The 115,343-nt window shown below is 73.2% G+C and carries 92 protein-coding genes and 5 pseudogenes (1 of these 97 running past the window's edge); 47 read left to right on the top strand and 50 right to left on the bottom strand.

Going from position 1 to position 115,343, the window contains the following annotated elements; translation table 11 throughout:
• Both IF88_RS0119080 and IF88_RS0119075 read right to left on the bottom strand, forming a co-directional pair.
• Window positions 1–291, bottom strand: partial view of a terpene synthase family protein gene (locus tag IF88_RS0119080; RefSeq protein WP_051837148.1) — the 5' portion only. The gene continues 837 nt to the left of window position 1, outside the view; 291 of the gene's 1,128 nt are visible here — the first part of the coding sequence; it begins with the start codon at window positions 289–291; its stop codon lies beyond the left edge, outside the window.
• A complete protein-coding gene (locus IF88_RS0119075) occupies window positions 288–1,202 on the bottom strand; it encodes an SAM-dependent methyltransferase (RefSeq protein WP_030713366.1) in 915 nt (304 codons plus the stop codon). Before IF88_RS0119075 ends, IF88_RS0119080 begins: the two co-directional genes overlap by 4 nt.
• Before the next feature lie 373 nt (window positions 1,203–1,575).
• Here IF88_RS0119075 and IF88_RS0119070 point away from each other — a divergent pair, with 373 nt between their 5' ends.
• Window positions 1,576–1,938: a transglycosylase family protein gene (locus tag IF88_RS0119070; protein WP_030713365.1), complete on the top strand. Its 363-nt coding sequence runs from the start codon at window positions 1,576–1,578 to the stop codon at window positions 1,936–1,938.
• 21 nt (window positions 1,939–1,959) lie between these two features.
• On the opposite strand, the gene IF88_RS0119065 is transcribed toward IF88_RS0119070, so the two are convergent.
• A complete protein-coding gene (locus tag IF88_RS0119065; protein ID WP_037806317.1) occupies window positions 1,960–2,484 on the bottom strand; it encodes a VOC family protein in 525 nt (174 codons plus the stop codon).
• Between the two features lie 170 nt (window positions 2,485–2,654).
• A complete protein-coding gene (locus IF88_RS0119060; RefSeq protein WP_030713356.1) occupies window positions 2,655–3,392 on the bottom strand; it encodes a VOC family protein in 738 nt (245 codons plus the stop codon).
• A gap of 319 nt (window positions 3,393–3,711) precedes the next feature.
• Here IF88_RS0119060 and IF88_RS0119055 point away from each other — a divergent pair, with 319 nt between their 5' ends.
• Genes IF88_RS0119055 through IF88_RS0119040 form a run of 4 tightly spaced genes read left to right on the top strand, consistent with a single transcriptional unit; the run spans window position 3,712 to window position 6,377 of the window.
• Window positions 3,712–4,398 (top strand): HemK2/MTQ2 family protein methyltransferase, encoded by a 687-nt coding sequence (locus IF88_RS0119055; protein ID WP_051837145.1) that lies wholly within the window; start codon window positions 3,712–3,714, stop codon window positions 4,396–4,398.
• Window positions 4,382–4,639 (top strand): CDGSH iron-sulfur domain-containing protein, encoded by a 258-nt coding sequence (locus tag IF88_RS0119050; RefSeq protein WP_051837143.1) that lies wholly within the window; start codon window positions 4,382–4,384, stop codon window positions 4,637–4,639. The genes IF88_RS0119055 and IF88_RS0119050 overlap by 17 nt, the downstream gene beginning before the upstream one ends.
• Window positions 4,640–4,647: 8 nt before the next feature.
• Entirely contained in the window at window positions 4,648–5,712 is a 1,065-nt protein-coding gene (locus IF88_RS0119045; protein WP_051837163.1) for an iron-containing redox enzyme family protein, read from the top strand.
• Window positions 5,709–6,377, top strand: coding sequence for an HAD family hydrolase (locus IF88_RS0119040; RefSeq protein ID WP_030713348.1), 669 nt, complete (start codon window positions 5,709–5,711; stop codon window positions 6,375–6,377). The genes IF88_RS0119045 and IF88_RS0119040 overlap by 4 nt, the downstream gene beginning before the upstream one ends.
• A 34-nt stretch (window positions 6,378–6,411) precedes the next feature.
• Here the strand turns inward: IF88_RS0119040 and IF88_RS0119035 are convergent, their stop codons facing one another.
• Window positions 6,412–6,945 carry a flavin reductase family protein gene (locus tag IF88_RS0119035; RefSeq protein ID WP_030713339.1) on the bottom strand — a complete coding sequence of 178 codons (534 nt, stop codon included), beginning with the start codon at window positions 6,943–6,945 and terminating at the stop codon, window positions 6,412–6,414.
• A 152-nt stretch (window positions 6,946–7,097) separates the two neighbouring features.
• Between IF88_RS0119035 and IF88_RS0119030 the strand changes: the two genes are divergently transcribed.
• From IF88_RS0119030 to IF88_RS0119020, 3 genes are all read left to right on the top strand, one after another.
• Window positions 7,098–7,640, top strand: a complete 543-nt coding sequence (locus tag IF88_RS0119030; protein WP_030713334.1) for a hypothetical protein — start codon at window positions 7,098–7,100, stop codon at window positions 7,638–7,640.
• A gap of 1 nt (window position 7,641) precedes the next feature.
• The gene (locus tag IF88_RS47305; RefSeq protein WP_030713332.1) at window positions 7,642–8,220 is read left to right on the top strand and encodes a hypothetical protein; all 579 of its coding nucleotides are present in this window, start codon (window positions 7,642–7,644) and stop codon (window positions 8,218–8,220) included.
• Between the two features lie 173 nt (window positions 8,221–8,393).
• On the top strand, window positions 8,394–8,807 hold the full coding sequence (locus tag IF88_RS0119020) for a response regulator transcription factor (RefSeq protein ID WP_030713329.1): 414 nt from the start codon (window positions 8,394–8,396) through the stop codon (window positions 8,805–8,807).
• Window positions 8,808–8,989: 182 nt separating this feature from the next.
• On the opposite strand, the gene sigJ is transcribed toward IF88_RS0119020, so the two are convergent.
• Entirely contained in the window at window positions 8,990–9,943 is a 954-nt protein-coding gene (gene sigJ, locus IF88_RS0119015; RefSeq protein WP_030713326.1) for an RNA polymerase sigma factor SigJ, read from the bottom strand.
• A 171-nt stretch (window positions 9,944–10,114) separates the two neighbouring features.
• Here sigJ and IF88_RS0119010 point away from each other — a divergent pair, with 171 nt between their 5' ends.
• Window positions 10,115–10,519 (top strand): hypothetical protein, encoded by a 405-nt coding sequence (locus IF88_RS0119010; protein ID WP_030713323.1) that lies wholly within the window; start codon window positions 10,115–10,117, stop codon window positions 10,517–10,519.
• A gap of 474 nt (window positions 10,520–10,993) precedes the next feature.
• Here the strand turns inward: IF88_RS0119010 and IF88_RS0119000 are convergent, their stop codons facing one another.
• From IF88_RS0119000 to thpR, 13 genes are all read right to left on the bottom strand, one after another.
• Entirely contained in the window at window positions 10,994–12,415 is a 1,422-nt protein-coding gene (locus IF88_RS0119000) for a sensor histidine kinase (protein ID WP_051837141.1), read from the bottom strand.
• Entirely contained in the window at window positions 12,412–13,134 is a 723-nt protein-coding gene (locus IF88_RS0118995) for a response regulator transcription factor (RefSeq protein WP_030713319.1), read from the bottom strand. The genes IF88_RS0119000 and IF88_RS0118995 overlap by 4 nt, the downstream gene beginning before the upstream one ends.
• Window positions 13,135–13,171: 37 nt before the next feature.
• Window positions 13,172–13,750, bottom strand: coding sequence for a hypothetical protein (locus IF88_RS0118990; protein WP_030713317.1), 579 nt, complete (start codon window positions 13,748–13,750; stop codon window positions 13,172–13,174).
• A 79-nt stretch (window positions 13,751–13,829) separates the two neighbouring features.
• Window positions 13,830–14,618, bottom strand: a complete 789-nt coding sequence (locus IF88_RS0118985; RefSeq protein ID WP_051837139.1) for a cytochrome c biogenesis CcdA family protein — start codon at window positions 14,616–14,618, stop codon at window positions 13,830–13,832.
• Window positions 14,615–15,229 carry a TlpA family protein disulfide reductase gene (locus IF88_RS0118980; RefSeq protein ID WP_234323593.1) on the bottom strand — a complete coding sequence of 205 codons (615 nt, stop codon included), beginning with the start codon at window positions 15,227–15,229 and terminating at the stop codon, window positions 14,615–14,617. Before IF88_RS0118980 ends, IF88_RS0118985 begins: the two co-directional genes overlap by 4 nt.
• Complete coding sequence (locus tag IF88_RS42180) at window positions 15,226–15,990, bottom strand: thioredoxin family protein (protein WP_051837137.1); 765 nt, start codon at window positions 15,988–15,990, stop codon at window positions 15,226–15,228. Before IF88_RS42180 ends, IF88_RS0118980 begins: the two co-directional genes overlap by 4 nt.
• Window positions 15,991–16,256: 266 nt before the next feature.
• Entirely contained in the window at window positions 16,257–16,811 is a 555-nt protein-coding gene (locus IF88_RS47900; RefSeq protein WP_234323592.1) for a hypothetical protein, read from the bottom strand.
• A gap of 203 nt (window positions 16,812–17,014) precedes the next feature.
• Window positions 17,015–17,854 carry a CAP domain-containing protein gene (locus IF88_RS0118960; protein ID WP_030713292.1) on the bottom strand — a complete coding sequence of 280 codons (840 nt, stop codon included), beginning with the start codon at window positions 17,852–17,854 and terminating at the stop codon, window positions 17,015–17,017.
• Window positions 17,855–18,078: 224 nt separating this feature from the next.
• Window positions 18,079–18,582 carry a metallophosphoesterase family protein gene (locus tag IF88_RS0118955; protein WP_030713289.1) on the bottom strand — a complete coding sequence of 168 codons (504 nt, stop codon included), beginning with the start codon at window positions 18,580–18,582 and terminating at the stop codon, window positions 18,079–18,081.
• A gap of 71 nt (window positions 18,583–18,653) precedes the next feature.
• The gene (locus IF88_RS0118950; protein WP_051837136.1) at window positions 18,654–22,115 is read right to left on the bottom strand and encodes a hypothetical protein; all 3,462 of its coding nucleotides are present in this window, start codon (window positions 22,113–22,115) and stop codon (window positions 18,654–18,656) included.
• Between the two features lie 70 nt (window positions 22,116–22,185).
• Window positions 22,186–22,845 (bottom strand): maleylpyruvate isomerase N-terminal domain-containing protein, encoded by a 660-nt coding sequence (locus IF88_RS0118945; RefSeq protein WP_030713284.1) that lies wholly within the window; start codon window positions 22,843–22,845, stop codon window positions 22,186–22,188.
• 40 nt (window positions 22,846–22,885) lie between these two features.
• Entirely contained in the window at window positions 22,886–23,797 is a 912-nt protein-coding gene (gene bla / locus IF88_RS0118940; protein WP_030713280.1) for a class A beta-lactamase, read from the bottom strand.
• Window positions 23,798–23,878: 81 nt separating this feature from the next.
• Window positions 23,879–24,463: an RNA 2',3'-cyclic phosphodiesterase gene (gene thpR, locus IF88_RS0118935; RefSeq protein ID WP_030713278.1), complete on the bottom strand. Its 585-nt coding sequence runs from the start codon at window positions 24,461–24,463 to the stop codon at window positions 23,879–23,881.
• A gap of 258 nt (window positions 24,464–24,721) precedes the next feature.
• Between thpR and IF88_RS0118930 the strand changes: the two genes are divergently transcribed.
• From IF88_RS0118930 to IF88_RS0118910, 5 genes are all read left to right on the top strand, one after another.
• Window positions 24,722–25,888: a glycosyltransferase gene (locus tag IF88_RS0118930; RefSeq protein ID WP_051837133.1), complete on the top strand. Its 1,167-nt coding sequence runs from the start codon at window positions 24,722–24,724 to the stop codon at window positions 25,886–25,888.
• Between the two features lie 277 nt (window positions 25,889–26,165).
• The gene (locus IF88_RS0118925; protein ID WP_234323596.1) at window positions 26,166–26,855 is read left to right on the top strand and encodes a response regulator transcription factor; all 690 of its coding nucleotides are present in this window, start codon (window positions 26,166–26,168) and stop codon (window positions 26,853–26,855) included.
• A gap of 5 nt (window positions 26,856–26,860) precedes the next feature.
• Complete coding sequence (locus tag IF88_RS0118920; protein ID WP_234323591.1) at window positions 26,861–28,156, top strand: HAMP domain-containing sensor histidine kinase; 1,296 nt, start codon at window positions 26,861–26,863, stop codon at window positions 28,154–28,156.
• Between the two features lie 138 nt (window positions 28,157–28,294).
• Window positions 28,295–29,077, top strand: coding sequence for an ABC transporter ATP-binding protein (locus tag IF88_RS0118915; protein ID WP_030713266.1), 783 nt, complete (start codon window positions 28,295–28,297; stop codon window positions 29,075–29,077).
• 101 nt (window positions 29,078–29,178) lie between these two features.
• A complete protein-coding gene (locus tag IF88_RS0118910) occupies window positions 29,179–31,725 on the top strand; it encodes an ABC transporter permease (protein ID WP_030713263.1) in 2,547 nt (848 codons plus the stop codon).
• A 30-nt stretch (window positions 31,726–31,755) separates the two neighbouring features.
• Here IF88_RS0118910 and IF88_RS0118905 read toward each other — a convergent pair.
• Window positions 31,756–31,977, bottom strand: a pseudogene (locus IF88_RS0118905) (alpha/beta hydrolase); the annotation flags it as partial.
• 318 nt (window positions 31,978–32,295) lie between these two features.
• Here IF88_RS0118905 and IF88_RS42175 point away from each other — a divergent pair.
• Window positions 32,296–33,153, top strand: a complete 858-nt coding sequence (locus IF88_RS42175) for a 2OG-Fe(II) oxygenase (RefSeq protein ID WP_107050567.1) — start codon at window positions 32,296–32,298, stop codon at window positions 33,151–33,153.
• A gap of 85 nt (window positions 33,154–33,238) precedes the next feature.
• On the opposite strand, the gene IF88_RS0118895 is transcribed toward IF88_RS42175, so the two are convergent.
• Window positions 33,239–34,186 (bottom strand): methionyl-tRNA formyltransferase, encoded by a 948-nt coding sequence (locus tag IF88_RS0118895; protein WP_030713254.1) that lies wholly within the window; start codon window positions 34,184–34,186, stop codon window positions 33,239–33,241.
• Window positions 34,187–34,452: 266 nt separating this feature from the next.
• Here IF88_RS0118895 and IF88_RS0118890 point away from each other — a divergent pair, with 266 nt between their 5' ends.
• The 8 genes from IF88_RS0118890 (at window position 34,453) to IF88_RS0118855 (ending at window position 54,697) form a co-directional block, all read left to right on the top strand.
• The gene (locus IF88_RS0118890; protein WP_030713251.1) at window positions 34,453–35,808 is read left to right on the top strand and encodes a lysine N(6)-hydroxylase/L-ornithine N(5)-oxygenase family protein; all 1,356 of its coding nucleotides are present in this window, start codon (window positions 34,453–34,455) and stop codon (window positions 35,806–35,808) included.
• A 98-nt stretch (window positions 35,809–35,906) separates the two neighbouring features.
• Window positions 35,907–36,965 carry a FecCD family ABC transporter permease gene (locus IF88_RS0118885; protein WP_078892983.1) on the top strand — a complete coding sequence of 353 codons (1,059 nt, stop codon included), beginning with the start codon at window positions 35,907–35,909 and terminating at the stop codon, window positions 36,963–36,965.
• Window positions 36,966–36,991: 26 nt separating this feature from the next.
• Window positions 36,992–38,053 (top strand): FecCD family ABC transporter permease, encoded by a 1,062-nt coding sequence (locus IF88_RS0118880; protein ID WP_030713244.1) that lies wholly within the window; start codon window positions 36,992–36,994, stop codon window positions 38,051–38,053.
• 38 nt (window positions 38,054–38,091) lie between these two features.
• Window positions 38,092–38,940: an ABC transporter ATP-binding protein gene (locus IF88_RS0118875; RefSeq protein ID WP_030713242.1), complete on the top strand. Its 849-nt coding sequence runs from the start codon at window positions 38,092–38,094 to the stop codon at window positions 38,938–38,940.
• A gap of 113 nt (window positions 38,941–39,053) precedes the next feature.
• A complete protein-coding gene (locus IF88_RS0118870; protein ID WP_030713240.1) occupies window positions 39,054–40,118 on the top strand; it encodes an iron-siderophore ABC transporter substrate-binding protein in 1,065 nt (354 codons plus the stop codon).
• Window positions 40,115–41,902: an ABC transporter ATP-binding protein gene (locus tag IF88_RS0118865; protein ID WP_030713238.1), complete on the top strand. Its 1,788-nt coding sequence runs from the start codon at window positions 40,115–40,117 to the stop codon at window positions 41,900–41,902. The genes IF88_RS0118870 and IF88_RS0118865 overlap by 4 nt, the downstream gene beginning before the upstream one ends.
• Before the next feature lie 56 nt (window positions 41,903–41,958).
• Window positions 41,959–53,007: a non-ribosomal peptide synthetase gene (locus tag IF88_RS0118860; RefSeq protein WP_030713235.1), complete on the top strand. Its 11,049-nt coding sequence runs from the start codon at window positions 41,959–41,961 to the stop codon at window positions 53,005–53,007.
• Entirely contained in the window at window positions 52,994–54,697 is a 1,704-nt protein-coding gene (locus IF88_RS0118855; protein ID WP_030713232.1) for an ABC transporter ATP-binding protein, read from the top strand. The genes IF88_RS0118860 and IF88_RS0118855 overlap by 14 nt, the downstream gene beginning before the upstream one ends.
• 24 nt (window positions 54,698–54,721) lie before the next feature.
• On the opposite strand, the gene IF88_RS0118850 is transcribed toward IF88_RS0118855, so the two are convergent.
• Window positions 54,722–55,840, bottom strand: a complete 1,119-nt coding sequence (locus IF88_RS0118850; RefSeq protein WP_030713228.1) for an alpha/beta hydrolase-fold protein — start codon at window positions 55,838–55,840, stop codon at window positions 54,722–54,724.
• A gap of 92 nt (window positions 55,841–55,932) precedes the next feature.
• Here IF88_RS0118850 and IF88_RS0118845 point away from each other — a divergent pair, with 92 nt between their 5' ends.
• Complete coding sequence (locus IF88_RS0118845; RefSeq protein WP_030713220.1) at window positions 55,933–56,145, top strand: MbtH family protein; 213 nt, start codon at window positions 55,933–55,935, stop codon at window positions 56,143–56,145.
• 39 nt (window positions 56,146–56,184) lie between these two features.
• Window positions 56,185–57,765 carry an amidohydrolase gene (locus tag IF88_RS0118840; RefSeq protein ID WP_030713217.1) on the top strand — a complete coding sequence of 527 codons (1,581 nt, stop codon included), beginning with the start codon at window positions 56,185–56,187 and terminating at the stop codon, window positions 57,763–57,765.
• Between the two features lie 27 nt (window positions 57,766–57,792).
• Here IF88_RS0118840 and IF88_RS47300 read toward each other — a convergent pair whose 3' ends face one another.
• Complete coding sequence (locus IF88_RS47300; RefSeq protein ID WP_199808097.1) at window positions 57,793–57,954, bottom strand: hypothetical protein; 162 nt, start codon at window positions 57,952–57,954, stop codon at window positions 57,793–57,795.
• Between the two features lie 306 nt (window positions 57,955–58,260).
• On the opposite strand from IF88_RS47300, the gene IF88_RS0118830 reads away from it, so the two are divergent.
• From IF88_RS0118830 to IF88_RS0118820, 3 genes are all read left to right on the top strand, one after another.
• Window positions 58,261–59,673, top strand: a complete 1,413-nt coding sequence (locus IF88_RS0118830) for a family 2B encapsulin nanocompartment shell protein (RefSeq protein WP_030713214.1) — start codon at window positions 58,261–58,263, stop codon at window positions 59,671–59,673.
• A 113-nt stretch (window positions 59,674–59,786) separates the two neighbouring features.
• The gene (locus tag IF88_RS0118825) at window positions 59,787–61,124 is read left to right on the top strand and encodes a family 2 encapsulin nanocompartment cargo protein terpene cyclase (RefSeq protein ID WP_030713210.1); all 1,338 of its coding nucleotides are present in this window, start codon (window positions 59,787–59,789) and stop codon (window positions 61,122–61,124) included.
• A 14-nt stretch (window positions 61,125–61,138) separates the two neighbouring features.
• Window positions 61,139–62,032 (top strand): geranyl diphosphate 2-C-methyltransferase, encoded by an 894-nt coding sequence (locus IF88_RS0118820; protein WP_030713207.1) that lies wholly within the window; start codon window positions 61,139–61,141, stop codon window positions 62,030–62,032.
• Window positions 62,033–62,103: 71 nt separating this feature from the next.
• On the opposite strand, the gene IF88_RS0118815 is transcribed toward IF88_RS0118820, so the two are convergent.
• Window positions 62,104–63,693 carry an FAD-binding oxidoreductase gene (locus IF88_RS0118815; RefSeq protein WP_030713204.1) on the bottom strand — a complete coding sequence of 530 codons (1,590 nt, stop codon included), beginning with the start codon at window positions 63,691–63,693 and terminating at the stop codon, window positions 62,104–62,106.
• Between the two features lie 63 nt (window positions 63,694–63,756).
• Between IF88_RS0118815 and IF88_RS0118810 the strand changes: the two genes are divergently transcribed.
• Entirely contained in the window at window positions 63,757–64,404 is a 648-nt protein-coding gene (locus IF88_RS0118810; protein WP_030713201.1) for a TetR/AcrR family transcriptional regulator, read from the top strand.
• On the opposite strand, the gene IF88_RS0118805 is transcribed toward IF88_RS0118810, so the two are convergent.
• Complete coding sequence (locus tag IF88_RS0118805) at window positions 64,373–64,840, bottom strand: MarR family winged helix-turn-helix transcriptional regulator (RefSeq protein WP_037806309.1); 468 nt, start codon at window positions 64,838–64,840, stop codon at window positions 64,373–64,375. The two genes, IF88_RS0118810 and IF88_RS0118805, sit on opposite strands and share 32 nt — an antisense overlap.
• Before the next feature lie 89 nt (window positions 64,841–64,929).
• Here IF88_RS0118805 and IF88_RS0118800 point away from each other — a divergent pair, with 89 nt between their 5' ends.
• Together IF88_RS0118800 and IF88_RS0118790 are read left to right on the top strand one after the other, a co-directional pair.
• Window positions 64,930–65,796: an SDR family NAD(P)-dependent oxidoreductase gene (locus IF88_RS0118800; RefSeq protein WP_030713195.1), complete on the top strand. Its 867-nt coding sequence runs from the start codon at window positions 64,930–64,932 to the stop codon at window positions 65,794–65,796.
• 1,365 nt (window positions 65,797–67,161) lie between these two features.
• Window positions 67,162–67,896: an NPP1 family protein gene (locus IF88_RS0118790; RefSeq protein ID WP_420710990.1), complete on the top strand. Its 735-nt coding sequence runs from the start codon at window positions 67,162–67,164 to the stop codon at window positions 67,894–67,896.
• Window positions 67,897–67,935: 39 nt separating this feature from the next.
• Here the strand turns inward: IF88_RS0118790 and IF88_RS0118785 are convergent, their stop codons facing one another.
• The 10 genes from IF88_RS0118785 to IF88_RS40515 all read right to left on the bottom strand — a co-directional run bounded on the left by IF88_RS0118785 (window position 67,936) and on the right by IF88_RS40515 (window position 81,521).
• A complete protein-coding gene (locus tag IF88_RS0118785; RefSeq protein WP_030713191.1) occupies window positions 67,936–69,072 on the bottom strand; it encodes a substrate-binding domain-containing protein in 1,137 nt (378 codons plus the stop codon).
• Between the two features lie 34 nt (window positions 69,073–69,106).
• Complete coding sequence (locus tag IF88_RS0118780; protein ID WP_030713188.1) at window positions 69,107–70,168, bottom strand: ABC transporter permease; 1,062 nt, start codon at window positions 70,166–70,168, stop codon at window positions 69,107–69,109.
• Window positions 70,165–71,718: a sugar ABC transporter ATP-binding protein gene (locus IF88_RS0118775; protein WP_030713185.1), complete on the bottom strand. Its 1,554-nt coding sequence runs from the start codon at window positions 71,716–71,718 to the stop codon at window positions 70,165–70,167. Before IF88_RS0118775 ends, IF88_RS0118780 begins: the two co-directional genes overlap by 4 nt.
• Before the next feature lie 119 nt (window positions 71,719–71,837).
• Entirely contained in the window at window positions 71,838–74,642 is a 2,805-nt protein-coding gene (locus IF88_RS0118770; protein ID WP_030713182.1) for a SpoIIE family protein phosphatase, read from the bottom strand.
• A 109-nt stretch (window positions 74,643–74,751) separates the two neighbouring features.
• Entirely contained in the window at window positions 74,752–75,723 is a 972-nt protein-coding gene (locus IF88_RS0118765) for a cyclase family protein (RefSeq protein WP_030713177.1), read from the bottom strand.
• Between the two features lie 103 nt (window positions 75,724–75,826).
• On the bottom strand, window positions 75,827–76,546 hold the full coding sequence (locus IF88_RS0118760) for an LmeA family phospholipid-binding protein (protein ID WP_030713174.1): 720 nt from the start codon (window positions 76,544–76,546) through the stop codon (window positions 75,827–75,829).
• A complete protein-coding gene (locus IF88_RS0118755) occupies window positions 76,543–78,798 on the bottom strand; it encodes an MMPL family transporter (RefSeq protein WP_078892980.1) in 2,256 nt (751 codons plus the stop codon). Before IF88_RS0118755 ends, IF88_RS0118760 begins: the two co-directional genes overlap by 4 nt.
• A gap of 150 nt (window positions 78,799–78,948) precedes the next feature.
• Entirely contained in the window at window positions 78,949–80,277 is a 1,329-nt protein-coding gene (locus IF88_RS0118750) for a HAMP domain-containing sensor histidine kinase (protein WP_234323590.1), read from the bottom strand.
• A gap of 101 nt (window positions 80,278–80,378) precedes the next feature.
• A complete protein-coding gene (locus tag IF88_RS0118745; RefSeq protein WP_030713165.1) occupies window positions 80,379–81,071 on the bottom strand; it encodes a response regulator transcription factor in 693 nt (230 codons plus the stop codon).
• Between the two features lie 111 nt (window positions 81,072–81,182).
• A complete protein-coding gene (locus IF88_RS40515; RefSeq protein ID WP_234323589.1) occupies window positions 81,183–81,521 on the bottom strand; it encodes a TetR family transcriptional regulator C-terminal domain-containing protein in 339 nt (112 codons plus the stop codon).
• Between IF88_RS40515 and IF88_RS47895 the strand changes: the two are divergent.
• A pseudogene (locus tag IF88_RS47895) lies at window positions 81,520–81,741 on the top strand (aldehyde dehydrogenase family protein); the annotation flags it as partial. The gene IF88_RS40515 and the pseudogene IF88_RS47895 sit on opposite strands and share 2 nt — an antisense overlap.
• 257 nt (window positions 81,742–81,998) lie before the next feature.
• Complete coding sequence (polX, locus tag IF88_RS0118735) at window positions 81,999–83,726, top strand: DNA polymerase/3'-5' exonuclease PolX (protein ID WP_030713163.1); 1,728 nt, start codon at window positions 81,999–82,001, stop codon at window positions 83,724–83,726.
• A gap of 53 nt (window positions 83,727–83,779) precedes the next feature.
• On the opposite strand, the gene IF88_RS0118730 is transcribed toward polX, so the two are convergent.
• Together IF88_RS0118730 and cpt are read right to left on the bottom strand one after the other, a co-directional pair.
• Window positions 83,780–83,971 (bottom strand): hypothetical protein, encoded by a 192-nt coding sequence (locus IF88_RS0118730; RefSeq protein WP_030713160.1) that lies wholly within the window; start codon window positions 83,969–83,971, stop codon window positions 83,780–83,782.
• A 1,541-nt stretch (window positions 83,972–85,512) separates the two neighbouring features.
• On the bottom strand, window positions 85,513–86,046 hold the full coding sequence (cpt, locus tag IF88_RS0118720) for a chloramphenicol phosphotransferase CPT (RefSeq protein ID WP_030713152.1): 534 nt from the start codon (window positions 86,044–86,046) through the stop codon (window positions 85,513–85,515).
• A gap of 141 nt (window positions 86,047–86,187) precedes the next feature.
• On the opposite strand from cpt, the gene IF88_RS40510 reads away from it, so the two are divergent.
• Entirely contained in the window at window positions 86,188–88,491 is a 2,304-nt protein-coding gene (locus IF88_RS40510) for a CHAT domain-containing protein (RefSeq protein WP_037806305.1), read from the top strand.
• Between the two features lie 9 nt (window positions 88,492–88,500).
• Window positions 88,501–89,922 (top strand): lipase/acyltransferase domain-containing protein, encoded by a 1,422-nt coding sequence (locus tag IF88_RS0118710; protein WP_234323588.1) that lies wholly within the window; start codon window positions 88,501–88,503, stop codon window positions 89,920–89,922.
• Window positions 89,923–90,034: 112 nt separating this feature from the next.
• Here IF88_RS0118710 and IF88_RS0118705 read toward each other — a convergent pair whose 3' ends face one another.
• Together IF88_RS0118705 and IF88_RS0118700 are read right to left on the bottom strand one after the other, a co-directional pair.
• The gene (locus IF88_RS0118705) at window positions 90,035–90,598 is read right to left on the bottom strand and encodes an NUDIX hydrolase (protein ID WP_234323587.1); all 564 of its coding nucleotides are present in this window, start codon (window positions 90,596–90,598) and stop codon (window positions 90,035–90,037) included.
• Window positions 90,589–91,512: an NUDIX hydrolase gene (locus IF88_RS0118700; RefSeq protein WP_037806332.1), complete on the bottom strand. Its 924-nt coding sequence runs from the start codon at window positions 91,510–91,512 to the stop codon at window positions 90,589–90,591. Before IF88_RS0118700 ends, IF88_RS0118705 begins: the two co-directional genes overlap by 10 nt.
• A gap of 205 nt (window positions 91,513–91,717) precedes the next feature.
• Between IF88_RS0118700 and IF88_RS0118695 the strand changes: the two genes are divergently transcribed.
• The 5 genes and pseudogenes from IF88_RS0118695 to IF88_RS43675 all read left to right on the top strand — a co-directional run.
• Window positions 91,718–92,734 (top strand): hydroxyacid dehydrogenase, encoded by a 1,017-nt coding sequence (locus tag IF88_RS0118695; RefSeq protein ID WP_234323586.1) that lies wholly within the window; start codon window positions 91,718–91,720, stop codon window positions 92,732–92,734.
• A gap of 129 nt (window positions 92,735–92,863) precedes the next feature.
• Window positions 92,864–94,171, top strand: coding sequence for an ABC transporter substrate-binding protein (locus tag IF88_RS0118690; protein WP_030713145.1), 1,308 nt, complete (start codon window positions 92,864–92,866; stop codon window positions 94,169–94,171).
• A gap of 88 nt (window positions 94,172–94,259) precedes the next feature.
• The gene (locus tag IF88_RS0118685; protein ID WP_030713139.1) at window positions 94,260–95,210 is read left to right on the top strand and encodes a carbohydrate ABC transporter permease; all 951 of its coding nucleotides are present in this window, start codon (window positions 94,260–94,262) and stop codon (window positions 95,208–95,210) included.
• A complete protein-coding gene (locus IF88_RS0118680; RefSeq protein WP_030713135.1) occupies window positions 95,207–96,151 on the top strand; it encodes a carbohydrate ABC transporter permease in 945 nt (314 codons plus the stop codon). The genes IF88_RS0118685 and IF88_RS0118680 overlap by 4 nt, the downstream gene beginning before the upstream one ends.
• Window positions 96,152–97,165, top strand: a pseudogene (locus IF88_RS43675) (HAD family hydrolase); the annotation flags it as partial.
• Window positions 97,166–97,329: 164 nt separating this feature from the next.
• On the opposite strand, the pseudogene IF88_RS49340 reads toward IF88_RS43675, so the two are convergent.
• Window positions 97,330–99,736: pseudogene (locus tag IF88_RS49340) on the bottom strand (polysaccharide lyase 8 family protein).
• 856 nt (window positions 99,737–100,592) lie between these two features.
• On the opposite strand from IF88_RS49340, the gene IF88_RS0118665 reads away from it, so the two are divergent.
• Window positions 100,593–100,832, top strand: coding sequence for a chaplin (locus IF88_RS0118665; RefSeq protein ID WP_030713125.1), 240 nt, complete (start codon window positions 100,593–100,595; stop codon window positions 100,830–100,832).
• Between the two features lie 66 nt (window positions 100,833–100,898).
• Here IF88_RS0118665 and IF88_RS0118660 read toward each other — a convergent pair whose 3' ends face one another.
• Entirely contained in the window at window positions 100,899–101,642 is a 744-nt protein-coding gene (locus IF88_RS0118660) for a carbonic anhydrase (RefSeq protein WP_030713122.1), read from the bottom strand.
• Between the two features lie 294 nt (window positions 101,643–101,936).
• On the opposite strand from IF88_RS0118660, the gene IF88_RS42155 reads away from it, so the two are divergent.
• Window positions 101,937–102,584 carry a hypothetical protein gene (locus IF88_RS42155; RefSeq protein WP_051837121.1) on the top strand — a complete coding sequence of 216 codons (648 nt, stop codon included), beginning with the start codon at window positions 101,937–101,939 and terminating at the stop codon, window positions 102,582–102,584.
• Window positions 102,585–102,641: 57 nt separating this feature from the next.
• Here IF88_RS42155 and IF88_RS0118650 read toward each other — a convergent pair whose 3' ends face one another.
• From IF88_RS0118650 to IF88_RS0118630, 5 genes are all read right to left on the bottom strand, one after another.
• Entirely contained in the window at window positions 102,642–104,138 is a 1,497-nt protein-coding gene (locus IF88_RS0118650; RefSeq protein WP_030713115.1) for a cellulose binding domain-containing protein, read from the bottom strand.
• Between the two features lie 272 nt (window positions 104,139–104,410).
• Window positions 104,411–104,851: a hypothetical protein gene (locus tag IF88_RS0118645; RefSeq protein WP_030713112.1), complete on the bottom strand. Its 441-nt coding sequence runs from the start codon at window positions 104,849–104,851 to the stop codon at window positions 104,411–104,413.
• Window positions 104,852–105,068: 217 nt separating this feature from the next.
• Window positions 105,069–105,440 (bottom strand): VOC family protein, encoded by a 372-nt coding sequence (locus tag IF88_RS0118640; protein ID WP_030713110.1) that lies wholly within the window; start codon window positions 105,438–105,440, stop codon window positions 105,069–105,071.
• Between the two features lie 50 nt (window positions 105,441–105,490).
• Window positions 105,491–106,618 (bottom strand): PP2C family protein-serine/threonine phosphatase, encoded by a 1,128-nt coding sequence (locus IF88_RS0118635; RefSeq protein ID WP_030713106.1) that lies wholly within the window; start codon window positions 106,616–106,618, stop codon window positions 105,491–105,493.
• 246 nt (window positions 106,619–106,864) lie between these two features.
• Window positions 106,865–107,656: a LysR family substrate-binding domain-containing protein gene (locus tag IF88_RS0118630; RefSeq protein ID WP_030713103.1), complete on the bottom strand. Its 792-nt coding sequence runs from the start codon at window positions 107,654–107,656 to the stop codon at window positions 106,865–106,867.
• Between the two features lie 58 nt (window positions 107,657–107,714).
• Between IF88_RS0118630 and IF88_RS0118625 the strand changes: the two genes are divergently transcribed.
• A complete protein-coding gene (locus IF88_RS0118625; RefSeq protein WP_030713100.1) occupies window positions 107,715–108,119 on the top strand; it encodes a DUF5997 family protein in 405 nt (134 codons plus the stop codon).
• 32 nt (window positions 108,120–108,151) lie between these two features.
• Here the strand turns inward: IF88_RS0118625 and IF88_RS0118620 are convergent, their stop codons facing one another.
• On the bottom strand, window positions 108,152–108,784 hold the full coding sequence (locus tag IF88_RS0118620) for a YdeI/OmpD-associated family protein (protein WP_078892979.1): 633 nt from the start codon (window positions 108,782–108,784) through the stop codon (window positions 108,152–108,154).
• A gap of 4 nt (window positions 108,785–108,788) precedes the next feature.
• On the bottom strand, window positions 108,789–109,751 hold the full coding sequence (locus tag IF88_RS0118615; RefSeq protein WP_051837119.1) for an ABC transporter ATP-binding protein: 963 nt from the start codon (window positions 109,749–109,751) through the stop codon (window positions 108,789–108,791).
• 132 nt (window positions 109,752–109,883) lie between these two features.
• On the opposite strand from IF88_RS0118615, the gene IF88_RS0118610 reads away from it, so the two are divergent.
• Together IF88_RS0118610 and IF88_RS0118605 are read left to right on the top strand one after the other, a co-directional pair.
• Window positions 109,884–111,239, top strand: coding sequence for a sensor histidine kinase (locus IF88_RS0118610; protein WP_063754813.1), 1,356 nt, complete (start codon window positions 109,884–109,886; stop codon window positions 111,237–111,239).
• Window positions 111,236–111,934, top strand: a complete 699-nt coding sequence (locus IF88_RS0118605; protein WP_030713088.1) for a response regulator — start codon at window positions 111,236–111,238, stop codon at window positions 111,932–111,934. Before IF88_RS0118610 ends, IF88_RS0118605 begins: the two co-directional genes overlap by 4 nt.
• A gap of 58 nt (window positions 111,935–111,992) precedes the next feature.
• On the opposite strand, the gene IF88_RS0118600 is transcribed toward IF88_RS0118605, so the two are convergent.
• Window positions 111,993–112,448: a DoxX family protein gene (locus tag IF88_RS0118600; protein ID WP_030713084.1), complete on the bottom strand. Its 456-nt coding sequence runs from the start codon at window positions 112,446–112,448 to the stop codon at window positions 111,993–111,995.
• Window positions 112,449–113,297: 849 nt separating this feature from the next.
• Between IF88_RS0118600 and IF88_RS0118595 the strand changes: the two genes are divergently transcribed.
• Together IF88_RS0118595 and IF88_RS0118585 are read left to right on the top strand one after the other, a co-directional pair.
• Window positions 113,298–114,278 (top strand): tellurite resistance/C4-dicarboxylate transporter family protein, encoded by a 981-nt coding sequence (locus tag IF88_RS0118595; RefSeq protein ID WP_037806299.1) that lies wholly within the window; start codon window positions 113,298–113,300, stop codon window positions 114,276–114,278.
• Window positions 114,279–114,611: 333 nt separating this feature from the next.
• On the top strand, window positions 114,612–115,046 hold the full coding sequence (locus IF88_RS0118585) for a VOC family protein (RefSeq protein WP_030713080.1): 435 nt from the start codon (window positions 114,612–114,614) through the stop codon (window positions 115,044–115,046).
• A 198-nt stretch (window positions 115,047–115,244) separates the two neighbouring features.
• On the opposite strand, the pseudogene IF88_RS47295 reads toward IF88_RS0118585, so the two are convergent.
• Window positions 115,245–115,343 (bottom strand): annotated as a pseudogene (locus IF88_RS47295) (IS481 family transposase); the annotation flags it as partial.

The following is a 115,343-nucleotide window of genomic DNA, read 5'->3' as shown; positions in this document are numbered from 1 at the left end:
CCAGTCGTCCACGGCGTTGGCCCAGTAGTTCCACTCGGTGAACAGCAGGAGCGCCTCCACGTTCCCGTCGGGAATGATGCGGCAGGAGAAGTCGGCGCTGTGGGTGGCGAGTCCCCACGCGCGCTCGACCGGATCGGGGTACAGGCCGAAGGCGTCCAGCCACTCGGTCGCGCGGGCCTCCACCTGCTTCGCCTCGGGATGGAGGAGGTCGCGCTCCAGGGGGCAGTAGAACGGCGGCAGGCCCGTACCGAGGAGCGAGGGCCGCGGCGCCGGTGCGGACGACGCCGTCATCGGCCACCCCCCAACCGGAAGCGCAGCAATCTGGTCTGCACCGCGTGGTCACGCCAGAGCCGGAAGAACCTGCTGTGTGCGAGCGTCGACTGTTCGAGCCGTTCGCGGGTCCACGCGCCGGGCTGGACGTGGGCGCCCGACCGGAGGCGGTCGAGTTCGGCGGTGTTCCACGCCATGGACTGCACCCAGAACTCCGCCACCGAGTCCGTCACGTCCTCCTCGTGTACGAGTTCGAAGCCGGCCGCCTCGGCCGCGGCCAGGTATTCCCCGCGCACCCCCAGCCGCGTTCTGTAGTAGTCGTCGATGAACTCGCGCCACTCGGAGCGGCCCATGAAGTGTTCCTGGATCCCGAACCATCCACCCGGCTGCAGTGCCTTGGCGACGACGTCGAAGAGCCGCGCACGGTCGGTGTAGCCGCTGCTCTCGTTGGCGTAGACGGCGTCGTACGCACGGGTCTCGTCCAGGTCGTGCACGTCCGCCAGTACGGGATGGACCCGCCCGCCGACACCGGCGTGCCGGGCGAAGTGCCGGACGATCGGGATGTGTTCCCCGGCGACGGTGAGGCTGGTGACCGATGCCCCGTGCTCCTGCGCCCAGTACAGCGACGTCCCGCCCAGGCCGCAGCCGATGTCCAGCAGCCGCCGGGGAGGTGCCTCGTACGCGCCCCAGGTGCGGGCCGCGTGCTCGACGATCCGCTCCTGGGCGTCGAGCATGCGCTGTTTGAGCATGTTCTGGGAGACGGTGGTGTCCGGCGGGCCGTCCGGGTACAGCCCCACGTGGAAGTGGACGCGGGGACCCGGGCCGTACTTCTGGAGGATCTCCTGTGTCTTGTGGCTGTAGTAGAGCCGTATGTCGTCCGTGGCCGAGCCCTGCTCGCTGCCTAAGGACGATACGAGAGGTGTGACGCGCATGGGGTGTCCGCCCTTTCGTGGGGTAGGGCTGCCACCGGGACGCGGTCACTACTCTCACCGCGTCCCGACAGGCACACTGTTGAAGCACGGACCATCGTGGCACTTCGGGAGCGCCACGTCAGCCCACTGGAGCAACACGAAGCCGCATCCGCGGCGCGGGCGATCGGCCGGGTGGAGCGCCACCCCAGGGCCCCGGCGGGCCTGCGCGAGGGGTCGTAGAGCGTCCGTTCGGGTGGCGTCTTCCCCTCGTGGACCGCAAGTGCCGCGGGAAGCGCGTCGGTCCGTGCTCTGCTGTGGCCACGACCCGAAGGCGGTCGTACGCGGGCCCGCCCGCTGTTCGCGGCAGGTCCGCCCCAACAGCGAAGGAGGACTGATGTCGTGTCACCGGAAGGACCGGCGCAGCCGGCGCATGCTCGGCCAACTGCTCGCTTCAGCGGTCTTGTTGACCGTGGCCCTGTTGGACGTGTCCGGGGCTCACGCCGCCGCTGTCCACTCCAGACCGAAAGCCGACTGGGACGCCATCGCCCGATGTGAGTCCGGTGGGAACTGGCGGGCGAACACCGGCAACGGCCATTACGGCGGACTGCAGTTCACCCAGTCGAGCTGGAAGGCCGCCGGAGGCCGCAAGTACGCGTCGCGCGCCGACCTCGCCACGAAGGCGGAGCAGATCGCGACGGCGCGCAGACTCGCCAGGATCCAGGGCATGGGGGCCTGGACCTGCGCACGCCGGCACTGAAGGCCCGGGAAACGGGGCGGATCAGGGAGACGGGTGTCGGCGGGCGCCGGCCACCCCGGCCTCCCGCCCGCCGAGTTCGGCGTCGAGGGTCTCCTGGGCGATGCGCATCGACTCGGCGTACTTCGGCTCGGACATCCGCTGCCAGACCCGGTCCGGTGCGACGTCCTCGACCCGGCTCGTCACCCACCAGATGTTGCCGAACGGGTCGCGCACCCGCCCGCCGCGGTCGCCCCAAGCACTGTCGATGGCCTCGGTGACGACCGTCGCCCCCTGCGCCACCGCGGCGGCCATGGCGGCGTCGGCGTCGGGGACGTAGACGCGCAGGAGGGAGGGCATCACCGGCCAGTCGGGCCTGCGGTCGAAGGCCAGTACGACCGTGTCGCCGACGCGGATCTCGCCGTGGCCGACGGTGCCGTCCTCAAGTGGCACGCGGGCGATCTCCTCGCCGTCGAAGGCGGCGGCGATGAAGTCGAGCAGCGCGCCGGTGTCGTCGGTGACGACCCACGGCGCGACGCTGGTGTATCCCTCGGGCGCGGTGTGCTTCATCGGAAGGTCCTCTCCGCCGGTTCCTGCTGGCGCGAGCTGTGTGCTGACGCGTGACGGCGTGTGACGGCGTGTGCCGACGGGACGACCGTAGGACGGGACCAGGTGAACAGGTCAGGTTCCGTCCTGGAAGCGCGGCGCCGTGCCACGACTCCGGCCGCCGGCCGGGCTGGTCAGGTGAGCGTGTCCTGGGGCGCCACCACGGTGAAGAGCGCCCCTTCGGGATCGGCGAGGACGACCCAACGGCTCATGCTGGACGTCTGCACGGGGGAGGCGGTCCGGCCGCCCAGGCGGGAGGCGGCTTCGACGGCGGCTTCGAGGTCCGGCACGCGGAAGTGGACGTGCCATCGGGGGCGCACCTCGGGGTCGGGCGCCGCTTCGAGCGCGCCGCCGCTGATGCGGGCGACGGTGTCGCGGCCGTGGCGCAGGACGACGTGGGCGTGCTCGTAGGAGACCGTGCAGCAGGACGGCCGCTCGCTGCCCCAGTCGAGCACCTCCCCGTAGAAGATGGCCGCGGCGAACGCGTCGCGGGTCCGCAGTTCCAGCCAGGCAGGGGCGCTCCCCCGGCCGACGGACCAGTCGGGGACGACCTCGCCCTGCCAGAAGCCGAACACAGCCCCGGCGGGGTCCGCCGCGAGGGCGGCCCGCCCGGTGCCGAAGGCCAGGGGGCCGACCGCCATGGTGGCGCCGCGTTCGCGGATCCGCGAGGCGGCCACGTCGGCATCGTCGACGGCGAAGTACGGCGTCCACAGCACCGGCGCGTCGGCGCTCCCGCCGAGCGCGCCCACACCCGCGACGGGAGCCCCGTCGCGGAAGGCGACCATCATGCCGTGCCCCAGGTGCGTGGGACGGAATTCCCAGCCGAGCACGGCACCGTAGAACCGCTGGGCGGACCCGAGATCGCGGGCCAGCAGGCTGACCCAGCACGGGGCACCGAAGATCTCGTGGCTCGACGTCGACACAGCTGTCAGCCTCATCTGCCGCTCGGGTGGGACGGGACCCTTCCACGGTAGACCCGGCCGTGGCGCCGGGCCGTGAGCCGCGGTCCGAACCGGGCCGGTGGGCGCGCCGCACGGTCACCGGCCGTTCCCGTTCCGACTCTGTTTCCGTGTGATCCTCCGAAGATCGACGCGATTCCGGATGGGGACCGTCTGACGGGGCAGCCGCACAGTCCCATCCGTTACGCGGTCCGCCACTGCCGGAGCCGCGATCGACCCCGGAGGTAACGCGGTGTCCAGTACGGCTCTCACCTCGGGCACCCTGCCGCTCGGCCTGTTCGCGTTGCCGGGTGTCTACCGGCCGCAGGCGGACACCTGCCTCCTCGCGGAGGCGCTCGCCCACGAGGAGCTCGGGCCGCGGACCGACGCCCTGGAGATCGGCACCGGCACCGGCGCACTGGCCCTGCACGCCGCCGGCAGGGGAGCCCGCGTCACGGCGGTCGACGTCTCCTGGCCCGCCGTGCTCACGGCGCGGCTGAACGCGTGGCGTCGGCGCCTGCCCTTGCGCGTCCTGCACGGCGACTTCGCCGCCCGCACCGCCGGGCGCCGCTACGACCTGGTCGTCGCGAATCCGCCGTACGTCCCCGCGCCGGGGGCCCGGCTCCCGTCGCACGGGCCGGAGCGGGCCTGGGACGCCGGCCCGGACGGGCGCGGCGTCATCGACCGGATCTGCGCGAGCGCCCCTGACCTGCTGCGACCCGGCGGTGTGCTGCTCCTGGTGCACTCGGGCATGTGCGGAGCCGAGGCGACCGTGGACCGGTTGGCCGGCGCGGGGCTGGCGGCGGAGGTCACGGCCAGGGCTTCCGTGCCGTGGGGGCCGGTCCTGCGTTCACGACGGGCCTGGCTGCAAGGTCAGGGACTGGCCGGCGAGGCCGACGAGTGGGAAGAGCTGGTGGTCATCCGTGCCCGGAACCTCTGAGAGCGCCCCCGGCCCGGACCCCCGCCCGGCCCCACGCCGGGTGTCCGTGGATCCCGAGGGCCCGGTCCTCGTCGAGGGGCCGGTCGAGATCGTCCTGGCCGACGGGAGGGTCGCCCGCTCGGACCGCTTCATGGTCGCGGTCTGCACCTGCCGCCGCAGCCGTACGTACCCCTGGTGCGACACCAGCCACCGACGTCGCGAGCGGGCCGACCCGCCGCCGCCCGAGGACAGGACCCCGTGATGACCCTGATGTCCCCTCCCAGCCCCGGCACGCAGGCTCCCGCCGCCGGCCCCCGCCTGGCCGAGGGGCGGGGCCCGCTGTCCTCGGCGGTGGCCGAGGCCCTGCGGTCCGGCGGCCCGCCCGCGTACGCCACCGGCTCCGTACTGAAGGCCGACCCGTGGGGTGAGGACCTCCAGCTCGCGCTCTACCTCCTCTACGAACTGCACTACCGCGGCTTCGACGGCGTGGACGACGAACGCGAATGGGATCCGGACCTGCTGCGCCTGCGCGGAGCCCTCGAAACCCGCTTCCTCCACGCCCTGCGCACCGACCTCTCCGACGCCCCCCGAACGGTCGAAGCGGCCTTCGCCCCGCTGCTCGTCGAGCCCGTCGACCTCTCCGGCAGCCTCAGCCACCACCTCGAAACGGAGGGAGAGCTCTGGCAGTTGCGCGAGTACGCCGCCCTGCGCTCCCTCTACCACCTCAAGGAGGCGGACCCGCACGCCTGGGTCATCCCCCGGCTCACCGGACGGGCCAAGGCCGCCATGGTCGCCATCGAGTACGACGAGTTCGGCGCCGGCCGCGCCGACCGCATCCACGCGGAGCTCTTCGCGGCCCTGATGACCGACCTCGGCCTGGATCCTTCGTACGGCCACTACCTGGACCGCGCCCCCGCGCCCCTGCTCGCGACCGTCAACCTCATGTCACTCCTCGGTCTCCACCGGGCCTCGCGCGGCGCGCTCATCGGCCACTTCGCGTGCGTCGAGATCACCTCGTCGCCCGGGTCCAGGCGCCTGGCCAAGGCCATGCGGCGCTGCGGGGCGGGACCCGCCGCCGAGCACTTCTACGCCGAACACGTGGAGGCCGACGCCGTCCACGAACAGGTCGTACGCCACGAGGTCGTCGCAGGCCTCCTCGCCGACGAGCCCGGCCTCGAGGCGGACGTCGCCTTCGGGTGCGCGGCGACCGTACTGCTGGAGGACCGCCTCGCGGTCCACATCCGGGAGGCCTGGGACCAGGGGCGCAGCGCGTTGCGTTCGCCCCTGCCGGTCCGAGCGGTCCCGGCTGCCGAGCCCCACGGGAGGCGGACATGAACCGTGCCGCACTGTTCGACGTCGACGGCACCCTCGCCGACACCAATCACCTGCACGTCGTCTGCTGGTGGGAGGCCCTCCGGCAGGCGGGCCACGACGTCGCGATGCACGACATCCACCGCGCGATCGGACTGCCCGGCGAGGACCTCCTCGCGCACCTGCTGGGCGAGGACCGGGACACGGGCGAGGACGACGCGCTCAGTGCCGCGCACACCACCCTCTACGGCACGTACTTCGACAGGCTGCCCCCGTTGGACGCGGCGGCCGAGCTGCTGCGCGAGCTGGACCGCCGGGGCTGGCGGGTCGTGCTCGTGACCTCGGCGAAGGACGCCGAGCTCGACGCGCTCAGAAGGGCCGTCGGGGCGGACGACGCCATCACCGCGACGGCGAGCTCGGAGGACGTGAGCGAGGGCAAGCCCGCACCCGATCAGGTGCACCACGCCCTCGGCCTCGCCGACGCCGCCGCAAGCGACGCCGTGTTCGTCGGCGACACGGTCTGGGACATGCGGGCGGCCTCCCGGGCCGACGTCGCGGGCGTGGGTCTGCTGTGCGGCGGCATCCCGCGGGGGGACCTGGAGGAGGCCGGGGCCAGCGCCGTCTACCGGCACCCCGCCGACCTGCTCGCGCACCTCGACAGCAGCCCCTTCGCCGAGCGCCGGCGGTGAGCAGTGGGTCCTCGGCCGTGAGCCTGTGCGGCCGTCACGCGGGGTGGCCCGGAGAGATGTCATCGGCGTCGCTGTAGCGCAGCAGCCCGGCCTCGAACCCGTCGGCAGCGCCCCCGTCCCCGATCCCGGTCCCATCCCCGTCCTCCGGCGGGCCCTCCTCGACCGGTGCCAGCAGGAAACCCACATGGTCGCCGCCCTCGATCTGCCCCTCGATCCTGCCGACGAACCAGGTGCGCACGTCCGCCAGCACCGGACTGCCGTGACCGCTGGGCCACCAGGAGACCTGCGCGAGTTTGTCCACCCGGTCGCCGGTCTCGCCGCCGAACAGCTCCGCCAGGCCGTGCTGGTCCCGGCGCAGCACGTGCACGGTGAGGTACGTGGCTCCGCGCGCCACGCGGTAGGTGCGATTGACCGTGGACAGCCACACCACGAAGCGCGGCGGGCGGATCGAGCACTGGGAGGCGAACCCCACCAGGCATCCCGCGCGCTCGCCGCCGGCCGCGACCGTGACCACGTACATCGGGCCGTCGAGTACGCCGGTGAAGGCATCGAGCCCGGTCTGGGGCATGGGCACTCCTCTCATCACCGCTGAGCGGCTACCCGGCCCGTCGTCGCTCGAACCACACGCACCCCGCTTGGCCGCACGGCGCGGGTTTGCCCGGCGGTGACAGGGGCAGCCGCGTCAATGAAGCCGACGAGGCCCCGGAATGGAGGCCGAACATGTCAACCAGCACACTCATCGCCGTCATCGTGGTCGCAGCGATCGTCGTGATCGCGCTCACGGTCGCACTGTGGATGATGGCGCGACGACGGCACCTGCAGAACAGGTTCGGACCCGAATACGACCGCACGGTCGAGGCGGAGGGCGGCCGCATGGCCGCCGAGCGCGAGCTGCGCGAGCGCGAGCAACGCCACGACCAGCTCGAGATCAAGGAACTGCCCGTCGAACGCCGGGACCTGTACGCGTCCGAATGGAGCACCGTCCAGGAGCATTTCGTGGACCGGCCGGAAGACTCCGTGGAGGAGGCCGACGAACTGGTGTCGCGCCTCATGCGCGAGCGGGGGTACCCGACGGACGACTACCGCGGCCGGCTGCGCGACCTCTCGGTCGAACACGGCCGCACCCTGGAGCACTACCGGGCCGCCCACGACGTCAAGGTGCGCAGCACCGACCAGCGGACGACGACCGAGGAACTCCGCGGGGCGATGGTCCACTACCGCGCCCTGTTCGACGACCTCCTGACCGACCAGAGGAGCCGGTGAGATGCGCAACCACGGAAGCAACGAGGAACAGGCCGGCGAGGCCGGCCTCACGACGGAAGACATAGCCCGTCCGGTGCCGGCAGCGGACGCCGACAGGGACGCAGACCGGGATGCCGACACGGACGTCGGCACGGCTGACGGGCGGACGGCGCCGCTGTACCCGGGGGAGGCCACCATGGACACGGCCGCCGATGATGCCGCCGATGAGCCCGGGACCCGCGAGAACGGCGACGAGGGCCTGACGGACCGGACCCCGGAGGGGACCGGCGGGGCAGGGGCCGCCGGGGGCGCAGGGGGTGCAGGGACCGCTGACGAGCCGCTGCTCGGCGCCCAGGACACCGCCGACTACCGCAAGGCATGGAACGAGATCCAGGGCCGGTTCGTCGACGACCCGCAGGAGGCGGTCAGGTCGGCGGACGCCCTCGTCGCCGAGGTGATGCAGACCCTCGCCCGCACCTTCTCCGACCACAAGCAGGGACTGGAGGGGCAGTGGGGCCAGGGCGAGCAGGTCGCGACCGAGGACCTGCGGCTGGCGCTGCAGCACTACCGGTCGTTCTTCAACCGGCTCCTGAACACCTGAAGGGCGCCGAGCCCCGGCTGACGGGGATCCTGCGCCGTGAAGTCGATCTTCCGCCGCTCTGCGGGTGCCGTCGGCGGCACTGACCGGCCGGAACCCGCCGCAGCCGGATCCCTCGTTCCGTTCCGCGCCCCGGGGTGCCTCGCGCCGTGCCGGGGCGCAGGATGGAACAGGTGATGACGGTGTTGGTGGTCGGGGTGCCCGACGGCGAGCAGCTGGAGCTGCTGCGGTCGGGGATCCAGCGCAACCCGCACTTCCGGGTCGTATCGCACGCCCACGATCCCGCCGTCGCGCTCGCGCACGCCCGCGTCCTCCTGCCCGACATCACGGTCCTGTCCCTGTCGGCCGGGCTCGACAGCCTCGACGCCGACCCGGGCGTCCGCCGCGTTTTCCACGGGGTGCGCGCCCTGGACCCGCCGAGCGGAGTGGTGCTGCGCACGGCGGCGGCCCGCATGCCCCCGGCGGTGTCCGGCCTGGCGGTCGAGGGGGCCGTCCACATCGTGCGCGAGGGAGACGCGGAAGCCCTGCTGCGGGCCCTCCGCACGATCGGGCTGCGCCGGGCCAGCTGCGACCCCGACGAGATGCCCTGACCAGACTGCCACGCGTCATGCAGTCCTGTACTTCGCCGAGGCGGCGGCCCGCCTCCCGGCAGCCCAGGTAGGTGGGTCCTCCCCGGGCTCGGCGTGGCCCGCGTGGTCCCGCTGGCGCCTGCCAACTGCTACGCGTCGGCAGGCTCAGGGATCGACGGAGCCGAACCGCGCCGGGGTGAAGGTCAGTTCTGGGTGATCTCGGTCCACGGGCGGAGCTTCTCCGGGTTGCGGACGGCCCAGATGCGGGTGACGCGGTCGTCGGTGAGGCTGAACGCCGCCACGGTCACGGTGATGCCGGAGTGCTGGGCGACCAGGCCGGGCCGGCCGTTGACCGTCCGTTCCAGGAGGGTCAGTCCGGGGGCCTTGTCGGCGATGTGGATCAGGTACTCGGCGATCCGCTCGCCGCCCTCGACCGGGCGCAGGACGGTGCCGACCAGGCCGCCGCCGTCGGCGGTCATCGTGGCATCGGGGTCGAGCAGGCCGACGAGCGCCTTGATGTCCTTGGCTTCCCACGCCTTCTTGAAGTCCCGTACCAGGCCGGCCTGTCCGGCCGTCGCAGGCGTCGGCGCCTGCGCGGCGCGCATCCGTCGGCGGGCCGAGGAGGCCAGTTGGCGGCAGGCCGCGGGCGTGCGGCCGACGATCCCGGCGACCTCGGGGAAGGGGTAGCGGAACACGTCGTGGAGGATGAACGCCACGCGTTCGGCCGGCGTCATCGACTCCAGTACGACGAGGAAAGCCATGTTCACCGACTCGTCCAGGGTGATCCGGTCGGCGGGGTCGTCCGGCTCGCCGCTGCCGTCGCCCGCCCGCCCGCTGAACCACTCGGTACGGTCGGGCAGCGGCTCGGGTATCCACGCGCCGACGTAGCGCTCGCGCCGGGCCCGTGCCGAGCCGAGCACGTCGAGGCAGATGCGGCCGGCCACCGTCGTCAGCCAGGCGCCGGGCGACTCGATGGCCGCCTGCTGCTGCCGCGACATCGCGTACCAGCGGGTGTACGTCTCCTGCACGGCGTCCTCGGCCTCGGCCAGCGAACCCAGCAGCCGGTAGGCCAGGTTGATCAGCTGGCGCCGTTCGCCGACGACCGCGCTCAGGTCCGGCTCCCACCGGTCGTGCCCTGCCTCGGATGGGGTGCTCATGCTCGTGACCGCTCCCTGGTTCGTCTCGTCCGCTTCGGCTCCCGACTCTTCGACGAAACACCGCACCGGAGTGTGAGGACCACGCTTGGCCTCACACTTCGGGGGCCCGCGTCGTCGGACGGACGAGACACTACCGATCCACCGCCGCGAGGCAGACGAGGGGACCGCGCCATGGCCACACAGATGACGGCAGCACCGGGCAGGGTCACGTTCCAGCAGGTCGCGATAGCCCTGCAGACGGCGGGCATCTTCTTCCAGGCAGCCACGGCGGGACTGCTGCTGTCCTCGTCCCACGGTGAGGTGCTGCACGGCGTCGGAGCGCGCGTGATGTACGGCGCGTCGATGCTGTACGTGCTCGCCGCGGTCCTCGCGTGGCGGCCGGGCGGCGGTTCGCCCCGCCCGATCCTGTACGCGTCCGGTTTCCTCGTACTCGCCTCGGTGCAGGTGGTGCTCGGCATCGCGCGCGTGCCGTCGGTCCATGTCCCGCTGGGCGTCCTGATGTTCGGCCTGAGCGTGCTGGACCTGGGCCGGGTGCTGTCCGCGCGCCTGCCGGAACGGGCCGGCAGGCGCGCGTAGCCGCCGCGGGCGCGCCGATGCCCTGCCCGCGGGGAACGGGCCGGACGGTCGCCCGGTTCGGCGCGGCGGGAGACGGCTGGGCCTTCGCCCACTCCGACCGGGGCCTGGACGCCGCCGGCCAGGCGCGGTTCGCTTCGCCCGCCACGAAGGCATCCCGAGGGGCGCGGGCCCTGACGCTCACGTACGCACCGCAGTGGGACCCCGAGTTCCTCGCGGCCTTCCGCCTCTCCTGCGCGAGGCGAGGCGTGGACGACGGCCGGGGAGATACCCGAGGAGCTCACACCCGCCGGCCTCTTCGCGGGGCGCACCGATTCCGAGGGGCTCCGTGGTGTCACGGGAGGCCGTGTGCCACGGCCGCCCGGACGGCTTCGAGACCCGCAGCCGGCTCCCCGAGCCGGGCTCCGGGGAGGGCTGCGCCTACTGGACCCGTTCCTGACCCGCGGGCTGTCGCCCGTCCCGCCACCGAGGCCGTCCTCAGCCTGACGTCCGGGGCCGGCGGGTCGCCCGCCAGGTCGGCCGGCGGCGGGAGAGGCGGGGCCCCCGGCCCGTCCGCGACGGCGTGGCCAGTGCGAACGTCACCGTGATGTGCGCGCCCCCCAGGGGGCCGCGGGAGATGCGCATCGAGCCGCCCGTGGCGCTCGCGGCCCGCTGCGCGATGTCCAGCCCAAGCCCGGTGGAACCGGTGCTGCTCCCACGGGACAGGGCCCGGTCCGGATCCGGGATGCCGGGCCCGCCGTCCTCCACGACCAGCTCCACCGCGTGGGCCGTGCGCACGACGTGGACGCCGAACGGGGTCCCGGACGGGGTGTGGCGGAAGATGTTGCCGATGAGCGCGTCCACCACGGCGGCCACGTCGTCCTCGGAGAGGCCCACGCCCGTGGGTTCCTGCGTGAGGTCGAGGCAGCAGGGCCGCTGCTGCTGCTCCGCCAGGACCGCCCAGAAGGCCGTGCGGCGGCGTACGACGTCGGCCGCCTCGCAGCGGGGACCGGGAGCGCCGTTGCCGGCGGCGCGGTCGCCCGTGGAGGGTTCCGCGCCGAGCATGCCCTGGCCCATGGGTCCCACGGCGAGCGGGGTGCGCGCCGTGGCGATGATGGCCTGGAGCTCCGTCTCCAATTCGCCGACCGCGGCCTCGACCCTGGCCGATTCCGGGGTGCCGGCCATCCGCTCCGAGGCCAGGTGCAGGGCGGTCAGCGGGGTGCGCAGCCGGTGGGACAGGTCGGCGACGAGTTCGCGTTCCACGGCGAGCAGTTCGGTCATCCGGTGGGCCATCGCGTTGAAGGCCACGCCCGCCTCGCGCAGTTCCTTGGGGCCCATCGGGTCCACACGGGTGTCCAGGTCGCCCTGGCCGAGTGCGCGCGAGGCCTGCGCGAGCCGCTTCGAGGACCTGACGACCTTCGCGCCGAGGCGGTCGGCGACCAGCACGGAGCCGCCGATCAGTCCCACGGCGAGGAAGAGCATGACCGCCCAGGACTCCTTGACCCCCCGGGTCAGTTCCTCCTCGGGAACGAAGTTCTCGATGACGGCGACCTGCTCGCCGGGGAGCACCACCGGCTGCAGGCAGATCCAGCCGTGCGGAACCTCCTGCGAGATGGACTCGCGGCCCCGCTGGGCCCGTTCGAGCAGTGCGGCCGGCGCCTTGGAACGGCCGAGCGGCCCGGTGTCCGGCAGATGGACGACCAGGTGGTCGGCCGCGTCCAGGCTCGCGGCGGACTCCCGCAGGGCCGCCGGGTCCGTGGTCAGCGCGAGGACGGGTGCCAGGGCGGCGGCCCGCTGCTCGGCCGCGGTGACGCCCTGTTCCTTGACCAGCGACATCACCAGTGCGGCCAGCGGTATGAGGAAGGACAGGGCGACCATGGAGGTCACCGCGAGGGCCACTCCGGCCAGTGAGCGTCTCAACGCGGGGCCACCAGTTTGATGCCGACGCCGCGGACGGTCAGGAGGTAGCGCGGGGCCGCCGCCCGTTCGCCCAGTTTGCGGCGCAGGGACGACAGGTGCACGTCGACGGTCTGGTCGTCCACGTACGGCTCGCGCCACACCTCGGTCAGCAGGCGGCGCTTGGAGACGACCTGGCCGGTGTGGTGGGCGAGGAACGCCAGGAGGTCGAACTCCCGGCGGGTGAGGCGGAGCTCCCGGCCGGCCAGGTACGCGGTGCGCGCGCCCGGGTCCACGGCCAGTTCGCCCACGGTGGTGGGGCGCAGCGGTTCGGCGGCCGGTGTCACCGGTGCGCCTGCCGGGGCACCGGCCGGCGGGACGTGGCTCGTGCGCCGCAGGACGGCGGAGAGCCGTGCGACGAGCTGGCCGCCGGAGAAGGGCTTGACCAGGTAGTCGTCGGCGCCCGCGTTGAGGAGCTTGATGATTTCCGTCTCGTCGTCGCGGGCGGTGGCCACCAGCACCGGCACGGAGGATATGCCGCGGATCATCCGCAACGCGTCTCCTCCGTCCAGATCGGGCAGTCCCAGGTCGAGGACCACCGCGTCGACGGGCGACTGGGTGACCTCGCGCAGCGCGCCGAACCCGTCGCCCGCGCTGCGCACGGCATACCCGTGCTCCGCCAGGACCTCGATCAGTGACTGGCGGATGCTGGGGTCGTCTTCGACGACCAGGACGCTCGGCATGGGCACACCTTAGGGGCTCGGTCAGGGAGGACAGACCCTAAGGGGCGTCGAAGGCCGGGCCGTCGCCGGTGACGCGCAGGCGCACGGGACGGTCGGAGACCGGGATGGTGCAGCCGTCCTGGGAGCTGCAGCTCGCGTAGCCGAGCAGCAGGGTCGCGTCCCCGTTCCCGTCGGCGCTGACCGGGAGCGTGGTGGTGACGGGCCCGTCGGGGTAGACGGGGACCGGGGCGTCGACACCGGGCACGCTGATGGACCGTACGTCCTCGGCGGCCGTCAGCCTGCCCTCCGCCTTGAGGACGCCGGACACGGTCATCGCGGTCGGTCGGCCCACGTCCTCGATGCCGGTGGCCGGCAGGTCGATGCTGTAGAGGTGGAACCCTCTGCGCTCGGGGGTGAACACCGCGGTGACGGTGCCCTTCGAGGCCCGCCAGTCGGACACCGAGAGCGTGACGGTGACCCCGTTCTCGGTGAAGCGCGTCGTCGGTGCGGCGGCCTTGGCGCCCGCGTCGGAGCCCTCGCCCGGCTGCTGGCCGCAGGCCGCGAGCGCGGCCAGCCAGACGACGGCGGCCGCGACGCGGACCTTCCGGGAACGGCTGACATGTACGGAAAGGTTCATGGGTGTCTCTGCACTTCTGTGTCGCGTATCACGGGATCGAATCGGTTCTTCGGGGCTGTCTTCGGGGCGAACGGCGGCTCTAGAGGGCCGTGCTGAAGTTCGCGCTCCACAACTGCAGCCGGTACACCAGGTCGTTCCACACCCCGGTGGCCAGCAGTACGCCGACGAGCACGAGCATGCCGCCGCCGATCCGCAGCACCCACGGGTAGTGGCGCTTGACCAGGCCGAACGCGCCCAGGGCGCGCCGGAACGCCAGCGCCGCGAGCAGGAACGGCAGGCCCAGCCCGAGGCAGTACGCCACCATCAGCAGGGCGCCGCGGACCGCGCTCGCCTCCGTCCACGCGAGCGCCTGCACGGCGGCCAGCGTCGGGCCGATGCACGGCGTCCAGCCGACCGCGAACACCGCCCCCAGCACGGGCGCCCCGGCCAGTCCGAGCGCGGGGCGCCGGTGGCTGCGGAACTCCCGCTGGGTGAACCCCGGCAGGAACCCCATGAACGACAGCCCCATGAGCACCGTGAAGACGCCGAGCACCCGGGTGACCGTCTCCTGGTGCGCCAGGAGGGTACGGCCGAAGTAGCCGAACAGGGCGCCGCCGGAGACGAGCACCGCGGTGAAGCCGAGGACGAACAGCAGCGCCCCGGTCGCCATGCGACTGCGGCGCCCGCCGCGCGCTTGCGCCAAGTCGGCGACCGACAGGCTGGTCACGTAGCTGAGGTAGCCGGGTACGAGCGGCAGCACGCACGGCGAGAGGAAGGAGACGAGTCCCGCGACGAACGCCACGGGGGCCGCGATCGCCAGCGTGCCGTTCACCAGGGAGGGCGCGTCCGCGACGGCGAGCGTCCGGAACACGGCCGCCGGCCCCGTCACGACTCCTCCTCCACCACGCGCGCGAGCAGGGGCCGCAACTGCTCGTCGGTGACGGCGCCCCCGATGGCGACGGCGACGCGTCCGCGGCGGTCGATCACGAGCGTCGAGGGGACCGCCTGGGGGTTCAGCAGCTCGGGAGGGAAGCGGAGCAGGAGTTCGCCGGCGGGGTCGTGCAGGCTGGGGAAGCGCAGGCCGTGCTCGCGTACGAACGAACGGGCCGCGGCCCGGTCCGGGTCCCGCGTGTTGATCCCGAGGAACCGGACCTCCTCGGCCGGGATCTCCCGGCTGAGCCGTGCCAGGTCCTCGGCCTCGGCCCGGCAGGGCCCGCACCAGGAGCCCCAGACGTTGAGGACGACGACGTGCCCGCGGAGCCCGGCGAGGCCGGCCGGCCTCCCGTCCAGGTCGTCGCCGGCCAGCGCGGGCGCGTCCCGCCGGGCGCCGGGGTCCAGGACCCTCGCCCCGGCGGCGGCGCTGATCCCGCCGGCCCGGCCGCCCGGTGCCGCCTTGGCGCCTCCGTCGTCCGTCAGGAGACCGGCGAGGAGCAGACCGGCCGCCACCGCGAGGCCCGCGCCGGCCGGCACGAGCACGGCCCTGCGGACCGGTCGTCTCAAGACGCCCACTTGCGCAGGAAGGCGTTGATGCCGTCCGCGGTCAGGGACGGGTTGCCCGTGACGTGGGTGTCGGTGCGCACCGTGCCGGACGGGGAGACGACGACCAGCACGGGCATCGTGTACGTGCCGCCCGACGGGCTGTACTTGCGCAGGAGGGCCGAGTTGGCGGAGCTGTTGCCGCCGATGTCCACCTTGACGAGGCGGTACGAGGCTCCGAGGATCGCCGTGGTCTGCGGCTGGGCGAACACCTTGTCGGCGGCCTTGCAGTTGCCGCACCAGTTCGCGCCGAAGTCGAGCAGCACCGCCCGCCCGTCGGCCTTGGCCGCCCGCAGAGCCGCCTCTATCTGCTTCTGCGCGTCGGCCGAACTGTCGTAGCCGGGGCCGGGTACGCGGGCCGGTTCGGGCGCGGCGGACGTACGGGCCGGCTTGGAAGGCGTCCGGGAGGGGGTGGCCGACGCGGTCGCGGCGCGCGAGGGGGACGCGGAGGCGGAGGCGGACGGCGAGGCGGAGGCGGACGCGGAGGCCTCGGGGGACGCGGTGGCCGACTCCGACGCGGAGGGGAGGGCGGCCTCCGAGGACTGTCCGGCCTTGGCCGGCGCCGCGGAACCGACGGGCTGGGAGGACGGCCCGCAGGCGGCGGTCAGCCCCGCCGCGACCACGGCGACGGCGACCAGCGGCAGTCGCGTCCCCAGGGGCGCGGCGGACCGGGGGGCCGTCGTACGGCGGTCGGCGCGGACGGGTCGGAGCAGGCGAGAACTCATGGCGAAGACACCCCAAGGCACGATGCGGACTGCGGGAAGGACCGAATGCCTTCCGGCGCGGCGGAACCGACGGCCCGGGGGTTCGCCGGGTGCGGTTCCCCGGCGCCGAGGGCCGCTCGGCTGACGCGAGCATAGGCCCCGGCCGGGCCTGTGGAACCGCCTCGGCACGATCTTGAGGTTGCCCTAAGGAAGCGCTCACCTTCCGCTTCGCCGGAGCGCCGTGCATGAGGGCGTACAAGGCGTGAAACGCGTAAAAGGGGCCGGCGTCAGAACGACGATTCGCGGACGCTCGCCTTCGCCGACGGGGCGATCGTCGCCGTGACCACCGACCGGTGGTCGGCGCCGGAGAACGTGACGGTGAGGGTGTCGTCCGAGGTCTGCGTGGTGGTGGCCTTGAACCCGCGGCTGGGGATCGCGGAGATGAGGCACACGCCCCGGCTCCCGTACCGCACCGTGACCTTGCCGCCCTGCGAGGGGACGGTGTGCAGGCCCGCTCCGCCCTCCTCGCAGTCCACGGAGGTCTTCGGCGCGGTGGTCCGGGGGGTGCCCGGCGAGGCCTTGGCGGGGGTCGCCGCCGAGGGGGTCGGTCGCTGCGTCAGGGTGGGGGAGGGGCTCGCGGACGCGGAGGCGGAGGGTTCGCTCGGCGCGGGGCTGCCCGCCTCCCAGGCCGGCGGGGTGTCGATGACCACCGGGGCGGACCGCGCGACCGGGGGCGTGTGCCTGGTCGAGCCCACCACGAACTGCACCGTGGCGAGCACGGCGGTCACGCTGGTGGCGGTGCACGACAGCCATATGAACAGGTAACGCGGAATCCGGGGCACGGCCCCATAGTGGCCGACCCGCCGGCCGGCCCGTCACCCCCTCCCCCCGAGAAGCCCCGGAACCCCGCGTGCGGGCCCGCCGGGCGGGCCGGCGAACGCCGACGTCCTCCGACCCGTGGGAGGGGTCGGAGGACGTGGACGTGGGGGGTGGCTGGGGGGTGGCTGGTTCATTGGGCAGCGGGGCCGTGTCGGCCCGGGTCCCGCTACTTCGGAGTGCCGAAGTCCTGCGTCCACCACGGGCCGCCGTCGCCCTTGTGGACACCGATGCCGATCTCCTTGAAGGAGCAGTTGAGGATGTTGGCCCGGTGGCCGGAGCTGTTCATCCACGCCTTCATGACCGCGTCGGGGTCGGCCTGACCCCGGGCTATGTTCTCGCCCAGGCGGGACCATCCGTATCCGGCGGCCTCCACCCGGCTGGTCATGGTGGACCCGTCGGGGCCGGTGTGCGACATGACGCCGCTGCGGGCCATGGTGTCGCTGTACGTCCGTGCGGCGGCGCTCAGCTTGGCGTTCATGGTCAGCGCGCCGCACCCGGCGGCGGACCGCTCCTTGTTGACGAGGGCGAGGACCGCGGACTCGGCATCGCCGTTGACGGTGCCGGAGCCCCCCGAGCCCCCCGAACCGCCGCCCGTGGTCGTGGAGGGCTTGCGCGTCGGGTCGGTGGCCCGGGTCGTGGCCGGCTTCGCCGGGGCACTGCTCTCCTCCGAGTCGGGCTTCGGCGCGGCGGATTCGGAGGCGCCGGCGTCCGGCGTGCCGGACGGGCTCGGGCTCGCCGTGGCCGTGGCGTCGGCGGTGGGCGTGGGGGCGGCAGGGGAGGGTGCCGTCCCCACGCCGTCACCGGTCCCCGCGGTCCCGGCCGCCTGACCGGCGACGCCGTCGGCCCGCTTGTCCCTGCCGGCCTCACCGTCGGAGTCGGCCACGGCGACCCCGACCGCCACCGCCGCGGCCGCCGCGGTGACGGACAGGACGATGCGGGTGCGCACCGTCCTCTTCCGTCGCGCCTCGGCGCGGGACGGCGTTTCGGGAGTGTGGCTGCGGCTCATGACGGTTACACCTCACAGGAGAAGGGGAGGAGGGGGAGTCCGGCTGAGCCTAGGTCGCCGACCAGCGAAAAGAGCCCGCTGGAGGGGTTCTTCAGGTTCCCCTAAGGAAACCCGCAGGGCCAACACAGGGACGAGCCGGACAATCGCCCCAACTCGCCCGGCCTGGTACGCGCGTTGTGCAGCGCAGGGGTGCGGCATCGGCCTGGATGCGGCACCCCGCGGGTTCAGGACCGTCCGGCCAGCCGGTGCAGAACGACGTCGTGCAGGGCGCCGTCCGCGACCGTGAGGGTCAGGAACGTGTGGTGGGGCTGCCTCCGACGGTCCGTCGGAGAGCCCGGGTTGAGCAGCCGGAGCCCGGTCGGGGCCGTGGAGTCCCACGGGATGTGGCTGTGGCCGAACACCAGGACGTCCGCGTCGGGGAAGCGTGCCGCGCAACGCCGCTCGCGCCCGTCGGCCGGACCGGTCTCGTGGACGACCGCGAAGCGCAGGCCGCCGAGTTCGGCGCGGGCGATCTCGGGCAGTCTGCGGCGCAGGGCGGGCCCGTCGTTGTTGCCGTACACGGCGAGCAGGCGCCGCGACCTCGACTCCAGCACATCGAGCGTGGCCTCGTCGGTCCAGTCCCCGGCGTGGACCACCACGTCGGCTTCGTCCACGGCCGTCAGCAGCGCCTCCGGCAGGTAGCGGGCCCGCGCGGGCACATGGGTGTCGGAGGTCAGCAGCAGCCTCATGGGCCCACCGTAGACGAGGGCGCCGTCGCCCCGTGGCGGAATCGGAACGAGCAGGCGGCCGGGCGCGGGCGTCAGTCGGCGGTGAGGTCGATGGCGTCGGCGGCCTCGCGGACCTCCGCGTCCCGGTGGCGGCGCAGGACACGGACGGCGGCTCTCCAGGGCCCCGGCCAGTCCAGGCCGGGGCCGAGCGCGGCGGCGAGGGACACGGCGAACAGCCCGTCGGTGCCGGTGCCGTCGGACAGGGTGCGTACGGTCCCCAGCGCCTGTTCCGGGTGCGCCATGTTGCGGGAGCCGTACTGGTGCCGCCGGAGCAGCTGCTCGGCGCAGCGGCCCGCCAGCGCGGGGCGGTCCGCGACGGCGGCGCTCAGCTCGCGGCTTGCGGCGGTCAGTTCGGCCTCCGGCGCGGCCGGGTCGACGGCCCGGACGAGCAGGGAGACGCGCAGGCCGGTCAGCGTGGGTTCGACGGCCAACTGCCGGGCGAGCGGGCCGCACAACCGCTGGGGCACCGTGACGGCCGACGAGGCGAGGAGGTGCTGCAGCCGATGGCGGGCGGGCAGGTCGGGACCGTCGGCGCCGGCGCCCACCGGATCGCCACCCACCGGATCGCCGTCCTCCGGTGCGCCGTTCCCCGAATCGCCGGACGCCATCGCGGCCAGCAGCCGGGCCACCGCGTCGTGGAGCGCGCTGCCGGGGGCCGCTCCGCCCGACGGAGGGGGTTGCTCCGATCCGGCGATGCACAGCAGGGACTTGCCGGCCGCCTCCCAGATGAGGGAGCAGGTCAGGTCGGCGACCATGTCCGCGAGCGTCCCGCTGACCGTGGGCGCGTACGCGGCCCATTCCTCCAGGGCCCAGAGCACGCTCTGGGTCGTGAAGTCGTCGGCGGTGGCGAGCAGACCGGTGACCAGCCGGCCGTAACGGGACCGGTGCGCGGGAGCCACCTCGGCCGGGCCGCGCAGCACGGCGCGGCGGGCGCCTTCCGGGCCGTCGGCGACGGCGGACTCCAGCAGCGACCAGGCCGCCTCGGCGGGGAGCAGGGCGGTGGCCAGGGCGACGACCGCGGTCCGCAGGTCCGGGTGCGCGGAGGCGTCGAGCGCCGCCCGGGCCAGCAGCCGCGCGGCCTCGGCCGGCGGAAGGTGGCGGGTCGCCAGTCGCGCGGCCGACTTGCGGACGGTGAGTTTCACCCCGCGTTCCCGGGTGAGCAGGTCGTGCAGCAGGGCGGCGAGGGCGGCCGGGCGGGCCCGGAGCGCCACCTGGTCGGCGACGGCCCAGACCGCGGCCGCGTCGTCGTGGCCGGCGCTGTCGAGCAGCAGGCGCAGCGCGGAGTCCGGGCCGTCGGCGACGGCCGCGGCGGCCAGCGCGGCGGGGTCCGCCGACGCGGCGGGGTCCGAACCCGCTTCGTCCGCGCCGCCGTACCGCCGGACGAGGTCCCACCCGTACCCCGGGACCGTGGCCGCCGCGCGCAGCAGCGCGGCGCGCTCGTCCAGCGACCGGCCGGGGTCGGCGAGGGCCGTCTCGGCCAGGTGGACGGCGGCCCGCTGCTGGCGGGGCAGCCACCGGTCCGCACGGCGGAAGCGGGGCAGCGCGCGGGCCGTGCCGGGGGCCGGGAAGCGGCCGGCGGGCGGCGGGTCGGCCAGGGCGTGGTCCAGCAGGTCGGTGCGGTCGGCGGCGAGCACGTCGAGTACGGGGCCGAGCGCCGCCGCGGTGGGCTCCCGTTCCAGGAGTACGGCGACCCGCCCGGCCCGGGCCGCGGGGTCCGCCAGCCAGGCCGCGGCCAGCCCGGCGAACGCGCCGTCGGGGCAGTCGCGCAGAGCGTCGGCGAGGCGGTCCTGGAGCTCGGGTATCCGGCGTGCCCGGGTGCCGAACGCCTCGACCAGGGCGAGCAGCGGTGTGTGATCGCCCCGCCCGGCCGCGGTGTCCAGCCAGGGCCGTACGGCGTCGAGCACGGCGCGTTCGCGGCCGCGGCGCAGTGCCCGGTCCAGCCGGACGGCGGGAACGAGTGCGCCGGTGCGGGCCGTGAGCGCCCCCAGCAGGTGCACCGCGAGGCCCAGGAGCTCCTCGTCGGCCGAGGAGTTGAGGAGGGCGACGGCGAGGGTGTGGACGGCGGTCCGGGTGGCCGGCGCGCAGTCGCGGGCGCGCAGGGCGTCCAGGCAGAGCCGTCGCAGGTCGTCGCGGCCGGCGCGGCCCGCGGGGCCGGTGAGGGCCGCCGCGAGCAGCGGCGCGGACAGGGCGGCGAAGGCCTCCAGGACGGACCGGCGCACCGGGTCCCGTTCGTTGCGCAGCCGGCGCGCGGCCAGGTCCAGTACGGCGGCCACTTCCGCCGGATCAGCCGCGTACTCGGCGTTGGCCGTCACCTGCCGCCAGGCGAACGCCCGGTCGTCGGCGTCGCCGGAGCCGGTGGCGGCGAGGAGCTCCGGCCGGGCCTCGGCCGGCGGGAGCATGGCGAGGGTGGGCCACACCTCGAACTCGGACCACCGTTCGGCACGGCCCCGCGCGACGTCCGCCCGTGCTCTGGCGTGCCGTTCGGCCGCCGGGAACAGCGCCAGTACGGCATCGGGGGTGCCCGAGGCCTGGCGGTGGCCGGCGGCGGCGACCGCCTCGTGGAAGGCCACCCGGTCCGCGGGCGGTACGGCCCGCAGCATGGTGACGTAGGCGCCCCGGTGGGCCCAGCGGGCGGCGAGCCGGTGCAGGGACGGCGGTGCGGCCGCGACCAGTCTGCGCAGCACCGACGGGTTCGGGGTGCGCTCCCAGCGGAAGCTCTGCCGGCCTGGGTCGGCGAGCCAGCGGGCCGTCCGCTCGGCGTCCGCGTCGACGAGGTCGGCGAGCCGGTCGTGCAGCGGGTCGGGCAGGTCCCCGGGTCCGTAGCGTTCGAGGAGGTCCAGCACCCGGGCGGGAGCGGCGGGAAGGGCCGCCGCGATCCCGTTGGCGTGCTGCGGCCACCAGCCGCCGCGCAGCCGCGGGGTCAGCGCGGCGAGGTCGCGCTCGGCCTGGTCGAGCACGGCCGCCGGGTGACGGCGGGCCAGCAGGCTCCAGCCCTCGAACGCGACGGCGCCGGCGAGCTCGGGCAGCATCCGCGCGGTGAACTCCGCTGAGCAGCCCGGCAGGAGCAGGGCCGCGTCCCGGTCGCCGCGCTCGGTCCGCAGCCGCAGCAGCAGGCGCTCGGCCAGGGCGGGCCGGCCGCCGTCGCGCAGCAGCCGGGCGAGGTCGGCGCGGACCACGGCGGGGGCGTTGTCGTAGGCGGCCTCGACGGCCCGGTCGGGCACGGCCGAGGCGCGGGCGGCGCGCAGGGCGTAGCGGCGGACGATCGGGTCGGGGTCGGCCAGGCGCACGGCGAGGTGGTAGGTGTCCGCCCCGGCCAGCGCGGCGAGCGCGCCGAGCCGCCGTTCGTACGGGCCGAGCCGGTCGAGTGCGGTGAGCAGCGGCCGGAGCTCGCCGCGGGCCGCCAGCGCGTGCGCGGTGACGGCGGTCTGCCGCAGGCGGGCCTGGTGCGGGAGGGAGTCGAGTACGGACAGCAGCTGTTCGACGGTGGTGATCATCAGGGCGGATTGTCACAGAGACCCGGCCGTGAGTCCCACCGAATATCGGCGCGGGGCCGGCGGATCCCGGTCAGCCGAGGACGAGGGGGAGCGGGAGCGGTGTGGCAGACCTTCGCAGTTCACCCTCCTGCGCTCCGGTCGGGGCCCGCCGCCCGGTGCCGATCAGCAGGGCGTCCTTGTCGGAGAACGTCGCGGGGAAGGCGGCGCCGGCGATCTTCTCCAGCAGCTCGCGCGACCGGGCGAGCCCCTCGGCGGGCGGCTCCGCCGCGCCCGGGAGGTACGCGATCAGGTCGAGGTGGTGCAGGGTCCACTCCAGCACGTACGCGGTGAGGTAGTCGCCCGTGGTGAGCACCTCGTCCCGGGTGGCGACGGGGACCGTGGGATCCGCGAGTGCGGCGGCGCGGCCCGCGGCGGAACCGACGTCGTCGAGGTGGAACTTGAGCAGCCACGGCTCCCCGTACGCGGCGGCGAGACGGACGGTCAGCGCGTCGAGGGGGTCCTCGCCGGTCGGGGGCTCGACGAGGTTCCAGTAGGTCACCGCGTCGCGGGTCGGTTGCGTCCCGGCGGGGGTGACGAGGGTGATCAGCACGTCCTGGGCATCGATGACGAGATGGCACACGAGGTCCCGCACGAGCCACCCGGCGCATCCGGACGGCCGTGCGAAGTCCTCGTCACGCAGGTCGGCCACCGCCGTGCGCAACGCCGCCCAGGAGTCCGAGAAGAGGTCCACGGCGGCAAGCCTAGTGCGGTGAACGGGATGTGCCGGGCCGTCAGGTGAGCGCCGCCGCCAGTGTCCTGGCGGCCTTCGCGACCAGCGCGTCGGCACGCGGCGCGGAAGCCTCGGGCCTGGTGGTCAGGACGGACAGGACCACGGGCGGCCGTCCCGGCGGCCAGGCGATGCCCACGTTGTTGCTGGTCCCGTACGACCCGGAGCCCGTCTTGTCCCCGATCACCCAGTCGACGGGCAGGCCGGCCCGGAACCGGTCACCGCTCGTCGTGTTGGCCAGCAGCCAGCGCGTCAGGAGCTCCCGGTGCCGCGGGGCCAGGGCATCGCCGAGCACGAGCCGCCCGTACGTCCGCCCGATGGCCCGCGGGCTGGTCGTGTCGGTCACCCGTGACGGCTCGGCCGAGTTCAGCGCGGGCTCCCACCGGTCGAGCCGCGTCGTACGGTCACCCACGGAACGGCAGAAGTCGGTGACCGCGGTGGGGCCGCCCAGCTCGCGGAGCAGCAGGTTCGCGGCGGCGTTGTCGCTCTGGGCGATGGCCGCCGAGCACAGCTCGGCCACCGTCAGCCCACCGGCGATGTTCTCGGGCCGCTCCGTCACCGAGCCGCCGCCCGCGGCCGTGACGTCGTCCAGGGTGTAGTGGACGCGCCGGGCGAGGAACTCGCCGTCACGGTCCAGGTCCCGCATCACGGCCGCCGCTGCCATCGTCTTGAACAGCGAGCACATGGGGAACAGCTCGTCGGCGCGGTACAGCACCGTCCTGCCGGTGGCCGTGTCCAGGGCGTACGCCCCCAGCCGCGCGCCGTACTCGCGCTCCAGCGCGCGCAGCTGCCGGACGACCTCGCCCTCCCCGCCGCCCCCGCCGTGCGACGCCGCGTGCGCCACCCCCGCCGGCAGGGCCGCGGCCAGCGCCGCCCCCGCTCCCAGAGTCAGTACCGCTCGACGGGTCTGCTCCACGTCGGCTCTCCTCTTCCGTTTGACGATCACGTGGCGACAAAGACGCCAAAGGTGATCAATATGGTTCCGTCGCCGCAGGTTTCACTCCGCGCCGTCGAAGCTCCAGGCCTGGATGTCGCGGTAGTGGATGGGTCCGGGGCCGCGGCCGGTGTTGCTGCCGACCAGGTGGAGCTGCCGGGTCTGCCACGGCCGGCCGGTGAACGCGGCCAGCCCGGCCGCGGCTTCCACCGCGCTGGTGCGGTCGTTGCGGCGGGAGCGGGCCAGGGTCAGGTGGGGGCGCAGCGGCCGCTCCTGGAAGTCGATGCCGCGGGCGCGGACCGCCGCGCGCACATCGGTGGCGAGGAGGTGCAGCCCTTCGAGCTCTCCGTCGATCCCGGTCCACAGGACCCGTTCGTCGAAGTGCCCGCCGCCCCGCAGGGCCAGCTTCAGGGGCCGCCGGGCCGCGGCGAGGTCCGCGAGCGGCTCCTTGAGGAGCGGGACGGCGGCGACGGGGAGCTCGCCGAGGAAGGCCAGGGTGATGTGCCAGTCCTCGATGCGGTTCCAGCGCATGCCCGGATACGCGGCGTACGCGGGCCGCAGCCGCTCGGCCAGCTCTTCCTTCGCGTCGTCGGGCGGGGCGAGCGCTATGAAGACGCGGACGGTCTCGGACTGGATCTTTTCGTTCACGGGGGACTTCGTATCGCGTCCGGGCGGGTCCAGTCATCTTCACGGCCCCTGCGCGCGGTGCGGCGCCGCCCGCCCCAAAGCAAAAGGCAAGGAACTCGCGCTCCTCGCCACTCTCAACATATAGCGCACAGGGGGCCTTGCGGCAAGACCCCTGTCGTCCCGCAGAATCACCGATCCAAGCCGGAATCGCGGAAGTCGGGGTTGTTCACATTGCGTGTGTTGTTGTCGACGTACGGGTCGCGCGGGAGTGTCGAGCCGATGGCGGGTCTCGCGGTGGCGTTGCGGGAGCTCGGCGCGGGGGTGCGGGTGTGCGCGCCGCCGGACGCGGAGTTCGTGCAGCGGCTGGCCGGGGTCGGCGTGGAGACGGTGCCCGCCGGGCAGCCGGTGCGTCCGGTGGTGAGCACGGTGACGCCGGGTTCGGCGGTGGGGCTGGCGCAGCGCGTGGCCGAGCTGATGGGCGCGCAGTTCGAGACGGTCGCCGCTGCGGCCGTGGGCTGTGACGTGCTGGTGGCGACGGGCCCGCTGCCGGCGGTGACCGGTGCGCGGTCCGTGGCGGAGAAGTTGGGGATCCGCTACGTGCACGCGAGCCACCAGCCGGTCGCCCTCCCGTCGCCCCACCGGCGGCCGCCCGCCCGGCGGGGCCGGCCGTTGCCGCCGGAGGCGAGCGACAACCGGGCGCTGTGGGAGCTGGACGCGCGGATCGCGGACGAGATGTTCGGCGAGGAGCTGAACGGCCGGCGGGCGGCGTTCGGGCTGCCGCCGGTGGACGGCGTCCGCGACTACGCGTTCACGGACCGGCCGTGGCTGGCCACCGACCCGGTCCTGGACCCGCGGCAGCCGACGGACCCCGACGTGGTGCAGACCGGCGCCTGGATCCGGCCCGACGAACGCCCGCTCCCCGCCGGCCTGGAGGCGTTCCTGGACGCCGGCACGGCACCGGTGTACGTCGGCCTGGGCAGCACGCCCGTCGGCGCCCCGCAGGACTTCGCACGGGTGGCCGTCGACGCGGTCCGCGCGCAGGGCAGGCGCGTGGTCCTCTCCCGCGGCTGGGCCGGCCTGGACCTCGTCGACGACCAGGACGACTGCTTCCTCGTCGGCGAGGTCAACCAGCAGGCACTGTTCCGCCGGGCGGCCGCCGTCGTGCACCACGGCAGCGCGGGCACCACGACGACCGCCACCGGGGCCGGTACGCCCCAGGTGGTCCTGCCCCAGGGGGGAGACGCGCCGTACTGGGGAGGCCGGGTCGCCGACCTGGGCATCGGGACCGCGCACGACGGCCCCACCCCGACCACCGGGTCCCTGTCGCTCGCGCTCGAGGCGGCCCTGACGCCGCAGACCCGCGCGCGGGCTGCCGCCGTCGCCGCCACGATCCGTACCGACGGGGCGACGGTCGCCGCGAAGCTGCTGCTCGACGCTGCGGGCTGAGCGAGGCGGCGACCCCGGGGCGGCACGGTTTGTATCGGGCACGTATCAGGGAGCGCTTGGTCGTCCATCGAACGCGTGCGCCGGGCCGTGGGCGGGCGGCCACGCCCGATGTCTGCCATATCGTTCCTTTCAGGTCCCGTGTTCCGTGACCGTCCGAACAAGGAGTCATCCGCGCGTGTCCTCGTCCGCCCCGCCCCCGGCCCCCGCACCGGCCCCGGCCCCGGCCCCGGCCTCTCCGCGCCCGGTTCGCGTGCTGCTGGTGGAGGACGACGACCTGATGCGCCGGTCCTTCACCGTCGCCCTCGAGCGCTACGGCTACGGGATGGAGACCGCTGCCGACGGGCTGGCGGGGCTGGAGCTCTTCCGTGAGGAGAGCTTCGACCTGCTGATCCTGGACGTGATGCTGCCGGGTCTGGACGGTATCGGCCTGTGCCGCCGGGTCCGCGAGACCAGCCTGGTGCCGGTCCTGATGATGTCCGCCCGCGGCGACGGACTCGACGTCGTCGCCGGTCTCGAGGCCGGCGCGGACGACTACGTGGTCAAGCCCGTCGACACCTACGTGCTCGTGGCCCGCATCCGTTCGCTGCTGCGGCGGGCGACCTACGCACCCGCGCCGCCCGCCCCGGATCCCGGCCGGACGGCCGGCGACTCCCCCTCGGACGGGCGGTCCCCGGCCGAGGGGGAGTCGCTGGTCTTCGGAGACCTGACCCTCGACACCGGTGGCCTGGAGGTCTTCGTCTCCGGAAGCCCGGTGGCGCTGACCCCGACCGAACTGAAGCTGCTGCTGGTGTTCGCCGCCCACCCCGGCATCGTGCTGGAACGCCACACCCTGCTGCGGGAGGTGTGGGACTACGGCTGGGACGGCGACAGCCGCGTCGTGGACCTGTGCGTGCAGCGGCTGCGCAGGAAACTCGGCCGGGACCGGATCGAGACGGTCCGCGGCTTCGGCTACAAGCTCAGGCGCTGAGGCCGGTGCGACCGTTCCACCGGCCGCGGCCGGCCCGCGTGTCCCTGCGCTGGAAGATCGCCGCGCTGGCCGCGGCCACGGCCTTCCTCGTCGTGGCCGCGGTGGGCGTCCTCGTACACCTGTGGACCGCGCAGGACATCCGCGGCCGGGCCGAAGCCCGGGCCTTCAACACCGTGTACTCCGCCATGGCCACCTACCGGCGCACCGGAACGCTGATCGACGGTGCCGAGCTCGATCCGGCGGAGCTGCCCGCCGCACTGCGCCGCCCCGCCGACGGCGTCCGGCACGTGGCTCACGACGGGCACGTCGAAGGCAACGTGGGGCCCACCGTCTGGGCCGCCCAACGCACCGCCGGCCCGGACAGTCCGGTGCTCGCCGTCCGGGTCAACATGAGCTCGGAGCTCCACGAGCTGCGGCAGCTCGACGTGAGCATGGCACTCGCCTCGCTGGTCGCGCTCGCGGCGGCCGCGCCCCTGGCGGTCTACGGAGCCGGGCTGCTCGCCCGTAGGCTGCGGCGGGTCTCCGAGACCGCGGGCCGGATCTCCGCCGGGGACCTGGACGCCCGGACCGGGCCCACCAAGGGCGGCGACGAGGTGGCCGACATCGCCGCCACCGTCGACCTCATGGCCGACAGCCTCAGCCGACGGCTGCGCACCGAGCGCCAGTTCACCGCGGACGTGGCCCACGAGCTCCGCACCCCCGTCGGCGGCCTGCTGGCCGCCGCCGACCTGCTGCCCCGCGGTGAGACGGAGGACCTGCTCCGGGCCCGGGTGCGCGATCTGCGCGGCCTGGTCGAGGACCTCCTGGAGATCTCCCGGCTGGACGCCGGCGCCGAACGGCCGGTCCGCGACCGTGTCCCGCTCGGCGCGGTCGTCTCCGAGGCGGTCGCGCGGACCGGCCTCGACACGGACATCGTGGTCACCGCTCCCCCCGATGCCACCGACGCCGACCCGCGCGGGTCCGGGACCGCGCCGGCAGGGGCGACCGTGGAGACCGACCCGCGCCGCCTCGAACGGATCGTCGGCAACCTCGTCGTCAACGCCCACCGGCACGGAAACACCCCGGTGCGGGTCACCGTCCAGGGTCGTGCGGTCGTCGTCCGCGACCACGGCCCCGGCTTCCCCCGGGACCTGCTCGTCGAAGGCCCGCGCCGCTTCCACACGGGCGCCGCGGGGCGCGGCACGGGCCACGGCCTGGGCCTCACCATCGCCCTGGGCCAGGCCCGGCTGCTCGGCGCCGAGCTGCGCTTCGAGAACGCCCCGGACGGCGGCGCGGTCGCCACCCTGCGCCTGCCCGCCTGACGGCCTGCCTGCTGACGGCCGGTCCCCACACGACCGATACGGAGCGGAGCGGCGGCCGATACACGGCCGTCCGGGCCCCGATACGTTCCCCGGACACCCTTCGAAGTGCACGTTCCCGCACCCGAAGAGGAGTCCTCCGTGACCGCCGACCCCTTTGCCCCGCAGCCGCCGCACACACCGGCCGGGGCCGCGGCCGCCGCCACCGACCTGTCGAAGGTCTACGGCAGCGGCGACACCCGCGTCGTCGCCCTGGACCGGGTCAGCATCGCCTTCGGGGAGGGCGAGTTCACCGCGATCATGGGCCCCTCCGGCTGCGGCAAGTCCACCCTGCTGCACTGCGCCGCCGGGCTCGACTCCTTCAGCTCGGGCTCCGTCCGCATCGGCACCACCGAACTGGGCACCCTCGACGACCAGCAGCTCACCCGGCTGCGCCGCGACCGGATCGGCTTCGTCTTCCAGGCCTTCAACCTGCTGCCGACGCTGACCGCGCTGGAGAACATCACGCTGCCGCTGACCATCGCCGGCCGCCGGCCCGACCGGCAGTGGCTGGACCGTGTGGTCTCCATGGTCGGCCTGGCCCAGCGGCTCGACCACCGGCCCGGACAGCTGTCCGGGGGGCAGCAGCAGCGCGTCGCGGTGGCCCGCGCCCTGGTCTCCCGTCCCTCGATCGTCTTCGGCGACGAACCCACCGGCAATCTCGACTCCCGCTCCGGGGCCGAAGTCCTCGGCTTCCTGCGCGACTCGGTGCGCGAGCTGGGCCAGACCGTGGTCATGGTCACCCACGACCCCGTCGCCGCCGGCTACGCCGACCGCGTGGTCTTCCTCTCCGACGGTCGCCTGGTCGACGAGATGAGACGTCCCACCCCGGACCGGGTGCTGGACCGGATGAAGGAGTTCGACACCCGCTCGCGCACCAGCTGACCCCTCCCGCCCCCCGGTACCGCACCGCACCAGCCGCCCGCCCGCCTGCCCGCCCGCTCGCTCGCACCGGACGAGCCCGCCTCCCCAGGATCCGCATCCCCATGTTCCGTACCGCCCTGCGCAACGTGTTCGCGCACAAGGCCCGCCTGCTGATGACCGTGTTCGCGGTCATGCTCGGCGTCACCTTCGTCTCCGGCAGCCTCGTCTACGGCGACAGCCTCCACCGGGCCGCCTCCGCCCGGGCGACCGACGGCTACGAGCGCATCGCCGTCAGCGTCTTCCCCCAGGACTTCGACGGCGCGAAGCGCCAGGACGACGGGCCGCCCGGCATCGACACCGGCACCGTGCACGCCCTGGCCAAGGTCCAGGGCGTCGCCCTCGCCGCGGGCCGCGTCACCGGTTTCGCCGCCGTCGCCGACCGGGACGGCCGGCTGCTCGGTCACGGCCCCTCCCACAAGGCGGGCAACTTCGCCCCGGGGGCGGACGGCACCGACCCCGCCTACCGCTTCACCCAGGGGTCCGGCCCGACCGGCGGCGACACGATCGCCCTCGATGAGACCACCGCCGCGAAGGGCGGCTTCCGCGTGGGCGACACCGTACGCGTCGGCACGCACCAGGGCGCCGCCTCCTACACCCTCAGGGGCATCTTCCGTACGGACGGGACCACGCTGCCCGCCGGCGGCAGCCTGACGCTGTTCGACGACGCCACCGCGCAGCGGCTCTTCCTGCGGCCCGGCCTCTACCAGAACGTGGACGTCACGGCCGCACCCGGCGCCGACGTACCGCAACTCCTCGGCCGGATCGAATCGGTGCTGCCCCAGGGCGCCGGCGCGGCGACCGGCGCCCAGCTCGCCCGGATCCAGGCCGACCTCGCCACCAACGACAGCGACACCATGAGCCAGATCCTGCTGGGTTTCGCCGCGGTCGCCCTGTTCGTCGCCACCTTCCTCATCTCCAACACCTTCACCATGCTCGTCGCCCGGCGCACCCGGGAGCTGGCCCTGATGCGGGCCGTCGGCGCCTCGCGCAAGCAGGTGCGCCGCATCCTGCTGACCGAGTCCCTCCTCGTCGGCGCGGTCGCCTCCGCGGCCGGCCTCGCCGCCGGCACCGGGACCGCCGCCCTGCTCCAGGCCCTCTTCGCCCCGGCCGACGCCCCGGCCGGCCCGCTGGTCCTCACCCCGGGCACCGTCATCGCGTCCCTGCTGGTCGGCACCGCCCTGCCCATGGTCGCCGCATGGCTGCCCATCCGCCGGGCCATGGCCATCCCGCCGGTCGCCGCGCTCAGTGCGGCCGAGCCGACGGCCCCGGCGCGCACCGGCTCCCTGCGCACCGGCCTCGGCGCCGCGCTGCTGGTCACCGGCGTCGCCGCCGCGGCGTACGGGGCGCTCGGCACGGACCGTGACGCGCGGATCGTCATCGGCGTCGGCGCCGCGCTCACCCTCACCGGGACGATCGTCCTCATCCCGCTGCTGGCCCGGCCGTTCGTCGCCCTGGTCCGGCCGCTGCTGACCCGCCTCCACCCGGTGTACGGCGACCTCGCCGCCCGCAACACCGTGCGCGACCCGCGCCGTACGGGCGCCACGGCCGCCGCGCTCGCCATCGCCCTCACCCTCGCCTCGGGCCTGTCCGTCCTCGGCGCCTCCGCCGCCCGCTACCTGGACCGGGCGACCACCCACGACTTCACCGCCGACTACCTGGTGAAGCCCGCCGAGGGCGGCATGCGGATGACGGCCGAGACCGCCGCCGCACTCCGGAAGCTGCCCGGCGCCGCGGTCAGCCCGCTCGACCAGTCCACCGAGTACCTGCTGGCCGGCACCCCCTCCGTGCTGACCGGCGTCGACCCCGCCACCATCGGCCGCCTGCTGCGGTACGACGTGGTCGAGGGTTCCCTCGACCGTCTCGCCCAGGGGCAGATCGCCGTGGCCGACTTCAAGGCCAGGGCGGCCGGCTGGCACGTCGGCCAGACCCTGCCCCTGCAGCGGCAGGACGGCCGGCCGGACAGCGTCACCATCGGCGCCGTCTACCGGGCGGACGAGCAGAGCAACCTGCTGCCCAGCATCACCGCACCCGACTCCCTCGTCGCCCGCCACGACCGCACCCCGCACACCGCCGGGATCCTCGTCGCCCTGGACGGCGGACCCGGCCGGACCGCGCTCGCCGGCGTCACCCACGCGCTCGGGGACAACCCCGCCCTGGCCGTCCTCGATCAAGAGGGCATCCGGGCCCAGGACAGCGGGTCCATCGGCGACCAGCTCGACGTCTTCTACGCCCTGCTGAGCATGGCCCTGGCGATCGCCGCTCTGGGCATCGCCAACACCCTCGCGATGTCCGTCCTGGAACGCCGCAAGGAGATCGGCACCTTGCGCGCCCTCGGTGTGGACCGCGCCGGCGTGAGCCGGATGATCCGCTTGGAGGCCCTGGTCCTCGGCGGGCTCGGCGCGACGCTCGGCACGGTCCTGGGCGTCTTCCTCGGCTGGGCGCTCGGTCGCACCCTCCAGGAGAGCGTCGCGGGCTACACGCTGGTCCTGCCCTGGGGGCGCCTCGCCCTCGGTGTGCTCGTCGCCCTGGCGGGAGCCCTGGCCGCCTCGCTCTGGCCGGCCCGCAGGGCCGCCCGCGTCGACATCCCGGCCGCCACGGCGGCCCCGTGACCCCGTGCCCGGGCCCGCCGTCGTGAGTGCTCAGCGGACGGTGGGCCCGCCATCGGCACCGGGCCGGGCGAGGAGGCGCCGGAGCCAGGCGGTACGGGCCTGGCGGGCGTCCCGGCTGAGGGCCGCTCGGGGGGCGAAGCCGTCGAAGCCGTGGAAGGCCCCGGGCCACACGTGCAGTTCGGCCTGACCGCCCGCCTGCCAGATCGCGTTCGCGTAGGCCACGTCCTCGTCCCGGAAGGTCTCGGCCGACCCGTCGGGCCGGGCTCGCCACCTGCCGGGAACACTCGCGCGGAATCCATGCGACGTACTCAACCACCCGCCGGACGCGGGCTCCTCGGGCGGTCACCCCGAGGTTGAAGTCGAAGAGGGCCCGCGGGTACCGCTCGGTGAAGAGGACATCGTGCTCACCTCATCGGCTCACCTCGCCCCTTCCCGTGATCCCGGCTGCGCGCACCGCTCTCCGGTCGGGCGGGCCGGGCGCGCCGGCACAGGGGACCGGGGGAGGCGTACTCCTGTGCGCCCCCATGTGCTCCTTCGACGGCACCGGCCACTCCGCTTACGGTCCGGGCCATGAGTGGATACGCGAAGGAACCGGCCACGCCGACGGAAATCAGCACCCGGGACTTGCCTCCCTCCGACCGTTGGTCCACGATCCCCGTCATACCGGCCCCGGTCTGCCGCTTCGAGAACTTCCTGGGCGCGGAACGCGCCGCCGGCCTGCTCGCGTACGCGATCTCCCGGCAGCCCGACTTCAACGCGGGGACGGTCCTGGACCCCCTGTCGGGCCAGGTCTCCCACAAAGGTCGCAGCTCCCTCGTCCTCCCCATGACCAGCTCCGTCTTCAGCCGGCACCTGGCCGACTGCCTGCCGCTCGTCCAGGAGGTCCTCGGTCACCAGGCCGCGCTGACGCAGAGCCTGACGGTCCTGACGGCACATGGCGAAGGGGGCCACTACGGCATGCACACCGACGCCTCACGGGTCCGCGACGTCAGCACGGCCGTGTCGGCGGTGTACTACCTCCACCGCAGGCCCCGCGGCTTCGACGGCGGTCAACTCCGGCTGTACGACACCCAGTTCCACCAGGGCGGCCCACAGCCGGCGGAGACCTACCGCACGATCGAACCCGAGCACGACACCATCGTGTTCTTCCCGGCCAGCGCCTTCCACGAGGTGGTCCCGTCCACCTGCCCCAGCGGGCACTTCGCCGACCACCGGTTCACCCTCACGACGTGGATCAGCGGCACCGAGCGGGCGCCGGCGACTCCCGACACCCCGTTCCGGATCTGGCCGTGGATGGCCCGCGCGGCCGAACACACCCGCCCGCTCGCGGACGTCACGCACGACCACGACGGTGCCCGGCCCATCGCCCTCCCGGCCGCGGACCCCGTCACCCGCCTCACCCTTCCCACACCCCGCACGACGGCGTGAACGAGGTCTCGGAGCTCTTCGAGGTCTTCGAGGTATGAGCCGGGCCGAAGGCCGGACCGCGAGTCGGCCCGGCCGGTCCGGCTGGTCAGGGCCGGCCGATCAGGTATCCGCCCATGGCGGTGAAGTACTCGGCCGCGGGCAATTCCCGGCCGTCCTCGGTCCGTACGCGCGTGATGGCCAGCCCGTGGTTGCGGCCGGTCCGGGCGTCGGCGCCCGCGACGATCACCACGCCCCCGCCCTCGCGGTAGAAGATCCGGCCGGGCGTGCCCCCGTACAGGCCATGGGACACGCGGGCGGACAGCACCTCCAGCCGCCTGCCCTTGTGGAAGGTGAAGGCGCTGGGGTACGGCTCGGACTGGGCGCGCACCAGGCGGTCCAGGTCCTCCGCGGGCCAGGTCCAGTCGATGCGGCTGTCCTCGACGGACCGCTTGTGGAAGAAGCTCGCCCGGCTCCGGTCCTGCCGCGTGAACTCCGTCCGCCCGGAGGCGATGAGGTCGAGGGCGCCGACGGTGACCGGTGCGATGAGGTCGACGGTCCGGTGGAAGAGGTCGGTGGCGGTGTCGGTCGGCCCCACCGGTACCGACTCCTGCCGCACGATGTCCCCGGCGTCGAGTTCGTCGTTCATCATGTGCGCGGTGACGCCCACTTCCGTCTCGCCGTTGATCAGCGCCCAGATGAGGGGCGAGAAGCCGGCGTACTTCGGCAGCAGCGAGTCGTGCACGTTCAGCGTGCCGTGGCGGGGGAGCCCGAAGACCCGCGGGGGCAGCCACGTACGCCAGTTGTTGGCGACGATGATGTCCGGGTCGGCCTCCTTGAGGCGCTGGAACAGCTCGTCGTCGTCCGGGCGGTTGCGGAGCAGCACCGGGACCCCGTGCTCTTCGGCGAGGTCGGCGACGGAGTCGCTCCAGATCTTCTCGTAGGCGTGCTCGCTCTTCGGGTGCGTCACCACCAGTACCACGTCGTGCTCGGAGTCCAGGAGGGCTTGCAGGGTGCGGTGCCCCCAGGTCTGGTAACCGAACATGACGACCCGCATGGGGTTCCTCCTCCGGGACAGGGGTTGGCCACTGCCGAGTAAAGCAAGGCTTGCCTAACTCTGCAACGGCGCCTGCTGTGCCGCGAATTGACGATCACTCAACCCTGGCCGCCCGATTTGTCTATCGACAGCTCTCAAGGATCATCTTAGCCTTACCTAAGTTTCGGTCGCGTCTCCGGCGGCGTGCCCGGTTTTCCCGCCTTTTCGATGCTCGACAGGCCGCCCGCCCGCCGGCGCTGCGGCTGCCCTCGCACGATGGGAGTGACATGGCACAGGCTCGTCCTGGCGACCCCCCGCTGATCCACGACCTCATCGGAATCGGCTTCGGGCCGTCCAACGTGGCCATGGCCATCGCGGTCGGCGAGCACAACGCACGCGTCGGCAGGGCGGAGGTGATCACCACTCACTTCTTCGAACAGCAGCCGCGCTTCGGCTGGCACCGGGGCATGCTCATCGACGACGCGACCATGCAGGTGTCCTTCCTGAAGGACCTGGTGACGCTCCGGAACCCGGCCAGCGAGTTCAGCTTCCTGTGCTACCTGAAGAGCAAGGGGCGGCTGATCGACTTCATCAACCACAAGAACCTCTTCCCGCTGCGGGTGGAGTTCCACGACTACCTGGAGTGGTCCGCGGCCAAGGTCGACGACATGGTGTCCTACGGGCACGAGGTCGTGGGGGTCACACCGGTCGTCCACGACGGAGTGGTGGACCACATCGACGTGACGGTCCGGTCGACGGAGGGGCTCGCGCTCCACCGGGCCCGCAACCTCGTCATCGGCACCGGATTACGCCCCCTCATGCCGGAAGGCGTGGAGCGCACCGACCGCATCTGGCACAACTCGGATCTCCTGACGAAGGTCGAGGGGCTCCGGGGCGCCGACCCCTCCCGGTTCGTCGTCGTGGGCGCGGGACAGAGCGCCGCCGAGAACGTCGCCTATCTGCACCGCCGCTTCCCCGGGGCCGAGGTCTGCGCCGTCTTCTCCCGGTACGGGTACAGCCCCGCCGACGACAGCGGCTTCGCCAACCGCATCTTCGACCCGGAGGCGGTCGGAGAGTTCTTCACCGCGCCCGAGAACGTCAAGCGCAAGCTGATGGACTACCACCGCAACACCAACTACTCCGTGGTGGACATCGATCTCATCGACGACCTGTACCGGCAGATGTATCAGGAGAAGGTCCTCGGCACCGAGCGCCTGCGCTTCCTCAACGTCTCGCGGCTCACCGGCGTCACGCAGACGCCGGCCGGGGTCCACGCCACCGTGCGGTCCCTGGTCACCGGCGAGGAGACGCCCCTGGACGCGGACGTGGTCGTCTTCGCCACCGGCTACCGCCCCGCCGACCCGCTCGGCCTCCTCGGCGAGGTCGCCGACCGCTGCCTGCGCGACGACGAGGGGCGTGTCCGCGTCGAGCGCGACTACCGCATCGCGACCGACCCCGCACTGCGCTGCGGCATCTACGTGCAGGGCGGTACGGAGCACACGCACGGCATCACCTCGTCCCTGCTGTCCAACACCAGCGTCAGGGTCGGCGAGATCCTGGACTCGCTCCTCGACCGGGGCCTCAAGTCCGATCCCGACGAGGTCCGGACGGTGGCCGACGGGACGGGCAGTGCGGCCCGCTAGCCGATACACGGACCGTTCCGGTCCGCACATGTGACGCCCGGTGGCGCGTGCCGCCGACGATGTTTCGCCGGTGGAGCGAAGGGATGACGTAGAGCGACATGGGCACGACTACAGTGGAGCGTCCCGCGCCCAAGGGCGCAACGGAGGCCCGCACGCGCCGGGTTGTGGGGTCGTTGGCGCTCCTGTTGATCCTGCTGGCCGCGGTGGTGGTGTCGCTGGCAGTCGGCGCCCGCGCGCTGAGCCCGGCCGATGTGTGGCAGGGGCTGACGGGGGCGCCGGACCCGGACCGGCGACTCACCGAGATCAGGCTCATCGTGCGGACCGTACGAGTGCCCCGGACCGTCCTCGCGGTCGTGGCGGGCGTGGCCCTGGGGGTCGGCGGGGCCTTGATCCAGGGGTACACGCGCAACCCGATCGCCGACACGGGTCTGCTCGGGGTGAATGCGGGCGCCTCCTTCGCGGTGGTGACGGTGATCGCCGTGTTCGGCTTCGCCGGCCCGTTCCAGTACGTCTGGTTCGCCTTCCTGGGCGCGGCGGTCGCCGGTGTCGTCGTGTTCGGGCTGGCGAGCGTCGGCCGCGGGGCCGGCAATCCGCTGACTCTGGCCCTGGCCGGGCAGGGGATCACCGTGTTCCTGGCCGCCATGACCACGGCGGTCGCCCTGTCGGACAAGGCTTCGCTGAACGCGCTGCGCTTCTGGAACGCGGGCTCGGTGGCCGGAGTCGGATTCGACGTCATCTGGCCGGTGACCGCGTTCATCGCCGTCGGGCTGGTGCTGGCCCTGACCACGCTGCCCGCCGTCAACCTGCTCAACCTCGGCGACGACGTGGCGCGCGGGCTGGGCGTCGGCATCGCGCTGACCCGGGCCGTGGGCATCGTCGCCATCACGCTGCTGGCGGGAGCGGCGACGGCGGCTTGCGGACCCATCGCCTTCCTCGGCCTCATGGTGGCTCACGTGGCCCGGTACCTGACCGGGCCGGACTACCGCTGGCTGGTGCCGTACGCGGGTCTGCTCGGTGCCATCGTCCTCCTGGTCTGCGACATTGCGGGGCGGCTGCTGGTGCGGCCGGGCGAGCTGGACGCCGGTGTCGTGGTGGCCCTGCTCGGTGCCCCGTTCTTCGCGGCCCTGGTGTGGCGCGGAAAGTTCAAGAGCGCGTGAACGGGGCCGACGTGGAAGTGGAAGCGATGGAGGTCGAGGCCGTGAAGGCGTCGGTGGCGCCGGGGGTCCGGCTCGGCCGGGTGTCGTTCGTATGGCGGCCGTGGATGGTGTGCGCCACCCTGCTGCTGGCGGCGGCGACGTTCCTGGTGTTCTGCCTGTCCATCGGCGTCGGGGAGTTCCCCATCGGCCTGCCCCGGGTGGTCGCCACGGTCCTCGGCCGGGGCGAGCGGGTCGACGAGTTCGTGATCGTGGACCTGCGGATGCCGCGGGCCCTGGCCGGGTGCGTCGTCGGTGTCGCGCTGGGGGTGTCCGGGGCGATCACCCAGTCGATCGCGCGCAATCCGCTGGCCAGCCCCGACATCCTGGGCATCACCGGGGGCGCCGGCGCGGTCGCGGTGTTCCTGGTGACGGTGTCGGGCGGGACCGCCGCGGCGGTCGTCGGCTCCGTCGGACTGTCGGGGGCGGCGCTCGCGGGCGGTCTCGGTACGGGGCTCCTCGTGTACTTCCTGGCCTGGCGGCGCGGGATCGACGGCTTCCGGCTCATCCTCATCGGCATCTCGGTGAGCGCCGTGACGGAGGCCGTCACGACCTGGCTGCTGGTCCAAGCCGACATCAGGGACGTGGCCCGGGCCCAGGCATGGCTGATCGGCTCGCTGGACAACCGCTCGTGGGACGACATCCGGGTGGCGCTCTGGTGCACGCTCGCGCTGATGGTCGTCGTGGCGTGCGCCGCGTTCCAGTTCAAACCGATGCACCTCGGCGACGAGGTGGCCGCGGGCCTGGGCGTCCGGTACTCGGCCGTCCGGGCGGTCCTGCTGCTGTGCGCGGTCCTGCTGGCCGGCGTGGCGGTGAGCGCGGCGGGCCCGGTCCCGTTCGTCGCCCTGGTCGCGCCGCAGGTGGCGATGCGTCTGCTGAGGTGCCCGACACCACCGATGGCGGCCTCCGGCATCTTCGGGGCCCTGCTGCTGACCGGCGCCGACCTGATCGCGCGTACGGCCCTGCCGATCACCCTTCCGGTCGGCGTGGTCACCGCCGCGATCGGCGGCCCCTTCCTGGTCCACCTCCTGGTGCGGGCGAACCTCCGTTGACCGACTCGTATGCAGGCACGTCCAGTTCAGGGGGAGCCGTGGCCGTATCGCACATCACCGAGATCGCGTCCGGGGGTCAGGAGACCTCACGGCTGGCGGCCAGAGGGGTCACGGTCGGGTACGGCGGCCGGAGCGTCATCGACGACCTCCACGTGGCGATCCCGCCCGGGGTGATCTCCACGATCATCGGCTCCAACGGCTGTGGCAAGTCGACCCTGTTGCGGACCCTGTCGCGGCTGCTCAAGCCGACGAAGGGCTCGGTCGTCCTGGACGGCGAGGACATCGCCACGCTCAGGACCCGGGACGTGGCGAAGAAGCTCGGCCTGCTGCCGCAGGCGCCGGTCGCGCCGGACGGGCTCACGGTGGCCGACCTGGTCGCCCGGGGGCGCCATCCGCACCAGAGCTGGCTGCGCCAGTGGTCGTCGGACGACGCCGCCGTCGTGGAACGGGCGCTGGCCATGACCGGGGTGTCCGACCTGGCGGACCGTCCGGTGGACGCGCTGTCCGGCGGCCAGCGCCAGCGCGTCTGGATCTCGATGACGCTGGCTCAGGGCACCGACCTGCTCCTGTTGGACGAGCCGACCACCTTCCTGGACCTGGCGCACGCGATCGACGTACTGGACCTGGTGGACGACCTGCACGAGTCGGGATGCACCGTGGTCATGGTGCTGCACGACCTCAACCTGGCCACGCGCTACAGCGACAACCTCATCGTGATGAGGGCCGGGGCGATCCTGGCGCAGGGGCACCCACGGGACGTGATCACCGCCGAGTTGCTGCACGAGGCCTTCGGGCTGCGCGCCAAGGTGATCGAGGATCCGGTGGGGGACCGGCCGCTCATCGTGCCCATCGGCCGCACCCATGTCCAGCCCGGCCGACTCGACTAGATCGGACATAATTCCGTGTCAAGTAAGGCTAGGCTGGCCTCACTTGAGCGCGATACGGTTTGCCTGCCCTCGGGCGGGGGTGCAGTGGACAGCACGAAAGCAAGGGATTGCGGATGCTCCTCCAGCGAACGACTCGTACCCACTCCTGGGGCCGGCTGACGGCGGTACTGTCCGCCGCGGCCCTCGGCACCGGCCTCCTGGCCGGCTGCGGTTCCGACTCGAAGGACCCGGCTGACGACAAGGGCGACGACGCCTCGGCCGCCGCGGCCGGTACCTTCCCGGTCACCGTGGAGCACGCGTTCGGATCCACGAAGGTCACCAAGGCCCCCCGGCGGGTCGTCTCCGTCGGCTACACCGACGACCAGACCATCCTGGCGCTCGGCATCAAGCCGGTCGGCATGGTCGACCAGTACCCGAACCCGCCGGGCACGAGCCCCGACATCAACACCCAGTGGCCGTGGGTGAAGGACAAGTGGGGCGACACCCGTCCCGAGGTCGTCATGAGCAACGGCGACACCGGCCCGAACTACGAGAAGATCGCCGCGCTCCGGCCGGACCTGATCATCGCGGTCTACTCCGAGATCGACCAGGCCGCCTACGACAAGCTCTCGAAGATCGCCCCGACGGTGGGCCGCACCAAGGCCGAGAAGGAGCCGTTCAGCGCCCCCTGGCAGGACAACGCGGTCCACATCGCCAAGGCGCTCGGCCAGGAGTCCAAGGGCACCGAGCTGGTGAAGGGCATCCAGGACAAGCTCGACGCGGCCAAGAAGGCCCACCCCGAGTTCGCGAACCGGACCGCCGTCGCGCTGTCCTGGTACAAGGACTCGGCGGCCCCGTTCACCTCCACCGACGTCCGCGGACGGCTGGTCACGGGCACCGGCTTCGCCTACCAGACCGAGATCGACAAGATCGCCGACGGCAAGTTCTACACCACGCTCTCACCCGAGCGAATGGACCTCATCGACGTCGACCGCATCTTCGTCATCAACGACAAGGCCGACACGGAGGCACTCAAGAAGTTCGAGCTGTTCGCCAACCTGGCCGCGGTCAAGAACGGCAAGGTGTCGTACCTGCTGGACAGCGAGGGGCCGGCGGTCGGCGCGGCCATGTCCCAGGGCACCCTGCTGTCCCTGCCGTACGCGATCGACGAACTCGTCAAGTCGGCCGGTCAGGTGTGAGCACCACCGATACGCGCGTCGCCCCGTCGACCCTGCGCACGACGAGCGGACGCGAGGCCACCCGCTGGGTCACGGCGCACTGCCGCGAGGTGCCCTGGCTGACGGCCGCCACCGTGCTCACCACGGTGGCCGGGGCGGCGCTCCAGGTACTCCCGCTGCTGCTGCTCGGCCGGGTCGTGGACGGGGTGGTGGCGGGCGAATCGCGCTCCATCCTGGTCACGACGGGGGTGCTGATGGTCGCCGCCGCGCTGCTCGGCGCGGCGGCCACCGCCCTGTCGACCTACCTGGTCGGGCGGCTCGGCGCGGATCTGCTCGCCCGACTGCGCGAAGACGCCGTACGGGCGGTGCTGGGGATGCCGAGCGCACGCATCGAGCAGGTCGGCCGGGGAGACGTGCTGTCCAGGGTCGGCGACGACGTCGCCGTACTGTCCCGGGGCATCCGCACGGCCGTCCCCACGGTGTTCTCGGCGGGCGTGCTGGTGGTCATCGCCACGCTCGGCATGTTCGGCCTGGACTGGCGGCTCGGCCTGGCGGGCGCCGGCGCACTGCCCGCGTACGCGCTGGCCCTGCGCTGGTACCTGCCCCGGTCCGCCCCGCTCTACCGCAGGCAGCGCGCGGTCCAGGCCGACCGCGCACAGGCCCTGATCAGCGGGCTCAACGGGATCGACACGGTCCGGGCGTACCGCCTGGAGGGAGCCGTCCGCGAGAAGGTCACCAGCGAGTCGTGGCGGGTGCGCGAACTCGGCATCGAGGTGTTCCGGCTCTTCGGCCGGTTCGTCGGCCGGGAGAACCGCGCAGAGTTCATCGGACTGGTCCTGATCATCGTGGTGGGGTACGCCCTGCTGGAGGCCGACGCCGCCAGCCTGGGCGAGGTGTCCGCGGCCCCGCTGCTGTTCCACCGGCTGTTCACCCCGCTGGGCTCCATCATGTTCACCTTCGACGAGGCGCAGAAGTCGGGCGCGAGCCTGACCCGGCTGGTCGGGGTGCTGGGGGAGGGCGCGGAGGACCGGCTGGTCGGCGCGCCGGGCGTCACAGCGGCGGTCGACGCGCCGTACCCCGTCCGGGTGGAGGGGCTCACGTTCAGCTATCCCGACAGCGCGGAGCCGGTCCTCCGGGACGTCGACCTGATGATTCCGGCCGGCGGTTCGCTCGCGCTGGTGGGGGCGACGGGCGCCGGCAAGTCGACCCTGGCCGCGCTGATCGCGGGCATCGGGACCCCCCAGGCCGGGTCCGTGCGCATCGGGCCGACCGACCTCGCCGGTCTGGACGAGGCCGGGGCGCGGGCCCTGGTGAGCATCCTGACGCAGGAGACCCACGTGTTCTCCGGCCCGCTCGCCGACGACCTGCGGCTGGCCGCGCCGGAGGCGACCGACGCCGAGCTGACGTACGCCCTGCGCACCGTCGGCGCCGACGCATGGGTCGACTCGCTGCCCGACGGACTGAACACCCTGGTCGGCGAGGGCGGCGAGCGCCTGGACGTCACCAAGGTCGCCCAGATCGCCCTGGCCCGGCTGGTGCTGGGCCGGTCCCCGGTGGTGGTGCTCGACGAGTCCACGGCGGAAGCGGGCAGCGAGGGGGCGGCCGAGCTGGAACGGGCGGTGCTCGCCGCGTGCGCCGGCCGGACCACGCTGTTCGTGGCGCACCGGCTGACGCAGGCGATGGCAGCGGACCGGATCGCCGTGCTGGACGCGGGACGCGTCGTCGAGCACGGCACGCACGACGAGCTGGTGGCCCTGGGCGGCCGGTACGCGCGCCTGTGGCGGGCCTGGCGCGAGGGCAGCTAGCCCACCCTGATCCGGGTGGGCCGACTTACGAACTGTGAAGGGGCGTTGAGTCTTCGATGACGGAACCGACCGCTCGTCTCGTGCGGCTTTCTCCCACGCGCCTGGCCGGGGTGCGCCGCCGAACAGGCGACCACTCCGACCGGACCATCGCCCACGCGTGCGCCATCGGGCTGTCGTACTGGGCGACGGGCAGCAGCCCGGACGGCATGGAACTCACCCCCGGCACCCTGTTCGCCGACGTCCTCGGCTGGGCCGACCACGGCGGTGCCGGGGCCCCCGGCTGGGAGGTCGGCGCGGACGGCCGGAGCATCGCCGTCCCCGAAGGCGTCGCGGTGACCGACGCGCAGCTCGCGCTGGACGACCTGGCCGACTTCCCGGACCGGTCCCTCGGCAGCATCGCCCCGTCCAGTGCGGCGGCGCGGCTCGCGAGCCTCGCCGAGTGGAACGACACCGGGGCCGACCGGGTCCGCCCGACCATCGTGGAGCTGTTCCGCGAGCAAGCCCGGACCCGACCGCACGCCGTCGCCGTCGTCGACGAGCGCCGCTCGCTGACGTACGGTCACGTAGCTGAATTATCAAGCCAGTTGGCACATCACCTGATCGAACGCGGCATCACCGCCGAGCAGGTCGTCGGCATCTCCCTGAGCCGCTCCGCCGAGATGGTGATCGGCCTGCTCGCCGTGCTCCAGGCGGGGGCCGCGTTCGTCCCCCTCGACCCGCAGTGGCCCGCCGCGCGCCGGGCCGTCGTCATCGACGACGCCCGCGTCGTCCTGCGACTGGCCGGTCCGGGCGAGCACGACCCGGGCGAGCCTCCGGCCGTGGTCGTCGACCTCGGCGACTGGACGTACGGCTCCTACCCGGGCGACGGCACCGGGATCACCGTCCCCGGCAACGCGCTCGCCTACGTCATCTTCACGTCCGGTTCGACCGGCCGGCCCAAGGGCGCGATGATCCGGCACGAAGCGATCAGCGAGCGCCTGCTGTGGCAGGTCGACGAGATCCTGGGCTTCGGCCACGACGACGCCGCGCTGTTCAAGGCGCCGCTGTCCTTCGACATCTCCATCAACGAGATCTTCCTGCCGTTGGTGTCCGGCGGCCGGCTGGTGGTCCTGCGCCCCGGCGGCGAACGCGACCCGCACCACCTCCTCGGCGTGATCGCCGAGCAGCGCGTCACCTTCACCTACCTCGTGTCGTCCATGCTGGACGTGCTGCTGGAGATCGCGGGCGACTCCGGCCGGCTCGACAGCCTGCGGCACGTGTGGTGCGGCGGCGAGGTGCTGACCCCGGAGCTGTACGAACGGTTCCGCACCCGGCTCGACATACCCATGTACCACGGCTACGGCCCGGCCGAGACGACGATCGGCGTCTCGCACGTCATCTACCGGGGCGCCGCGGAACGCCTGTCGACGTCGATCGGCAAGGCCAACCCCAACACCCAGCTGTACGTCCTGGACGCAGAACTGCGCCCGGTCCCGGTCGGGGTCGGCGGCGAACTGTACGTCGGAGGGTTCCTCCTGGGGCGCGGATACGTGGGGGCGCCGGGCCTGACCGCCTCCCGCTTCGTCGCCAACCCCTTCGCCGGGGACGGGTCCCGGCTGTACCGGACCGGCGACCTCGCACGCTTCGCCCCGGACGGATCGCTGGACTTCCTCGGCCGCGCCGACAACCAGATCAAGATCCGCGGCATGCGCCTGGAGATCGAGGACGTCGAGGTCGGCCTCGCGGAACACCCCGACGTGCGCCACACCTGCGTCCTCGCGAAGAAGAACACGGCCGGGGGCACCTACCTCGTGGGGTACGTGATCCCGGCCGCCGGCCGCGAGGACCTGCGGGCGGACGAGGTCAAGGCGTGGGCCGCCGCGCACCTGGTCGCGTACATGGTGCCCACCCACATCGTCGTGATGAAGGAGTTCCCGCTCACCGCGAACGGCAAGCTCGACCGCGGCGCGCTGCCGGAACCCGACCTTGCGGCGGGCCCGCTCGCCGCGCCGGCCACCGAGAACGAACGCCTGGTGTGCGCGGCGGTCGCGGCGCTGCTGCGACTGGACGAGGTCGGTGTCGACCAGGACTTCTTCCAGCTCGGCGGAGACAGCCTCCTGGCCATCTCGCTGCTGAGCGCGCTGCGCACCGTGGGCCTGCACGTCACACCCCGGCAGATCTTCACCAACAGCGTCATCGGCGCCCTCGCGGCGGTGGCGAGCCGCGAGGGCGCGGCCGCCGTGGACCACGGCGACGTCGCGACCGGTTCCGTCGCCGGATCGCCCGTCCTCCGATGGCTCGGCGAGACCACCGACGCCATCGACGGCTTCGTCCAGTCGGTGGTGCTGAACACCCCGGCCGACCTGACCGCCGACGCCCTCGACGAGATCCTCACCGCCGTCGTCGCACGGCACGACATGCTGCGCGCCAGGCTGGTGCGCGGCGACCGCTGGAGCTTCGACATCCCGGAGCCAGGCGGGACCGCGGCGGGGTGGCAGGAGAGGGACGACCTGCCGCTCGACGCGTGCGTCGCCCTCGCCACCGCCGGGCTGGACCCCGACAACGGCGTGATGCTGCGGGCCGTCTGGCGCCGGGCGGCACGCCAGCTGGTCGTGGTCGTCCACCACGTGGTGATCGACGGCGTGTCCTGGCGGATCCTGCGGGAAGACCTCGCCACGGCGTGGCAGCGGTACGCCTCGGGCGCGCCCGTCGAATTGCCCCCGGTGGGAACCTCGTTCCGGCGGTGGACACAGTTGCTGGAGCGCACGGCGTTCGACGCCGACCGCGCCCACTACCGGCGCGCCCTGCCGGGGCCCGACGCGCCGCTGGGCAGGCGGGCGCCGGCCGGGACCGACACCGTCGAGCGGGAGCGGGTGACGACCGTCTCGGTCGGCCCCGAGGTCACGGCCGCCCTGCTGGGCGAGATCCCCGCCAGGTTCCACGCGGGCGTCAACGACGTACTGCTCACCGCGCTCGCCGTCACCCTCGCCCGGTGGCGCCGCGACCTCGGACAGGACCAGACGTTCGCGCACATCGAACTGGAGGGCCACGGCCGCGAAGGGCACCTCGTGGCGCAGACCGCCGGCTTCGAACCCGAACTCTCCCGGACCGTGGGCTGGTTCACCACCCTCTTCCCGGTGACCGTCGACCCCGGACCGGCGGCCGACCTCACCGCCCCCGCGTACCTGGCCGCCGCCCTCAAGGCGGTCAAGGAGGACCTCGCCCGGGTACCGGGCAACGGCCTCTCCTACGGGGTCCTGCGCTACCTGAACGGCGGCAGCGGGTCCGACACGCCCGCACCCCAGGTGCTGTTCAACTACCTGGGCCGCTTCGACGCAGGAGCCTGCGGGGACTGGGAACTTGCGTTACGCACCAGCCAGTTGGGGGAGCGGCGCGATCCGCGGATGCGGCTGCCGCGCGCCCTGGAATTCAACGCGATCGCCGAACCCGCCTCGTCGGCCGGCGCGTACGAACTGACCACCACCATCTCCTGGCCCGACGGGATGTTCACCGACGAGGACATCGCCACCATCGGACGGTACTTCCGGGAGGCCCTGGCCGGGCTGGCCGCACTCGACCAGGGCGGCCACTCTCCCAGCGACTTCGCCCTGGTGGAGCTCACCCAGGCCGACGTCGACGAATTGGACCGCCCGTCCCTGCGGGACGTCCTGCCGTTGACCCCCCTCCAGGAGGGCCTGTACTTCCACTCGGTCTTCGACGACGACTCCGCGGGCAGCTACGTGGAGCAGCAGCTGCTGACGCTGGAGGGGGAGGTGGACCCCGCCCGGCTCGCGGCGGCCGCCACCCGCCTGCTCACGCTCTTCCCCAACCTGGCCGCGCGGTTCACGGCCCTCGCCGACGGCCGGGTCGTCGCCGTACTGGAAAGCGGTGCGCGGGCCCCGTTCACCACGCTGCACCGCCCCGGCATCACCGACGAGGAGATCCGCGACCTCGCCGAGCGGGACCGTCGCGCGGGCTTCGACCTGGCCACCGGCCCGCTGATGCGGTACACGCTCATCCGCGCGGGCGCCGGCCGCACCGTCCTGGTGCAGACCGTGCACCACATCATCGCCGACGGCTGGTCGGTGCCCCCGATGCTCCGCGCCCTGCTGGCCGAGTACCACGCACCCGGCACCGTGTACCCGCTCGGCGGCTTCGCGGACTACGTGCACTGGCTCGCCGGGCGCGACGAGGACGAGAGCGACCGCGTGTGGCGCGAGCAGCTCGCCGAGCTGCCCGGCCCCTCGCTGGTCGCCGAGGGGCACACGCCGTCCGACCGGTTCGCCGACACGGCCGTGGAGTCCGAGGACGACATCGACGAGGCCGTCCGGTCGGCCGGTGTACCGCTGAGCGTGGCCGTGCACAGTGCCTGGGCGGTGACGCTGGGCGGCGTCCTGCACGGCACGGACGCCCGCGCCACGAACTCGCGCGACACACAACCGTACGGCCGGGACGTCGTGTTCGGCTCCACGGTGTCCGGGCGGGACGCGGACGTGCCCGGCATCGCCGACATGGTGGGCCTGTTCATCAACACCATTCCCCTGCGCGCCCGGTGGGCCGCGCACACCACGGCACGCGAGCTGCTCGCCGCCGTACGGGAACACCAGAGCGCGGTGCTGCCGCACCAGCACGTCTCGCTGGCGCGCATCGGCCGCCAGGCCGGCGCCGGACCGCTCTTCGACACCCTGGTCGTCTTCGACGTCGCGACCGACGTGGCGGGTCTGCGGGGACCCGACGACACCCTGGCCGTCACCGGCATCGTCAACGAAGGCGCCCCGCACTACCCGTTGACGCTCGTCGTGGAACGCGCCCCCGACGGCCGACCGCGCTTCAACCTCATCTACGACGGCGCGCTGCTGCGGGAGGCGAGCGCACGCGCGATCCTGCGGACCTTCACCCACACCCTCACCGGTCTGCTCACCCGCCCGGACGACCTGGTCGACGATCTGGCGCCCGAGGACGCCCGGCGCCCGCAGCGGATCACCCCCACGACCCTGGGCGCGCTCTTCGACGCCGCCGCGCACCGGGACCCGGCCGGGGCCGCCGTCACCCAGTGCGCCCTCGACGGCGCAGTCCGGTCCCTGACCTACGGAGAACTGGCCTCGGCCAAGGACGAGTTGGCCTCCGTGCTGCGCGCGGCCGGCGTCGGTCCGGGCGAACGGGTCGCCGTAGCCGTGCCCCGCTCCCTGGAGCAGGTCGTCGCGCTGGTCGCCATCGTCACCGCGGGCGGCGCGTACGTACCCCTCGACCTCGCGTACCCGGACGAACGGCTGGAGTACGTCCTCGCCGACGCCGCACCGCAGGTCGTGCTCGTGAACCGTGAACAGCGGAACCGCTTCGTACGGTTGCTGGACCGCGCGGGCGTGCCGGCCCGCGTACTCGTGCAGGGGGACGAGGCGCCGCAGGCTGCCCCAGCCGCCGCGCCCTCGGCCGAGGTCGACTGGCACGATCCCGCGTACGTGATCTACACGTCCGGATCGACCGGCAGGCCGAAGGGGGTCGTCGTCCCGCACTCCAGCGTGGTGACCCTGCTCGCGAACACCCCGCCCGGCATGGACTTCGGCCCGCACGACGTGTGGGTCCAGTTCCACTCGTACTCCTTCGACTTCGCGGTCTGGGAGCTGTGGGGCGCGCTCACGCACGGCGCCGAGCTGCTGGTGCCCGACTACGCGCTGACCCGCTCCCCGGTGGACTTCCACCGGCTGGTGCGCGAGCGCGCCGTGACCGTGCTCAACCAGACCCCCTCGGCCTTCCACCAGTTCATCGAGGCCGACCGGCAGGCCGGCGAGCCGCTCCCCGCACTGCGCCGGATCGTCTTCGGGGGCGAGGCGCTCGACCTCGGCCGACTGCGCGGCTGGGTCGAGCGGCACGGCACCACCACGCCCGAGCTGGTCAACATGTACGGCATCACCGAGACCACCGTTCACGTCACCCACCGGGTCCTGACCGACGGGGACTTCGGCCCCGGCGACGAGGCCAGCCCGATCGGCGCCCCGATCCCCGGCCTGGTCACCTACCTGCTCGACGACCGGCTCCGGCCCGTGCCGCCGGGCCGGGTGGGTGCCATCTACGTCGCCGGCGACCAGGTGTCACTCGGCTACCTGGGCCGGCCGGGTCTCACCGCGGGCCGGTTCGTGGCGGACCCGTTCGCGGGCGGCGGCTCCCGCATGTACCACACGGGCGACCTGGCCCGCCGCACCCTCGACGGCGAGCTGGAGTTCGCCGGCCGCGCCGACGACCAGGTGCAGCTCAAGGGCTTCCGCATCGAGCTCGGCGAGGTGGAGTCCGCGATCAGGGAGCTCGACGGCGTGGTCGACGTCGCCGTGACCGTGGCGGACAGCGGCGACCACCTCGTCGCGCACGTCGTGGGCCGCGTCCCCGACGACGCGACCGCCCTCACCCGTCTCCTGTCCGCGAAGCTGCCCGCGCACATGGTGCCCGGCCTATTCCTCCCGGCCGACGCCCTGCCGCTGACGGTCAACGGCAAACTGGACCGCGAGGCCCTGGCCGAGCGGGCCGCGCACCACGACACCCCGGTGGCCGCGACCGGCTCGGCACTCGCCGCGCTGGTCGGCATCTTCACCGACACGCTGCCCGGTGTCGCCGTGGACGGTGACTGCGACTTCTTCCGGGCCGGGGGCGACAGCATCCTCGCGATCACCGTGGTCAACCGGGCCAGGGGGCTCGGCCTCGCGATCGCGCCACGGGACGTGTTCCTGCTCAAGACACCCCGCGCCCTCGCCGAACATTTGGCGGCGAGCACCCCGCAGATCGCGGAGCCCGCACCCGCACCCGCACCCGCACCCGCACCCGCCGTCCGCGAGGACGGGCCGCTGACGCCCACACCGATCATCCTGCGCCAGCGCGAACTGGGTGGCTCCCTCGCCCGGTTCGCCCAGGCCCGGGCAATCGTGGCGGCCGAGGGCACCGGCTTCGCCGACGCCCGGCGTGCCGCGGAGGCCGTCGTGGCGGCCCACCCCGCCCTGCGGCTGCGGCTGCGCGTCGAACACGGGGTGTGGGCCCTGCGCACCGAACCCGCCCGCGCGGTCACCGTCGTACGGGCGGACGCCACCGGCGCCACCGATGCGACCAACGATGCGACGACCGGTCCGGCGACCGATGCGACGACCGATCCGGCGACCGCGGCCACGGCCGCCGCGAACGAGGCCGCCGGACGGCTCGATCCCGAGGCCGGGAAGGTCATCGCCTTCACCTGGCTGGAGGCGAGCCGGACCCTGGTGGTCACCGTGCACCACCTCGCCGTCGACGCGGTTTCCTGGCTGGTCCTCCTCGACGACCTGGCCGCCGCCCTGCGCGGCACGGACCTCGCGCCGCCGACCACCTCCTACGCCGAGTACGCGCAGGCCCTCGCGTCCCGGTCCGCCCACGTGACCGACGACCTCGGGCACTGGATCACCACGCTCCAGGCGCCCCCGCTGCTGCCCGCCGTCGAGGGGCCGCGCGAGACCACGGTCGTGCTCCCGCCCGAGGTCAGCGACCTCATCACGCGTACCGCGCCCGCCGCACTCGGCGTCGGGCTCACCGAGCTGCTGTGCGGCGCGCTGCGCACCGCACTGACCCACGTACAGCCCACGCCCACCGACCTCGCCGTCGAGCTGGAGCGGCACGGCCGGGTCCCGGCGCTGCCCCACCACGACTACACCCGTACGGTCGGCTGGTTCACCTCCATCGCGCCCGTACGGCTCAGCGCGCACACCGACCCCGTGGCAGCGGCCCGCGAGGTGGCCGAACGGCAGCCGGACGAGCACGCGCACGTCGCGTACGGACAGCTCAGGTACCTCAACCCGCAGACCGCCCCCCTGCTGGACGCCCGCCCGCAGGTGCTGTTCAACTACCTCGGCCGGGGCGACGAGTCCCAGGCCCTGCACCTCACCGGTGCGGACCGGGGCAGCCCGTACGCCGTGGAGGTCAACGCCTGGACCGACGCGGCCACCGGCAGCCTGCACGCGGCCTTCACCCTCGCCGAGGGCGTACCCGACGAGATCACCGGGCACTGGCGGCGGGCAGTGGAACGCATCGCGGACGCCGCCACGACCGCCGAGCGCACGGCGCCGGTCACCCCGCTCCAACGCGGTCTGTTCTTCCAGGCCCAGCTGGCGGGCCCGGCCGGCCACTACGTCGCGCAGAGCTGGTTCGCCTTCGACCGGCGCCTGGACACCGACGCACTGGCCGAGGCGATGGCGTGGGTGATCGCGAGGCACCCGGTGGTGGGCGCCGGATTCACCACCGACGACGACGGAAACGCCGTGCAGGTCCTCGCCGCGGGCCGGCGGGTCGGCGTGCGCACGCTCGACCTCGCCACGGACGCGGAGGTCGAGGCTCTGCTCGCCCGCGACCGGGACACGGGATTCGACCCGGGTGAGCCGCCGTTGATCCGGCTGACCGTGGTGCGGCGGCCCAACGGCCGTGACGGCCTCCTGCTGAGCTACCACCTGCTGCTGTGGGACGGCTGGTCCCGCGAGATCGTGCTGCGGGACCTTTTCGACGCCTACGAGGCCGCCGTCGCGGACGAGTTGACGCCCCCGGCCCCGGCGGCGCCGAGCTTCGAGGACTACGCCCGTGCGCTCGACGCCAGGGACGCGGCCGTATCGGAACGCTTCTGGGCGGAGCACCTGACCGGCCTCCCGGGCCCGACGCTGCTCGCCGGACCGGCTCCGGCCCTCGTCGACGACCTGCCCCGCACGCTCGTGCACACGCTCTCCACCGAGGAGTCGGAACTGCTGCGGGAGGCGGCCAGGTCGCACGGCGTCACGCTGAACTCCGTACTGACCGGCGCGTTCGGCTTGCTCCTCGGCGCACGCACCGGCCGCGGTGACGCCGTGTTCGGCGTGACCGTCTCCGGCCGCGAGGGCGAGGGCCTGTCCGGCATCGTCGGCGTACTCCTCAACACCGTGCCCATGTGGACGCGGGCCCGGCCGGGCGACACGGCCGGCGCGTACCTGTCGGCCGTACAGGCGGCCAGGGTCGCGGCGATGGAGCACGAGCACCTCGGGCTCGGCGAGATCCAGCGGGCCAGTGGCCACGACGCGCTCTTCGACAACCTGTTCGTGCTCCAGAACTTCCTGGACATGGATGCCTTCGCCGCGATGAACGCCCGGCACGGCATCACCGCGGTGCGCGCCGACGACTCCACGCACTACCCCTTCACCTGGGTCGTCACGCCCGGCGACCGGCTCACGGTCAAGCTGGAGTACCGCGACCACGACACGCAGGCCGCCCGCCGGCTCCTCGACGACTACCTGCGCGTGCTCGACGGCCTGGCCCGCTCTACCGGCCCGCTCGGCGCGCTGCCCGGCCTGGAGCCGCGGCCCGCCCCGGCCGACCGCACGGACATCGGCACGGACACCGTCGTCGACCGCTTCGACCGGGCGGCGGACCGTGACCCGCGGCGGGTCGCACTCGTCGCCCACGGCCGGACCCTGACCTTCGCCGGCCTCCGGGACCGCAGCCGCGAGGTGGCGGGCGTGCTCGCCCGCCGCGGCATCGGCCCCGAGACGACGGTGGCCCTCGCGATCCCGCGCTCACTCGACTCGATCGTGGCGCTGTTCGCCGTGCTGCGCACCGGCGCCGCGTACGTGCCGCTGGAGCTCGACCACCCGGACGAGCGGATCGCGGCGATCGTCGCGGACGCCCGCCCCGATGTCATCCTCACCGTCAGCGCCGTGTCCCCCCGGCTGACCGGCGACCTGATCGAACTGGACCGGCCCCTCCCCGAGGCCGAACCCTTCGTGACGTACGCCCCGGACGACCCGGACCGCCTGCGGCACCCCGCGTACACGATCTACACCTCCGGATCGACCGGGCGCCCGAAGGGCGTGGTGACCGAGTACGCCGGGCTCACCAACATGCTGATCAACCACCGGCGCCGGATCTTCGAGCCGGTGCTGGCCGAGCACGGCCACCGGGTCTTCCGCATCGCGCACACCGTGTCCTTCGCCTTCGACATGTCGTGGGAGGAGCTGCTGTGGCTCGCCGACGGCCACGAGGTGCACATCTGCGACGAGGAACTGCGCCGCGACGCCCCCCGGCTGGCCGAGTACTGCCTCGAACACGGGATCGACGTCGTCAACGTGACCCCCACCTACGCCCAGCAGCTGGTGGCCGAGGGCCTGCTCGACAACCCGTCGCGGCGGCCGGCGCTGGTGCTGCTGGGCGGCGAGGCCGTCACCCCGGCCCTGTGGCAGCGCCTCGCCGAGACCGAGGGCACCGTCGGCTACAACCTGTACGGCCCCACCGAGTACACCATCAACACGCTCGGCGTCGGCACCTTCGAATGCCAGGACCCGGTGGTCGGCATGGCCATCGACAACACCGACGTGTACGTGCTGGACCCGTGGCTGCGCCCGCTGCCGGACGGGGTCCCCGGTGAGCTGTACGTGGCGGGCATCGGCATCGCCCGCGGCTACCTCGGCCGGCCCGGCCAGACCGCGGACCGGTTCGTCGCCTGCCCGTTCGGCGCCCCCGGCGAGAGGATGTACCGCACCGGCGACCTCGTGCTGCGGCGGCCCGACGGGAACCTGGTGTACCTCGGCCGCACCGACCAGCAGGTCAAGATCCGGGGCCACCGGGTCGAACCCGGCGAGGTCGAGGCGGCGTTCGCCGCGCACCCGGCCGTACGGTTCGCCGCCGCGGTCGCCCAGCCCGACCCGCAGGTCGACGGCGCCCACCGGCTGGCCGCCTACCTCGTGCTGGACGGACGCGACTTGGCCGCGGTCGCCGCCGAAGTGGGCGCCGCACTGCCGGACTTCCTGCGTCCGACCCACTACGCGCAGGTCGACGCCATCCCCCTGACCGTGAACGGGAAGGCCGACACCAAGGCCCTGCCGGAGGCCAAGCCGCTCGGAGCGCTGACGACGGCGGGGGAGCGCGGCCCGGAGACGGAGACCGAGACCGTCGTGTGCGAGTACTTCGCGGAGGCACTCGACCTGGACGACGACGAGGTGAGCGCGGTGAGCGACTTCGTGTCCCTCGGAGGGCACTCCATGCTGGCGGTGCGGCTGATCGGGCTGCTCCGCCGCGAGTACGGTCCAGTGATCACGATCCGTGATCTGTTCTCCCTGCGCACCCCGGAAGCGATTGCCCGCCACCTCGATGAAGACTCCTGACACGCAGCGGCCCCACGCGGGGTCCGACATCCTGCGCACCGCACTGCGCCGCAACGTCGGCGCCATGACCTGGGGCACCGTCCTCATGGGCCTCTACCAGGCCGGTGAGACCGCCTTCCCCATCGCGCTCGGCCTGATCGTCGAGCACACGATGCGGGGGGAGCGCAGCCTCGGCGCGCTCGCCGCTGCGATCGCCGTACTGGCCGTGATCATCACGACCGTGTCGCTGTCGTGGCGGTTCGGCATGCGCATCCTGCAGAAGGCCAACACGACCGAGGCGCACCGCTGGCGGGTGCGCGTCGCGGACTGCGGACTCCAGCCGGTGGCCAGGGACGTGGACCTCAAGTCCGGCGAGGTGCTGACCATCGCCACCGAGGACGCCGACCAGACCGCCGACATCATCGAGGTGGTGCCGCTGCTGATCAGTTCGCTGGTCGCCGTGCTGGTCGCGGCGGTCGCGCTGGGACTGGCCGACCTCCGGCTCGGCCTGCTGGTGATCGTGGGCACCGTCGCGATCCTGTCGATCCTGAGCGTGATGTCCAAACGGATCGGCTCCAGCACCCGCGAACAGCAGGCCCGGGTCGCGCGGGCGGGCGCGAAGGTCGCCGACCTGATCACCGGCCTGCGCCCGCTGCACGGTTTCGGCGGAAACCACGCCGCGTTCCGGTCCTACCGGAAGGTCAGCACGGAGGCGAAGCAGCAGGCGGTCACCGTGGCCCTCGCGAACGGCGCGTACGCGGGCACCGCCACGGCCCTCAACGCCGTCCTCGCCGCCTCCGTGACCCTGACGGCGGGCCGGCTGGCCTTCGACGGCCGGATCACCATCGGCGAACTCGTCATGGCCGTCGGGCTGGCGCAGTTCATCATGGAACCGCTCAAGATGTTCTCGGACATGCCCAAGTACGTGATGATGGCCCGCGCTTCGGCCGAGCGGATGGCACTGGTGCTGGCCGCCCCGCCGGTGACGGCCACCGGGCCCGAGCGGCCGGCCGCGGGCGGGGACCTGGAGATCGACTGCGTCCGGTACGGGTCCCTGCGCGAGCTGAAGTTCCGCGTTCCGGCGGGCGAGTTCGTGGCGGTCGCCGTCTACCAGCCGCGCGCCGCGGCCGACCTCGCCTCGATCCTGGCCGTCAAGGTCCCGCCGGACGCGTACGAGGGAGTGGTGCGGGTCAGCGGGCAGGACATCGCCGATCTGTCGGTCGAGGCGGTCCGCGAGCACATGCTGGTGAACCCGTACGAGGGGGAGATCTTCGCCGGCACCCTCCGGACGAACATCGACCCGTCGGGCACCAGCCGCACGCTCTCCGAGGCGGTCGAGGCCTCCATGCTGACCGACGTCGTCGCCCTCCACCGCGAAGGGCTCGACTACGGGGTCCGGGACCGCGGCGCGAACCTCTCCGGCGGACAGCGCCAACGGCTGTCCCTGGCCCGCGCCCTCGCCGCCGACAGCGAGATCCTCGTCCTGCACGATCCGACGACGGCCGTGGACGCGGTCACGGAGCAGCTCATCGCGCGCAACATCGCGGAGCTGCGCCGGGGCCGCACCACCGTGGTGATCACCGGCAGCCCCGCCCTCCTGGACGCCGCCGACCGCGTCCTGGTCCTGGACGACGGGGTCATCACCGCCGAGGACACCCACCGCAACCTCCTCGCCACCGACGAGGACTACTGCGTGGCGGTGGCCCGCTGAGCGGCGGGGTCCGAGCGGGACGGCCTAGCCGAGGGCCCAGGCGACGTCCCTGAGCAGGGCGTGCCGCCAGCCCGCCCGGTCGTGGCCGGACGCCGAGCGGGACACCCGTACGGTCGCACCGGCCCGTTCGGTCAGGGCCTCGACCTCTTCGCAGTGGGGCAGCATCCGGGTTTCGTGTTCCCCCACGTCGAAGGCGATCCGCAGCCCGGACAGATCGGGGCCCTCCCGCAGGCGCGCGGCGAGGGCGCCCCCGACAGGGCCGCCCAAGGGGTCCGCCGGGTCCGGGGCGCCGGGCGTCCACCAGAACGAAGCCGACTGGCAGGCGACCCGGGACACCAGGTCCGGGAACTCCAGCGCCGCGTACAGCGCGCTCAGTCCGCCGAGGCTCTGCCCGGCGACCACCAGACGGTCCCGGTCCGCGGGCAGACCGGTCTCCGCCACCAGGGGCAGCAGTTCGTCCCGCACCGCCTCCCACAGCCCGCGCCGGCACCCGAACTCGGCCTCCCGGTCCCGGACCGGCAGGAACACCAGGGTCACGGGGGGCATCTCGCCGGCGGTGACGGCAGAGTCGAAGGCGGTCACGGCCGGATGGAGGTACAGCCAGTCGTCCCCGTCGAGCAGCAGGACCAACGGTCCGCCACCGCCCGCGGGGTGGACCCGTACGGTGCGCCGTCCGCCGAGCCGTTCGCCGGTCCAGCGGAGCCGGGTGCGCGGGAGGGGCAGGACGTCCGAGGGGCCGATGAGGGGCCAGTGCGGCTGGGCGGGAGCGTCGGGGGTCGCGGCGACGGACCGGTCGCCGCCCGCGCCGGCCGGGTTGAAGGGGTCGGCGTGCGCCGTGCCGTCGACGAGGAACTGGTAGCTCACGCGCAGCCGCGGGGGCATGGGGACCTCGGCGTACCAGCAGTCCGTACCGCCCCACCGGCGCAGGGGCACCGGCTCCGACCAGCTCTCGAACCCGATGGTCGCCGGAGAGCCGCGCCACAGGAACAAGGTCACCCAACTCCCGTCGTCCGTACGGACGGAGGCGGGTGTCCCCGCTGCCGCCCAGAACGCCTCGGTGCCGGGTTCGCCGGACAGTCCGTACGCGGCGAAGGAGTGGTCCGTGCCGGCCCCGCGGCCGGAGACGGGATCGGTCAGGCACATGCTGATCTCCTTGTGAGCGGCAAGGGGAAAGACTAAGCTCTTCGGAATTAGGCGAGCCTAACCTAATTGCGACGTTCCCAGGAGGTACCGACGTGAGCACCAACCCCTTCGACGACGCCGAAGGCCGCTTCCTCGTACTGGTGAACGGCGAGGGCCAGCACTCGCTCTGGCCCTCCTTCGCCGAGGTGCCGGGCGGGTGGACGACCGTCTTCGAGGAGAACACCCGAGGGGCGTGCCTGGAGTTCATCGAGGCCAACTGGACCGACCTGCGCCCCCGTTCCCTCGTACGGTCGATCGAGGTCTGACCCGCTCCGGCCGGCACCCACAGGGGGACGACACCGCCCATGCTGTGCACCAAGCTCGTCAACGCCCGCTTCCTCACCATGGACCCGGACCATCCGGTCGCCCGTCAACTGGGCATCTGGCAGGGCCGGATCGTCGGCCTGGACGAGGCCGTCGCCGCCCTGCCCGCGCGCGAGGTGATCGACCTCCAGGGCGCCACGGTGCTCCCCGGGTTCATCGACGCCCACGTGCACCTGCCCTGGACCGGCTTCACCCAGAACACCACCAGCATCGCGGGCTGCACGCGGATCGACGACGCCCTCGCGGTCGTGGCGGAAGCCGTCGCCCGGAAGAACTCGCCCGGCGCCTGGGTGAGCATCGTCGGCTACGACCAGCGGGCGCTGGGGCGCCACCTGACGGCCGCCGAACTGGACACCGTCAGCCAGGGCCACAAGCTGTACGTGCTGCACGACTCCGGACACGGCTGCGTCGTCAACACCGCCGTCCTGGACCTGCTCGCCGCCGACGTCCCGCACGAGAACGGCTTCCTCGCCGAGGGCGCGATGGGCGCCGCCCGCGCCCTGAGGCTGCCGTACTCCCAGGAGGAGGTCGCCGAGTCCATCGGACGCGCCGCCCGCACCTGCCTGGCCGAGGGCATCACCGCCTGCGCCGAGGCGGGCATCGGCGGCGCCCTCTTCGGCCACACCCCGGTCGAGCTCGGCGCCTACCAACTCGCCCGCGAGAAGGGCCTGCTGCCGCTGCGGGTCCAACTGATGGTCTCCGCCGACCGGCTGCGGCCGTCCGGTGCGCACGAGGCCGACGGCATCCCCAAGGCCCTCGACCTCGGCCTGCGCACGGGCTTCGGCGACGACTGGCTCTCCGTGGGCGCCCTCAAGATCTTCACCGACGGCGGCATGATGGCCCGTACCGCCGCCCTCAGCGCCCCCTACGAAGGCCTGGACCACGCCGGCCAGTTGCAGGACGACCCCGAGGTGCTCGCCCAGTCGATCGTGGACGGCCACCTCGGCGGCTGGCAGCTCGCCGTGCACGCCATCGGCGACCGCGCGGCCGACGTGGCCCTCGACGCCCTGGAACGCGCCCAGCGCCTGCGCCCCCGCCCCGGCGCCCGGCACCGCATCGAGCACGCCGGCCTGATCCGCCCCGACCAGCTCCCGCGCATCGCCCGACTGGGCGTGAGCGCGGTCGTCCAACCGAGTTTCCTGCGCTGCTTCGGCGACGACTACGCGGCGATCACGGGCGCGGAGCGGGCGCCCTGGCTCTACCGGGGCAGGGGATTCCTCGACCACGGCATCACCCTGGTCGGCAGCTCCGACCGCCCGGTGACGGACGGCTCCCCGCTGCGGGCCGTCCAGTTCATGGTCGAGCGCGCGTCCGCGTCCGGCCGGCTGATCGGCCCGGACGAGGGCATCACCGTGGACGAGGCCCTGCACGCGTACACCGTCGCCGGCGCCTACGCCTGCCACTGGGAGGACCGGGCCGGCAGCCTCACCCCGGGCAAACGCGCCGACCTGGTCGTACTCGGCGACGACCCGCGCAGCGTGGACGTCTCGCGCATCGGCGACATCGAGGTGGCGGCGACGTACGTCGACGGCCGCGAGGCCGGAAAGCTCCCTGCCGCGTGAGCGGCAGACATGCCTGCGGCCCCTCGGTTACCTGGGGTCGTCGCTGTCCCAGGGACAGCCGAAGCGAGAGGGCGGGACGCCCCACGCGGTGAGCACGCCGATCAGCTCGGCCGCGTCCGCGGCGTCGGCGGACCCGGCGACGGCCTGCGCCCGTGCATCGGGCTCGCTCTTCTCGGGGCGGACGTCCACGAACGCCCGGTGGCCCGGCCGTGCCGCCGGGGTTTCCGCGACCAGCCTCCTGGAGCCCCGGCCCCGACCCCGCAGACGGCGGGCTGGACCCGGCTGGATCTTGTCGGTCGGCCGGGCAAACGTGGTGTGGGTCAAGACCACTGCATCGAGGTAATGAGGACGGCGTGTCAGGGGCCGCCGGTCGTACCCGCCGTTAGTGTTCCCCGGGATCTGGACGGATTCTCGAATATTTCCCCCTCTTTTTCCTCTTTCACCGGTGACGTGCACGTATGCCGATCGCCGCCCTTACGAAGGAGAGCTGGACCGATGACCGTTGACACGAGCCCGGAAGCGCAGCTGGAACCGACCCAGCAGTCCAGCCTGAGTACGGCCGCCGCCCGAAACCTTGCCAGCACGACCAAGTCCGCCCCGCAGATGCAGGAGATCACCTCCCGGTGGCTGCTGCGGATGCTCCCCTGGGTGGAGACCAAGGGCGGCACCTACCGGGTGAACCGCCGGCTCAGCTACACCGTCGGCGACGGACGCATCGAGTTCATCCAGGACGGCGGCGACGTCCGGGTGATCCCCCGCGAGCTCGGCGAACTGGCCCTGCTGCGCGGCTTCGAGGACGAGGAGGTGCTGGCCGCGATCGCCGGCCGGTGCGTCCAGCGCGACTTCCGGACCGGCGAGGTGCTCGTCGAGCGCGGCACCCCCGCCGACCAGATCCACCTGATCGCCCACGGCCGGATCCGCCAGACCTCCGTCGGCAAGTACGGCGACGCGGTCGCCGTCGCCGTACTCGCCGACGGCGAGCAGTTCGGTGAGAACGCCCTGCTGGACACCGACGCCACGTGGGACTACACCGCCACCGCCGATACTCCCGGCACCCTGCTCACCCTGTCCCGCGCCGAGTTCGCCGCCGTGCTGTCCGGGGCGCCGGGCCTCCAGGCCCACGTCCAGCGGTTCAGCTCGCTCCCGCACCAGCGGCAGAACAAGCACGGCGAGGCCGAGATCGCGATGTCGGCAGGCCACACGGGCGAGGCCGAACTGCCCGGTGCCTTCGTCGACTACGAGCTCAAGCCCCGCGAGTACGAGCTCTCCATCGCGCAGACCGTACTGCGGATCCACACCAGGGTCGCCGACCTCTACAACGGGCCGCACAACCAGACGGAGGAGCAGCTCAGGCTCACCATCGAGGCGCTGCGCGAGCGCCAGGAGCACGAGCTGATCAACAACCGGGAGTTCGGCCTGCTCCACAACGCCGCCTTCAAGCAGCGGATCCAGACCCACTCCGGCCCGCCCACCCCGGACGACCTCGACGAGCTGCTCTGCCGTCGCCGCGGCTCGAAGTTCTTCCTCGCCCACCCCCGGACGATCGCGGCCATCGGGCGCGAGTTCAACTCCCGCGGGCTCTACCCGGACCACGTCGACGTGGGCGGCCAGCAGGTCCCGGCCTGGCGCGGGGTCCCGATCCTGCCCTGCAACAAGATCCCGATCAGCAAGGAGAACACCAGCTCGGTGCTGGTCATGCGAACCGGCGAGGACAACCAGGGCGTCATCGGCCTGCGCCAGACCGGCCTGCCGGAGGAGTACGAACCCGGCCTGTCGGTGCGCTTCATGGGCATCGACGAGAAGTCGATCATCTCCTACCTGGTCACCGCCTACTACTCCGCCGCGATCCTGGTGCCCGACGCGCTCGGCGTGCTGGAGAACGTGCAGATCGGCCGCAGGCGCGACTAGCGCGACCACCACCCCCGACTCCCACGACGCCCCCCTGGGCCGGCCCGGATCGCCCCGGGCCGGCCGAGCGTGCCCGGTCCGGGACAGCCCGCCCACCCATCAAGGAGCCACGGATGCCCGAGCCCGGGCCTTCCCCTCTGCAGTCGAGCCTGCCTGCCGCCGCGGCCCGTTTCGGGGCCCCCCTCTTCGCCAACGCCATGGCCTCCGGGGCCGAGGCAGCCGGCGCCGTGCCCGCGGTGCCCACCGTGCCCGCGGAAGTCCCCGTACGAGCGCCCGCCCATGTGCCCGTACACGTGCCCGCGGCAGGACCCGCATCCGACGGCGGAGCCGCCGCCGCGCGGCAGGCGAGCCCGGCCCTGGAACGGATCCTGCGCGGACCCAGCGGGCTGGGCACGGCGAGCCTGCACCTGGCCGCCCGGCCCGAGGAGCCGCTCGCGTCCGCGGTGCCCGAGGCGCCCGTGGAGCCGGTGCCGGGCCATCCGATCCCCGGCCTCTACCACCACCCGATCCCGGAGCCCGATCCCGCGCAGGTGGAGGAGGTCAGCCGCAGGATCAAGGACTGGGCGGTGGACGAGGTCGACCTGTACCCCGACGACTGGGAGGGCGAGTTCGACGGATTCTCCGTCGGGCGCTACATGGTCGCCTGCCATCCGGACGCCCCCAGCATCGAGCACCTGATGCTCGCCACCCGGCTGATGGTCGCCGAGAACGCGGTCGACGACTGCTACTGCGAGGACCACGGCGGCTCGCCCATCGGCCTCGGCGGACGCCTCCTGCTGGCGCACACCGCTCTCGACCCCCTTCACACGACGAAGGAGTACCAGCCGGAGTGGGCGCAGTCGCTCCACTCGGACGCGCCGCGCCGCGCCTACCGCTCCGCCATGGAGTACTTCCTCCGGATGGCCACCCCCTCCCAGGCCGACCGGTTCCGGCACGACATGGCCCGTCTCCACATGGGGTACCTCGCCGAGGCGGCGTGGGCCCAGACGGACCACGTACCCGAGGTGTGGGAGTACCTGGCGATGCGCCAGTTCAACAACTTCCGCCCCTGCCCCACCATCACCGACTCCGTCGGCGGCTACGAACTGCCCGCGGACCTCCACGCTCAGACCGCCATGCAGCGGGTCATCGCGCTCGCGGGCAACGCCACCACGATCGTCAACGACCTGTACTCCTACACCAAGGAACTCGCCGGCCCCGGCCGGCACCTGAACCTGCCCGTGGTGATCGCCGAACGCGAGGACATGTCCGAGCAGGAGGCCTACCTGAAGGCGGTCGAGGTCCACAACGACCTCATGCACGAGTTCGAAGCCGAGGCCGCCGCCCTGGCGGCCGCCTGTCCCGTACCGAGCGTGTCGCGCTTCCTGCGGGGCGTGGCCGTATGGGTCGACGGCAACCACTACTGGCACCAGACCAACACCTATCGCTACAGCCTGCCCGACTTCTGGTAAGGACGGACTTATCCGTGACTAGCACCGATCTCACCACCACCGCCACATCCGCGGACCCCTCCGTGATCATTCCCTCCCCGGCGACGCCCTACCAGGGCGACATCGCCCGTTACTGGAACAACGAGGCCAGGCCCGTGAACCTGCGGCTCGGCGACGTCGACGGCCTTTACCACCACCACTACGGAATCGGGGACGTCGACCACGCCGCCCTCGGCGACGCCGGCGACAGCGAGTACGAGAAGAAGCTGGTCGCCGAGCTCCACCGGCTGGAGTCCGCGCAGGCCGAGGTCCTCCTGAACCACCTCGGACCCATCCGGCGCGAGGACACCCTCGTCGACGCCGGCTGCGGCCGCGGCGGCTCCATGGTCATGGCCCACCAGCGCTTCGGATGCAAGGTCGAGGGCGTCACCCTGTCGGCCAAGCAGGCCGACTTCGCCAACCGGCGCGCCCGTGAACTCGGCATCGAGGACCACGTCCGCGCCCGCGTCTGCAACATGCTCAGCACGCCCTTCGAGACCGGGCGGGCCGCCGCCTCGTGGAACAACGAGTCGAGCATGTACGTCGACCTGCACGACCTCTTCGCCGAGCACTCCCGCGTCCTCGCGGTCGGCGGCCGCTACGTGACCATCACCGGCTGCTGGAACCCGCGGTACGGCCAGCCCTCGAAGTGGGTCTCGCAGATCAACGCGCACTTCGAGTGCAACATCCACTCCCGCCGCGAGTACCTGCGCGCGATGGCCGACAACCGTCTCGTACCGCAGGCCGTCATCGACCTGACGCCCGAGACGCTTCCCTACTGGGAGCTGCGGGCCACGTCCTCGCTGGTCACCGGCATCGAGGAGGCGTTCATCGAGTCCTACAAGGACGGTTCCTTCCAGTACATGCTGATCGCCGCCGACCGCGTCTGACCGCGCACGCCGGCCCGAGGGCCGGATCCGCCCCCCGGCGGACCCGGCCCCACCGCCGCCCACGGGTCCGGTCAGTCCACGAGGACGCCGGGGTTGAGGATGCCGTGCGGGTCGAGCGCCCCCTTCGCGGCCCGCAGCGCGAGGGCGAAGGGCTCGGGCCGCTGGCGGTCGTAGTCCGGGCGGTGGTCCCGGCCCACGGCGTGGTGGTGGGTGATGGTGGCCCGGTGGCGGTGCAGGACCTCGCCCGCGACGGCTTTGAGGTCGTCCCACAGGGCGACCTCGTCGCCGGGCCGGCCGGCGGCGAGGACGGTGAAGTACGGGGCCGCGCCGTCCGGATACACGTGCGTCAGACGGCAGTTGACCGTCGCGGGGTGTCCGGTGGCCTTGAGCGCCGCCGCGCCGACCTCGGTGCGCACCGCGTCGATCAGGCCGGGGATCCGGTCCCAGGTGGTGGCCGTCTCGAAGGTCTCCGCGACGGCGCCCATCCTGGCCAGGCCGTCGCGCAGGTAGGGCATCCGCAGGAAGGCCGAACGCCAGGCGCCCACGGCCGCGTCACCGGACCCTTTCGCCGCCTCGGCGCGGCCTCCGTGCGAGCGGGCCAGGGCGACGGCCCGTTCTAGTCGGCCGGTCACCGGTTCGTCCGCGGACTCGAAACCGAGCACCAGCACCGCGCAGCCGTCCTGGGCCGCGCCCGACAGCGCGGCCTCACCGGCGTCCAGCAGACGGCAGTTGGCGGGGGAGAGGTCGCACTGCGCGAGGGCGCGCACCGCCCGGAGCGCGTCGTGGAAGTCGGCGAAGGAGACCGCGGCGGAGGCCTTGTGGCGGGGGCGTTCCTGCACCCGGACCCATGCCTCGGTGATGATGCCGAGGGCCCCCTCGGAGCCCAGGAACAGGCGGTCGGGGGAGGGGCCGGCCCCGGAGGCGGGCAGCCGCCAGGATTCGCCGGTGCCTGCCGGGCTGACCACGCGCATCGACTGCACGAAGTCGTCGATGTGCGTACGGCCCGTGGCGTAGTGGCCGCCGGCCCGGGTGGCGAGCCAGCCCCCGAGGGTGGAGAACTCGAAGCTCTGCGGGAAGTGCCGCAGGGTGAGGCCGTGCGGCCGCAGCTGGTCCTCCAGGCTCGGCCCGAGGGTGCCCGCCTGGATGCGGGCGGACCGGCCCTCGGCGTCGACCTCCAGGACGCGGCCCATGGCGGTCAGATCGAGGGACAGCACCGCCCGGTGCTCGTCGCCGCGGTACTCCACGCCCCCGGTGACCGAGGAGCCCCCGCCGTACGGGACGACGGCGACCCGCCGCTCGCCGGCCCAGTCCAGCAGCTCGGCCACGTCCTGGTCGGCCAGGGGGCGGGCGACGAGGTCGGGGATGCGGCCGGGCCGCCCGCGCAGGGCGCGCATCACGTCGCGGTACGCCTTGCCCATGGCGTGGGCGGCGCGGTCCGCGGGATCGGCGGTGACCAGTCGGGCGAGGCTCCGCGGAGGCTGAACGGCGGAGCTCCCGATGCCCAGGTCCCGCACCCGGGGTACGGGCAGCGGGCGGGCGAGCGTACCGGGCAGGAGGGCGCCCATCGCGGCGCATTCGGCGTCGTCGGGATGGGCGTCGGCCCACCCCCAGCCCCACCAGGAGCGGGCACGGGACGTCGGTTGCGCGGTGGTGCCGGTCATGGGGCACTCCAGGGATCGAGGTAATTTACCTAGCGGTAAATTACCTACTGATAATATCCGCTCATGGCAACCCCACCCGCCCCGTCTTCGAAGGCCGGCACCAAAGGAGTCCCGCGGGAGCACCGCCGACGGCAGATGCTGGAGGCCGCCGCAGAGGAGTTCGGCACGCATGGCTACGCGGCCGCGTCGCTTCCCGCGATCGCCGCGCGCGTGGGCGTCACCAAGACGCTGCTGCACCAGTACCTCGGGACCAAGGAGGACCTGTACGTCGCCTGCCTGGTCCCGGTCGGGGACCGGCTGCTGGACGCGATCCGGACGGCGATGGGCCCGGACGGGACCGCGCCGCACACGCCGCTGCGCGTGCTGCACGGCATCTTCGCCGCCCTGGAGGGGCAGCGGGAGGCGTGGTTCGTGCTGTACGACACCACGCTGCCGGCGGGCGGTGAGGCCGCCCGCCGGGCTTCGGAGTACCGGGCGGTCATCGACGGGCTCGCCGCCGGCGGCACCGCCGACCTGCTGCGCGCGGCCGGATCCACCGACCCGCTGGACGCCGACGCGCTCAAGTACGTCTGGCGGGACCTGGTCGCCACCCTCGTGCGCTGGTGGGTCAAGCACCCGGAGCAGTCCCCGGAGGCCATGACCCGGCGCTGCGCCCGCCTCTTCGCGGCCGCCGCCACCCTCAGTCCTGGAGGCGGCCCTTCTCGGCCTTGAGCTTGCGCCACACGGTCCCCAGCGCCTCCAGGTCCCGCTCGTCGAGGAGCTGGGTGAAGACCGGGGCCAGGGCTTCCCGCCGGGTGGCGTCGGCCTCGGCGAAGAGCGTGCGGCCGGCCTCCGTGAGGGAGACCTCCACCGAGCGGGCGTCACGCGCCGAGGGCGTGCGGGTCACCAGGCCCCGGGTCTGCAGGGCGTCCACCACCCGGGAGACCTGGCTGCGGCTGAGCAGCGTGCTGTTGCCGAGGACGGAAGCGGGCACGGGCTCGGGGCTGGACGCCAGCCACAGCATGACCTCGAACCAGGACACGGGGAGGCCATGGGCCTTCACGAGGGCGCGGTCGACGCGGTCGGTCATCGTGGTGCCGGCCCAGACCAGCCCGTAGAAGGCGTAGTCGGCCGCCGGCATCTCGACTTCGGTGAGCTTCTTCGGCATGTCGGCAGTCTAGAGGTTGCGTGCGCACGCACATAACTCTATGGTGTGTGTGCACGCACATAAATCACGTTCCGTGAAAGGTGACCGTCATGTCGACCCTCCCCACCACCCCCGACGCCTCCCTCCGTACCGTCCTGATCACCGGCACCTCCTCCGGTATCGGCCTGGCGGCCGCCATCGCCGCCGCCGGCGCAGGCTGGCGTACGGTCGCCACGCTGCGTGACACCGGCAAGGCCGACGCCCTGCGCAAAGCGGCCGCCGAGGCGGGCGTCGAGCTCGACATCCGCCGGCTCGACGTCGTCGACGAGGACTCCGTCACCGCCGTCGTGAACGGCGTGATCGCCGACTACGGCCGCCTCGACGCGGTCGTGAACAACGCCGGCGCCGGACACGTGGGCACCCTCGAACTCGAAACCGTCGCCGACGTCCGCGAGGTCATGGAGGTCAACTTCTTCGGCGTGCTGAACGTCTCCAAGGCCGCGCTGCCGCACCTGCGGGCCACCGGCGGCCGCCTGATCACGGTCACCAGCGTCGGCGGCGTCATCGGCCAGCCCTTCAACGAGGCCTACTGCGCCGCGAAGTTCGCCGTCGAGGGATACATGGAGAGCCTGGCCCCCGTCGCGGGCGCCGTCGGCGTGAGCGTGTCCGTCATCGAGCCGGGCGCCGTGGCCACCGAGTTCGTCAACAACATCGGGCTCGACATCGAAGGCCGGATCGCCGCGGCCGGCCCGTACGCCGACGCGCTGCGCCACTACGTCGAGCGCACGGTCGGCCAGTTCCTGGACGGCGCCCAGACCCCGGCCGGCGCGGCCGAGTCCGTGATGGAGGCGCTGACCGTCGAGCGGCCCGCGTTCCGCATCCAGACCTCGCAGTGGGCCCGCGACTTCACCGGCAACAAGCTCGCCGACCAGGACGGCTCGGCGGTCGTCGGCATGACCGGAACCTGGGTCGCCTGACCGGTCACGACCCGGTCGGGGTGCCCGATCTGTGCCGCGCGCGGAACGGGGTCATCATGGCGGGAGGGCCGACGAAACCCTCCCGCGAGGGTGCGGCCGAGCGAGCCGGGAGGTGACCCCTACGCATGGACGAATCACGCAGAGCCTGGATCATGATCGGCGGCGTCGTCGCCGTCATCTTCCTGAACCTCATCGCCATCGTCCTGATGAACACCGTGGGGCGCTGACCGTCCCTACCTGAGTAGGAGGCGCCGGGACCGCTGAGTGCTTCTCCCAGCGCGCAGCGCAGGCCCACACGGCTTCGAGCTCGGGCCGGGGCTGTTCCTCGACCTCTCCGGAAACGGTGACGTCGAGCAGGCCGCCGCCGACGGCGGAAGGCCGCGCCCCGACGACCGACAGCTCGGCGGTCCGACCGGTCATGGCGCGGCCCGCGCGGTCGACGGCGATGATCTCCAGCCGGGTGGGGCCGTGGTCCCGCCACAGGAAGGGGCGTCGGGGTCGCAGCAAGCAAAAAAACATGAGCCCGAGCCCGACCGGCTCCGGACGCTTCCGGGGCTGGAAGAGCCGGGGAACCGCCGCGCAGGAGCCGTACGGCATGTATCCCTCGGCGGCGGAGAGGGTGAAGGCGACTGCTTCTGCCGTTCGTCCGACGGCGGCTCGGCGAACACCGCGATCGCTCCACTGCGGCCTCCACGGTGACGTCGACGAGTGAAGAGTCCGACGGGCAGGGCCGCCGGCCCACGACGACGGCGTCCGACAGCGCGTGGTGCCAGGCAGGCCCCTGCTCGCCGACGCGCTCCTCGATCAGCATGTCGCCGATCCGCCCACCGTCCTTGCCGTCGACGGCGTGGCGGAGCGGGCCGAGCGGAGCGCACGCCGGCGGTTCGGCGAACAGCCCTGCCACGTCCGCGCACTTCGCCAGCAGGTCGTACCCGCGGGCTTAGGGGTCGTTCCAGCCCTCCGGCCCTGATCCCTCTCCTCCACGAGGACGTACCGGAGCGGCGTGCCGCGCTCCCGGCCCCAACGCTCACGCCAGGGTTCGTCATACCGCACATCCAGACCGCACATTCAGCAGGGGGCAGTCCGGGATCTCACCCGCTTTTCGCGCAGGCGGGCGGCCGCGCGGTCGCGGATCGGCGGACCGCACATGTCCTGACATCCAGTCACATCACTTTGCGCAGGCTGATGTTGAGGTCGACTCGAAGATGGAAAGAGGGGTCGCTGGGGCTCTTGCCGTGCCGCCCGCGGTTCGCGAATGATGCTCCGGGCGTGTCGGCCGGAGGCGGCCGCGCTTCGCCCGCCCTCGTCGAGCCGACCGGTCAGGAGCCCGTTTTGCGGACGAACCGTCACATCCGGAGATCAACCGTGGTCGTCGGGGCAGCCCTCGCGCTGGTCGTCGGCATCCCCCAGGTGGCCTTCGCCGCCCCGCCCCCGGCCCTGCCCGGCCAGGCCGAGGCGATCGAGCGGACCTTCCAGCCCGCCTACGACTACGACACCGACGGCTGTTACCCGACCCCCGCCATAGGCCCGAGCGGAGAACTGAACGGCGGACTCAAACCCACCGGCGCCCTCAACGGCAACTGCCGGGACGCCTCGGACCTCCAGAACACCAACGGCTACTCCCGCTGGAAGTGCAACAACGGCTGGTGCGCCGTGGTCTACGCGCTCTACTTCGAGAAGGACCAGGCCCTCGCCGGCATCTCCCTCGGGGGCCACCGCCACGACTGGGAACACGTGGTGGTGTGGATCCAGAACAACGAGGCCAAGTACGTCGCGACCTCCGCCCACGGCGACTTCAACGTCCACACCCGCGACCAGATCCGCTGGGACGGCACCCACCCCAAGATCGTCTACCACAAGGACGGGGTCGGCACGCACTGCTTCCGCGCGGCGAACACCAACGACGAGCCGCCCGAGAACCACCGCGGCACCTGGCAGTTCCCCACGCTCGTCGGCTGGTCGGGCTACCCCGCCACCCTGCGCGACAAGCTCAGCCAGGCCGATTTCGGCAGCGCGCACTTCGGCCTGAGGGACGACTCCTTCGCCTCCCACCTCGCCGAGGCCAAGCCGGCGGGCATCCCCTTCGACCCGTACCAGTAGGCGGCGCTGGCGGCCCCCGGCGACTGCCGGGGGCGTGCGTCACCTGCCCCAGATCCTGAGGTACCCCTCGCGGTAGCCGGACGGATCCCAGGACGTGGCGCCGTCGCTGTTGTCGGCCGTCGCGATGTGGACGGGGGCCACGTAGCCGCTGGCGGGCCGGCCGGCGAAGGCGCGGTTGAACTCGTCGACGATCTGCCAGCCCTGCTGGGACAGCGGCTCGGGGACGGTGGCGGCCTGGAACTGCTCGCTGTTGATCCGCTGGAAGGCGGACGGGTCGCCGTCGCCCGCGCCGATGTTGAAGGGCGCTCCGGCCCCCGGCTTTCCGGCCGCGCGCAGGGCCGGGGCCGCGTCCGCGAAGTACAGGTCGTTGATGGCGACGGAGTGGGTCCAGTCGTCCTGGAAGCGGGAGACGAGGGAGGAGACCGCCTGCGGGGTGCGGCTGGCGGCGTCCGGGATGGGGATGTTCTCGGTCGTCAGGAGGCGTACGCCGGAACAGGTGGCCAGCTCTTGGCGGATGAGCTCGGCCTTGTTCTTGGCGAAGGGGATCGAGTCGTCGGTGAAGAGGACGACTCCGGCGTCGCCGCGGGACCGGGCGATGATCCAGTCCGCGCTGATCCCGGCCACGTCCTCCACCTTCGTGGTGACGTTGGTGAAGAGCCGGGGGTGCTCGCTCGGGCCGGGCGATCCGACCGCGTGCCAGCCGACGACCGGGATGTGCGCGGCCTCGGCCCCCGCCATCTGCTGCGAGGTCAGCTGGGGGTCGAAGCCGCCGATGACGATGCCCGAGGGCTTGAGCGTGATGGCCTGGCTGAGCGCCGCCTGGATGCCGGCGGGGGTGCCGTCCCCGTCGATCACCCGGAGCTTCCAGCCGATGGCCTTCGCGGCCTCCTCGACGCCCTTCGCGACGCCCGCGACACCGGGGTTGGTCATGGTCTGCGCGACGTAGACGAGGGTCTTGCCGGACGCCGCCGGGGGCCCGCTGGTCGGACCGTGCCAGACGGCGTCGGAGTTCTCGGCCTGCCGGACGGCCGCCTCGGCCCTCGCGAGGGTGGCGGGGCACCCGGTTTCGGACGGCCCGGCTCCCGTCGACGGGCCGCTCCCGCAGCCGGCGACGAGGACCGTGGCCGCCGTCAGCAGGGCTGCGGCCGTGGGGGTGGTCTTGCGGTTCGGGTACACGGTGCTCCTGGCGCGGGTGCGCGTACGAGGTCTGCTACGGGTGGCTGTCCTGCGGTGGTGCGGCCGACGGCTCCGCGGGGGACCGGCGGGCCGCCGTGGTGCCGGCGCGCAGCCGGCGGCGGGCGGAGTAGCCGGCGAGGCCGACGGCGATGAGCAGGGTGCCGCCGTTGAACAGCGGCGTGGCCCAGAACTGGGCGCCGAGCTGGCCGATGCCCGCCAGGCCGATGGCGAGGACGGTGACGGCCACGACGGTGCCGAGGACGTTGGCGCGGCCGGGTTTGATCGTGGTGGCACCGAGGAGGGCGCCGACGAAGGCGGGCAGCAGGTACTCCAGCCCGACGCTGGGGTTGCCGGTCTGCTGCTGGGCCGCGAGGAGGACCCCGGCGCAGCCGACGATCAGACCCGACGCGGTGAAGGCGCAGACGGAGTACCGGTGGGTGGGGATGCCGAGGATGTCGGCGGCGCGCGGGTTGGAGCCGATGACGTACAGGTACCGGCCGAGCGGCAGCCGTTCCAGGACCACCCAGAGGACGGCCGTGAGGGCGAGGACGTAGAAGGCCGGAACCGGCAGGCCGAGGAACCGGGAATCGTAGAGGCCGGTGAAGGCGGCGGGCAGGCCGGCTGGGCCGGGGACGATCCGGCCGCCGTCGGTGATCCAGCCGGTGAAGGCGTACATGATGCTGCCGGTGCCGAGCGTGGCGATGAAGGAGTCGATCTGCCCGAACTCGACGATGAGGCCGTTGGCCGCGCCCGACACCGCCCCGCCGAGGACCACCACGAGGCAGGCGAGGGGCCAGGGCCAGCCCCCGTTGACGATGAGCTGCATCACCAGCACGTGCGCCAGGCCGAGACCGTAGCCGATCGACAGGTCGAACTTGCCGGCGGCGATCGGGACCGTCGCGCCGAGCGCCAGGAGGGCGGGGATCGACTGGTTGGAGAGGATCGAGGAGATGTTGTCCCGGGTGGGAAAGGTGCCCGGCAGGGTGAGGGAGAAGACCAGGAAGAGCAGGACGGCGAGGGCCGGGAGACCGTAGCCGCCGACGAGGTGCCCGCGAAGGTGGCCCAGCAGCGACCGGGGCGAGGGGGGTGGGGTCATCGGGTCGTCGCGGTCCCGGTGATCGGGGGCATGGCCGAGGCGGTCCGGGTGAGTTCGGTGACGGTGAGGGACGCACCGGTCAGTTCGGCGCTCACGGTCCCGCGGACGAACACCAGCGCGCGGTGGCACACGTCCGCGACCTCCTCGAAATCGGTGGAGATGAGCAGGACCGCGAGGCCCGAGGCCAGCGCGTCGTCGAGCAGCCGGTGGATCACGGCCTTGGCGCCGACGTCCACACTGGCGGTCGGCTCTTCGAGGACGAGCAGGCGCAGGTTCCCGCGGAGCCACCGGCCGACCATCACCTTCTGCTGGTTGCCGCCGGACAGGGTGGCGATCGGCACCTCGCTGTCGCGGGGGTGCACCGAGAAGCGGTCGATCAGGGCGGTGGCCTCGGCGCGCTCGCGCCGGGGGCCGGTCCACCGCAGCGCCGGGACACCGGCCGCCCGGGGATTCGCGAGGAAGTTCTCCCGTACGGTCAGTTCGGCGGCGCAGCCCTCCTCCTGACGGTTGCCCGCCACGAAGCCGACGCCGGAGTCGAGGGCGGCGCAGACCCGGCGCGGGCGGTAGGGCCGGCCGTCGAGCAGCACCCGTCCGCCGAGGATCGGCCGGGCGCCGGCGAGGGCGCGGCCCAGGTCCATGTGGCCGGCGCCCGTCAGGCCCACCATGCCGAGGATCTCGCCGGCCCGCAGGTCCAGGCTGACCGGTCCGGCGTACGCGGTCCGCACGAGGTCGAGGCTCAGCAGGGGCGGGCCGGCGGCGGAGCGGGGCGCGGTCGGCGCGTGGGCGGCCGGCTCGTGGCCCACGATGGCGCGCACCAGCCGGGCGGGGCCGAAACCGGCGAGGGGACCGCGCTCGACCACGCGGCCGTCGCGCAGGACGGCGAAGGTGTCCGCGACCTTGTACACCTCGTCGAGGCGGTGGCTGACGTAGAGGATGCCGTGCCCCCGGTCGCGCAGGGCGTGGAGGACCGCGAACAGCCGGGCGCAGTCCGCGGCGGGGAGGGTGGCGGTCGGCTCGTCGAGCACGATGAGCTCGGCGTCGGTGGCCAGGGCGCGGGCGATGGCGACGAGCGAGCGCTCGGCGGGGGCGAGGTCGGCGATGCGGGCGTCGGCGTCCAGGTGTCCGGCGACGATCCGCAGGGCCTCGTCGCAGCGTTCCCGGGTGCGCCGCCAGGAGATCAGTCCGCGCCGGCGCGGGTAGCCGGCGCCCAGGGCGATGTTCTCGGCCACCGTCATCCACTCGACGAGACCGAGGTCCTGATGGATGAAGGACATGGTCCGGGCGGCGGCGTGGGAGCCGAGCGGGTGGCCGGCCACGGTCACCTCGCCCTCGTCGGCGGGGTGGACCCCGGCGAGCACCTTGATGAGGGTGGACTTGCCGGCGCCGTTGGGGCCGAGCAGGGCGAGCACGCTGCCCCGGTGGATGTCGAGGTCGACCGCGGCCAGCGCCACCGTGCCGCCGAACCGCTTGCCGAGACCGCGCATGCGTACGAGCGGTTCGCCACCGAGGGGAGGGGGCGGGTTCATCGAGGTGTCGGGAGCGTCATGCACAGACTTCTCCGGGGGGTCGGCCTCCGAGTTCTTCCCGACTGCATGGGGGATTCTATGCCGATCTTGCCGGTATGTCCGGCATTGAACCCATCAAGATGTGCCCGTCGTGGGCGATGCCGTCACGCCGCGGTCAGGGCGCACTCGGCCCAGATGACCTTGCCCTCGGTGGTGTAGCGGGTACCCCAGGCCTGGGAGAGCTGGGCGACGAGGAACAGCCCGCGGCCGCCCTCGTCGGTGCTGGCGGCGTGGCGCATGCGCGGGGCGGTGCTGCTCGCGTCGTACACCTCGCAGATCAGGGTGCGGTCGAGGATGAGGCGTACCCGGATGGGTGCGGTGCCGTAGCGGACGGCGTTGGTGACCAGCTCGCTGAGCAGCAGCTCCGTGGCGAACGCGGATTCCTCCAGCCCCCACCGGCACAGCTGGCTCACGGCGGCGGCGCGGACCTCGCCGACCAGGGCCGGGTCGGCGGCCAGGTCCCAGGAGGCGATCCGGTCGGGGGACACGGCGTTGGTGCGGGCGACGAGGAGGGCGATGTCGTCGCCGGGGTGCTCGGGCGCCACGGCGTCGAGCACCGCCTGGCAGGTCTCCTCGGGGGCGCGGTCCGGGTGGGCCAGCGCGCGGATGAGCTCGTCCAGGGCCACGTCGATGTGGCGGTGGCGGTCCTCGATGAGCCCGTCGGTGTAGAGGACGAGCTGGCTGTGTTCGGGGAGCCGCATCTCGACCGACTCGAAGGGCAGACCGCCGAGGCCGAGCGGGGGTCCTGCGGGCAGTTCGAGGAGCGTCACGGTGCCGTCCGGGTGGACCAGTGCGGGCGGCGGGTGGCCGGCCCGGGCCATGGTGCACCGCTGCGAGGTGGGGTCGTAGATCGCGTACAGGAAGGTGGCGCCGACGATGCCGCTGCCGAGGGCCGGGGTGTCCCCGCCTTCCTCGCGGTCGAGGCGCACCATCAGGTTGTCGAGGTGGGTGAGGAGTTCGTCGGGGGCGAGTTCCAGTTCGGCGAAGTTGCGGGCGGCGGTGCGCAGCCGGCCCATCGTGGCGGCGGCGTGCAGTCCGTGGCCGACGACGTCGCCGACGAGGAGGGCGACGCGGGTGCCGGACAGGGGGATGACGTCGAACCAGTCGCCGCCCACTCCGGACTCCGCGGGCAGGTAGCGGTGGGCGACCTCCACGGCGTCCTGGTCGGGGAGGCCGCGCGGGAGCAGGCTGCGCTGCAGGGCCAGGGCGAGGGTGTGTTCGCGGGTGTAGCGGCGGGCGTTGTCGATGCAGAGGGCGGCGCGGGCGGCGAGCTCCTTGGCCAGGGAACGGTCGTCGTCCCCGTAGGGGGCCGGGTCCTGCGAACGGTAGAAGCTCGCGATGCCCAGGAGGACGCCGCGGGCGAAGAGGGGGACGGTGATGAGGGAGTGGATGTTGTGCGCGAGGAGCAGCTCGGCGTGCTCGGGGTCCTGGGCGATCCAGCCGAAGGCGGCCTTCAGATCGGGTTCCAGCACGGGCTGACCGGTGATCAGGGAGCGCATGTGGGGCGTGGTCGGGCGCAGGCTGACCTGCTCGCCCACCGGGTAGAAGGGGCAGTCCTCGCGGATTCCGTGGACCACCGTTCGCCGCATCCCGGTGGTGGGGTGGGCGGACTCCTCGCCGCGCAGGACGGCCTCGGGCATGTCGATGGTGACGAAGTCGGCCAGCCGCGGGACGGCTATCTCGGCGAGCTCCCAGGCGGTGCGCTCCACGTCCAGGGTGGTGCCGATGCTGTTGCTGGCCTCGGCCAGCAGCTCCAGGCGGCGCCGGGCGGCGACGGCGTACTTGCCCACCTCGGGCTCGCCCACCAGCACCAGCCCGCGGACCGTGCCGCCCGCGGCGTCCGGGGAGCCGCCCGCGGCTGCTGTCCCGGTCGCGCCGGATGGGCCGGGTGTGCCGCCGGACGTGCCGGGCGCGCGGGCCGCCCTCGTCGGCGTACGGGGCGTGGCGCGGGACAGGGGGCCGGGCGGCGGACCGGTGGGGGCGGGGGCGTGCCGCTCGTCCTCGTCGGGGAGGAGCGCCTCGATCACGATGCCCTCCACCCCGGAGGGGCTCGTCACGGGGCGGCTGACGAGCGTGACCCACCGGTCGCGGGAGAGGGACACCTCGGCGGCCGCCCACTGGGCCGAGGACATCAGCTCGGTGGCCTTCTCCTTGAGCGTCATCTGATCGCTCTGCTCCAGCTCGCTCTGGAGCAGCTCGGACATGGCGAGCGCGTGTCCGTTGCCGCTGTGGTCCTCGGCTCCGGTCCGGCTCGCGGCCTCGAGGTAGGCGTGCAGCAGGCCGCGCTCCCGCGCCGAACTCTGCTCCATCAGCCGCCTTTCGATGGCCTCGGCCGCCTTGCGCACCACGGGGACCAGGGCCGGGTCCGCGTCGGTGTAGGGATAGCCGAGGCACAGGACGCCCTCGATGTGCCCGCTGAGCTGGTCGCGCAGCGGGATCGCCGTACAGGCGCTCGACTGGGACCGCTCGGCGAAGTGCTCGGCGCCGAAGACCTGGCAGAGCCGCCGTTCCGCGAGGGTGAGGCCGATGCCGTTCGTACCGGCGAACTGCTCGGCGAAGACGAAGCCCGGGACGGTCTGGATCGGGGGGAGGTGCTTGACCATGGACTTCTCGCCGAAACGGCGTTCGAGGACGGTGCCGTACCCGTCGGCGAGGCTGATGTTCATCTGGCTGCCCGCGAAGACCGACTCCAGTCGGTCCAGTACGGGCCGGGCGGCGCGGATGAGCCGGCCGTCCGGGTCGAAGTCCTGCGTGAACGGAAGCTCGGACTGGTCGGGCGCGATGCCCAGCAGCCGGCTGCGCTGCCACGAGTGCAGGATCGGCCCCCTCACGCTCCCCTCGATGGACTCGCCGTGCAGGAATCGGTCACGGGGACGCACCGGCCCGATGCGGTCTTCCACCACCCCCATCTGCACCACTTCCCTCGGCCCACGGTCCTCAGCCCTCGACCCTCGGCCCTCGGTGTCCATGTCGGAATGTCAGAATTGTCAGACTTGAGTATATTCCTCGGGCTCGCCCTCACAGGATCGCGACAGGATTGACGGGCGAACCCGTCCCGCCCGGCACGTTCAGCGGCGTCACGACGAGCATGAAGGCGTACCGGCCCGTTTCGGCGCAGGCGGCGGACAGCGGTTCCAGATCGAGGTTGTCCAGCAGCGGCACTCCCATCGCGGTGACGGCGAGCGTGTGCACGGGGGAGTGCAGCCCCTCGACGGGCGACGGGCGTACGTCGCTGTCCCCGTCGCCCCCGAGCAGCGCGATGGCGCGCTCGGCCAGCAGCGGCACGGCGTCCACGTGCCAGCCCGCGCTCGCTTCGCCGGGGTCCCAGGGGCCCGCTTCCCGCCGGCGGCGGAAGGCGCCGGAGCGCAGCAGCACCGCGTCGCCGTCCCCGATCGTCACACCGAGCGCCTCCTCGGCGGCGATGAGGTCCCGCGCGTGCACCGCCCGCCCGGGATCGAGCCACGCGGTCCCGAGGACGGCCGGCAGGTCGACCAGTACGCCCCTGGTGACCAGCGGGCCGAGCGCCGACACCGCGCCGAAGCGGGCGCCCGCGGCGTCGACGGACTCGCGTGCCGCACGGCCGTCGTACAGTTGCCCCCGGTAGGCGATGTGTGACAGTGCGTCGAGGTGGCTGACGCCCTTGCCGTGGTAGTCCACGGCCAGGAAGTCCTTGTAGACGGAGGGCTCCGGGGCCTCCACGTCGCCGAGGTCGGACATGTGGTGCAGGGCGGGCTTCGCGTTGTCCGGGCCCGGCCGGGTGTCCCAGGGCCGGGCCATCGGGACGACCGTCCCGGACCGGACCAGGGCGGCGGCCCGCCGCACGTGGTCCGCCGTCACCCTGTTCCAGGCGCCGCGGTCGGCCGCCGCCCACCGGCCCCACGTGCGGACCTCCTCGAAGAGCGCGTCGAACTCCCGGCGGGAGACGGCGGGCCCGTTGCCGGGAACGGCGGCCGGCCGGGAGCCGGGGGCGTCGGGGGGATCGTGGCTCATGCGCGCATCAGCGCTCCAGGGTCCGTAGGGCTGTCGCCCCAGGATTGCCTGCCGCCCCCGGTACGCGAGCGGACGCGCGGGCCGGCCCCCGATCCGGTCGGTGTCAGGCACCCACCAGGGGGGCCGGGCCGCCCGTCAGGCCTACGTGGAGGCCGTCGGCCCGGACGCGTACGGACGTGGCCTTGAGCCCGAGGGGGTACTCCTTCGGCGCACCCGCCTGCGGGCCGAGGGCGCCGTCGCCCACGCCGAGCCGGCTGGTGGGGACGGCGCGGCCGAACACGGTGAGCCCGTCCACGGCGAGGGTGACCTTGCCGTCCGCCAGCACGGGGCGCAGCGTCAGCTGTCCGGCGCCGCCCGGGCCGACGGCGGCGAGGACGGTCCCGCGCGCCGGATCGGTGGTGACCGCGGACACCTGTACGGCGGGCACGGCGGTCCGGATCGCGGTGGCGAGGGACTGCGTGGAGGCGGTCACCTCGGCGTGCGTGGCGCCGACGGAGCCGCCGTCGCCGAGGCGGACGTCGTCCAGCCGCGCGCGGACGCGGACCTGCGGGAGGCGCCCGACCCTGGCGTCGTCGCTGCTGATGTCGAGGCGGGGGATGCTCCCCCGCGCCAGGTCCCACAGGGCCCAGTCGTCGGCCACGCCGACCACCGCGTCCTCACCGAGGCCGGGCGCCGCCCTCGTGACGTGGTCGCGGATCACGGCGCGGGCGGTGAACTCGGCCGCGCCCGCGGCGACGGCGGCCGACAGGACCACCGCGGCGGTGACGGTGAGGACGAGGTGGCGGCGCAGGGCCGCGCGGGCCTTCCGCAGGCGCTGCTTCATCGCCGGTCTCCTCGATCGGTTGCCGCCGGGACCGCGGCCGTGGGCGTGGGGGCGGACGCGGGCGACGGGGCGGGCACGGCGGCAGGGCCTTCCGGGTCGAGATGCGGAAGGAGCCGGTCCAGCCAGCCGGGGAGCCACCAGTTCGCCCGCCCGAAGAGGTACATGGACGCCGGCACCAGGAGCAGACGGACCACCGTGGCATCGATGATCACGCTGACGCCCAGGCCGAGGGCGAGCATCTTGACCGCGACGTTCGTGGAGAGCAGGAAGGCGAGGAAGACGCTGGTCATGATCAGGGCCGCGCAGGTGATGACGCGGGCCGTTGCGGCGAGGCCGGTGGCGACGGCCAGGTGGTTGTCCTCCCGGTGCAGCCACGCCTCGCGGATCCGGGACAGCAGGAAGACCTCGTAGTCCATGGAGAGCCCGAAGACGATCGCGAACATCATCATCGGCACGTACGACTCGACGGGCACCTTCTCGGTGACGCCGAACAGCTCGCCGCCCCAGCCCCACTGGAAGACCGCGACGACCACCCCGTACGCGGCGGCGATGGAGAACAGGTTGAGCACGGCCGCCTTGAGCGCGATCAGCGGGCTGCGGAAGACGGTGAGCAGCAGCAGGAAGGCCGCGGCCACGACCACACCGATGGTCAGGGGCAGTTTGGCGGTGAGGGTGTCGGTGAAGGTCTGGGTGGCGGCGGCGGTGCCGGTCACGTAGCCCGTGGCACCCGTGCCCGACAGTGCCCGCGGGACCGTCTCGTCCTGCAAGGTGTGGATCAGGTCGGCGGTGGCCCCGTCCTGCGGTCCGGTGGCCGGGGTGACCGTGGTGACGAGCAGCACGTCGTCCGGGCTGGGCACCGGGGGCGTCACCGAGGCGACGCCCGGTACGGCGGCCAGTTCGCGCCGGAGCGAGGCGGCGAGGTCCTGGCGCCGGGCCCCGTCGGCGACCTGCCGGCTGTCGAGGTGGGCCACGACGGTGAGCGGGCCGTTGGCGCCGGGGCCGAAGCCCTCGGTGATCAGGTCGTAGGCCCGGCGGTCGGTCCTGCCGGTGGACTGCGCTCCGGCGTCCACGTGCCCGAGCCGCATGGAGGCGACCGGGACGGCCAGGACGCCGAGCACGAGCAGACCGCCGACCAGGAACAGCCAGGCGCGCCCGCTGACCCGGACCGCCCAGCGGTGCCAGACGTCCCCCTCGCCGGTGGGTTCGGCGACCGGCGTGCGCACGCGGAGGCGGTCGATGCGGCTGCCGAGCAGACCCAGCAGGGCCGGAGTCAGCGTCACGGTCGCGGCGGCCGCCACGACCACGCTGATCCCGGCCGCGACGCCCAGCGTGCCGATGAAGCCCACACCGGAGACGCAGAGTCCGCCCAGGGCCATGGCGACCGTGGCGGCGGCCACCAGCACCGCACGCCCGCTGGTGGCGACCGTACGCCCGACCGCCTCGACCGGCTCCGCGCCCGCCTGCAGCAGCGCCCGGTAGCGGGTGGCCAGGAACAGCGCGTAGTCGATGCCGACGCCGAGGCCCATCATCGCGGCCAGGGTCGGGGACGCCTGGGCGAAGTCGAAGGACCCGGCGAGCAGTCCGAGACCGGCCAGGCTGACGGCCAGGCCGAGCACGGCCGTCAGCAGCGGCAGACCGGTGGCGGCGACACTGCCGAAGCCGATCAGCAGCACGAGCACGGCGACGGCCAGACCGATGGCCTCCGAGGTGTGGTCGGCGGACTCGGGCGCGGCCAGCCGGCCGAGCGGGGCCCCGTACTCGACAGTGACGTGGTCCGAGCGCAGTGGTTCGACGGCGCTGTCGACCCCGCCGAGGTAGGAGGGGGCGAAGGTCGCCGGGTTGCCGTCGAAGCGCACGATGATCTGCGCGGTCCCGCCGTTCGCGGAGAGCGCCCCGGGCGTGGTGAGCGGGTCGGCCACCGACAGGACGTCCGGCAGCCGGCGCAGGCCGTCCACCGACGCTTCGATCGCGGCCCGGTGACCGGTGACCGAACCCTGGTCGGAGGTGATCACGATGGGGGCGGCCGTGCCGCCGGAGTCGGCGGTGTGGGCCTTGAGCAGGTCGGCGCCGGTCTGCGTGGAGGTACCCGGCAGGGAGAAGCTGTCCGCGAAGGAGCCGCCCCACGCACGGTTCGCCGGCCCGAGACCGACCAGCAGCACCACCCACAGGGCGACGACCCGCCAGGCGTGCCGGGCACACCGGCTTCCGATCCGATGGAGGAGACCCGGCCCCCCGGCCGATGGAGTGTTCATGGGGCCCCATGGTGCGCGGCGTCTGTAAGGGGGCCGTGGGCGCATTGTTCGGGGAATGTACGGGCACCGGTTCGGGGAATGTACGGACACCGGTTCCGGGAATGTACGGGCACCCGTGCGCGCCCGCCGGGGAAGAGGAGCCGCGCCCGCTCACGCCCTCCCGGGCGCCGGCGGAAGGGTGACGGTGAAGCAGGCGCCGCCCTCCGGCCCGTGCCCCTCGACGCGGATGGCGCCGCCGAGGCGGCCGGTCAGCCGGTGGGCGATGGCCAGCCCCAGGCCGGAGCCGACCGGGCGGCTGCCCCGGTAGCGTTCGTGCAGGGCGCCGTGGTCGAAGGCGATGCGCACGTCGTCGTCCGTGAGGCCCGGTCCGCCGTCGCGGACCTGCAGTTCGGCCCCGCCGTCCGGGGCGGCGCGCACGGCGAGGACCAGGGGTGCGCCCTCGGGCGTTACCCGCAGGGCGTTCTGCACCAGGCCGTCGATCAGCTGCCGGACCCGGAAGGCGTCCGTCTCGACGACCACGGGCCGCCCGGGCCGCTCCAGCCGGAGCCCGACGCCGTGGCGGGCACAGGGGCCGGTCCAGAAGGCGGCGGCCTCGGCGACGACCGCGCCCAGGTCGGCGGGGGCCCTGTCGATACGGAAGTCGTCCGCCTCCAGCCGGGCCAGGTCCAGCAGATCCCTCAGGAACCGGTCCAGGCGCCGGGTCTCGTCGGCCAGGACGCCGCCGACCTTGGGCACCCGCTCCGGCTCGATCAGCCCGTCGGCGAGCGCCTCGGCGTATCCCTGCAACGCCGTCAGCGGGGTCCGCAGGTCGTGGGAGACGGAGAGCAGGAACTCCCGCTGCCGGTTCTCGCTGTGGGCCAGCGCCTCGTCCAGGACGTTGAGGGCCCGCCCGATGTCCGCCGTCTCCCGGGGCCCGTCGACGGGGGCCGGTACGCCGCGTTCGTCGGCGGCCAGCCGGTGCGCGATCTGCGCGGCCCGCACCAGCGGACGGGCGATGCGCCGGGCCAGGAGAGCCCCGGCCAGCGCCGCGCCGAGCATGCCGACGATCAGCGGTACGACCACGTTGCGGCGGATCTGGTTCGTGTTCTCGGCGACCACCGCGTACGGCTCGGTCAGCACGACCGCGCCGCCGCGTACGCCGGGCCGCCCCACCAGCAGCACCTCCTCGCCGCCGAGGATGCCCGTGGTCGAGACCGGCTTCCCGGCCAGCAGCGCCGATTTCGACGCCCGGTCCACGGGGGTGGCGGTCCCGCTCACCGCGCCGTCCGGGGCGATGACCGCGAGCTGAACACCGTTCGGCCCCGCCAGGACCTGGGCGCCCGTGAAGAGCGCCTCGGACAAGGCCGGCAGGCGGCTGAGTACCGTCGCCTGACGTGCCAGCTGGTCGCGTTCGCGCTGCTCCGCGCCGTGCGCGGCGGTCTGCCAGGCGATCAGACCGGTGAGGGCCACGGCGAGCGCCGCCACCACGGTGCTCAGCACCACGATGTTGCGCGCGAGGGAGCCGCGGATACCGGAGCCGGGACGGGGGGCGGGGCCGGGACGGGGGCCGGGGCCCGGACGGGGGCCGGGGCCGGGGCGGTTCACGTACGGGGAGCGATCGCGCTGTACCCGACGCCCCGGACCGTACGGATCGGGCTCGCGTCGCCGAGCTTGGCGCGCAGCTGCGAGACGAAGACGTCGACCATCCGCGTGTCGCGGTAGCCCGGGTAGCCCCACACCTGGGCGAGCAGCTGCTCACGGGTGAAGACCTGCCCCACGTGCCGCAGCAGGTGCGCCAGCAGGTTGAACTCGGTGGCGGTGAGCTCCACCGGCTCGCCGCCGCGGCGCACGGTCCGGCTGACCGGGTCCACGCTGAGCCCGCCGAGGCTCTCGGCCGGCCGCACGGGCGGACCCGCCGCCCGGCGCAGTACGGTCTTGACCCGTGCGACCAGCTCGCGCGGCGAGAACGGCTTGGTCAGGTAGTCGTCCGCGCCCAGCTCCAGGCCGAGGATCCGGTCGGCCTCCTCACCGCGCGCGGTGACCAGCAGCACCGGCGTCCAGTCGCCCGCGTCACGCAGGGCCCGGCAGAAGGAGATGCCGTCCATGCCCGGCAGGCCGATGTCCAGCACGATGGCCACCGGACGCATCCGCCGCGCGGCCGCGAGCCCGGCGCTCCCGTCGGCCTCGACGTGGACACCGAAGCCCTCGCGCGACAGGTAGAGCCTCTGGACGTCGGAGATGTGGCGCTCGTCCTCGACGATCAGCACGAGGCCCTTGGACTCCGAACCCGTCATCACTGCCTCTCACGTGCGGAAACACCGTCGATGCTAACCCCGTCGACCCGGCGTTCCGGCGGGCGCGCCGCCGCCCGTACATTCCCCGAACATTCCGCCGGTCCGGCGCCGTCAGACCTCCGGGAACACCGGCGTGATCCCGAGGGCGGGCGCGATGGCCCGCCAGACCGTCGACTGGGCGGTGGCGAGGTCGACCCGGGGGTCGTCCAGCATCAGGCGGATGCCGAGGCCGTCGCACAGGGCCAGCACCAGCGTGCCGATCGCGGCGACGTCGCACTCGGTGAACTCGCCCGACACAATGCCCCGTTCCACGGTCCCGGCGACCCACGCGTGCAGCTGGTCGTACAGGTCGACGGCGAGGGTCCGGGCCGTGCCGTCGCGCCGCGCGCGCACCCACAGCTCCTGCCAGAGCTTCCAGTCCTGGCGGAGCTCCTCGTCCGTGGGCAGCATGCTGCGCACGATGCGGGCCAGACGACCGCGGCCGGGTCCGTACCGGTGTCGCTGCCGGTGTCCGTGCCGGTCCGGGCGAAGGAGTGCGTCATCGCCTCGGCGAAGAAGCGAGATCGTGCAGGAGGAGACCTTCGGCCCGGTGGTGACCGTCCAGCCCTTCGCCGACGAGACCGGAGCCCTGCACCTGGCCAACGCCGTCCGCTTCGGCCTGGCCGCGAGCGGGTGGACCACCGACTGCGACCGGGCGATGCGCGCCACCCGCGCCCTCCACGCCGGCCATCGCCTGGGTGAACACCCACGGCACCACCGTCTCCGAGATGCCCCACGGCGGGGTCGAGCACTCCGTCTACGCCCACGACCTCTCCCTGTCCGGCCTCCTGGACTACACCCAGGCCAAGCACGTCATGCTCTGGCCCCGTGCCGGGGTGGGGGCCGCCCGAGGTGGCCCGGGCGCGGTCCGCGGGGCACCCTGGTGGCATGGCCCGAGCCAACGACCAGGTCGAGGCTCTGCTCCAGGAGTATGCGGACCTCATCGCGATCCGGGGCGGGGAAGCCTTCAAGGCACGCGCCTACGAGAAGGCCGCCCGGGCCGTCGGGGGCCACCCGGAGGACGTGTCCACGCTCGACGCCAAGGGCCTGCGCGAGATCCCCCACGTCGGCAGATCGGTCGCCGACAAGATCATCGAGTACCTGCGGACCGGCCGCATGACCGTGGTCGACGAAGCCCGGGCGTCCGTGCCGCCCGGAGTGCGCGAGCTGGTCGCGATTCCGGGGCTCGGGCCCCGCAAGGCCATGGTGCTCTACGAGGAGCTGGGCATCAGCTCCGTGGACCAGCTGGTCGAGGCCATCGGCCAGGAACGGCTGCGCGACCTGAAGGGCTTCGGCGAGCGGACCGAGGACAACATCCTGCACGGCATCTCCGTACTGCAGAAGGCCGGCGAGGGGCGGATCCTCGTCAGCGCGGCCATGGACGTCGCCGAGCAGCTGGTCGCCGCACTCTCGGAGGTCCCCGGCTGCGTCCGGTGCACGTACGCGGGGTCCCTGCGCCGCATGAGGGAGACCATCGGCGACGTCGACATCCTGGTGGCGGCCCGGCGGGCGGCTCCGTTCATGGAGGCGCTCACCGCCCTCCCGCAGACGGCCGAGGTCATCGCGCACGGGCAGAAGAAGACCTCCGTACGCACCGTCACCGGCCTCCAGGTCGACCTGCGTGTCCTGCCCCCTGCCTCCTGGGGCGCGGGCCTCCAGTACTTCACCGGATCCAAGGCGCACAACATCCGCACCCGCGAACTCGCGGTGCGCCAGGGCCTCAAGCTCTCCGAGTACGGACTCTTCGACGCCGAGAGCGGCGAGAACCTCACCTCCGCGACCGAGGAGGCGGTCTACGTCAGGCTCGGACTACCCTGGATCCCCCCGACCCTGCGCGAGGACCGCGGCGAGATCGCGGCGGGGCTGCGCGGCGAACTCCCGGACCTCCTCACGGAGAAGGACATCCGCGGCGACCTGCACACCCACACCGACCTCACCGACGGCCTGGCCCCGCTGGAGGACATGGTCGCCGCCGCTGCCGCCCGCGGATACGCGTACTACGCGGTGACCGACCACGCCCCGAACCTCTTCATGCAGCGCATGACCAGCGAGAAGATCCTCGCCCAGCGCGAGCGCGTACGGGAACTGGACGGCGCCCACCACAAGATGCGGCTGCTGCACGGCACGGAGCTCAACATCGGCCCGGACGGCGCCCTGGACTGGCCCGACGAGTTCCTCGCGGAGTTCGACATCTGCGTGGCCTCCGTGCACTCCCACTTCAACCAGAGCAGGAGCGAACTCACCCGCCGCCTCATCCGCGCCTGCGAGAACCCGCACGTCGCCGTCATCGGCCACCCCACGACCCGCCGCATCGGCAAACGCCCGGGCATCGACGCCGACTTCGACGCGGTCTTCGAGGCCTGCGCGCGGGCGGGCACCGCCCTGGAGGTCAACGCACACCCCGAACGGCTCGACCTCTGCGACGAGGACGTCCTGCGCGCGAAGCGGTACGGCGTGAAGTTCGCAGTGAACTCCGACGCGCACGCCACCACGCATCTGCCGTACATGCGCTACGGGGTGGCGACCGCGCAGCGCGGCTGGCTGACCGCGGACGACGTCGTCAACACCTGGCCGCTCACCCGGCTGCGAAGGTTCCTGGCCAAGAAGGGCACCTGACGCAGGCCCCGGCAGCGTCGCTGACGCGGGGGACGGCGAGGCCGCCGGGGCGGTCAGCGCGCGAGGACGGCCCGGGCGAGGAAGTGCTCTGCCGCGTCGTCGTACGTCGTCAGCCGCCAGCCCGTGGCGTCGAGCATCGGCCGGAGGTTGGGCTCGGCGAGCGGGTCCTCCGGGCTGAGGGGCCGCCCGTCGATCGCGTGCTGGTGCAGGTCCGGCGCCTTCATCACGCGTGCCGCGTGGCCCACTTCGCGTAGGAGATCGTCGAAGTTCTGCTCCAGGAACCTGACGGCCGCGGCGGCCGAGGGGTTCCTGAGCGACAGCGTCGCCAGTCGGCCGAGCCGGGATCCGCGGTGCTGGGCCTTGGCCGCGGTCAGGTACAGGCGCTACTGCTCGTACAGGGCGTACTGGTTCGACGGAAGGGCCCCGGTCGGGCCACGCCTCGTACAGGGCGATGGCGACGGCCGCGAGCAGCGGTACGCGGACGAGGTCCCGCAGCCGGGCGAGGTCGACCTGGCGCAGGAACTCCGCCGCGAGGGTGCCGCCGTGCTCGTGCTGGCCGAACCAGCGCCCCGCCAGTTCACGGAGCTGGTCGTGGTCGAAGGGAGCCAGGGTGTGTGGGGTGAACCCGGCCATCTCCAGCAGCCTCCGCTCCGGCTCCTGCATGGGGCGGCTGGTGATGACGATCCGTACGCGCTCAGCGCTCTGGGCCGCCGTCTCCCTGGCCATGCGCGTGAGCCGGTGGACCAGGTTGGCCCGGGCGTTCGGATCGGGGAGCTCGTCCGGGCTGTCGACGAGCACCAGCCACCGGCCGGCCGCGGGCAGGAGGTCCGCGACGGTCTCGTGGAACCGGACGGGCTCCTCGCCGCCGTGGTCGTCCGACAGGGGGCGGGCCAGGGCGTCTTCGACGCCGTGCGGGTGGGCGGAGAGCGCCGAAGCGGTGGCCCAGAGGGGGATGACGGGCGGCCGGTCCGGGTGGGCCCGGCGCAGGAGCGCATCCGACACGTCCCCGGCCAGCCGGGCCAGCAGGGACGATTTGCCGCCGCCGGGGCCTGCTTCCAGGAGGAGGTGACCGACCGCATCGTCGGACAGGAGGGCGTCCAGGTGCCGGCCTCGGGGCGCCGACCGCGCGTCCCGGCGGTGTTGGTCGCCGCCGGTGTCGCCGTCGCCATCGCTGCCCGTGCCGATGTCGATGTGCTGCCGTACGTGGATCATCGACAGCGGCAGCAGGGAGCCCGACCCCTCGTGCAGGACGTAGGGCCAGTCTTCGCTCAGCGCGCTCTGCCGCTCCAGCAGGGCCCGCAGACGCGGCGGCAGCGTGGGCACGACGGTCTGATGCGGACGGCGTTCCGGTTGCGCGGCGTCCACGAGGTCGTTGACATACCGACGGGACGGGCGCTCGTGCGGGGGCACGCGGGCCCACTCGCTCCACAGGCAGACCAGGGCCCAGACGGCGTCGGCGTTCGCATGGATCGGGGCAACGGCCTTGGCCGGATCGTCGGGCAGCCAGCCGCTGAGGCGCCTGCTGTTCAGGTCCACGGGCTCGGGCCGCGCGCGCAGCGCCTTGGCCGTCTCGCGACGCGAGTACGGCAGGCCGTCGGCCCGACGCACCGCCCTGGGCCGCCGCTCCAGCGCGCTCAACTCGGCATGGAGCGTCGTGGCCTCCTCAGTCATCCGCCCCGCTCCGGTGCCCCTCGCGTGCCCGATGGTGCCCGCGGCGGTCACCACCGGGCAGTCGTTGACCTGTCATGGAGTCGGGCGGCGCGCGGGTCCGTAATCGCGGTGCCGGTCACGTGATTCGGGCGGCGATGGCCCGGGCGCAGTCCAGGGACTCCGTGTGCGTGGTGTCCACCTCCAGGTCGTACACCACGCCGTGGTGGACCCGCTCGGCCTGGGAGGCCGCCATCCCCAGGGCCCGGTCCCCGCGGGCGATCTCGCGAGCCGCGGCGACCGCGCTCTCGCACGTGACGCCGACCCACAGCACGTCCAGACCGTCGAGGGCCTTCCGCCACCGTTCCTGGGACGCCGCTCCGCCGAGGAAGACGTCGTCGACGATGACGGGGGCGCCCGCGCGGGCCATCGCGGCGACTCCCGCCATCCACGCCGCTTCGAGCCGCCGGAACTCCGATCCGATCTGCACGCCGCCGTCCGCGGCGAACTCGATTCCCGCGTCCGACGTCCGCAGGGAGGCGGGCATCGTCTCGACCAGCGAGTCGACGGCGGCTGCGAGCCACGGCTCGGGCAGGACCGCCTGCAGACACCGGAGGATCCCGGACTTGCCCGAGCTGGACCCGCCGTTCAACACGATCACCTGAGTCGTCACCAGGTCACGGTAGGGGCTGCCGCCGTCGCGCTCGAAGCGATTTTCGCCGCGCACCCGCCCCGGCTCCCCAGGTCCGGCCGCGGAAACAGTGGGATAATTCTGCTGGGGAGACCGGTGTCGCGCACTCGAAGGAGGAGCGTGGTGAGCAGCACCGCCGCCGCACGCATCGCTGACCTGCTGGAGGACGTACCGACCGCCTCCAATCCTCCCGGACGGCTACCCGCGCCGGCCCCGGCCACGGAGGAACCACCGGGCGCCGACGGTCCCGTCCTCGTCGTCACCGTGGTCTGGGGCGACCTCGCACAGGTCCCCGCCGATCTGCACGTCACCGGGCACTACCAGTCGGTAGCGCCCGCCGCGGCGGAACTCGCACTGGACCGCGCCATCTCCGTCGGCCCCCGCCGGACCATCACGGAGCACACCAAGCTCGGCTGGCTCGGCGCCCAGTTGGGCGAGGTCACGTACTTCCCCTGCAAGGGCGGAGGACCGGTACGGTCGGCGGCCGTCGTCGGCATGGGGCCGATGGGCACCCTCACCGAACGCCGCGCCCACCAGATGTACGCGTCGCTGCTGGGCGAGGCGGTCGCGCTCGGCCATGTCGGGACCATGGCGACCGTGCTCGTCGGCTCGGGCACCGGCAATCTGACCGTCAACCAGGCCGCCCGCGCCCTGGTCGGGGGCTTCGCCGGTGTCCTGGCGGCCACGGGCCCGGCGAAGCCGACTCCGACTCCGACTCTGACGCAGCCGACTCCGGCTCCGGCTCCGGCGGCGGCGAAACCGACTCCGGCGCAGCCGACATCGACTCCGACGCCGACGCAGCCGACCTCCGCGCCGGTGCCCGGCCTCACCGAGGTGTTCGTCGTGGAAGTCGACCGGCTGCGCGCGGAGCAGCTCCACCTCGCGCTGACCAGAGCCGCCGCGAAACTGCCCCGGTTGCGGATCGGCCCGGAGCTGCGCGAGGAGAGCGGCGGCCGGCTGTTCGCGCCCTCCGCGGCGGTGTACGCCCTGACGGCGCTGACCGCGCTCGCCCGGTCCGAGGAGTCCGCCGCCCACGACGGGGATCCGCACGGGACGGACCCGACGGACCGGGAGGAAGTCCTGCGCACGGTGCTGGCCGGCTTCGCCCCCGACATCCGGCGGGAGATCCGCGAACAGCTGGCCCACCTGGCCGAAGTGGAGCGCACCGACCTGTCCTTGACGGTCGGACGGGCCCTGGACGACCCGGAGGGATCAGGGTCCGGCTCCGGCTCCGTGCCCGTCCGGATGTCCGTCCAGTCGGGGGTCGGCGGCCTGCGCTGGGCGGCGCTGACCGGGCGGGCCACCGTACCGGAACGGCTCGTCCCCGTGGACATGGACCTGCTGCGCGAGCTCGTGGAGCGGCTGACGGAGCCGACCGTCGAGGACGCGAGCGAACTGCCGGACCTGCTCTCGCGGTTCGTGGTGCCTCCGGACTTCCAGCGGCTGGTCACCGACGACGCGACGGTGCTGCTGGAACTGGACCGCGACACGGCTTCCGTGCCCTGGGAGTTCCTGGCCGGGACCGAGCGGGCCGGCGGCGAGAAGCGCGACCCCCTGGCGATCCGCACCCAGCTGTCCCGGCAGCTGCGCACGCCCTACTCGCGGGTGATGGCCGAGGGGCTCTCGGACGGACCGCTGCGCGCCCTGGTGATCGGCGACCCGGGGGACCCGGAGAAGGGCTTCCAGCTGCCGGGAGCCCGCACCGAGGCCCTGGCCGTCGCCACCCGGCTCAAGAACCTGGGAGCGAAGGTCACCCTCTTCGTCGGCGCGGCGAACTCCACCCGGCAGCCGGGCATCGACCCCGCGAGGCGCCTGGACGTGCTGCGCGTCCTGCTGTGCGGGGGCAACCACATCGTCCACTACTGCGGCCACAGCGACTTCGACCCCACCGGTACGGGACGGCGCACCGGCTGGGTCTTCGCGGACGGCCTGCTGACCGCCCAGGAACTGGCCCTGCTCGAACGGCCGCCCCGGATCGTCGTCGCCAACGCCTGCTACACGGCCCGGCTCGGCAGCGCCACCGGTCCCGGCACGCGTGGCGCGCCGCCGGGCGTGGCGGACCAGAGCCCGTGGGGCAACCCGCAGGCCGCGCTGGTGCCGAGCCTCGCCGACGAGTTCCTGCGCATGGGGGTGGGGCACTACATCGGGGCGGCCTGGCGGATCCCCGACGACCAGGGGGTCTCCTTCGCCGAGGAGTTCTACACGCACCTGTTCACGGGCGGTTCCGGGGAGGCCCCGCCGACGGTGGGCGACGCCGTCCGGGCGGCCCGCAAGCGGCTCTACGACCAGCGGGCCGTGGGGCAGCGGCCGCCGGACACCGCCCCGAACGGGCAGCGATGGAGCGCCTGGGCCGCGTACCAGCACTACGGGGACGCGACCGACCCGTTCGTCCGCCCCGCCCCGTCCGACCGACCAGGGGGCAGCTAGGAGGTCCGCATGACCAGGATCCCGATGGCCGACGTCGTCGTACTGCTCCCCGGCATCACGGGGAGCGTGCTGAAGAGGAACGGCAAGGACGTGTGGGCGCCCTCGCCCTCGGCCGTACTGGGCGCGCTGGCGAGCCTGGGCGGCTCACTCGACTCCCTCGAACTGGGCGAGGACGACTGGCGCGTGGACGATCTCGGCGACGGAGTCGTCGCCGACCGGCTGGTGCCCGATCTCCACACCCTGCCCGGCCTGTGGAAGATCGACGGCTACACGGCGATCGAGAGCTTCCTGCTGGCGCAGTTCGACCTCAAGCGGGGCGAGAACTACTTCCCCTTCCCGTACGACTGGCGGCGCGACAACCGCGCCGCCGCCCGCAAGCTCGCCGAGCAGAGCGCCGGCTGGCTGCGGAACTGGCGCGCGTCCAGCGGCAACGAGGCGGCCCAACTCGTCCTGATCGGGCACTCGATGGGCGGACTCGTCTCGCGCTACTACGTCGAGGTGCTGGACGGCTGGAAGGACACCCGGGCCATCGTGACCTTCGGAACCCCCTACTACGGCTCGCTCAACGCCGTCGAGTTCCTCTGCAACGGTTTCAGCAAACGGATCGGCCCCTTCGAGCACGACCTCACACGGCTCCTGCGCTCCCTCACCGGCCTGCACCAGCTCGTGCCCGTCTACAAGTGCGTGTACGGCGCGAACGGCCAGGACGCCGTCGTCCCGGCGGAGGCCGGGCTGCCCGGCTGGCAGCCGCAGTGGAGCAGCCATGTCACCGAATTCTTCAAGGAGATGCAGGACGCCGCGACCGCCAACCGGCGGAACCCCGCCTGGGAGTCGAACCAGGTGGTCTACCACCCGATCGTCGGCATGGACCAGCCCACCAGGCAGTCCGCACAGATCGTCGACCACAGGGTGGAGACCCTGCTGGCCCGCGGAGACCTTGACGAGGGCGGTGACGGGACCGTGCCCAAGCTCTCCGCCGCGCTGTCCGGTACGGAGGGCGCCCGCACCTTCGTCCCGCAGAAGCACGGCAGCCTGCAGAACCAGGACGCGATGCTCGACCACGTCAAGGGCATCCTCCAGTCCCTGCACGACGTGCGCATCGACGACCTGCGCGCCGCCGTGACCTCCTGGTTCAGCTACCTCGGCGACGACCTCTACCTCGCCGACGAGCCCGTCGTCTGCGAGATCGGAGCCAACAGCGCCCTCGGCGAGAGCGAACTGCCCGAGGTCCCGGCCCGCCTGTCGGTGACCCCGCGGTCCACGGGCCGGACGGTGGTCGACCGCCCGATCACCGTGCCCCGGGAGCGGCAGCGCTTCGACATCGGCGTACTGCCTCCCGGTACGTACGACCTGCTGGTCAGCGCCGGCGCCGACACGGCCCCACTGTCCGACGTCTTCCTCGTGGCCGACCCGGACACCCCGGCCGGCTAGCGGCCGGCGCACGATTCAACGTGGGGAGTCCGTGACGCCCGCGCCCGGGTGCGCGAGGCCGTCCGGGTTTCCCCGTCCCAGCGACAGGTCCCCGCCGACTTGCGGTGACGGCTCAGGACCCCCCTGGGCCCACCCCGTCCAGGAGCCGGGTGCGCCGTGGGCCGTCGGGGCGGTAGGGGATCGGGTCGCCGAGGTGTTGGAAGTGGACGGCCGCCGGCCGCCTTGCCGCGTACGCGTCGAGTCCGGCCCGGCAGTACGCGATGATCGGCTCCGGCAGGGCGTCGAGCCGGTACCAGCCCATCGCGTCGCACACCTCCGGCTCCCGCACCCCCGGCGCGCCCGTCCAGCGCCTGACCTCGAAGAACAGGCCGAGCCGGGCGTGGCCGCGGGGGCCGCGGTGATGGACGGTCACCGCCGAGGCCACGTCCCCGAGGGCGATGAGGACGCCCGTCTCCTCCCGGGCTTCGCGGACCACGGCCTGGACCACGTCCTCGTGCGGGCCGTCGAGGTGCCCGGAGGGCAGGTGCCACATGCCGGCCGCGTAGACCGGGCCCGCCCGTCGGGACAGCAGGACCTCAGGCCCCCGCTCGCCGTCGCGGCGCAGGATCAGGTGGACATCCACCGGGAGGGTGTACCGGCCCACCGCTCCCGGGTGGTCGCCGGCGGTCACAGCCACCCCATCTCGGTGTAGAGCCGCCCCGCCCGGATGCCCTCGACCGCCGCCCGGGCGTACGGCACGATCGGCTCCGGCAGCGCGTCGGTCGGCCACCAGCCCCAGCTGACGCACTTCTCCGGCTCGCGGACCTCCACCGTCCCCTCCCACCGGTGCGCGCGGAAGACCAGTTGCAGGCGCGGCCGCGAGCCCGGGAGGTCGACCAGGTGCACGACGTGCGTGAGCTCGATGTCCTCGGCCCGCAGCACCAGGCCGGCTTCCTCCCGCGCCTCGCGGATCAGGCAGGCGACCGCGGACTCCTGCTCGCAGTGGCCGGCGAGGAAGTGGTGGTGCGAAGCGCCGAACGCCGAGTCGGGGTGGCGCAGTCCGAGCAGGATCCGGCCGTCCCGCTCCAGGTAGAGGTGGACCCCGACGATGGTGAGGAGGGCCCCGCCGCCCGGTTGACCGGCGGGCACCTCCGCCGACGTACGCAGGCGCGGGCCCGGTTCCGTCCCGTCCACCAGCGCCCGGTGCTGGTCGATGACCTGCTGCGTCCACGGGCACATCGTCAGGTGCGCGGTCGTACGGGCGTCGAACCAGCGCAGCATGATCCCTTCGCTGAGCGGCAGGGCGTCGGCATCGCCGTCCCAGGCGCCGAGGTAGACCTGGATCCGGCCTTCGGCGGCGCCGGGTCCGTGACAGTCGACGACCGTGAACGGTTCCAGCGGGACCGTCAGGCCGGTCTCCTCCTTCAGCTCCCGCGCGATCGCCTCCCGCGAGGTCTCGTTCCCCTCGCGGCCGCCGCCCGGGATGCTCCACGTCCCCGGGTCGCAGATGTGGGGCTTGTTCGCGTCGCGCAGGTGGAGCAGGTACTCGCCGCGCGGATTGACCAACAAGGCGGCCGTACCGTGTGGTTCGCCGGAAGGGGTGGACGACATGGCGGTCTCCTCCTCGTGCCTCGGATCCGGGCCCGTCACGGGCGACATCCTGCCCCGCTGCCCCACGGCGAATGCGCGGCGATCGGGTACGTCGATTTTTGGCGATCGTTGTGAGCGTATGGAGCTATTCGATTGATAGATCTTGACGCTCGGAATCTGGATTCATAGAGTCGGCGCGGCCTCACTCAGCCGCAAGGAGTCCCAGATGCCTGTTCGCCGCCCACGGACCCTGCTCGCGATGGCCCCCGAGCTCCGGCCCCGCCTGCTGGACGACGCCGCCGCCCGACGGCTCGGCGAAGTGGCCGACCTCGACCCGGATCTCATCGCCGACGACTTCGGAAAACCCGAGGCCGCGCGGGCACTGGCGGAGGCGGAGGTCCTGCTCACCTTCTGGGGCGCTCCCGCCGTCGACGCCGGGGCGCTGGCGGCCGCACCCCGCCTCAAAGCCGTCGTGCACGCGGCCGGCTCCGTCAAACAGCTGGTCACCGATGCCTGCTGGAACCGGGGCGTCGTCGTCTCCTCCGCCGCCCTGGCCAACTCCCTTCCGGTGGCCGAGTACACCGTCGCCATGGTCCTCCTCTCCAACAAACGCGTGCTCCAGCTGCGCGAGGACTACCGCCGCGTCCGCGACACCCATCACGACTGGCACCTGCGCTACGGCGACGTGGGCAACTACCGCCGGACCGTCGGCATCGTCGGCGCCTCCCGGACCGGCCGCCGGGTGATCGAGCTCCTGCGCCCGTACGATCTGGAACTCGTCGTCCACGACCCTTATCTGAGTGATCATCAGGCGAGGGAGATCGGTGCCCGCCGCGTCGGGCTCGACGAACTCTGCCGGATCTGCGACGTGGTCAGCCTGCACGCGCCCGCCCTGCCGGAGACGCGGTCGATGATCGACCGCCGGCGGCTGGCGCTGATGCGCGACGGCGCCACGCTCATCAACACGGCTCGCGGCTCCCTGGTCGACGGGCCCGCTTTCACCGACGAGTTGACCTCCGGCCGGCTCCACGGGGTCGTCGACGTCACCGAGCCGGAGGTCCTGCCGGCCGACTCCCCGCTGTACGACCTGCCGAACGTACTGCTCACCCCGCACATCGCGGGTTCCCTCGGCAACGAACTGCACAGGATGGCGGATTCCGCCATCGACGAGTTCGCCCGCTACGCCGCCGGGCTGCCGTTCGCGCACCCGGTCCACCGCGCGGACCTCCACCGGACCGCCTGACCGGCAGCGGCTGCCGTTGCGGATACGCCGAACTGATCGTATTGATCAATAGTTCAGATGGTCTTGACGTTCAAGACGCCTGAGCGAATGATTCACCCCGTTCAGCCCACTCGCCAAGGAGCAGTTGACATGAAGGTTCAGTCCTTGCGTGCCTACGGCGCGGTGGCCGCAGCGGTGTCCCTCGCCCTGCTGACCACCGCCTGCGGTGCCGGTTCCACCAACTCGCCTGCCGCCGCGGACGACGGAAAGCCCGTCACCCTCACGTACTGGACCTGGACCGGCGGCGCCGAGGCCGCGGCCGCCGCGTTCAACAAGACGCACACCGACGTCCAGGTGCGGTTCTCCCAGATACCCGGCGGCGCCGACGGCTACAGCAAGATCAGCAACGCGATCAAGGCGGGCGACGCGCCGGACGTGGCGACCATCGAGTACAGCATGGTCCCCGAGTTCGCGAGCCAGGGCTACCTGGAGGACCTCACCGCCTCGTCCGGGGAACTCGTCGAGAAGAGCTTCCCGGCGGGAGTCCAGAACCTGGTGACCTTCGGCGGCAAGACCTGGTCGGTCCCCTTCGACGCCACCCCGCAGGTCTACTTCTACCGCAAGGACCTCTTCGAGAAGTACGGCGTGACCGTGCCGAAGACCTGGGACGAATACCGCGCCGCCGCCGAGCGGATCAAGGCCGCCGACCCCGAGGCGCGCATGGGCTCCTTCCCCACGGACGCCCCGCTGCAGGCGGCCCTGTCCTGGCAGGCCGGCGCGAAGTGGTTCCAGATCGCCGACGGCGCCTGGAAGCCCGAGATCAACGACGCGCCTTCGCAGAAGGTCGCCGCGTTCTGGCAGGGCATGCTCGACGACGACCTGGTCTTCAACTACGGCGCCGGCACCCCCGAGGAGAACAAGTCCAAGGCCGACGGCACGACCGTCAGCGTCCTGGGCGCCGCGTGGAGCGCGGGCGGCATGGTCTCCACCATGCCCGACCTCAAGGAGAAGTGGGGCGTCGCTCCCATCCCCCACTGGGGCGGCACCCCGGCCAGCGGCATGTACGGCGGCACGAGCTTCGCCGTGACCAAGGGCAGCAAGCACGCCAAGGCCGCCGCCGAGTTCATCAAGTGGGTGACCACGGACCCGGCCTCGATGGAAGCCCGGATCAGCGCGCTGAAGAACCCGAGCAGCGCCCTGCCCGCGAACCCGGCCATGGCGGCGGTGGCCGCGAAGGCCTTCGACACCTCCTACTTCGGCGGCCAGGACCTCTACGGGCTGACCGGTCAGCAGGTCGGCACGATCGTCCCCGGGTGGACCTGGGGCCCGGTCTGGGGCGAGGTCAACGCCGACTTCAAGGACGAGGCGGCCAAGCACGGCCTGGCCGGCGGACTGGCAAAGGCCCAGGAATCGGCCCGTACGGCGATCGAGAGCCGCGGTCTCAAGCTCGCCAAGTGAACCGGCCGGGGGCGCCCCGCCCGATCCGCCGCCCACCCCCTCCCAGGCCCCGAACTCCGCGCCACCGCACCCCGCCAAGGAGCCTCCCGTGGCAGCACCCCCCAGTACCCCGCCGCGTACGCCGCCACCCCTGCGCGTACGCCCCGCGCGCCCGCTCCGCCGCGGCCGACGCGGCGCCGCCGCCCTCTTCCTCACCCCCTTCTTCGCGCTCTTCACCGTCGTCACGCTGGCACCGGTCGGGTACGCGGGATGGATGAGCCTGTACCGGGAGCAGTCCTCGGGGCTCGGGTTCGGCGGCGTCGAGCGGACCTTCTCCGGCGTGGCGAACTACTCGGGGGTGCTGGCCGATCCGGCGTTCCGCACGTCCTTCCTGAACGTCGCCGCGTACTGCGTGGCCTACATCCCGGTGATGATCGGCGGCGCCCTGGCCCTGGCCCTCCTCGTCGACTCCGCCTACGCCCGGGCCAAGCGCTTCTTCCAACTCGCCCTTTTCCTGCCGCACGCCGTGCCGGGACTGATCGCCGCGATCATCTGGATCTACCTCTACACCCCCGGACTCAGCCCGGTGATCGAGTGGATCGACGGCGCGGGCGGCAGCTGGAACTTCTTCTCACCGGGCAACTCCCTCTCGTCGGTGGTCAACATCGCCGTCTGGCAGTGGGCCGGCTACAACATGGTGATCTTCTTCGCCGCGCTCCAGGCCGTGCCCCGCGAGGTCATCGAGGCCGCCACGGTCGACGGTGCCGGCGCCTGGCGCATCGCCCTGCGCATCAAGGTCCCGATCATCCGCTCCTCGGTGGTCATGACCGTCTTGTTCACCTGTGTCGGAGCGGTCCAGCTCTTCACCGAGCCCAAGCTGCTCTCCGACAAGGCGCAGGCCCTCGGCAACGACTGGTCGCCCACCATGTACATCGTCAGCAAGGCGTTCATCGACCAGGACTACGCGAGCGCGGCCGCCGCGTCGCTGCTGCTGGCCCTGGTGGCCGGAGCGCTGTCCTACGCGGTGACCCGGATCGGGAAGCGGTGGCAGGAAGCATGACCACGGAGACCGTCCACCCCCGCGCCGCCGCCGAGCGCGGCGCCCCGCCGCCCGACCGCCCCACCCCCACGCGCCGGCGCCCCCGCCGGTCCGGGCCCGGCGCCCCCCGCGCCTGGGCCTCCAAGGCCGCCGTCAACACGGTGCTGATCATGCTGACGCTCTACACGCTGATGCCGATCACCTGGCTGCTGATCGCCGCCACCAAGAACCGCCGTGACCTCTTCGCCACCAGCGGCTTCGCCTTCGGGGAGTTCAACCTCCTCTCCAACATCCACGACGTCTTCACCCACAACGACGGCATCTACGGACGCTGGCTGCTCAACACCGTCCTGTACGCCGTCGTCGGCTCCGCCCTCTCCTCCCTCATATCGGTCGCGGCGGGGTACGCCTTCGACAAGTACGCCTTCGCCGGCAAGGAGAAGCTCTTCGGCGTCGTCCTCGCGGGCGTGCTCGTACCGGGAGCGGTCCTGACCCTCCCCACGTACCTGCTGGCCTCCGAGGCCGGGCTCACCAACACCTACTGGGCCCTGCTGATCCCCTCCCTGGTCAACCCGTTCGGCGTCTACCTCGCCCGGGTCTTCTCCGAGGGCTACGTCCCCTACGAGGTCATCGAGGCGGCCAGGGTCGACGGCGCGGGCGAGGTGCGGACCTTCCGCACGATCGCACTGCCGATGCTCGCCCCGGGGTTCACGACGCTCTTCCTCTTCTCCTTCACCGCGAGCTGGAACAACTTCTACGGCGCCCTCGTGATGCTGAACGACAAGGACCTGTACCCCGTCAGCCTCGGCCTCCACATGTGGAACATCTCGACGACGGAGAGCCCGGAGATGTACTCGCTGGCGATCACCGGCTCGCTCATCGCCGTGGTCCCGCTGGTGATCGCCTTCCTCTGCCTCCAGCGCTTCTGGCGCTCCGGAATGACGACGGGTGCGGTGAAGTAGGTGCCAGGACCCAGCCCCCGCCGCCGCGTCCTGGTCGTCGGCATCGACGGCGTACACCTCGACCTGCTCCAGATCACCGCCGAGGCCGTCCACGTACTGGAGACCGACGACCCGGAGGCCTCCTTCGTCTACCTCGGCGCGGTGGACGAGACCGGCCACCTGCGCGGCTGCGGCCCCGAGTACCTACGGGCCGTCGAGCGGGCGGACGAACGCCTCGGGCGGCTGCTCGCCGCGGTCCGCGCCAGGCCCTCGTACGCGCGGGAGACCTGGACGGTGATCGTGGTCACCGACCACGGCCACCGGGACGCCGGCGGGCACGGCGGCCGCTCCCGCGAGGAGCGGACGGCCTGGGTCGCCTGCTGCGGCCCGGACGTCACCGCCGGAGCACCCGTCCGCCGGCTGCGCCTGGCGGACGTCGCCGCCCATGTGTACGCCGCCCTCGGCCGCACTCCCGACTCGCACTGGACCCTCGACGGCCGTCCCTTCACCACCACCCCCGTCGATGCCTTCGCCCGCCCCGGCGAAGGCCTGCGGGCGGTGCTCTTCGACATGGACGGAACGCTCGTCGACACCGAGCCGCTGTGGTGGCAGGCGGCCGAAGCCGTGGCCCGGGCCCTGGGGCACACGCTCACCGCGGCCGACGAGCCGGCCGTGCTGGGGCGTTCGGTTCTGGACACGGCCGGCCACCTCCACGCCGTCACCGCCGGCCGCGGCACCGTGGAGGAGATCGGGCGGGTCCTCCTCGCGGGTTTCCACGAGCGGGTCTCCCGCGGACCCCGGCCCATGGCGGGCGCGCTGGAACTCCTCGACGCGCTCGCCGCCGACGGCATCCCGCTCGGCCTCGTCTCCGCCTCCCACCGGTCGGTCGTCGACGTGGTCGTGTCGGCGCTCGGCCCGCACCGCTTCGCCGTCACCGTGGCGGACGGCGAGACCCCGCGGTCCAAGCCGCACCCCGACCCGTACCTCGCCGCCGCCCGGGCCCTCGGCGTCGACCCCCGGTCCTGCGTCGCCGTGAAGGACAGCCCCACCGGGCTGGCGTCCGCCGAGGCCGCGGGCTGCTCCGTCCTCGTCGTCCCCTCAGCGCTGCCGATCCCGGCGGCCGACGGGCGCCTGGTCCTGGACCGGCTGACCGAGGCGGACCCCGGTTGCTCCGCTCCCTCGTGCGCTGACCCGCGGCGTCAGCCCAGCGCTACCTCGATCCGCTGGGTCGCTCCGGCCCGGGCGGTGAGGTCCCCGAAGACGAGGGTGAGGGCCGAGCCGGTGGTGGCGGAGGTGACCGTGGCCGGCTGGGAGAGAACGGACGCCACCGGCCTGTGCCACGTGATGGTCAGCGCGGTCCGCATCCGCATCGGATCGGAGACGCACAGCGTGGCCCGGCCGTCGCCGTGCTCCCGTACGAGGACGCACGCGGGACCGTCGGCGGTGAGGGCGCCGACCGACCCGGCGAACCAGAAGTTCACGGCGGTGACGCCCAGCGGGGCGACCCGGACGCCCTGTTGGGCGTTGTCGTTGGCGAGGACCGTGAGCCATCCGGTGTCGGCGGCCCGGGCCGCGGTGGCGGCGACGGTGGCGCCCGGGAGCAGGATGTGGGAGCAGGCGGCGTCGGCCGGGTCCACACCGTGGTCGAACCACAGGGTCAGATAGCGGCGGGTGACCGGGTCGGTGGTGCCGCCGGTGTTGATGTCGTGCCAGCAGCCCGTCCGGGCCTCGCGCAGCGCCCTGACCGTGGCCCCGCCGGGGAACACGTACCCGCCGTGGCCCGCGATCTGCGCCCAGCGGGTGCCGGGGAGGGTGGCCGACCAGCCCAGGGCGGTGGACTGCACGACGCCGTTCACGGTGAGGGCCTGGGAGCCGGTGGCGCCCAGATTGCGGTTCTCGACCACGGTCTCGACGGCGGCGCCGTCGGTGGCCCGCACCGACCCCGCCAGGCAGACGATCGCATCGGCCAGACAGAACCAGGACTTCTTGGCGTACAGCGTGCTCGACAGTCCGCGCACGAACTGGCCGACGGCGGCGTACTCCCCGTCCGTCGCGCCGCCGACCCAGTTCACGTCCGGCCGCGGCAGGCCCCACGCACCCCCCTCCGCGTCGGCGAGCGGCTTCCTCGACACGGTGGTCCCCGGCAGCCGGTACGGGTCGACGGTGGGCCAGAAGGCGTCGGTGTACTGGCCGTTGCCGTACGTGGCCCCCCCACCACTGGAGCATGCCCGCGCCGGCGTGCCAGCCGCGGAGGTTCTCCCCGTTGCCCGTCTCGTAGAGGCCCATCCGCCTGGAGGCCATGCTGATCGAGGCCGCCCAGCCGGGCCGGCGGTGGACGGCCCGGTCCATGCTGGGGAAGAGGCGGTGCCCGGTCGGCTCCGCGATCGCCGTGACGGCGCCGTCGTCCAGTACGGCCCCCAGCCGGGCCAGTGCCGCGAGGCCGAGGTCGGTGTCCGAGAGCACCGGGCTGTAGTAGTCCCGCTGCGCCCAGCCCTTCACCAGCCCGCGCCAACGCTGCCGCTCCGCGCTGCTCGCGGCGGTCCCCAGCAGGGCTATGGAGGCGAGGACGTCGTGGCCCCGGCCGTGGTCACCGCCCTGGAACCCGTAGGAGTTGGTCCTCGGACTGCCCCGGCTGGTGGAGCGGCCGGACACCGCGTCCATCATCAGGCCGTTGTAGAGGAACGGGGCGAAGGACTTCTCCACCGAGTCGAGGACCAGCTGCCGGCCGGGGTCGGTGACCGCCCAGGTCGAACCGTTGAGCAGGACGAAGAGCCCGGCCAGGCCGCCCAGCAGCACCGCACCGTAGGAGCCGGTGTAGGAGAGGTAGGTGTGCTGGACGAAGGACCCGTCGGCGTAGAAGCCGTCCCCGCTGGTGACGACGGGGAAGACGGGGGAGAGGGCGTCGCGGGCGAGCGCGACCTTGGCGGGATTCCGGCCGAGGATGCCGCGCAGGACCAGTGAGCGGCACAGGTCCACCCGGTTGGCGCCGGTGCTGGTGCCAGTGTACTGGGCGACCGAGGAGTCGGGGACGAAGCGGTCGACCGCCGCGAGGTAGCCGGCGAGCTGCGCGGGGGAGAGCCGCGCGTACAGGACCGTGCTGATGTCCAGCAGCAGCTGCGGTGAACCGATCTGGAAGTCCCACCAGTTGCCGAACTGGCTCTTCGCGGGGTTGTAGACCCGCTCGTGGAGGTGGTCGAGCCCGGTCATGACGTCGGCGGCCAGCCCGCTGTCGCCCGTGAGTCCCGTGCCGGGCTGCGCGTACGCCTGGGCCATCGTCCCCAGCCGGGCGTAACTGGCGGTGACCGAGGCGGAGAGGGTCAGGGGCAGGTCGGGCCAGAGCGATCCGGCGGCGACCGCCATGGCAGCGCGCTGCTCGGCGGCCTGGCTGCCCAGCAGGGCCAGCTTCCCGGCGAACGGCGCGGCCGCCGGGTCGAACCCGCTGCCCAGCACCATCTCGCGCCACCTGTCGCGGAGTTGGTCGAACTCGTCGCCCGCGGCGGACGCGGTACCGGGTGTCGAGAGGGTGAAGGCGGAGGGGATTCCGGTCACCAGGGCGACGTTTCCGGAGAGGCGCAGGAAGGAACGGCGGGACCGTGGAGCGGACATGGAGCCTCCAGAGCTGGGAGGTGCCCTGACGACCGTTTCTAGCATGCGTGCGAAATCACGCTCAAGAGACGCGTATGAACCGATCGTATCGATCGATCTGCGTACACGGTGCCGCCGACTCACGTGGTCTGGTACCCCTGCACCCATGACGGATGACCGCTCCTGGATCCCGACCGGGACCGTGGCCGCCGTACCACTCGACGAACCGCCCGCCGTCGTGAGCATCGGGGTGGGGCTGCGCGGGGTCACCAGAGCCCTCGACGTCTTCCGGCGGTGGTCCGCTACCGCTACCGGGGCCGCTCCGAGCACCTGTACGCGCACGTGCGGCGGCTGCCGGGAACCGGCTCCGCGCGGGCGGGTGCGCCGGGCCCCGGCGCGCCGCGGCCCGTTCCCGTGGTCCAGGACGCCGGGGCAGGGCACCCCGCGCCAGGCGGACGCCGAGGCGTGGGGGTGCTGTGGCGGGTCGCGGAACTCGGCGTACCCGCCCAGCGGCTCCCGCCCCGCACGGGCGGCTCGGCTCCGCCGCTCCCCGACGCAAGGCCGCCACCCCCGCGCAGCGCGCGGGACGGGATCACCGTCCGTGGTCGGTTCTCACCCCGCGGCCGGGGAAGACCGGCAGCGAAGGGGCGGTTCCCGGAGGCACGTTGCGCCGCCCCTCTCGAACAGGGCTCCGTCGAACGGCACCACGGCCGCCGGGCTCCGATGCCCCCAAACGGGGGCCGCGAGGGCACCCCTTCGAGGGAACCGGGCTCCTGAACCAGGTCGGGCGGCGGTCAGCTGCCGAATGAAAGGGGGTGGTCCCCCTCGGGGCCGCGCGGTGCTCCGGCACCGCTGTGCGGTAACAAGGAGATGTCACGTGTCGCGTGTTCTGAAGAGTGCAGGCCTTGCCCTGGTGCTGGGCCTGGCGGTCATGGGCGGTGCGTCCTCGGCGTCGGCGGACGCCCACGCGGAAGGTGTCGCGATCGGCTCGCCCGGCTTCCTCTCGGGCAACGTGGTCCAGATCCCGATCCACATTCCGATCAACGTGTGCGGGAACAGCGTCAACGTGATCGGTGCGCTCAACCCGGCCGCCGGCAACGTCTGCGTCAACGCCTGAGGGTCGTGAACGCCGGCTCATCCCGGTCGCGGACAGCGCCGGGATGAGCCGTCCGTACCGCCGCCGTCACGACAGGGTGCGCACCTGCTGGTCGCGCAGTTCGTAGCGGGCGGCGACCACGGCCAGTTCGCCCGCCGCGACCTTCCCGGCGAGGTCGGGCTCGGCCGCCAGTCGGCGACGGACCTCCCGCACGTGTGCGCTGACCGTCGCGTCGACGCGGGCGTCACCGTGCTGTCCGTGATCGATGGAAGGCCGTATCTGATCGGCCAGGTACCGGATGTGGGCGGGAAGCGGCTCGCCCGTCTCGTCGGCGTGGACCGCCGCGGCCACCGCTCCGCACGACTGGTGGGCCAGGACGAGCACCAGCGGTACGCGCAGCTCCAGAACCCCGTACGCGATGCTCCCCAGCACCGCCTCGTCGAGCACCTCGGCCGCCGACCGTACGGTCAGCAGGTCGCCCAGGCCCTGGTCGAACACCAGCTCCGGCGGCACCCGGGAATCCACGCAGCCCAGCACGACGGCGAACGGCTGCTGCCCCTCGACGAGCCGGCGCCGCAGGTACGCGGACTCGTGCGGGTGCTCCTGGTGCTGCGTGCGCCAGCGCTGGTTGCCGGCCGCCAGCCTGCGCAGCGCCTGCGCGGGGGTGGTGACGCGCCCGGCGCTCTCCGCGTCCCGCGGGGCGGCGGAGGCCGGAAAGGCCGAGCCGAGGGTCAGGCCCGCCCCGGCGGCCGCCGTGCCCGCCACGGCGGTGCGCAGCAGGGCGCGGCGACTGCGCGGAACGGCGGCGGGAGTCCGTGTGTTCGAAGGCATGCGTGGACGGTAACCCGGCATGCGGGGCGGGGAGTTGGGGCTGCGGCGGCGTTGGCGGGATCCGCTCGGTGTCCCTACGGGGCACACCCGGGGGATTCGGGCGCTGGGGGAACGGGGTCGTGGCCGGCCCGGCGGGCGGCGATCCGGCGGGCCGCGGTCTGTGCGCCCGAGGCCATCCGCCGCGCCTCGGCGGAGAGGGCGGCCTCGCCGCTGTCGGTGAGGCGGTGCTGCCCGCACTCGGGAGGGCGGCCCCGGCGTGCGAGGCTGTCTCCGGCACAGGGAGGAGACCACACCATGCACACGCCGAGCCGGCCCGAAGACCTCGACCACCCCGAGCTGTTGTGGGCGAGGGCGGTGACCATGGCCATGGTCGACGCCGCATGCTCGACCAGCACCGAATTCTCCCTCGACGACGACGGCCTGTGGTGCCACTCCACCGGCGCGGGCGGCTGGTGGCGCCTGACCTTGTTCGACGGGGAACGCGCCGTGTTCTGCGGCCAGGACCCCGACGGCAGCCACACCCATGCGGCCGGCGAGCAGATCGACTTCCTGGCGGGCGGCCCCGCATGGCTGCCCTGGGAGCTGCTGAGGGACGACGCCAAGGGGAACCTCTTCGGCTTCGTCTACTGGTGGGAGGGCGGAGCCTGGCACCGGATCCCCTACCCCGACGAGCTGAGGGAGGACGGGCTGGACGGGGCCGCCCCCTGGGTCGGCTCGCAGAAGGAGTTCCTCGAGCTCGCCGTGGCCTCGTACGACGCCCCGTACGACCGCTCACGGAGCCTGGCCGAGGCCGTCGCCCGGTTCGCGGCACTGGCGCGGGAGCGCAAGGCCGACGCGGACGCCGTGGCCGCCCTGCTGGCCCCCGGCCACACCGAAGGCCGCCCCGCGCCGCGGCCGGAGGTGGCGCTCGACCTCGCCACCCGCGCGGGCATCCTCGCGTAACAAGTGACGGGCCCGCCGCACGTCATGTGCGGCGGGCCCGTGGGCCGTTCGGTGCGGCTACTTGAGCGCGGCGAACGCCTTGGTGAAGGCCAGCGGCTGCTGGAGGATCGAACTGCACGTGGCATCGGCGTAGTTGACGGCGCCGGCCGCACACTGCTTGTCGCGCGTCGAGGACCACATGGCCAGTCGGCCGATCCCCTTCGACGCCGCGAACTCCACCAGCTGCGTCGCGTCCGCGACGGTGAAGATCTCGCTCGTGACGTCGTTCACGCCGATCATCGGCGTGACGGCCACGGCCTTCCACGCCGCCGCGTCGGAGAGCCCGAGCACCCCCTTGAGCTGGGCCTGGGTGGCCGTCGCGGCCTGGATCGCGTACTGCCCCATGTCCCCGCTGTACGCCGGCCCGTAGTCCATCGCCATGATGTTGACGGCGTCGACCCGCACGCCGTTCTTCTTGGCGTCGGCCAGCAGCGCCACACCCGGCTGGGTCAGCCCCTCGGGCATCACGGGCAGGGTGAAGGCGACGTCCAGGCCGGGGTGGGACTTCTGCAGCCGGGCGATGGCCTGCGCACGGCGCGCGTTGGCAGCGGTGTCCGGCAGGGCCGCGCCCTCGATGTCGAAGTCCACCTTGGTGAGCCGGTACTGGTCGACGACCTTCCCGTACGCGGCCGCCAGCTCGTCCACGGTGGCGCAGTTCAGGGCCAGTTCGTGCCCGGCGGCCCCGCCGAACGACACCCGTACGTCGCCGCCCTTGGCGCGCAGCGCACCGATCTGCGCGGCGACCTTGTCGCTCGCGAGGTCCGTGACACCGCCCCACAGGGGCGCGCAGCCGCCGCCGGAGGTGATGAAGGCGAGGTGGAACTCCTTCACGCCGGTCTTGGCCGCCGTGTCGACCAGGTCGTAGGCGGGGTACAGGGAGGTGTCCACGTACGGGGCGAAGCGCGCGCCGCTGCCGCCGGGCGCGGGGACGGGGGCGGTGGGGGTCTGCGTGGGGGAGGGCGCCGCGGTCTTCGTCGGCGCGGCGGAGGTGGCGGGCGCGGTGGGCGTCGCGGGCACGGTCGCGGTGACGGTGGGACGGACGGTGGGCCGCCCGCTGGGCTGGGCCGTCGCGCCCTGGTCCACGGAGCACTTCACGCCGTTGATCAGGCACCCGGTCGGGTCGCCGGGGGAGCCGGACCCGCTGGTCACGAAGCCGACGGTGACGGAGGCCCCGGCGGCGAGTTCCCCGTTCCAGCTCGCGGGCTTCACGGTGACCCGCCGGCCGGAGACGGTGTGGGTGCCGTTCCACAGGGAGTCGACCTTCGTACCCGCCGGCAGGTCGAACTGGAGAGTCCAGTCCGACTGCGCCTGGCCGGTGTGGTTGGTGATGACGTACTGGCCGGTGTAACCGCCGCTCCAGGAGCTGGACTTCGTGTACACGGCGCCGACGGAGGCCGCCTGGGCGGTCCCGGTGAAGGCGAAGGCCGCGCCTCCGATCACGGCCGCCGCCACGATCGCTCCCGTGATCTTCGCCTTGCGGCTCGTCCTGCGCCGGTGCCCGACTGTGCTGCCCATCGCGTGCCTGCCTCTGTGTTACTGGGGGGGTTGGGGTATGCGGCAGCACGCTAGCCGCACCGAAACGGACATTCGTTCGTTTCGACCCGCCCTTCGTGAGTCTTAGGTTCCGCTTAAGGCAGGGGTAAGCAGGGGCTGAGGAAGCGACGTTGCGGACCGCTGGCGCCAGTCTCGTCTCGTTCACGACGGACTGACCGGCCCCGGGCCGAAGGTCGGAGACAGGCGAAAGGGGGTGTCACCCGCGTGCGGGTGACACCCCCTCGTCGTGCGTCCTACATGGAGGAGTCGTCGAACGGGTTGTTCATCACGCCCGACGCCTCGCAGCTCGCGATCACGCCGCTGCTGGCGCCGATCTTGCAGACCTCGAAGTAGGCGTTGTCGATCCAGCCGGCCTCCAGGTACGTGCTCCACGAGGCGCTCGTCTGGCCGCTGGGCACGGTCCGCATGCTCCAGACCTTGTGGCCGCTCGCGCCGTTGGTGATGAGGCGGATGCCGACGACGTAGCCGTCGGTCGCGCGGTCCTGGGCGACGATCTGGATCGGGTCGAGACGGTAGGGGTTGATCCGCCAGCCGATGACCATCCGCCCGTAGTACGAGTTGGTCGAGACCGTCTGCTCGGTGCCGGACGCCGCGGCCGCGGGGCTGGCGATGAGCGGAATGACGACGGTGGCCAGAGCCGCGGCGGTGGCGACGAGGCTGCTCTTGAGGCGCAAGGATCCCCCAGGGAAAAGGTGTTGGCTTGAAATGCCTACTCTAGCTGGAATTCGATCATGCCTGGTCCTGCCTGACGGTGCCGCAACTTGCCTCATCCGGGGTGCCATTCGGCCCTTCCGTGGGACTTCCCTCAGGCCGGCTCGTCCGCGGCCGGGGACTGAGCAGGCCACTTCCGCAAGGCCCGCGGCCCACCTTCGCCTCGGGCTCGGGCTGTGGTCAGCCGTGGGTGGTGTCGATCACGCAGAAGCGGTTGCCCTCGGGGTCGGCCAGCACGATGAAATCGGGGTCCTCGGGATAGGAGTCCCAGTCGACGTGCCGGGCACCCAGCGCCACCAGGCGCGCCACCTCCGCCGCCTGCTCCGCCGCGTCGGCCACGTACAGGTCGAGGTGGACCCGCGGGCGTTCCTGTACGGGCGTGACGCTGCGGCCCAGTGCCAGGCCGGGCCCGCCGCCGTCCGGGGGCACCAGGACGGTCCAGCCCTCGTCCACCTCGCCGTCGCGCGGGACGTAGCCCAGGGCCCGGCTCCAGAATTCCGTGGCGCGCCGCACGTCCGAGGCGCCCATGACGATCGTTCCGATGGTCAGCATGATCCGATTCTGGCAAACCCCGATCCCGTTCCCACAAGGGCCGTCGCTCCCTACAGGGGTCGTTCGATCGCCACCATCGCGGCGTCGTCGCCCAGGGTGTTGCCGGTCGCGTGGGCGAGCAGGTCCCGGCACAGGTGGTCGAGCAGGGCCCGCGGGTGCATGCCGGAGCAGGCGGCCACGCGCTCCGCGAGGGGGTAGAAGGCGCCCTCCCGGTCACGTGCCTCCAGAACGCCGTCCGTGTAGAGGAGCAGGACGTCACCCGCCGCGAAGGCGAAGGTCTGCGCCGTGACGGGCGCGGCCACGAGACCGGCGAGCCCCAGGGGCGGCCCGGGCTGGGACACCTCCAGGTGTACGACCCCGCCGGCGCGGGGCAGGAGGAGCGGCGGCGGATGGCCGCAGCTGACCAGGTGCAGCACCGGTTCCACGTCGGGGACGTCCAGGACGGCCGCGGTCACGAAGCTCTCGCCGTCCTCGCCCGGAACGCCGTCGCGGCCGTCGTCCTCCGAGCCGTCCAGGTCGGGGGAGACCGCCGCCTCCAGGTAGTTCACCAGGCCCGTCAGCTCGGCCTCCTGGTGGGCTGCGGCCCGGAAGGCGCCGAGTACGAGCGCGGCGTCCCCGACCGCCTCCAGGCCCTTGCCGCGGACGTCACCGATGATCAGCCGCGTCCCCGTGGCCGTACGGGCGGCCGCGTACAGGTCGCCGCCGATCTGGGCCGCGGCCGCCGCCGCGAGGTACACGGAGGCGACGCTCAGCGGTCCCATCCGGTCGCGCAGCGGCCGCAGGACCACCTCCTGGGCGGTCTCCGCCACCGAGCGCAGCTGGATCAGCTCCTTCTCGTGCACCTCGCGCAGGTGGGCGAAGAAGGTCACGAACCCCGAGATCATGACGAGCGCGATGATCTGGAAGGTGTGGTTCAGATCGGTCAGGCTGGTGCGCGCCGTGGCGACGACCACCTGGGCCAGCACGGCGACCAGGCCGACGAGGCCCGTCATCCGGGGCCCCGCGAACGAGGCCGTCACCGCCGGTGCGGCGACCAGGAACGGCCCGAGGTGAACGTCCGGCGGAGCGACGACGTCGACCAGCGTCACGATGGCGATCAGCGCGAACGGGACCGCCAGCTGTGCGTGGCTGACCCGCAGGGCTCGGTGGCGAGGGGGGCGTGCCGGCCGGAGATCCATCCCACCTGCATACACCGGGAGGCGATCCGGATCCCCGAAGCCAGGCCGTCGGGGCCACAGGCCTGTCGTTCGGATCAGACCGGACGACGGTCCGTGGCAGCCCTGCCGGGCCTCGCCGGCCGTAGCGTGCCCTTGCCCGCCCGTCCGGGTCCCCGTCCCCTTGCCCGCCTTTCCCGGTCCGCTGGCCCTTCCGTGCCCTCGCCGGCCGTTCCGGTCCTCGCCGGTCCTCCCGTGCCCTGGCCGGTCCTACGGCCGACGGCGGGGCTTGCCGCTCTTGCCGCCCTTGGCAGCCTTGGCGCCGCCGGATCCACCACGCGGGTTCTTGCCCGTGGCCTTGCCGGACGTGGTCTTCTTCTGGGCACCCGAGCCCGAGCCGGAGCCCGTCTCGGGGCGCTTGCGCTTCGCCTTCGGCTGCGGCGGCGTCGGAGGGCGACCGCGCGTGCTGTTCACCGTCCGGCCGCGGACGATCCCGATGAACTCCTCCACCAGATCGGTGGTCTCCTCCTGCGGCCACGACAGCGCGACGCGCGACTCGGGCGCGTCCGAGACCGGCCGGTAGGTGAGGTCCTTGCGGTGGTGCAGACGGGCCAGCGACTGCGGGACGACCAGGACGCCGATCCCGGCCGCCACCAGCTCGATCGCGTCGGCCGTCGTCGCGGGACGCTCGATCGCGGGCCGTCCCGGCAGCTGCTCCCACACGAGGGTGTCGTCGAGGGGATGCAGCACGATCTCGTCGGCCAGGTCCTCGGTGGACACCTCTTCGGCCGCTGCCACCAGGTGGTCCTTGGGCACGACCACCACTGTGGTCTCGGTGTACAGCGGGATCGCGCTGAGGTCCGTACGGTCGACCGGCAGGCGGACGAATCCCGCGTCGGCGCCGCCCTCCCGCAGTACGCCGAACGCCTCGCCGGGGGACACCGCGACAAGGGTCAGCGGGACGTCCGGCAGCCGCTCGTTCCAGATCCGCACCCACTTGCTGGGTGTCACCCCGGGGACATAAGCGAGCCGGAACGAATGGGGTACTTCCGAGCCTGTCACCCCGCCAGGTTACCCGGCGTGGTCGGAGGTAGCGCACACGCTCGATACTCTTGACACCATGACGTCGCACCAGAACACCCAGACGATGAAGCCCGCGACCGCGGCGAAGAAGCTGGGCGTGTACCTCGAGGCCACCCCCGCCGAGTTCCAGGAGGGTGTCGTCTCGCGCAGTGAATTGAGTGCGCTCCAGGCCGATCCGCCCGAGTGGCTGCAGGAGCTGCGCCGCAACGGTCCGCACCCCCGGCCGGTGGTCGCGGCCAAGCTGGGCGTGTCCATCGCCGGCCTCGCCCGCGGAGGAGTCACCGAGCCCCTCACCACCGAGCAGATCGAAGCGCTGAAGCAGGAATCTCCCGAGTGGCTGCAGAAGGAGCGCGCCACCCAGGCCGAGGTCCGCAAGGAAGCGGTCCGGATCAAGGAGAAGAACGCGGAGCGGGCCGAGAAGGCCCGCGGACAGGAGTCCTGACCCGCGGCTCTGACCTGCGGCTCCGGTCTCCGTCAGGCCTGGCTTCCCCCCGGGGAGGCCGGGCCTGACGCCTTTCCCCTCCCCCCGGAGGATTCCGCCTGGTCCGCGGTCAGGGTGCGCAGGGCCTTGCCGAGCCGGGCCTTCCGGCTCTCCGGCGTGAGGGCCTGGAGCAACGGCAGGACCAGCTGGTAGCGCCCGGTCTTGTCGAGCGCATCGAACGCCTTCCGGGCTTCGGGATCCGCGTCGAGGGCCGCCGCGAGGTCGAGCGGCACCACCGCGGTGCTCTGCGACGCGTAGGCACTCGCCCACCGCCCGTCCGCCTGCGCCCTGCGCACCTCGGCGAGCCCGGGCTCGCGCATCCGCCCCCCGGCCGTCAGCGCCGCCACCTTGTCCACGTTCACCCGGGACCACAGGCTCTTGGGGCGGCGCGGCACGTAGCGCTGCAGGTAGTGGAGCTCGTCGAGGGCGCGCCGCTGGCCGGAGATCCAGCCGTAGCACAGCCCGATGTCGACCAACTCGTCATCGGTGACCGACGGGATGCCGGACTTCTTCTTGGCCACCTTGATCCATACGCCCTCGTGCCGCGTGTGGTGCTCGGCGAGCCAGCCCTCGAACGCTTCGGCGTCCGCGAAACCGACGATCTCCACCCCGCCCAGTTCGTCCACGCGCTCAGGCTATCTCCCGACCCGGCCCGGCCGGACCCGGCTCGTGAGCGTCCTCGCCGGGGCGGACGTACCCTCGGGCGCCGGCGGCGAGCTCGTCCAGCACCTCTTCCAACGAGGGTCTGCGGGTGTCGAGTTCGAGCACCACGATGCCGTGCTCGGTGGCGAGCGCGCCGACTCGTTCCGCCGTCATGCCGGTCACGGCGAGCCGCCCGGCCCCCGACAGGCGGGCCCGGACGACCGTGGCGCCCTCACCCGCCAGTACGGTGGCCAGCTCGGCGCAGTGCGGAGTGCCCACCACGACCCGGGCCGCGGCGCCCCGCGCGGCGAACTCGTCCGAGGACTGCGCGGCGACCACCCGGCCCCGCCCGAGGACGACGATCCGGTCGGCGGTGTCCGCCGCCTCCGCGGCGCGCTCGCCGGTGATCGCGACCGTACGGCCCTCCGCGGCCAGCGTGCGCAGGAGCCGCCGGGCCCACCGCACCCCCTCGGCGTCCAGACCGGCCAGCGGCTCGTCGAGCAGCAGCACGGGCGGATCCCCGAGCAGCGCGACGGCGATGCGCAGCCGCTGCCGCATCGCGGGGGAGTACGTCGCCACGCGCCGCCGCGGCTCCCGCGACAGGCCCGTCTCCGCCAGGACTTCGGCCACCCGGCCGGACCCGATGCCGTGCTCGCGGGCCAGCGCCCGAAGGAACGCCCGCGCGGTGCGCCGGCCGCGCAGGGCGGCCGGCTCGGGCAGCGCCCCGATCTGGTGCGGGCTCCGCGGGCGGCCACGCGGCGGGACCCCGCACACGGTGACCGTGCCCGCGGTGGGGGAGTCCAGTCCCAGGATCAGCCGCAGCGCGCTGGTCTTGCCGGACCCGGCGGGGCCGAGCACCGCCGTGACCGTCCCCGGCCCGGCCGTGAGGGACAGGCGGTCGACGGCGGGCCGGCCGCCGTACATCTTGGTGAGTTCCTTGACCTCGATCACCTGGCCAACCCTGCCGGGAGACCCGGCCCGCGGACATCGGGCCGTCGGCGGCAAGGACGGGGGCGCCTCCACCCGGGGGTGTAAGCCCGGGGGCCGATGTCCGCCCGCGGGCCCGCTGGTTACCGTCGCGGCATGGATATCCCACCCAGGAATGCGAAGAGCACGAAGCGCGCCGAGAGCGTCGAGTTCGCCGACGAGCGTGTGCAGGACCCCGAGCGGCGCGTACAGCGCGCCGACGGCCCCGGGCCGAAGCCGGCGTCGGCCCTCGCGGCATGGGGTGGAGCCGTCCTCTACCTCCTCGTCCCGGGCCTGCTGATCGGCGGCGTCCCCTACGCGGCCGGGCCCCTCCTCGGGGCGGTGCTGCTGCTGGCCGTGACCCCGCTCGTCGGACTGCTGCGGCGCCGGCCGCTGCTGGCGCTGACCCTGACCCTCCTCGGAGGCATGCTCGTCGCGGGCGCCGCCAGGGACCACAGCCCGGGGCGGTTCCTGGTGTTCATGGCCTCGGACCTCGTGCTCGGCTACATCGTCGCCACCCGCTCCCGGCGGGACGGGCTCATCGCCACCGCCATGGTGGTCGCCGTCGAGCTCCCGGCCGTCGGACTGCTGTCGGTCGGGCCCTACGACATGATGAGCACCGGCCTGATCGGCTCCCTGTCCCTGGGCGCCGTCTGCATGACCGGCCTGCGGTTCCGTGAGCGCCGGGAGCACACGGTGGAACTGCGGACCAAGGAGGTCTCCGAGGCCGTGACCGCGGAACGGCTGCGCATCGCACGTGAGTTGCACGACATGGTCGCCCACAGCGTCGGCGTGATCGCCATCCAGGCCGGTGTGGGCAGCCGGGTCATCGAGACACAGCCGGTCGAGGCCCGCGCCGCCCTGCGGGCCATCGAGACCATCAGCCGCGAGACCCTGTCGGGCCTTCGGCGTACGCTGGTCGCGCTCCGCCAGGCACAGCCGGACGGGCTCCGCGAGCAGGCACCGCTCGGCCCCGCACCCGGACTCGCGGAGCTCGGATCCCTGGTGGCCACGACCGCCGCCGCCGGAGTACGGGTCGACGTACGGCGGGAGGGGGAGGAGTGCCAACTCCCCTCCGACATCGACCTGTCGGCGTACCGCATCGTGCAGGAGGCGCTGACCAACGTGGTACGCCACGCCGGCACCGGGCACTGCCGGGTCACCATCGGATACGGGGAACAGGAGCTGACCGTGGAGGTCGTCGACGACGGGCGCGGAACGCCCGAGGGCATCGGGAGCACGGGATTCGGCATCACCGGGATGCGCGAGCGGGTGAGTCTGCTGCACGGCCGGTTCAGTGCCGGGCCCCGTCCCGGCGGTGGATTCCGGATCGAGGCGGCCCTGCAGCTGCCCGTGGCGGTGCCCGTTGGGGTGCCCGTTGCGGTGCCGGTGTCACAGCCGGTGTCGGTCCCGGTGTCGGCCCCGGTCAGCGCGCCGGCCGCGGTGGCCGAGGGTGAGGGCGAGGCCCGATGACCGGGGCTCCCGCGGGGCCGGTCCGCGTACTGCTCGTCGACGACCAGCCGTTGGTCCGCTCCGGCCTGCGCGTGCTGATCGCGGACACCGCCGACCTGGAGGTCGTCGGCGAGGCCGGTACGGGCTCGGAGGCGGTGCGCCTCGCCGCGGAACTGCGCCCCGACGTGGTCGTGATGGACATCCGCATGCCCGGCATGGATGGCATCGAGGCCACCCGGCTCATCACCGAGGGCGCCGGCGCGGGCGGGACCGAGTCCGTCAGGATCCTCGTCCTGACCACCTTCGACGAGGACGAGCACGTCTACGGGGCGCTGCGCGCCGGCGCGAGCGGCTTCGCCGTGAAGGACATGGCCCTGGAGGAGATCCTCGCGGCGATCAGGGTCGTCGCCGCCGGAGACGCCCTGATCGCGCCGGGCGTGACGCGCCGGCTGATCGCGGACTTCGTCCGACGGCCGGGGCCCCCGGCGGCGGAGCCGGTCCTGCGGTCCGTGGCCGGTATCACCGAGCGCGAGCGGGAGGTCCTGACCCTGGTGGGGCGGGGCCGCTCGAACGGCGAGATAGCCGAGGAGCTGTTCATCTCGGCCGCCACGGCCAAATCGCACGTGTCGCGGCTGTTCACCAAGCTCGGCGCCCGGGACCGCGTCCAACTCGTCATCACGGCCTACGAGATGGGGCTGGTCGCGGCGCCCCGATGAGGGGCCCGGGCGCCGGAGCGGGTGACGGTGAAGCCGGGCCGAGAGGAGGCACGATTCCTCAGGCGGTCACGGTCTCCGTGCGGGCTTCGTCGCGGCGTCCGGAGGGCGTGGCCGGGCGGGAGGCGAACAGCCCGTCCACGGCGAGGGCGCCGGGACCGGTGAAGACCAGCAGGAGGAAGGCCCAGCAGAACATCGCGGAGGCCTCGCCGCCGTTCTGCAGCGGCCAGAGCGCACCGGGCTGGTGCACGGTGAAGTAGGCGTACGCCATCGAACCGGAGGCGACGAAGGCGGCCGACCGGGTGCCGAGGCCCAGCAGGACCAGGGCGCCGGCGACGAGCTGGATCGCGGCGGCGTACCACCCCGGCCAGGTGCCGGTGGCGACCGTGCCGCCGCCGTGGGCGCCGCCGAGGACGCCGAAGAGCGAGGCGGCGCCGTGGGAGGCGAACAGCAGTCCGATGACGATCCGGAACAGGCCGACGGCGTAGGGCTGGGCATGGTGGAGACGTGTGTTCACGGGGGGAGGCTCCTTCGGTTGGGGACGGGTCCCGAAGTCGTGCCGATGCTCAAGCGGAGCGAGCCAAAGGTTAGGTACGCCTAAGTGGCCTTGCAAGCGCGAGTTTCGGCCACTGGCCGAGGGGATCCGACGCTACCCCGCCTCCGCGAGGCCGGACCGATGGCGCGCGGGTCGGCTGCGGGTTGGCTGCGCCGCTCGTGCCGGGCCGGGCCGGGCCGGGCTTCGGGCGGGCCGGTTGCACCGAGGCCGAGCGGGTGGGGGGCGGTTGGCTGCGCCGCGGGTTGGCTGCGCCGCTCGGGCGGGGTCGGGTGGGGGCCGGTTGTGCCGGGGGCGGGCGCGCGCCGGGGCGTCTCCTCGGGCGCCGAACGTGTCGGGGGGTCGGAGCGTCTGGGCACCTTGCGTTCGACGCCCTGCGGGGATCACCCCGACACACACCCGCCCCCGTCCCAACCGGCGGCTGCCCCGATCCCTCAGCCCTGACCCACCATCCAGTGCTGACGCACCATCCAGCCTCGCCGCACCCATTCAGCCTCGCCGGCGTTTGAGGCGCGGGGTGCGGGGCGGAGCCCCGATCTTTGAGCTGTACCATCCGGCTGCGTGTTTGAGGAGCGGGGTGTGGGGCGGAGCCCGGCGAGGGCGGGGATCGGGACCTGCCGGTCCGTTCCCCTGTGACGGACCGGCAGGTCCTCGCCTTCCCCCAGCCTAGGAGCGGGCCGCGCCCCTGCATGTGCATCGCGTGCAGACTCTGTTGATCTTCCGTGCAGAAGGTTTGCGCCGCCCGGAGGGGCGCTGCGAGCCGGTCGGCCCCGTCCGCTGGCGCCGCGCGGAGCGGTGGGGTCCGCTGGAGGGGTGAGCATCCCTCCCGGCAGCGGCTGGTGGATCGGACTCCCGCCGGCGGCGGGAGCCGCCGTCATGGCGGCGGGCATCATCTCCGTCGGCCTGCACCTGACCGGACACGAGCCGTCCTCGCTCGTCGCCCTCGTCCTCGCCGTCGCCCTGTGGCTCGTGCTCGCCGCCGACTTCACGGCCCGGCTGCTGGGCGACCGCGGGCGGTTCCGCACCGAGGCCGACACCCCGGCCGCGCTGACTGCCGTCGCCGCCACCACCGTCATCGGCACCCGGCTCTCCATGCTCGGATGGCAGACCGTGGCGGCCGCCCTGCTCGCGCTCGCCGCGGCGCTCTGGCCCGGGCTGCTGCTGAACGTCGTACGGCACTGGAGGCGGCGGATGCCGGGGGTGGCGTTCCTCGGCTGCGTGGCCACCCAGGGCCTGGCCGTCCTCGCGGCGGCCCTCGCCGACGCCGGCGACTACGACTGGCTGGCCCGGGCGGCGCTGGTCGCCTTCTGCCTCGGGCTGGTGCTCTACGTGGCCGCCTTCCTGCGCTTCGACCTGCGCGAAGTGGTGGGCGGCGCGGGCGACCACTGGGTCGCGGGCGGGGCGCTCTCCATCTCCGCCCTGGCCGGATCCAAGCTCACGGCGTCACCCGTGTGGACCGGTTCGGCGCACACGGTGCTCCTCAACGTCACCCTGGCCGTCCTTGCCCTGTCCCTCGTCTGGTACGTCGTCCTCCTCACCGCCGAACTGCGCCACCTGCGGCCCCGCTACGACATCCGGCGCTGGGCCACCGTCTTCCCGCTCGGCATGACCTCCGTGGCCTGCCTCTCGGTGGCCGGCCCGGCCGGCATCGGCTGGCTGCGCCCGCTGGGTGAGGTCCTCCTCTGGATCGCGGTGGGCGCCTGGCTGCTGACCTTCGCCGCGCTGCTCGCCTCCCACCTCAACGCCCGCCTGGGCTCCGGGCGCCCGCCCGGCCCGGGGACAACGGCCCGATGACGACGCCTCACCTCCTGCCCGCGCACGCACCTCGGTGGTCGCGAACAACACGATGAACCGTGAAGGCGGGCTCACCGGCGTCAACAGCAATGTCCGCGCGCTCGGCTTCGACCCCGTCGCCCACCTCACGGCCCGTTCCGCCACCCCGTCCTGACTCGACCTCTGCAGCGGCGAGGGCCGCACCCCGCGCAAGGCCGGCCTCGGCTGCCCGCCGCGACCGCCCTCACCGGCGTCGGCCCCATCGTCCCCGCCCCGGCCGGGCAGCCCGGCGTGGCCTCGTACTGCGAACCCGTTCCGGTGGCGGCCGCGCTACCCCCTCAGTAGGGTCCCGGCATGGCATACACATTCCAGGTGACCATCGACTCGGCCCACCCGCACGAGCTCGCCGACTGGTGGGCGGACGCCCTGGGGTGGGAAGTGGAGCCCAGCGACGAGAAGTTCATCCGCCGCATGGTCGAAGAAGGGCAGGCGACCGAGGCGGACACCACGACCCACCACGGCGTCCTCGTCTGGAAGGTGGGCACGGGCATCCGCCACCCGGAGGGCCTGCAGCGCGCACCCCGCATCCTCTTCCAGTTCATCCCCGAACCCAAGACGGTCAAGAACCGGGTCCACCTCGACGTCCGCACCGGCGACGACGACCCGCGCGCCGTCGTCGAACGCCTCGTCGCCAAGGGCGCCCGCCACCTCCACGAAGGCAACCAGGGCCCCAGCACCTGGACAACACTCGCCGACCCCGAGGGCAACGAGCTCTGCGTTTCGCACTAGTCCCACCCAGGCCCTGTCCGGGCGGTCTTCGCGGGCCCGCGGGGTCGGGCACGGCACCTCGCCGCGTTGTCGGAGCGCGCGAGTGCGGCCAAGTACGAGCTGCGCTCCTCCGCCTTGCGATGCACCGCACCTGGGGGCACCTCCCAGCGGTAGCCGGGGGACCCGCGGCCTGATCCACGAAGACCGCCCGGACTGGGCCTAGGTGTATTGCCCAGTGAGGTTGGGGACGCGGTTGGCGGGTGGTTTGCCTGCGAGGGCGGTGTGTCCGCGGTGGTGATTGTAGGTGTGGAGCCAGTC

Source organism: Streptomyces sp. NRRL F-2580 (assembly GCF_000720115.1).
GTDB lineage: Bacteria > Actinomycetota > Actinomycetes > Streptomycetales > Streptomycetaceae > Streptomyces.
The sequence above is the reverse complement of the archived record's forward strand: the minus strand, read 5'-3'. Positions and strand labels throughout refer to the sequence as shown.

Excerpts from the sequence above, each read along its gene's own strand:
- IF88_RS0119075 (WP_030713366.1), bottom strand. The coding sequence starts at position 1,202 with ATGCGCGTCACACCTCTCGTATCGTCCTTAGGCAGCGAGCAGGGCTCG.
- IF88_RS0119070 (WP_030713365.1), top strand. The coding sequence starts at position 1,576 with ATGTCGTGTCACCGGAAGGACCGGCGCAGCCGGCGCATGCTCGGCCAA.
- IF88_RS0119065 (WP_037806317.1), bottom strand. The coding sequence starts at position 2,484 with ATGAAGCACACCGCGCCCGAGGGATACACCAGCGTCGCGCCGTGGGTC.
- IF88_RS0119045 (WP_051837163.1), top strand. The coding sequence starts at position 4,648 with ATGTCCCCTCCCAGCCCCGGCACGCAGGCTCCCGCCGCCGGCCCCCGC.
- IF88_RS0119040 (WP_030713348.1), top strand. The coding sequence starts at position 5,709 with ATGAACCGTGCCGCACTGTTCGACGTCGACGGCACCCTCGCCGACACC.
- IF88_RS0119035 (WP_030713339.1), bottom strand. The coding sequence starts at position 6,945 with ATGCCCCAGACCGGGCTCGATGCCTTCACCGGCGTACTCGACGGCCCG.
- IF88_RS0119030 (WP_030713334.1), top strand. The coding sequence starts at position 7,098 with ATGTCAACCAGCACACTCATCGCCGTCATCGTGGTCGCAGCGATCGTC.
- IF88_RS47305 (WP_030713332.1), top strand. The coding sequence starts at position 7,642 with ATGCGCAACCACGGAAGCAACGAGGAACAGGCCGGCGAGGCCGGCCTC.
- IF88_RS0119020 (WP_030713329.1), top strand. The coding sequence starts at position 8,394 with ATGACGGTGTTGGTGGTCGGGGTGCCCGACGGCGAGCAGCTGGAGCTG.
- sigJ (WP_030713326.1), bottom strand. The coding sequence starts at position 9,943 with ATGAGCACCCCATCCGAGGCAGGGCACGACCGGTGGGAGCCGGACCTG.
- IF88_RS0119010 (WP_030713323.1), top strand. The coding sequence starts at position 10,115 with ATGGCCACACAGATGACGGCAGCACCGGGCAGGGTCACGTTCCAGCAG.
- IF88_RS0118995 (WP_030713319.1), bottom strand. The coding sequence starts at position 13,134 with ATGCCGAGCGTCCTGGTCGTCGAAGACGACCCCAGCATCCGCCAGTCA.
- IF88_RS0118990 (WP_030713317.1), bottom strand. The coding sequence starts at position 13,750 with ATGAACCTTTCCGTACATGTCAGCCGTTCCCGGAAGGTCCGCGTCGCG.
- IF88_RS42180 (WP_051837137.1), bottom strand. The coding sequence starts at position 15,990 with ATGAGTTCTCGCCTGCTCCGACCCGTCCGCGCCGACCGCCGTACGACG.
- IF88_RS0118960 (WP_030713292.1), bottom strand. The coding sequence starts at position 17,854 with ATGAGCCGCAGCCACACTCCCGAAACGCCGTCCCGCGCCGAGGCGCGA.
- IF88_RS0118955 (WP_030713289.1), bottom strand. The coding sequence starts at position 18,582 with ATGAGGCTGCTGCTGACCTCCGACACCCATGTGCCCGCGCGGGCCCGC.
- IF88_RS0118950 (WP_051837136.1), bottom strand. The coding sequence starts at position 22,115 with ATGATCACCACCGTCGAACAGCTGCTGTCCGTACTCGACTCCCTCCCG.
- IF88_RS0118930 (WP_051837133.1), top strand. The coding sequence starts at position 24,722 with ATGGCGGGTCTCGCGGTGGCGTTGCGGGAGCTCGGCGCGGGGGTGCGG.
- IF88_RS0118925 (WP_234323596.1), top strand. The coding sequence starts at position 26,166 with ATGCGCCGGTCCTTCACCGTCGCCCTCGAGCGCTACGGCTACGGGATG.
- IF88_RS0118910 (WP_030713263.1), top strand. The coding sequence starts at position 29,179 with ATGTTCCGTACCGCCCTGCGCAACGTGTTCGCGCACAAGGCCCGCCTG.
- IF88_RS42175 (WP_107050567.1), top strand. The coding sequence starts at position 32,296 with ATGAGTGGATACGCGAAGGAACCGGCCACGCCGACGGAAATCAGCACC.
- IF88_RS0118895 (WP_030713254.1), bottom strand. The coding sequence starts at position 34,186 with ATGCGGGTCGTCATGTTCGGTTACCAGACCTGGGGGCACCGCACCCTG.
- IF88_RS0118890 (WP_030713251.1), top strand. The coding sequence starts at position 34,453 with ATGGCACAGGCTCGTCCTGGCGACCCCCCGCTGATCCACGACCTCATC.
- IF88_RS0118885 (WP_078892983.1), top strand. The coding sequence starts at position 35,907 with ATGGGCACGACTACAGTGGAGCGTCCCGCGCCCAAGGGCGCAACGGAG.
- IF88_RS0118880 (WP_030713244.1), top strand. The coding sequence starts at position 36,992 with ATGGAGGTCGAGGCCGTGAAGGCGTCGGTGGCGCCGGGGGTCCGGCTC.
- IF88_RS0118870 (WP_030713240.1), top strand. The coding sequence starts at position 39,054 with ATGCTCCTCCAGCGAACGACTCGTACCCACTCCTGGGGCCGGCTGACG.
- IF88_RS0118860 (WP_030713235.1), top strand. The coding sequence starts at position 41,959 with ATGACGGAACCGACCGCTCGTCTCGTGCGGCTTTCTCCCACGCGCCTG.
- IF88_RS0118855 (WP_030713232.1), top strand. The coding sequence starts at position 52,994 with ATGAAGACTCCTGACACGCAGCGGCCCCACGCGGGGTCCGACATCCTG.
- IF88_RS0118850 (WP_030713228.1), bottom strand. The coding sequence starts at position 55,840 with ATGTGCCTGACCGATCCCGTCTCCGGCCGCGGGGCCGGCACGGACCAC.
- IF88_RS0118840 (WP_030713217.1), top strand. The coding sequence starts at position 56,185 with ATGCTGTGCACCAAGCTCGTCAACGCCCGCTTCCTCACCATGGACCCG.
- IF88_RS0118830 (WP_030713214.1), top strand. The coding sequence starts at position 58,261 with ATGACCGTTGACACGAGCCCGGAAGCGCAGCTGGAACCGACCCAGCAG.
- IF88_RS0118825 (WP_030713210.1), top strand. The coding sequence starts at position 59,787 with ATGCCCGAGCCCGGGCCTTCCCCTCTGCAGTCGAGCCTGCCTGCCGCC.
- IF88_RS0118815 (WP_030713204.1), bottom strand. The coding sequence starts at position 63,693 with ATGACCGGCACCACCGCGCAACCGACGTCCCGTGCCCGCTCCTGGTGG.
- IF88_RS0118810 (WP_030713201.1), top strand. The coding sequence starts at position 63,757 with ATGGCAACCCCACCCGCCCCGTCTTCGAAGGCCGGCACCAAAGGAGTC.
- IF88_RS0118805 (WP_037806309.1), bottom strand. The coding sequence starts at position 64,840 with ATGCCGAAGAAGCTCACCGAAGTCGAGATGCCGGCGGCCGACTACGCC.
- IF88_RS0118800 (WP_030713195.1), top strand. The coding sequence starts at position 64,930 with ATGTCGACCCTCCCCACCACCCCCGACGCCTCCCTCCGTACCGTCCTG.
- IF88_RS0118780 (WP_030713188.1), bottom strand. The coding sequence starts at position 70,168 with ATGACCCCACCCCCCTCGCCCCGGTCGCTGCTGGGCCACCTTCGCGGG.
- IF88_RS0118770 (WP_030713182.1), bottom strand. The coding sequence starts at position 74,642 with ATGGGGGTGGTGGAAGACCGCATCGGGCCGGTGCGTCCCCGTGACCGA.
- IF88_RS0118765 (WP_030713177.1), bottom strand. The coding sequence starts at position 75,723 with ATGAGCCACGATCCCCCCGACGCCCCCGGCTCCCGGCCGGCCGCCGTT.
- IF88_RS0118760 (WP_030713174.1), bottom strand. The coding sequence starts at position 76,546 with ATGAAGCAGCGCCTGCGGAAGGCCCGCGCGGCCCTGCGCCGCCACCTC.
- IF88_RS0118755 (WP_078892980.1), bottom strand. The coding sequence starts at position 78,798 with ATGAACACTCCATCGGCCGGGGGGCCGGGTCTCCTCCATCGGATCGGA.
- IF88_RS0118745 (WP_030713165.1), bottom strand. The coding sequence starts at position 81,071 with ATGACGGGTTCGGAGTCCAAGGGCCTCGTGCTGATCGTCGAGGACGAG.
- IF88_RS40515 (WP_234323589.1), bottom strand. The coding sequence starts at position 81,521 with ATGCTGCCCACGGACGAGGAGCTCCGCCAGGACTGGAAGCTCTGGCAG.
- polX (WP_030713163.1), top strand. The coding sequence starts at position 81,999 with ATGGCCCGAGCCAACGACCAGGTCGAGGCTCTGCTCCAGGAGTATGCG.
- IF88_RS0118710 (WP_234323588.1), top strand. The coding sequence starts at position 88,501 with ATGACCAGGATCCCGATGGCCGACGTCGTCGTACTGCTCCCCGGCATC.
- IF88_RS0118700 (WP_037806332.1), bottom strand. The coding sequence starts at position 91,512 with ATGTCGTCCACCCCTTCCGGCGAACCACACGGTACGGCCGCCTTGTTG.
- IF88_RS0118695 (WP_234323586.1), top strand. The coding sequence starts at position 91,718 with ATGCCTGTTCGCCGCCCACGGACCCTGCTCGCGATGGCCCCCGAGCTC.
- IF88_RS0118690 (WP_030713145.1), top strand. The coding sequence starts at position 92,864 with ATGAAGGTTCAGTCCTTGCGTGCCTACGGCGCGGTGGCCGCAGCGGTG.
- IF88_RS0118680 (WP_030713135.1), top strand. The coding sequence starts at position 95,207 with ATGACCACGGAGACCGTCCACCCCCGCGCCGCCGCCGAGCGCGGCGCC.
- IF88_RS0118660 (WP_030713122.1), bottom strand. The coding sequence starts at position 101,642 with ATGCCTTCGAACACACGGACTCCCGCCGCCGTTCCGCGCAGTCGCCGC.
- IF88_RS42155 (WP_051837121.1), top strand. The coding sequence starts at position 101,937 with ATGCACACGCCGAGCCGGCCCGAAGACCTCGACCACCCCGAGCTGTTG.
- IF88_RS0118650 (WP_030713115.1), bottom strand. The coding sequence starts at position 104,138 with ATGGGCAGCACAGTCGGGCACCGGCGCAGGACGAGCCGCAAGGCGAAG.
- IF88_RS0118640 (WP_030713110.1), bottom strand. The coding sequence starts at position 105,440 with ATGCTGACCATCGGAACGATCGTCATGGGCGCCTCGGACGTGCGGCGC.
- IF88_RS0118635 (WP_030713106.1), bottom strand. The coding sequence starts at position 106,618 with ATGGATCTCCGGCCGGCACGCCCCCCTCGCCACCGAGCCCTGCGGGTC.
- IF88_RS0118625 (WP_030713100.1), top strand. The coding sequence starts at position 107,715 with ATGACGTCGCACCAGAACACCCAGACGATGAAGCCCGCGACCGCGGCG.
- IF88_RS0118610 (WP_063754813.1), top strand. The coding sequence starts at position 109,884 with ATGGATATCCCACCCAGGAATGCGAAGAGCACGAAGCGCGCCGAGAGC.
- IF88_RS0118605 (WP_030713088.1), top strand. The coding sequence starts at position 111,236 with ATGACCGGGGCTCCCGCGGGGCCGGTCCGCGTACTGCTCGTCGACGAC.
- IF88_RS0118585 (WP_030713080.1), top strand. The coding sequence starts at position 114,612 with ATGGCATACACATTCCAGGTGACCATCGACTCGGCCCACCCGCACGAG.